The 115,343-nt window shown below is 35.2% G+C and carries 99 protein-coding genes (2 of these 99 cut by a window edge); 51 read left to right on the forward strand and 48 right to left on the reverse strand.

Features of this window, described 5'->3' with window-relative positions:
- The 10 genes in view from BB050_RS19710 to BB050_RS19755 are tightly spaced (at most 39 nt apart) and all read left to right on the forward strand, a layout consistent with a single transcriptional unit that may run on beyond the window.
- On the forward strand, positions 1–1,568 hold the 3' portion of the coding sequence (locus tag BB050_RS19710; RefSeq protein WP_066034804.1) for a hypothetical protein. 1,141 nt of this gene lie to the left of the window's left edge; the window shows 1,568 of its 2,709 coding nt (coding positions 1,142–2,709); its start codon lies off the left edge, out of view; it ends in the stop codon at positions 1,566–1,568.
- An 11-nt stretch (positions 1,569–1,579) separates the two neighbouring features.
- The gene (locus BB050_RS19715; protein WP_066034805.1) at positions 1,580–5,020 is read left to right on the forward strand and encodes a hypothetical protein; all 3,441 of its coding nucleotides are present in this window, start codon (positions 1,580–1,582) and stop codon (positions 5,018–5,020) included.
- Positions 5,004–6,827, forward strand: a complete 1,824-nt coding sequence (locus tag BB050_RS19720) for a contractile injection system tape measure protein (RefSeq protein ID WP_066034806.1) — start codon at positions 5,004–5,006, stop codon at positions 6,825–6,827. The genes BB050_RS19715 and BB050_RS19720 overlap by 17 nt, the downstream gene beginning before the upstream one ends.
- Before the next feature lie 11 nt (positions 6,828–6,838).
- Positions 6,839–7,417, forward strand: coding sequence for a hypothetical protein (locus BB050_RS19725; RefSeq protein ID WP_066035236.1), 579 nt, complete (start codon positions 6,839–6,841; stop codon positions 7,415–7,417).
- Positions 7,414–8,241 (forward strand): DUF6734 family protein, encoded by an 828-nt coding sequence (locus BB050_RS19730; RefSeq protein ID WP_066034807.1) that lies wholly within the window; start codon positions 7,414–7,416, stop codon positions 8,239–8,241. Before BB050_RS19725 ends, BB050_RS19730 begins: the two co-directional genes overlap by 4 nt.
- An 11-nt stretch (positions 8,242–8,252) precedes the next feature.
- Complete coding sequence (locus BB050_RS19735; protein ID WP_066034808.1) at positions 8,253–9,113, forward strand: DUF6734 family protein; 861 nt, start codon at positions 8,253–8,255, stop codon at positions 9,111–9,113.
- A gap of 39 nt (positions 9,114–9,152) precedes the next feature.
- Positions 9,153–10,709: an eCIS core domain-containing protein gene (locus tag BB050_RS19740; RefSeq protein ID WP_066034809.1), complete on the forward strand. Its 1,557-nt coding sequence runs from the start codon at positions 9,153–9,155 to the stop codon at positions 10,707–10,709.
- A complete protein-coding gene (locus tag BB050_RS19745) occupies positions 10,710–14,843 on the forward strand; it encodes an eCIS core domain-containing protein (protein ID WP_236940373.1) in 4,134 nt (1,377 codons plus the stop codon).
- A gap of 24 nt (positions 14,844–14,867) precedes the next feature.
- Positions 14,868–15,686, forward strand: a complete 819-nt coding sequence (locus BB050_RS19750; RefSeq protein ID WP_066034810.1) for a peptidoglycan-binding protein — start codon at positions 14,868–14,870, stop codon at positions 15,684–15,686.
- A gap of 3 nt (positions 15,687–15,689) precedes the next feature.
- Positions 15,690–16,994, forward strand: coding sequence for an ATP-binding protein (locus BB050_RS19755; protein WP_066034811.1), 1,305 nt, complete (start codon positions 15,690–15,692; stop codon positions 16,992–16,994).
- A 305-nt stretch (positions 16,995–17,299) separates the two neighbouring features.
- On the opposite strand, the gene BB050_RS19760 is transcribed toward BB050_RS19755, so the two are convergent.
- Both BB050_RS19760 and BB050_RS19765 read right to left on the reverse strand, forming a co-directional pair.
- Entirely contained in the window at positions 17,300–20,242 is a 2,943-nt protein-coding gene (locus BB050_RS19760) for an Ig-like domain-containing protein (RefSeq protein WP_066034812.1), read from the reverse strand.
- A gap of 284 nt (positions 20,243–20,526) precedes the next feature.
- Positions 20,527–21,123, reverse strand: a complete 597-nt coding sequence (locus BB050_RS19765) for a hypothetical protein (protein ID WP_066034813.1) — start codon at positions 21,121–21,123, stop codon at positions 20,527–20,529.
- Positions 21,124–21,305: 182 nt separating this feature from the next.
- Here BB050_RS19765 and BB050_RS19770 point away from each other — a divergent pair, with 182 nt between their 5' ends.
- Positions 21,306–21,713 carry a helix-turn-helix domain-containing protein gene (locus BB050_RS19770; protein WP_066034814.1) on the forward strand — a complete coding sequence of 136 codons (408 nt, stop codon included), beginning with the start codon at positions 21,306–21,308 and terminating at the stop codon, positions 21,711–21,713.
- A 135-nt stretch (positions 21,714–21,848) separates the two neighbouring features.
- Here the strand turns inward: BB050_RS19770 and BB050_RS19775 are convergent, their stop codons facing one another.
- From BB050_RS19775 to BB050_RS19805, 6 genes are all read right to left on the reverse strand, one after another.
- On the reverse strand, positions 21,849–22,499 hold the full coding sequence (locus tag BB050_RS19775; protein WP_066034815.1) for a hypothetical protein: 651 nt from the start codon (positions 22,497–22,499) through the stop codon (positions 21,849–21,851).
- 212 nt (positions 22,500–22,711) lie between these two features.
- Complete coding sequence (locus BB050_RS19780) at positions 22,712–23,221, reverse strand: hypothetical protein (protein ID WP_066034816.1); 510 nt, start codon at positions 23,219–23,221, stop codon at positions 22,712–22,714.
- Between the two features lie 318 nt (positions 23,222–23,539).
- On the reverse strand, positions 23,540–24,562 hold the full coding sequence (locus tag BB050_RS19785) for an META domain-containing protein (protein ID WP_066034817.1): 1,023 nt from the start codon (positions 24,560–24,562) through the stop codon (positions 23,540–23,542).
- 286 nt (positions 24,563–24,848) lie between these two features.
- Entirely contained in the window at positions 24,849–25,547 is a 699-nt protein-coding gene (locus BB050_RS19790; protein ID WP_066034818.1) for a DUF1826 domain-containing protein, read from the reverse strand.
- Between the two features lie 543 nt (positions 25,548–26,090).
- Positions 26,091–26,783, reverse strand: coding sequence for a DUF1266 domain-containing protein (locus BB050_RS19800; RefSeq protein ID WP_236940374.1), 693 nt, complete (start codon positions 26,781–26,783; stop codon positions 26,091–26,093).
- A 27-nt stretch (positions 26,784–26,810) separates the two neighbouring features.
- Positions 26,811–27,509: a hypothetical protein gene (locus tag BB050_RS19805; RefSeq protein ID WP_066034821.1), complete on the reverse strand. Its 699-nt coding sequence runs from the start codon at positions 27,507–27,509 to the stop codon at positions 26,811–26,813.
- A gap of 311 nt (positions 27,510–27,820) precedes the next feature.
- Between BB050_RS19805 and BB050_RS19810 the strand changes: the two genes are divergently transcribed.
- Together BB050_RS19810 and BB050_RS19815 are read left to right on the forward strand one after the other, a co-directional pair.
- Positions 27,821–28,822: an SDR family NAD(P)-dependent oxidoreductase gene (locus tag BB050_RS19810; RefSeq protein WP_066034822.1), complete on the forward strand. Its 1,002-nt coding sequence runs from the start codon at positions 27,821–27,823 to the stop codon at positions 28,820–28,822.
- A gap of 66 nt (positions 28,823–28,888) precedes the next feature.
- On the forward strand, positions 28,889–29,692 hold the full coding sequence (locus BB050_RS19815; RefSeq protein ID WP_008463560.1) for an AraC family transcriptional regulator: 804 nt from the start codon (positions 28,889–28,891) through the stop codon (positions 29,690–29,692).
- A gap of 9 nt (positions 29,693–29,701) precedes the next feature.
- Here BB050_RS19815 and BB050_RS19820 read toward each other — a convergent pair whose 3' ends face one another.
- The 5 genes from BB050_RS19820 to katG form a co-directional block, all read right to left on the reverse strand.
- Positions 29,702–30,649 carry an aldo/keto reductase gene (locus BB050_RS19820; protein ID WP_236940375.1) on the reverse strand — a complete coding sequence of 316 codons (948 nt, stop codon included), beginning with the start codon at positions 30,647–30,649 and terminating at the stop codon, positions 29,702–29,704.
- Positions 30,650–30,694: 45 nt separating this feature from the next.
- Entirely contained in the window at positions 30,695–31,303 is a 609-nt protein-coding gene (locus BB050_RS19825) for a class I SAM-dependent methyltransferase (protein ID WP_066034823.1), read from the reverse strand.
- Positions 31,304–31,440: 137 nt separating this feature from the next.
- Positions 31,441–33,558, reverse strand: a complete 2,118-nt coding sequence (locus tag BB050_RS19830; protein ID WP_066034824.1) for a cation:proton antiporter — start codon at positions 33,556–33,558, stop codon at positions 31,441–31,443.
- Between the two features lie 3 nt (positions 33,559–33,561).
- Positions 33,562–34,137 (reverse strand): hypothetical protein, encoded by a 576-nt coding sequence (locus BB050_RS19835; RefSeq protein WP_066034825.1) that lies wholly within the window; start codon positions 34,135–34,137, stop codon positions 33,562–33,564.
- 158 nt (positions 34,138–34,295) lie between these two features.
- Entirely contained in the window at positions 34,296–36,572 is a 2,277-nt protein-coding gene (katG, locus tag BB050_RS19840) for a catalase/peroxidase HPI (RefSeq protein ID WP_066034826.1), read from the reverse strand.
- Between the two features lie 484 nt (positions 36,573–37,056).
- Here katG and BB050_RS19845 point away from each other — a divergent pair, with 484 nt between their 5' ends.
- On the forward strand, positions 37,057–37,848 hold the full coding sequence (locus tag BB050_RS19845) for a polysaccharide lyase (RefSeq protein ID WP_008463552.1): 792 nt from the start codon (positions 37,057–37,059) through the stop codon (positions 37,846–37,848).
- Positions 37,849–38,046: 198 nt separating this feature from the next.
- On the opposite strand, the gene BB050_RS19850 is transcribed toward BB050_RS19845, so the two are convergent.
- Complete coding sequence (locus BB050_RS19850; RefSeq protein WP_008463550.1) at positions 38,047–39,069, reverse strand: LLM class flavin-dependent oxidoreductase; 1,023 nt, start codon at positions 39,067–39,069, stop codon at positions 38,047–38,049.
- A gap of 346 nt (positions 39,070–39,415) precedes the next feature.
- On the opposite strand from BB050_RS19850, the gene aspT reads away from it, so the two are divergent.
- Genes aspT through BB050_RS19870 form a run of 4 tightly spaced genes read left to right on the forward strand, consistent with a single transcriptional unit; the run spans position 39,416 to position 45,082 of the window.
- Positions 39,416–41,110 carry an aspartate-alanine antiporter gene (aspT, locus tag BB050_RS19855; RefSeq protein ID WP_066034827.1) on the forward strand — a complete coding sequence of 565 codons (1,695 nt, stop codon included), beginning with the start codon at positions 39,416–39,418 and terminating at the stop codon, positions 41,108–41,110.
- 35 nt (positions 41,111–41,145) lie between these two features.
- Positions 41,146–42,792, forward strand: coding sequence for an aspartate 4-decarboxylase (gene aspD / locus BB050_RS19860; RefSeq protein ID WP_066034828.1), 1,647 nt, complete (start codon positions 41,146–41,148; stop codon positions 42,790–42,792).
- Between the two features lie 29 nt (positions 42,793–42,821).
- A complete protein-coding gene (locus BB050_RS19865) occupies positions 42,822–43,871 on the forward strand; it encodes a type II asparaginase (protein ID WP_066034829.1) in 1,050 nt (349 codons plus the stop codon).
- A 17-nt stretch (positions 43,872–43,888) separates the two neighbouring features.
- Positions 43,889–45,082, forward strand: a complete 1,194-nt coding sequence (locus BB050_RS19870) for a porin (protein ID WP_008463541.1) — start codon at positions 43,889–43,891, stop codon at positions 45,080–45,082.
- 289 nt (positions 45,083–45,371) lie between these two features.
- Here the strand turns inward: BB050_RS19870 and BB050_RS19875 are convergent, their stop codons facing one another.
- The 5 genes from BB050_RS19875 to BB050_RS19895 all read right to left on the reverse strand — a co-directional run bounded on the left by BB050_RS19875 (position 45,372) and on the right by BB050_RS19895 (position 50,585).
- Complete coding sequence (locus BB050_RS19875; RefSeq protein ID WP_066034830.1) at positions 45,372–46,532, reverse strand: ABC transporter permease; 1,161 nt, start codon at positions 46,530–46,532, stop codon at positions 45,372–45,374.
- Complete coding sequence (locus BB050_RS19880) at positions 46,501–47,685, reverse strand: ABC transporter permease (RefSeq protein ID WP_066034831.1); 1,185 nt, start codon at positions 47,683–47,685, stop codon at positions 46,501–46,503. Before BB050_RS19880 ends, BB050_RS19875 begins: the two co-directional genes overlap by 32 nt.
- Positions 47,685–48,671 (reverse strand): HlyD family secretion protein, encoded by a 987-nt coding sequence (locus tag BB050_RS19885; RefSeq protein ID WP_066034832.1) that lies wholly within the window; start codon positions 48,669–48,671, stop codon positions 47,685–47,687. The genes BB050_RS19880 and BB050_RS19885 overlap by 1 nt, the downstream gene beginning before the upstream one ends.
- Positions 48,672–50,060, reverse strand: coding sequence for a TolC family protein (locus BB050_RS19890; protein ID WP_236940376.1), 1,389 nt, complete (start codon positions 50,058–50,060; stop codon positions 48,672–48,674).
- Positions 50,061–50,360: 300 nt separating this feature from the next.
- Positions 50,361–50,585 carry a hypothetical protein gene (locus tag BB050_RS19895; protein ID WP_066034834.1) on the reverse strand — a complete coding sequence of 75 codons (225 nt, stop codon included), beginning with the start codon at positions 50,583–50,585 and terminating at the stop codon, positions 50,361–50,363.
- Positions 50,586–50,611: 26 nt separating this feature from the next.
- Between BB050_RS19895 and BB050_RS19900 the strand changes: the two genes are divergently transcribed.
- Entirely contained in the window at positions 50,612–51,292 is a 681-nt protein-coding gene (locus BB050_RS19900; protein ID WP_066035238.1) for a metal-dependent hydrolase, read from the forward strand.
- A 155-nt stretch (positions 51,293–51,447) separates the two neighbouring features.
- On the opposite strand, the gene BB050_RS19905 is transcribed toward BB050_RS19900, so the two are convergent.
- Entirely contained in the window at positions 51,448–52,284 is an 837-nt protein-coding gene (locus BB050_RS19905) for an alpha/beta fold hydrolase (RefSeq protein WP_066034835.1), read from the reverse strand.
- A gap of 270 nt (positions 52,285–52,554) precedes the next feature.
- On the opposite strand from BB050_RS19905, the gene BB050_RS19910 reads away from it, so the two are divergent.
- Positions 52,555–53,343 (forward strand): alpha/beta fold hydrolase, encoded by a 789-nt coding sequence (locus BB050_RS19910; RefSeq protein ID WP_236940377.1) that lies wholly within the window; start codon positions 52,555–52,557, stop codon positions 53,341–53,343.
- Positions 53,344–53,516: 173 nt separating this feature from the next.
- Here BB050_RS19910 and BB050_RS19915 read toward each other — a convergent pair whose 3' ends face one another.
- Positions 53,517–55,490: a sigma 54-interacting response regulator gene (locus BB050_RS19915; RefSeq protein WP_066034837.1), complete on the reverse strand. Its 1,974-nt coding sequence runs from the start codon at positions 55,488–55,490 to the stop codon at positions 53,517–53,519.
- Between the two features lie 206 nt (positions 55,491–55,696).
- Between BB050_RS19915 and BB050_RS19920 the strand changes: the two genes are divergently transcribed.
- The 4 genes from BB050_RS19920 to BB050_RS19935 all read left to right on the forward strand — a co-directional run bounded on the left by BB050_RS19920 (position 55,697) and on the right by BB050_RS19935 (position 60,692).
- Entirely contained in the window at positions 55,697–58,132 is a 2,436-nt protein-coding gene (locus BB050_RS19920; protein WP_123907012.1) for a tetratricopeptide repeat-containing sensor histidine kinase, read from the forward strand.
- A 215-nt stretch (positions 58,133–58,347) separates the two neighbouring features.
- Positions 58,348–58,887: a hydrolase gene (locus BB050_RS19925; protein WP_066034839.1), complete on the forward strand. Its 540-nt coding sequence runs from the start codon at positions 58,348–58,350 to the stop codon at positions 58,885–58,887.
- Positions 58,888–58,891: 4 nt separating this feature from the next.
- On the forward strand, positions 58,892–59,662 hold the full coding sequence (locus BB050_RS19930) for an alpha/beta hydrolase (RefSeq protein WP_066034840.1): 771 nt from the start codon (positions 58,892–58,894) through the stop codon (positions 59,660–59,662).
- A 211-nt stretch (positions 59,663–59,873) separates the two neighbouring features.
- Positions 59,874–60,692: a helix-turn-helix transcriptional regulator gene (locus tag BB050_RS19935; protein WP_066034841.1), complete on the forward strand. Its 819-nt coding sequence runs from the start codon at positions 59,874–59,876 to the stop codon at positions 60,690–60,692.
- Here the strand turns inward: BB050_RS19935 and BB050_RS19940 are convergent.
- From BB050_RS19940 to BB050_RS19965, 6 genes are all read right to left on the reverse strand, one after another.
- Positions 60,689–61,141 carry a YybH family protein gene (locus tag BB050_RS19940; RefSeq protein ID WP_236940378.1) on the reverse strand — a complete coding sequence of 151 codons (453 nt, stop codon included), beginning with the start codon at positions 61,139–61,141 and terminating at the stop codon, positions 60,689–60,691. The genes BB050_RS19935 and BB050_RS19940 overlap by 4 nt on opposite strands.
- A gap of 150 nt (positions 61,142–61,291) precedes the next feature.
- Complete coding sequence (locus tag BB050_RS19945; RefSeq protein ID WP_066034842.1) at positions 61,292–62,716, reverse strand: SusD/RagB family nutrient-binding outer membrane lipoprotein; 1,425 nt, start codon at positions 62,714–62,716, stop codon at positions 61,292–61,294.
- A gap of 12 nt (positions 62,717–62,728) precedes the next feature.
- Positions 62,729–65,920, reverse strand: a complete 3,192-nt coding sequence (locus tag BB050_RS19950; protein ID WP_066034843.1) for a SusC/RagA family TonB-linked outer membrane protein — start codon at positions 65,918–65,920, stop codon at positions 62,729–62,731.
- A gap of 639 nt (positions 65,921–66,559) precedes the next feature.
- A complete protein-coding gene (locus BB050_RS19955) occupies positions 66,560–67,003 on the reverse strand; it encodes a hypothetical protein (protein ID WP_008463513.1) in 444 nt (147 codons plus the stop codon).
- A gap of 183 nt (positions 67,004–67,186) precedes the next feature.
- Positions 67,187–67,822, reverse strand: coding sequence for a hypothetical protein (locus tag BB050_RS19960; RefSeq protein ID WP_066034844.1), 636 nt, complete (start codon positions 67,820–67,822; stop codon positions 67,187–67,189).
- 195 nt (positions 67,823–68,017) lie between these two features.
- On the reverse strand, positions 68,018–68,221 hold the full coding sequence (locus tag BB050_RS19965) for a hypothetical protein (RefSeq protein WP_066034845.1): 204 nt from the start codon (positions 68,219–68,221) through the stop codon (positions 68,018–68,020).
- A gap of 238 nt (positions 68,222–68,459) precedes the next feature.
- Between BB050_RS19965 and BB050_RS19970 the strand changes: the two genes are divergently transcribed.
- From BB050_RS19970 to BB050_RS19985, 4 genes are all read left to right on the forward strand, one after another.
- Positions 68,460–69,077, forward strand: coding sequence for a cysteine hydrolase family protein (locus tag BB050_RS19970; RefSeq protein ID WP_066034846.1), 618 nt, complete (start codon positions 68,460–68,462; stop codon positions 69,075–69,077).
- A gap of 25 nt (positions 69,078–69,102) precedes the next feature.
- Positions 69,103–69,954 carry an alpha/beta fold hydrolase gene (locus BB050_RS19975; RefSeq protein ID WP_066034847.1) on the forward strand — a complete coding sequence of 284 codons (852 nt, stop codon included), beginning with the start codon at positions 69,103–69,105 and terminating at the stop codon, positions 69,952–69,954.
- 136 nt (positions 69,955–70,090) lie between these two features.
- Positions 70,091–71,539: an FAD-dependent oxidoreductase gene (locus tag BB050_RS19980; RefSeq protein ID WP_066034848.1), complete on the forward strand. Its 1,449-nt coding sequence runs from the start codon at positions 70,091–70,093 to the stop codon at positions 71,537–71,539.
- A gap of 187 nt (positions 71,540–71,726) precedes the next feature.
- Positions 71,727–71,930, forward strand: coding sequence for a KH domain-containing protein (locus BB050_RS19985; RefSeq protein WP_066034849.1), 204 nt, complete (start codon positions 71,727–71,729; stop codon positions 71,928–71,930).
- Between the two features lie 46 nt (positions 71,931–71,976).
- Here BB050_RS19985 and BB050_RS19990 read toward each other — a convergent pair whose 3' ends face one another.
- The 7 genes from BB050_RS19990 to BB050_RS20020 all read right to left on the reverse strand — a co-directional run bounded on the left by BB050_RS19990 (position 71,977) and on the right by BB050_RS20020 (position 78,568).
- Positions 71,977–72,225, reverse strand: a complete 249-nt coding sequence (locus tag BB050_RS19990) for a hypothetical protein (RefSeq protein WP_035690839.1) — start codon at positions 72,223–72,225, stop codon at positions 71,977–71,979.
- A 175-nt stretch (positions 72,226–72,400) separates the two neighbouring features.
- Complete coding sequence (locus tag BB050_RS19995) at positions 72,401–73,420, reverse strand: cytochrome-c peroxidase (protein ID WP_066034850.1); 1,020 nt, start codon at positions 73,418–73,420, stop codon at positions 72,401–72,403.
- A 57-nt stretch (positions 73,421–73,477) separates the two neighbouring features.
- Positions 73,478–74,344: an MbnP family protein gene (locus tag BB050_RS20000; protein WP_066034851.1), complete on the reverse strand. Its 867-nt coding sequence runs from the start codon at positions 74,342–74,344 to the stop codon at positions 73,478–73,480.
- A gap of 54 nt (positions 74,345–74,398) precedes the next feature.
- Entirely contained in the window at positions 74,399–74,767 is a 369-nt protein-coding gene (locus tag BB050_RS20005; RefSeq protein WP_123907013.1) for a hypothetical protein, read from the reverse strand.
- Positions 74,768–74,949: 182 nt separating this feature from the next.
- Positions 74,950–76,929 carry a TonB-dependent receptor plug domain-containing protein gene (locus BB050_RS20010; RefSeq protein ID WP_066034853.1) on the reverse strand — a complete coding sequence of 660 codons (1,980 nt, stop codon included), beginning with the start codon at positions 76,927–76,929 and terminating at the stop codon, positions 74,950–74,952.
- Positions 76,930–76,933: 4 nt separating this feature from the next.
- A complete protein-coding gene (locus BB050_RS20015) occupies positions 76,934–77,857 on the reverse strand; it encodes a hypothetical protein (protein WP_066034854.1) in 924 nt (307 codons plus the stop codon).
- A gap of 309 nt (positions 77,858–78,166) precedes the next feature.
- Positions 78,167–78,568 (reverse strand): hypothetical protein, encoded by a 402-nt coding sequence (locus tag BB050_RS20020; RefSeq protein ID WP_008463490.1) that lies wholly within the window; start codon positions 78,566–78,568, stop codon positions 78,167–78,169.
- A gap of 448 nt (positions 78,569–79,016) precedes the next feature.
- On the opposite strand from BB050_RS20020, the gene BB050_RS20025 reads away from it, so the two are divergent.
- The 11 genes from BB050_RS20025 to BB050_RS20075 all read left to right on the forward strand — a co-directional run bounded on the left by BB050_RS20025 (position 79,017) and on the right by BB050_RS20075 (position 87,877).
- A complete protein-coding gene (locus BB050_RS20025) occupies positions 79,017–79,832 on the forward strand; it encodes an alpha/beta fold hydrolase (RefSeq protein ID WP_008463488.1) in 816 nt (271 codons plus the stop codon).
- A 59-nt stretch (positions 79,833–79,891) separates the two neighbouring features.
- Entirely contained in the window at positions 79,892–80,209 is a 318-nt protein-coding gene (locus tag BB050_RS20030) for a phosphoribosylpyrophosphate synthetase (RefSeq protein WP_066034855.1), read from the forward strand.
- A 101-nt stretch (positions 80,210–80,310) separates the two neighbouring features.
- On the forward strand, positions 80,311–80,943 hold the full coding sequence (locus BB050_RS20035; protein ID WP_008463483.1) for a hydrolase: 633 nt from the start codon (positions 80,311–80,313) through the stop codon (positions 80,941–80,943).
- Between the two features lie 60 nt (positions 80,944–81,003).
- Positions 81,004–82,890, forward strand: a complete 1,887-nt coding sequence (locus BB050_RS20040; RefSeq protein WP_066034856.1) for an amidohydrolase — start codon at positions 81,004–81,006, stop codon at positions 82,888–82,890.
- A 10-nt stretch (positions 82,891–82,900) separates the two neighbouring features.
- Positions 82,901–83,335, forward strand: a complete 435-nt coding sequence (locus BB050_RS20045; RefSeq protein ID WP_066034857.1) for a DoxX family protein — start codon at positions 82,901–82,903, stop codon at positions 83,333–83,335.
- Between the two features lie 351 nt (positions 83,336–83,686).
- The gene (locus BB050_RS20050) at positions 83,687–84,160 is read left to right on the forward strand and encodes a Dps family protein (protein ID WP_008463478.1); all 474 of its coding nucleotides are present in this window, start codon (positions 83,687–83,689) and stop codon (positions 84,158–84,160) included.
- A 9-nt stretch (positions 84,161–84,169) separates the two neighbouring features.
- Positions 84,170–84,841 (forward strand): YoaK family protein, encoded by a 672-nt coding sequence (locus BB050_RS20055; protein WP_066034858.1) that lies wholly within the window; start codon positions 84,170–84,172, stop codon positions 84,839–84,841.
- A gap of 119 nt (positions 84,842–84,960) precedes the next feature.
- Positions 84,961–85,251, forward strand: coding sequence for a GNAT family N-acetyltransferase (locus tag BB050_RS20060; protein WP_066034859.1), 291 nt, complete (start codon positions 84,961–84,963; stop codon positions 85,249–85,251).
- A gap of 85 nt (positions 85,252–85,336) precedes the next feature.
- Entirely contained in the window at positions 85,337–85,957 is a 621-nt protein-coding gene (locus BB050_RS20065; RefSeq protein WP_066034860.1) for an alpha/beta hydrolase, read from the forward strand.
- Positions 85,957–86,307, forward strand: coding sequence for a cupin domain-containing protein (locus BB050_RS20070; protein ID WP_066034861.1), 351 nt, complete (start codon positions 85,957–85,959; stop codon positions 86,305–86,307). Before BB050_RS20065 ends, BB050_RS20070 begins: the two co-directional genes overlap by 1 nt.
- A gap of 631 nt (positions 86,308–86,938) precedes the next feature.
- Positions 86,939–87,877 (forward strand): ring-cleaving dioxygenase, encoded by a 939-nt coding sequence (locus BB050_RS20075; protein WP_066034862.1) that lies wholly within the window; start codon positions 86,939–86,941, stop codon positions 87,875–87,877.
- A 188-nt stretch (positions 87,878–88,065) separates the two neighbouring features.
- On the opposite strand, the gene BB050_RS20080 is transcribed toward BB050_RS20075, so the two are convergent.
- The 4 genes from BB050_RS20080 to BB050_RS20095 all read right to left on the reverse strand — a co-directional run bounded on the left by BB050_RS20080 (position 88,066) and on the right by BB050_RS20095 (position 92,438).
- On the reverse strand, positions 88,066–88,821 hold the full coding sequence (locus BB050_RS20080; protein ID WP_066034863.1) for a LytR/AlgR family response regulator transcription factor: 756 nt from the start codon (positions 88,819–88,821) through the stop codon (positions 88,066–88,068).
- 5 nt (positions 88,822–88,826) lie between these two features.
- Positions 88,827–89,921 (reverse strand): sensor histidine kinase, encoded by a 1,095-nt coding sequence (locus tag BB050_RS20085; RefSeq protein WP_066034864.1) that lies wholly within the window; start codon positions 89,919–89,921, stop codon positions 88,827–88,829.
- 26 nt (positions 89,922–89,947) lie between these two features.
- Positions 89,948–90,994 carry a beta-ketoacyl-ACP synthase III gene (locus BB050_RS20090; protein ID WP_008463462.1) on the reverse strand — a complete coding sequence of 349 codons (1,047 nt, stop codon included), beginning with the start codon at positions 90,992–90,994 and terminating at the stop codon, positions 89,948–89,950.
- A gap of 610 nt (positions 90,995–91,604) precedes the next feature.
- Positions 91,605–92,438 (reverse strand): universal stress protein, encoded by an 834-nt coding sequence (locus BB050_RS20095; RefSeq protein WP_008463460.1) that lies wholly within the window; start codon positions 92,436–92,438, stop codon positions 91,605–91,607.
- A gap of 212 nt (positions 92,439–92,650) precedes the next feature.
- Here BB050_RS20095 and BB050_RS20100 point away from each other — a divergent pair, with 212 nt between their 5' ends.
- The 7 genes from BB050_RS20100 to BB050_RS20130 all read left to right on the forward strand — a co-directional run bounded on the left by BB050_RS20100 (position 92,651) and on the right by BB050_RS20130 (position 97,198).
- On the forward strand, positions 92,651–93,235 hold the full coding sequence (locus BB050_RS20100; RefSeq protein ID WP_066034865.1) for a Crp/Fnr family transcriptional regulator: 585 nt from the start codon (positions 92,651–92,653) through the stop codon (positions 93,233–93,235).
- Positions 93,236–93,320: 85 nt separating this feature from the next.
- Positions 93,321–93,854, forward strand: coding sequence for a YceI family protein (locus BB050_RS20105; RefSeq protein ID WP_066034866.1), 534 nt, complete (start codon positions 93,321–93,323; stop codon positions 93,852–93,854).
- 12 nt (positions 93,855–93,866) lie between these two features.
- On the forward strand, positions 93,867–94,085 hold the full coding sequence (locus tag BB050_RS20110) for a tautomerase family protein (protein ID WP_008463454.1): 219 nt from the start codon (positions 93,867–93,869) through the stop codon (positions 94,083–94,085).
- 20 nt (positions 94,086–94,105) lie between these two features.
- The gene (locus tag BB050_RS20115; RefSeq protein WP_066034867.1) at positions 94,106–94,843 is read left to right on the forward strand and encodes an SDR family NAD(P)-dependent oxidoreductase; all 738 of its coding nucleotides are present in this window, start codon (positions 94,106–94,108) and stop codon (positions 94,841–94,843) included.
- 20 nt (positions 94,844–94,863) lie between these two features.
- Positions 94,864–95,238, forward strand: a complete 375-nt coding sequence (locus BB050_RS20120; protein ID WP_008463450.1) for a nuclear transport factor 2 family protein — start codon at positions 94,864–94,866, stop codon at positions 95,236–95,238.
- Positions 95,239–95,244: 6 nt separating this feature from the next.
- Positions 95,245–96,312 (forward strand): NAD(P)H-dependent flavin oxidoreductase, encoded by a 1,068-nt coding sequence (locus BB050_RS20125; RefSeq protein ID WP_066034868.1) that lies wholly within the window; start codon positions 95,245–95,247, stop codon positions 96,310–96,312.
- A 490-nt stretch (positions 96,313–96,802) separates the two neighbouring features.
- Positions 96,803–97,198, forward strand: a complete 396-nt coding sequence (locus BB050_RS20130; protein WP_066034869.1) for a DoxX family protein — start codon at positions 96,803–96,805, stop codon at positions 97,196–97,198.
- 214 nt (positions 97,199–97,412) lie between these two features.
- Here the strand turns inward: BB050_RS20130 and BB050_RS20135 are convergent, their stop codons facing one another.
- The 9 genes from BB050_RS20135 to BB050_RS20180 all read right to left on the reverse strand — a co-directional run bounded on the left by BB050_RS20135 (position 97,413) and on the right by BB050_RS20180 (position 108,227).
- A complete protein-coding gene (locus tag BB050_RS20135; protein ID WP_066034870.1) occupies positions 97,413–98,180 on the reverse strand; it encodes a LytR/AlgR family response regulator transcription factor in 768 nt (255 codons plus the stop codon).
- A complete protein-coding gene (locus BB050_RS20140; RefSeq protein ID WP_008463445.1) occupies positions 98,161–99,177 on the reverse strand; it encodes a sensor histidine kinase in 1,017 nt (338 codons plus the stop codon). The genes BB050_RS20135 and BB050_RS20140 overlap by 20 nt, the downstream gene beginning before the upstream one ends.
- 250 nt (positions 99,178–99,427) lie before the next feature.
- Positions 99,428–100,159, reverse strand: a complete 732-nt coding sequence (locus BB050_RS20145; protein WP_066034871.1) for a DUF1223 domain-containing protein — start codon at positions 100,157–100,159, stop codon at positions 99,428–99,430.
- A 106-nt stretch (positions 100,160–100,265) separates the two neighbouring features.
- Positions 100,266–100,676: an organic hydroperoxide resistance protein gene (locus tag BB050_RS20150; RefSeq protein WP_066034872.1), complete on the reverse strand. Its 411-nt coding sequence runs from the start codon at positions 100,674–100,676 to the stop codon at positions 100,266–100,268.
- Positions 100,677–100,778: 102 nt separating this feature from the next.
- The gene (locus tag BB050_RS20155; protein ID WP_066034873.1) at positions 100,779–101,771 is read right to left on the reverse strand and encodes an alpha/beta fold hydrolase; all 993 of its coding nucleotides are present in this window, start codon (positions 101,769–101,771) and stop codon (positions 100,779–100,781) included.
- Between the two features lie 368 nt (positions 101,772–102,139).
- Positions 102,140–102,550 (reverse strand): cupin domain-containing protein, encoded by a 411-nt coding sequence (locus BB050_RS20165; RefSeq protein ID WP_066034875.1) that lies wholly within the window; start codon positions 102,548–102,550, stop codon positions 102,140–102,142.
- A gap of 156 nt (positions 102,551–102,706) precedes the next feature.
- Entirely contained in the window at positions 102,707–104,014 is a 1,308-nt protein-coding gene (locus tag BB050_RS20170; protein WP_066034876.1) for an epoxide hydrolase family protein, read from the reverse strand.
- 258 nt (positions 104,015–104,272) lie between these two features.
- Entirely contained in the window at positions 104,273–105,529 is a 1,257-nt protein-coding gene (locus BB050_RS20175; protein WP_066034877.1) for a retropepsin-like aspartic protease, read from the reverse strand.
- Between the two features lie 175 nt (positions 105,530–105,704).
- The gene (locus tag BB050_RS20180) at positions 105,705–108,227 is read right to left on the reverse strand and encodes a hypothetical protein (RefSeq protein WP_236940379.1); all 2,523 of its coding nucleotides are present in this window, start codon (positions 108,225–108,227) and stop codon (positions 105,705–105,707) included.
- Between the two features lie 530 nt (positions 108,228–108,757).
- Here BB050_RS20180 and BB050_RS20185 point away from each other — a divergent pair.
- Both BB050_RS20185 and BB050_RS20190 read left to right on the forward strand, forming a co-directional pair.
- Positions 108,758–109,174: an OsmC family protein gene (locus BB050_RS20185; protein WP_066034879.1), complete on the forward strand. Its 417-nt coding sequence runs from the start codon at positions 108,758–108,760 to the stop codon at positions 109,172–109,174.
- 216 nt (positions 109,175–109,390) lie between these two features.
- Positions 109,391–110,152 (forward strand): alpha/beta hydrolase, encoded by a 762-nt coding sequence (locus tag BB050_RS20190; protein ID WP_066034880.1) that lies wholly within the window; start codon positions 109,391–109,393, stop codon positions 110,150–110,152.
- Between the two features lie 382 nt (positions 110,153–110,534).
- On the opposite strand, the gene BB050_RS20195 is transcribed toward BB050_RS20190, so the two are convergent.
- Positions 110,535–111,500, reverse strand: coding sequence for a hydrogen peroxide-inducible genes activator (locus BB050_RS20195; protein ID WP_066034881.1), 966 nt, complete (start codon positions 111,498–111,500; stop codon positions 110,535–110,537).
- Between the two features lie 301 nt (positions 111,501–111,801).
- Here BB050_RS20195 and BB050_RS20200 point away from each other — a divergent pair, with 301 nt between their 5' ends.
- The 3 genes from BB050_RS20200 to BB050_RS20210 form a co-directional block, all read left to right on the forward strand.
- A complete protein-coding gene (locus tag BB050_RS20200; protein WP_066034882.1) occupies positions 111,802–112,035 on the forward strand; it encodes a hypothetical protein in 234 nt (77 codons plus the stop codon).
- Between the two features lie 208 nt (positions 112,036–112,243).
- The gene (locus BB050_RS20205; RefSeq protein WP_066034883.1) at positions 112,244–114,811 is read left to right on the forward strand and encodes a DEAD/DEAH box helicase family protein; all 2,568 of its coding nucleotides are present in this window, start codon (positions 112,244–112,246) and stop codon (positions 114,809–114,811) included.
- A gap of 33 nt (positions 114,812–114,844) precedes the next feature.
- Positions 114,845–115,343, forward strand: partial view of an N-6 DNA methylase gene (locus BB050_RS20210; RefSeq protein WP_066034884.1) — the 5' portion only. 2,006 nt of this gene lie beyond the right edge of the window; the window shows 499 of its 2,505 coding nt (coding positions 1–499); the start codon lies at positions 114,845–114,847; its stop codon lies off the right edge, out of view.

The raw sequence follows: 115,343 nt of genomic DNA on the forward strand, positions 1-115,343 counted from the left end.
CTAATGGCGAATACCTCAACACCGATTTTTACACCACCATACAAAATGATTTCCCTGAAACCTATGGTATTGGCGAAGTAGGTCTTCCAACTCGAGCGTCTGTTGAACGTAAATCCAAAGCAAAACAATTAAAAGGATATCTTTTATTTTTTGATCAGATATTAGGAAGTTATTTTAAACAATTAGGTCAGGTAAGCGAATTGCTTTCGGTAAGCGGAAATTTGACCCGAACTCTTTTTACTCAAGTCGTAAAAGACATTGAAGGCGCGAATGACATTGTTGATGGATACGATAATTACACTGACGACAGCATTACAGAACTGCTTTTTGACCAGCAGGACAATAATATCGAAAGAAGAAACAAAATTTTAGATCATCTTTTGTCTCGTTTTGCTGAGAATTTTTCAGAATACGTTTTTGTCAATAAAACTATTTATGGCAATACTACAGACCAAGTGGTATTGCGCGACAAAGAAAACTTTTTGAAAGATTATAAAGTTGTAAGCAAAGACCGAGGCAATGCTTTTGATTATTACAAACAGCCTATTGCCAATTTATGGAATACAAATAATGTTTCAGGAGCGGAAAAAAGGATTTCAAGACTCATTGGCATTAAAGATTACAGCCGAAGAAATCTTTCCAACTCTTTTGTTCAGATGTACAATTTTATTGATTCAGACAATCAATCGGTATATAGATGGCGTATTGTGGACACAAATAATGAGATTGTGCTTTCTTCAACGGCAGAATACTTTGATACTTCTGCTGCAAATAAAGAGCTTTATTTTGCTGTATTGCAAATTATTCAGACTCGGGAATATAAAATAAAAGAAGCCTTTAAAAACGGCACTGTAAAAGATTTATCCATTATCGACAATATCTTAATTCAGATATCAGACGCTGGGAAATATTCGTATGACATTATAAATCCAGCCATCAAAGACAAGAAAAACCCAAACCGAATTATTGCCCGCAGATTTGAATATTATACTAATCTTCCTGATTTAGAAAAATCGATTCTGGATTTAATTCAATTCATGAAAGAAGATTTTACTGAGGAAGGAATGTTTTTGGTTGAACACATGATGCTCCGCCCAGATGTACATCAAACAACAGTAAATCCAGATACTTTCATGCCAATCTGCGCCGAAGAGTGCGGCGATTGCGAACCGATAGACCCTTACTCCTACCGTGTGAGCGTAGTGCTGCCAGGATATACATTGCGATTTGCCAATACCGATTTTAGAAATTATATAGAAAAAATAATCAAAGAAGAGCTGCCAGCTCACGTTCTGGCAAAAATATGCTGGATTGGCTATAGGGAAAAAGATGTGAAAGACCCCGCAGAAAATCAGCTCGTTCAATTTGAAAAAACGTACAAAGACTACTTGATTGCCAAAACCGATTTGAATCAAGAGCAGCCAGAACCGCAATTAATCAGTTTCATTAAGGCTTTAACCTCTCTAGACAATGTTTACCCAACAGGACGTCTATTTGACTGCAGTGATGAAAATGAACGATTGTCAGATAAAATTATACTAGGAAAAACGAATTTAGGATCACTATAAAAACTATTGCCATGTCAGCAAAACTTTCAACAATAACAACACAATACCGACGATTCACAAAGAATCAGGTACTTACAGAAGGAAACCTTAATGAGGTTGTAGATTTTTTTGACGACCAGGATCGCCTATCGCGCATTTACCTGAGTGGCGTTGGTATAGTTTGCGGACTTTATCCAAGTTATGATGAGTCTCAAAAAACGATTTCAATAACGCAGGGAACTGGTGTAACTACAGATGGTGATCTTTTTAAATTATATCAGGCAGATGTATTGGGAAACAAAAAAATCGATTTTGATTCTAAAACCTATACGCACTGCAAAGTCTATGATAATACAAAAGCGGCATACAAGCCTTTTTTCTACGGTGGAGCAAATCAGCAATTGCCTCTTTTTGAACTCTTGACAGAAGAACACCAAAAAAAAGAAAAGGATCCAAATTTTGCTTTAGCACAATTTAAAGCAAATACAAGTTTTGAGCTTAAAGATGCTGTAATTCTTTTGTATCTAGAGTCTTATGAAAAAGAATCTGACCTTTGCGTAAGCCTTTCATGCGATAATCAGGGATTGGAAATTGTTGGAAATTATAAAGTTTTAATTGTCAGCAAAGACGTTGCCGCAAAAATAATGAATTATGACAGCATGATTGGCAAAATCAATTATGGCAATTTATACCATACATTACCAGATCTAAAATCGAACAGAATTGTATTAAAAAAAGAAGATTTTGTTCACCTTGAAGCATTAAAACAAACTTTTACAAAAGGTATTTTCAAAAATAATGTAGTTAAGAATTTGCAGGATGGCTACAATAAGCTGCTGACAGGCCTAAACATGCCGATAGTTTTAGATGTTATTCAAAAAAAAATAACCGAACTATTTAATTTTGATGGAGATCCCATACTTCCTTCAGATTTTCAATATCGATATGGTCTGCTTAACGATCTTGTGGATACTTACAACGAAACTAGAGCGCTTTTACTCAATTTAGAGGATAGTTACTGTTATCCTGATATTAATGCTTTTCCGAAACACTTAATGCTGGGTGAACTATTCAAATCAGAACCTTGTTTTGAATTTCGTCATGCCTTCTACAAATCGCCTTTGCTTACAGGAGAAAGCCTTACTCCTTGCAATGATTGCCTTGCAGATGATACTGATTCTGAAGAAAAAGACATCACATCAGATGAACTGAAAATATGCTATGGCGAAGATACAGCCAGACAAAGAATGTACAGTCTTATTCTAAGAAGTGCAGAATTATTAGAAAATTACAATACAGCCTATGATTTTATAAAAATCACGCCTTCACTGCAACTGGGCAAACTGGGCAAAAAAGCCATTCCTTTTTACAATGATGTAAACGAATCGCTTATTAAGGCTTGGGATTTTGACAAAACCATTTTAGGATTGCAAAAAAACAATGTTAGTTATCACGATGACTTATTGAATACTAAAAACCCGCTTGAAATACATCTTGATAGTGATTTTTATAGAATTGAAGGCCATCAAGGACGCAATTACAAAGAAGCACTAAAAGTAATCCAGCAAATTAGGCTGGATAATGGTCTTGGATTCAATATAATGATTCTAGCGGTAAATGCTAATGAATTGGATAAAACAATCCAAAAATTCACAGAGTATTACCTTAACAAAAATCATGGCTACGAGCATAAAGCAGGTGTAATTCCAGGAGGAACATTCATAATGATCTATTTGGAAGAAAAAGTACCTTATTACTATTATTATAACACCCGAAAACCATCTTTAACTGGAGATTTTGAAAAATTTACAGAAGGCATCCCTATTTTAAATCCAATTGTCGCCGATTTTTCGTTGCCTTATTTATGCTGTGACGAAAACAACATAGGTCTTAGTTTGCCTGTAGATAAAATTTGTTTTGACAGCAAAACACCTCCTCTGCCTTTTAAAGTATCTCCGTCGGGAGGTTTTGTAAAAGCCAATGTTAGACCTGACCAAAATGGAGGAATAGCAGTAAACGAATATGGCGCACTTGTTTTTGATCCAAATTTAGTTAGTAAAGATTTAATTGGCCAGCCGATAACCTTTACAGTCAACAATTTTGATACGGATTGTAAAATAACCATTTTCGAAAAACCGAAATTCGATTTTACAGCCGTTCCTTCAAAATCGCCGGGAGCTGACGAAACGGAAATCACTTTTACCATAACTGGAGAAAATATTGAAGGAAATAAGTTTACTTGGGATTTTGGAGACAAAACCGATTGGGTTACAGATGATAAAACCGAAATAACACATATCTACAAGTATAATAGCGAATCACAAAAGAAATTCACATTTGATGTTACACTTTACGCAGACAATGGCAATTGTGATTTTAAAATAACACATCCAGTGACATTTGAAATTTCAGATCCAAAAGTACTGGTCGATGGTAAATTACTTAACAAAATATCTTTTTGCCGAAACGATAAACCTGTGGAACTTACTCTAGAACCTAATGTAAAAGGAGCACAAATTTTAGGAGAAGGAGTTCAAGTTACATTCGGAGAAAAATATATGTTTGTTCCAGGTGAAGTGTCTAAAGATGTTCAAACTATAATCATTTTTATAGACGACAAACCATCCAATCTTACCATTACACTTTTAGATCTGCCTATTGCTAGTTTTAGTTACAATGTAGATGCTACAACAGGAATTCTGACCCTAAACAACAATTCCCAAAATGCTGCGGCCTATACTTGGCACATTGACAAGGAAGTAATTGTAACAGATAAAAAAGATCCGATAACGCGACAAACTTCGATGTATAATGAATCTTCAATCTCTGTTTCATTAATTGCTGAGGGTAAATGTGGTTCGGTAACCGATGGCCCAAGAGTAATAGAGATTAGAAAAACCGTTGAAGAGAATACATGTCTTGATAATGCAGGTTTATTTATAAATAACTCCATTGGAACGATCTCCAATCTAAGAGAAATTGCTGTTGTAAATAAATTCAATAGAGAAACCAATCGCTTAATTTCTGAAACGGAAAACAGATTGGTCGAAGTTCAAAAAAATCTTGAAAGCTACATTAGCGGTAAATTAAATGATACTTTATCTGAATTATTCACACAAGAAAATTTCAATTTAATATCCACAGTTGTTAGCACTGCCATCAAACTACAGAATCTAGAACTGATTGCGGCGGTACAAACGCTTATATCGCTTAACACCTCATTATTTTATACGATTTTGAGATGCCAAGATCCAGAAACGCTTAAAGCATCAGAAAAACAGATTGTTCCAGTAGAATTACTTTTCAATAATTTATTTACAAGTTTTATCGAAATCAAATTCAATAGCGATAAAGACGGAACATTGAAAGCGTTTTTGACTAGCATGCTGAAGGTATTTCCAAAAATCGATTTTATCATATCTTCTTTAAACATACAAATAGAAGCCCTTACAGCCAATGCAAAACTTAGATAAACATATCATCAATAAAGTTTTCCTTGAGATAAATACCAATTCTAAAGAGAAAGGATATTATCTCAAGGACAATATTGATGCGTTTTTGCAAAAAGAAGTATTCACGCTTTTAGAAAATTATTTTAACGAAGTAGATTCAAAAAATCCTTCACACAGCATACAATTAGACAAGCTCAACCTTGATATTGCTATAAATCAAAATTTAGATTTCGAAAATTTCAAAGAGCAAATCCTAAAAAAAATTACAAATCAAATCAAAGAAGTTTTTGAAAAAGAAGATAAAAACATTGAAGGCTATAAACTCATCAAACCGCAAGAAAAGGCAATAGAAAGCTTCTTTCATTTTCTTGAGACTGGCACAAATGCTTGGTGGACAACTTCAAATCATGATTTCAAAGTAGTAAACGACACCACATTTGATGAAATCTTAAATGATGAGAGCTTTTCTTTTAAATGGAACAATTCTCTTCAAAAGCCAATTGTGAGAACACGATTTATCAAACAATTTAGTGATAGCCAAATTGTAAACATTATTAAAAAAGGAATATTGCTCAAAAAAGATAGCAAAGGCAGCAGTAACAAAATAATCAATATTGAAACAATAAAAAAATACATTGAAACCAGTATTGCTAAAAATCAATTGATTCCAAATCAAAGGTTTTTGGCTTGGGAAATAGTTCTTTTGAGTCTTTTGGAAACAAGTGGTATAAGTAAAGCAATTATAAGAGAAAAGCTTTCCCAATTAATTTTAAGCGTATTTGAATTTCATAAAAAAAACATCTTTCTAGAACACAAAAATCTTTTTATAAAAGAAATTAAAAATCAGATAGAAAACCAAAACGAACTGGTATTATTGGCCCATCTTGATAAAATTGTTTCAATTATCGAAAAAAAATTAGAGCAAGTTATTTTAAAAGAAACAGAGCTAAATACTATCTCAAACGATCAAGTGACCACACAAACTGAGACAGAAACAAAAAATACATCAGAAACATTAAATGAGGTAAAAATTGAAAGTGAGACAGAAATAGAAAATGCAAAAAAAACAGAAAATCTGACAGAAGCAGAAAACGGAGCAAAAATAGAATTAGAAAAGATTCAGGAAAATAACGAAAATCTAGCGCAAGACCAGAGTTCTATTTTGTTTAAAAGCAAAGATGCGGCTATTAGCAATGACAATAAAAATATCGAAAACGTATCAAACAAATCAAAAGAAGAAACTCTTAGCGATCACGAAAAAACAATTGATAAAAAGGATGCTGTTTTTGAAAAAGAAAAAGGTAAAAACCAAAACTTTTTCGATGACATCATTAGCGAATCCTATGTTGACAATGCAGGTTTAGTATTGATTCATCCCTTTTTAAAATCTCTTTTTGAAAATTGCAAACTGCTCAATAAAGACAATACTATAAATGATCCTGAAGTTGCCACACATCTCTTGCATTATGCAGCTACGGGAAAAGAACAGGATTACGAAAATGCTATGGTCTTCGAAAAGTTTTTATGCAATATTCCGATAGCTGAACCTATTGAAAGAAACATTACACTCTCAGAGGAAATGAAGAAAGAAGCGGCCACAATGCTGCAAGCGGTATTGAGCAATTGGGATATCATGAAAAAATCTTCGGCAGAATTGCTGCAAAACGAATTCTTGCAACGCTCGGGGAAATTAGACATTAATGGTGACGCAAGTCCTGTAATCACCATGGATCGAAAAACACAAGATATTTTGTTAGACAAATTAAACTGGAATTTGAGCATCATCAAATTAGCTTGGAAAAAACGAATCATATATGTGAACTGGTAAATATGAAAAATATGAATATTGATAACACCTCTTTTTTAGAATACGACAAAAAAAATATTCGCGGCCTTCAGCAAATGGCTTTAGAGTTTTTATTCAATAATGTAAATCTTTCTAAAGTAGTCTTTTGCGGAGGTGTTGCAGACTATCTCAATCTTCGCGAATATTATGACATTACCATTAATGATATCGATCTGATTTTTGAAAACGAACTGGATTTACAGCCCATGATGAACAAATTGGAGACAAAAAGATACATCTCAAAATATTATAAAACAAAAAATGGCGAAGCGTTGGTGCATATTTTCAGAGTTGGAGAAAATTCAATTAATATAGACAGCTTTCAAAGGGATTTTTCAAATTCAACTTATATACAATCACCTTTGTTGGGCAAAATGGTCTGGCATACCTCATTTGAAGAAAGCAAAAAAAATCATAATACTGAGATACATCTCAACACTTCAGCAGTTAAGGGTATCGATTATCAATGGAGACGATTGTACAAACATAGCCGTAAAGCTTCTTTGTACAACAATGTAACTTTTCTGGAAGAGAAAAACTTAATTCATACCATTAAAAAAAATATTTTATGAAGGAAGAGCCTAGAATAATTTACAGCTTAGATGCATTTCCTATCAGCAACAATAGATGGAATGAAGGCAATAAATTTAAAGAAACTATTTATTCTACTGCTCTAAGCATACTATACAGCCACTTATGGTACAAGGATATTGAACTTTATGCTGATGAAACGGCTTATAAGTTTCTGTATATGCTTCCTTGCAGAGTGACTAAAATTAGCAGCAATAAAGACGCTGTCATCTGGATGAAATCGAAGATTGATGTTATGGAAAAACAGACGAAACCTTTTATTCACCTTGATAATGACGCCTTTATAAAGAAAAAAATAAATTTTGATTTTGATAAAGTAATTGTTGAACAAAATGATTACGAACTGTACGGCATGTATCAATATCGCTTGGATTTTTTTAATAAATATACTCAGGATCTAGATTATTGGAAACCCGATTTAGGATATGCTTTCAATTGTGGCGTATTAGGTTTTAGAGACTTAGAACTTCGGGATCAGTTTTTAAAAGCCTATTATGCTTTAGAAGAAATTTTTATAAAAAATAATAATCCGGGGATAACAAGAATAGAACCTTGCATTGTTTTGGAGCAGTATAATCTGGCAACACTATTACATCATAAAAATATTAAGCCAACATTATTGCTGTGGAAAAAAAACCTGTTCGAAAACAGCCAGCTAGCAGATAGAATTGGTTACACGCACATTGCAGGCCAAAAAAAATACAGAATTGACATTGTTCAGGAAATAGAAAATAGACTTTCTAAACTGTTTCCGTATTGGTACAAAGAAGTAAAAAATGCTTTAGAAAAAGAAGGCATAGCTTAAAATAAAACGGTATGAAACAACAACACAAGATGATTTACAGCCTTGATGTGCTTCCTATAACAAACAACAGATGGAATATGGGAGACAAATTAAAGGAAACGATCTACATGACTGCTCTAAGTATATTATATAGCCATTTGTGGTATGATGAAATTGAGCTTTATGTAGACGAAATAGGCTATAAATTCCTGTATATGCTTCCTTGTGCCGTTACCAAAGTACAAAACGACAATAGAATTGAACTTTGGATGAAATCAAAAATCAATGCTATGGAACTTCAAACAAAACCATTTATTCACATAGACACCGACATCTTTATTAAGAAAAAGATAGATTTTAGTTTTGATGGTGTTATAGTAGAACGCAAAGAAGACACTTATGAAATCCATTATAAGAAGCAGGTAGAGTTTTTTAATAAATACACTAAAAATCTTCCTTACTGGCATACCAATTTGGGCTATTCGTATAACTGTGGCATATTTGGTTTTAACGATCTCAAGCTCCGTGACGAATTTATAAAAAGCTATTACGACTTGGAGAAAATATATATTGAAAAACAAGAAAGCTTTATTGAATTAAAACAAGAAGGTTATGAAACCTGCATCTTAATCGAACAATATACACTTGCATCGCTGTTAAATTATAAAAACAATACTCCGACAATGCTTTTGAAAGGTGACAATATAACCGAACAAGGAAAACATGCCGATAGTATTGGGTATTCTCATTTTTTTGGAATGAAAAAATATGACAAATATGTTGTTGATGAAATTGAACTTCGACTCTCTAAAATATTTCCGTATTGGTATAAGCAATTAAAAAATGCATTAGAGAAAGAAGGTGTTATCGCGAATAATCTGCAGTTTGTTTAGAGAAACAAATTAGTATTTCAAAATGATAAAATAATAATCATGAGAGAGTTTGAACAAAAGAAAATAGCCAATCACTCCCCTTCTACTTTTTTTGGACCAAAAGTTCAAAAAAAACTAACTACGGGCACTGTAGGAGACAAATATGAAGTAGAAGCCGACAATGTAGCTGATAAAGTAGTCAACAAACGCAAAACTGGAGGTTTACTGCAAACCAGAAGCGAAGAAGCTGTACAGCAAAAACCTCTTGCAGAAACCATTTCGACAGTTCAAAAAAAGGACTTGGCACAAGAACAGCCTCTGCAAAAAAAAGGCGAAAAAGAAGAAGACAAGAAAGTGCAAAAGAAATCGGATAAGGAAGAGGATAAAAAAGTTCAAAAAAAAGGCGAAAAAGAAGAAGACAAAAAAGTCCAAAAGAAATCGGATAAAGAAGAAGATAAAAAAGTTCAGAAAAAGGGCGAAAAAGAAGAAGACAAAAAGGTTCAGAAGAAGTCGGATAAGGAAGAAGACAAAAAAGTACAGAAAAAATGTGCTGAATGTGAGAACGAAGATAAAAAGGCTCAGAAAAAAGAAGAAAAAACAGTTCAAGCAAAACGAAATGAATCGAATTCAGTTGATGAAAACGTAGAAAGTAATCTCAACAGCTCTAAAGGCCGCGGCAACGCTATGGACAAAAATACAAAGCGCGAAATGGAATCGGGTTTTGGAGCCGATTTTAGCAATGTAAACATCCACACCGACAGTAGAGCTGTCCAAATGAGCGAAGAATTGGGCGCGCAAGCATTCACGCATGGCAATGATGTTTATTTCAATAAAGGAAAATACAATCCAGAATCCAAAGAAGGTAAACATCTGCTAGCACATGAACTTACACATACGATTCAGCAGACTGGATCCAAAAAAAAATCAGCGACAATACAAAAATCGTCTATGGAAAACCATTCAGAAGACTTACATGCAGAAAGACCAGAAAACCCACAGTTTAAAGGCAATCCGCCATTGGAAAAAGCTAATGATAATCAGATGCTTATTTCTACCGGTCAAAAAGGGCAATATGTTTCAGAATTGCAGCAAGGTCTAATGAAAGCAGGTCAAAATTTACCAAAATTTGGAGCAGACGGCGATTTTGGAAGCGAAACACGAAATGCAGTAATAGGCTTCCAAGAAGAAAATGGTTTGAATAAAATTGACGGTATTGTCGGACCGGAAACTATAGGAGCTTTAGACAATAAACTGGTAGGACAAAAAGGAGGTGATGATAATTGTTGTGGTGAAGCGTCTCAATTACCGCAAACTAGGGATTTTAATGTCGATGATACCTCTGTGCCATCTACAACTTTCTGTTCAAAAGGAAATTTTAAAATAACTTCAACAGCAAATTGGGCCAAACCACATAATGCAAAACATTATCATATAGTATTAACAGCTATACAAGGAGGCACAATACGTAAAACTAGCAGAAGATATGATGTTGGCAGAACAGAAACACAATCATTTGCAGTAAAAACCAAAGACTGTATCTTCTTTAAAGTAGAGATTCAAGTAATTAATCCTGGAGGTAGTCCAAATTTAAAAGGAATTTTTAGCGTAACTAACTAGATGCCAACATTAAAACAAATACCAAAATCAAATTCTCCGCACTCCTCGTCACATCATGACAAGGGGAAGGAATCTTTTTTTGGTGTTCAGGCAAAATTGAATATCGGAAAATCTAACGATAAATTTGAAGTAGAAGCCGATAGGGTCGCAGACCACGTGGTGGCCAATAAACAAACGCCAAAAGCAGACTCATTCTTTTCGCCATCGCCGGTAGTACAAAAGAAACTGGCCCGCAATGTTCAAAAGCAAGAAGAAAAAAATAAAGAAGCGCAACAAAAAACCTCAACTCAAACCATAACACCTGTTGTACAACTCAAAACCGATTTAATCCAAAATAAACTTGATTCTAGAATAACCGAAAAACGAGAAATTAATCCCGCTTTTTCTGGATCTAAAACGTTAATTCAGCATAAACTAGAAGACAAAACTCAGAAAAAAGAAGAAACGGTTCAGAATAAAAAAGAAGTCAAAAAACCTGAAAAAGTTTCAAAAAGTACTCCAGTAATCAAACCTTTAATTCAAAACAAAGGAGAAGAAGAAAATGTACAGCAGAAAAAAGAAGAAGAAAAACAAACCTCAGACGAAGAAAAACAACTGCAAAAAAGCGCTGCTGGCGATGCCAATCCTAGCGATAATTCTAATATAGAATCCAAGCTAAACAGCAGTAAAGGCGGAGGTTCTCCTCTATCTGGAAAAATAAAAACCGAAATGGAATCTGGCATTGGAGCCGATTTTAGCAATGTCCGCATACATAATGACTCTAATGCTGTTCAAATGAACAAGCAATTAGGCGCTCAGGCTTTTGCTACGGGAAATAATATTTATTTTAACGAAGGAAAATACAATCCAAATTCAAAAGAAGGCAAGCATTTACTCGCCCACGAATTAACGCATACCGTACAGCAGGGAGCGGCAATTAGAAAAAAACCAGAACCCATCTCCCCTGCTCCAGAAATGATTCAAGGTTCATTCCTCGATTTAGTTCCAGATTGGATTATAGATGAGGCAAGGCATATTCCAGGTTACACTTTATTTACCGTTATAATCGGTTATGACCCGTTACGTCAAATTGATGTAGAACGAACTCCAATTAATCTGGTTGAAGGCTTAATGGGACTTATTCCGTTTGGAACTACCATATTTGACAAGCTTCAGGAATATGGAATTTTACAGCAGGTTTTTGACTGGGTAGAAGGAAAACTAGGAGAACTGGGACTAACAATTGACAGTATTCTTGATTTAGTTGAAGAAGTTTGGGATGAATTATCATTTCCTTACACAGGCATTATTGATTTAGTTACAGAAAAATTCAATGAAGTAGTTAATAGAATAACTTCTTTCGTAAGCGCTACAGTCGATCAGGTAATTACTTGGATAAAAGAAGCCTTAATTAATGTTGCTGAACCTTTATTGGCAGAAAACAAAGCTTGGTCATTAATTAAAAAAATAATCAAATACGATCCATTACGAGATGAGGCTGTAAATGCCACAACGGTGGAAATATTAGAAGATTTCTTAATACTCATAGACAAGCAGACTGAACTTGAGCAAATGCGTGAAAAAGGCACGCTGCAAAAAACTGCCGATTGGCTTGATACTCAGGTTGGAACTTTCAACTCCTTACTTGGCGAACTTCGCGGACTTATCACCGCAGCTTGGGATGCTATTCAGCCATCCAATTTGGTCAATATTGCAGATAATCTCTCTGCGCTTGCCACTCAAGCTGGAGACTTCCTGCAAAGAGTTTGGGATTTTGCTTCAGGTGTGGCGTTAAAAGTATTAGAGCTTGTTAAGGAGTCACTATTAGGATGGCTTTCCGCTCAGGCCGCTACCGTAAGAGGGTATTCGCTAGTAAAAGTAATTATCGGAAAAGATCCTTTTACACAAGAAGTCGTACCTCGCACAGTTCCAAATATGATAAGAGGTTTTATGAGCCTTATGGATGGCGGAGAAGAACAATATGCACAAATGGTCGAGTCTGGTGCAATAGCCAGAATTGCAGGCGAAATTGAAGCGGCTGTAGAGACGCTCAACATGACGCCACAATCTATTATACAGCTCTTTACCGATATTTGGGATTCTATGTCTATTGATGACCTTATTCATCCAATAGATGCCTTCATGAGAATCATTGAGAAATTTGGAGAACCTATTGGCCGATTAATTGCTTTCGTGGCAGAAATTGTACGAATCGTGATTATGGCTATTCTCGAAATCATGAATTTCCCATTCGATCTCATCGGAAATATCATTACCAGAGCTTTAGAAGCTATTGATGATATTAAGAAAGACCCAATTGGTTTCTTAAAAAATATACTGCGAGCACTTAAACAAGGATTTGTACAATTCTTTGACAATATTGTTACCCACCTAATCAATGGTGTAACGGGTTGGCTAATGAACGAACTCAAAGATGCCAATATTCCAGTACTTACTGATTTCTCTCTACGCGGTGTTATTACTTGGATTATGGAAGTGCTGAATATCTCGATGGAAAGAATCTGGGAAAAACTAGCCGCTCATCCTCGCATTGGCCCTGCAAGAGTAGCTAGAATCCGCAGTATGATTAATACGCTTGAAGGCATTTGGACATTTATTAAAGATGTTCAAGAACGCGGTATGGCGGCCATTTGGGACAAAATACAAGAACAGCTGAGCAATTTATGGAATACCGTTCTCGATGCCGTGAAAAACTTTGTCATGGAACGTATTGTCAATAGAATTACGGCCAGACTTTTAAGCATGTTAGACCCAACCGGAATAATGGCTGTGATAAATGGTGCTATGGCATTCTTTAACGCAATTCAAAGTTTTATAAAATACTTACGCGAAATGCTCGAAGTGGTCAATTCGTTTGTCAATGGTGTAGCCGACTTAGCTCGAGGCAATGTCGCCACAGCCGCCGATTATCTAGAAAGAACCATGGGACAAGCTATGCCAGTCGTGATAGGCTTCTTGGCCAATCAAGTCGGTTTAACAGGTATTGGAGCAAGAATTGGCGAAATGCTCGTCGCTGTTCGCCAAATGGTTGATGAGGCGCTGACTTGGTTAGTGAATCAGGCTGTAGATAGAGGAATGGCGTTGTTGGACAGAGTGATGGGAAGAAACGAACCAGAAGCAGCTACTTCATCAGGACCTATTGCAGGAGCTTTGGCAGAAATTGATTCAGAAAGTGAAAAAGAAGCTGACGGTGGAGAAGTTACTGCTGATGAGGCTCAAGCCATTAAGGATAAAGTTAACAGAGATCATTCATCGGTTATAAATATTTCTTCTGTTGCAGATGCTGGTGAAGATTGGGAGTTTGAATATGCTCCTATTGTTCAGATGACAGGTAAAAAAACCAAGAAAAAACCAAATTGCAATGAGCCGGGTACAAGTGCACCAAACATTGGCAATATTGCAAGACACGGTTCTCAAGGTTCAAGTTTGAGATCAGGACCAGAACTTTTCTGGCTTGAATCAGAGCATATCTTGCCTTTTGCGACAGGAAGATCTTTATGGGAAGCTTTGGCATTATATCTTCCTGAAAGAGGTTGGAGTGAAGATAATCAGCAAACTACTATAATGATTTACTATGATTCTGCTCGTGAGAAAACCGTTCAGGATAATGTGGTGAGTGGACAATTTACAGCAGCTGTTAGAGCTGTTAATATTTCTGAAATGTTTAATAGAGAAAGAATTAGATATGAAGCAGGAGACAGAAATGCATTGTCAAGCGGTGCGGAGATTCTTGGCCAAATTCTCCGAGCATTAGAAAATGCTAAAGACACTGCGGTTACAAGAACTCACACTGCAGTAAATAACGAAAACATTAAAAAAATGCCAGGTTGTTCAAAAAGCAATGGTGAAAGAAGAGGCGAAGCTGGAGCTCCAAAACCTACACTAAACCAAATTGAAGATGCAGCAACACAGCAATTTCACGATGTTCTTAGATTAGTAACAGACGAATTGTTAACGGTTGAAGAAAGAAGAAGAAGACTAGATAGCAGAAGACTTTTGCCAAAACTCAATGTCGGCAAATCTCAAGATAAATATGAAATTGAAGCTGATAAGGTTGCAGATGAAGTTACATCAAACAAAAATGACACCAACCCTTTAGCACCTAATCAAACTACAGCATCACAAGATTCTTAAAGCAAAACATCTAAAACATTAGTCATGCAAAAAACATTCTACCAAAAAGAGCTGCTTATTAAAGCAACACAACAAAGAAATGGAGTAAATAATAACAAGAAAGATGTCGAAAAAATTCAGTCTTTGCTTAATTTATTTGCTATGCAGCATCCTGGTTCGGGAACGGCAACAGGTATTGATGGCGATTTTGGTCATGCTACAGAAAAAGCAGTATTGAATTATCAAAAATTCAATGGTTTGCCTCAAAACGGAAATGTAGATCAAAACCTGTTTGATAAATTGGCATCGCCACTTAAAAAAGCATTTGAAAGTTCAATATCTGGAAGTAATCTGAGAGAATTAATTCTCAATACAGCCAAAAATCATCTCAAAAATCAACCTTTTGAACTTGTCATAAACAACCAAAGCAATACAGGACCTTGGGTTCGAAGCTATATGGACGGACATGAAGGAACGGATTGGTTTTGGTGCATGGGATTTGTTCAGGCTATTGTCGACCAGGCAGCTTCTATTCAAGGAAAAAATTTTAAAACGTTAATGCCTCTGACTTATAGCTGCGATACTGTTGGAACAACAGGTCTTCAGAAAAAAATACTAACGCGTTATCAAACGGCCAGAACCAATTCGGCTTTGATAAAACCGGGTGATATTTTTCTTCTTCAAAAAACGCCAAACGACTGGATTCACACCGGAATTGTAACTGCTGTTCATGCCGACACCATCGAAACTATTGAAGGCAATACTAATTCTGGCGGTTCTCATAACGGAAACGCTGTTATGGACAAAATCAGAAATTATAAACAATCTAAGCTTGATTTTTTCTCAATCGAATCATTAGTATAGAAAATGGAAAATATATTTACCTATATCAAAAACCAATTTGTATTTCAGCTTGATACTCTTTTTCAGGTCGAAAATCCAACGGAAAAACCTTTTTTAGATCAAACTGAGGCGAATGGTTTTATTGACGAATTTATTATCGAAAATAATCTTTCAGAAATTGACATTCTTATCTTGGGATTAGCTCTGGTTCCGCATATGAAACCCGATTTTCTGAGTTCGATTATTGCCGAATATTTGCCAAATGGCGGCGAACTGCCTGAGTTTGGCGGAATCAAAACAAAAAATCATCGCGGCATTTTGCCAACAGGCGAAACGGCACAGTTTTTAGTTGCTGGAAATGATCTCGAAAACCGAATTTCATTCTACAATTACCTGCATAATCAATCTTTTCTGTATCAAAAAGGCATTATCAAAATAGAAGCGGTCGCGAATGGCGAACCTAAACTAAGCGGTTTATTAATTTTAGAAGATGAATACATCGAAAAATTTATAACCGGAAAAATCCTGAAACCACAACTGAGCAGCATTTTCCCTGCCCAATTAATAGAAACGCAATTAGATTGGGACGATTTGGTTTTGAATTCCAATACTTTAAATCAGATAAAAGAAATAGAAACTTGGCTTAAATTCAACGATATTCTGCTTCACGAATGGAATATGAAAGCCAAAATAAAACCCGGTTTTAGAGTCATGTTTTACGGCGCGCCTGGAACGGGAAAAACCCTTACGGCTTCACTTTTAGGAAAATATACTCACAGAGATGTTTATAGAATTGATTTGTCAATGGTAATTTCCAAATACATTGGCGAAACCGAAAAAAACCTTTCCTCTCTTTTTGATAAAGCGGCCGATAAAGATTGGATTTTGTTTTTTGACGAAGCCGATGCGGTTTTCGGAAAAAGAACCAATGTACGTGACGCGCATGATAAATACGCCAATCAGGAAGTTTCATATTTATTACAACGCATAGAAAATCATCCCGGATTGGTGATTTTGGCTTCTAATTTTAAAACCAATATAGATGCTGCTTTTACCCGCAGATTTCAATCTATAATTGAGTTTGAAGTGCCTTCTTATGGCGAACGTTTGAAACTGTGGCAAAATAATCTGCCAAAAGGAATTAAAATTGCCGAGGATGTAAATCTTCAAGAGCTTTCAAAAAAATACGACATTACGGGCGCCAACATTGTCAACATCATTCAATATGCTTGTCTGAGAACTTTAGAAGACCAAAACAAAAGCATCAACTTAAATCATCTGCTTCAGGGAATTAAAAAAGAATATACAAAAGAAGGAAAAATGATGTAATGGAATATGGCAACGACAAACCTAAAACTAACACTTTCATCAAAAGTATTGCCGATAAATACTCGTTAGCGCGGATTTGCAATCCGTGCTATCGTTGTTTTTTTTTTACAAAAAATAACTACCAATCTTTAAGAGCACGGTTACAAATCCGCGCTATCGTTGTGGGGATAAATCTTTGTGAGCTGGTTTTTATAAGAATTCTTTAGAGAGCTGAAAAAAAAATAAGCCCGATACAATATCGAGCTTATTATGGTGAAATTTAATTATAAATTCGTCTGAAGTTCATTTTCTAAATTTTAATCCTATCATTTAACAATCAATTTTTTAGAAACACTAAAAGCATTAGAATTAATTGTCACAATATATATTCCAGCTCCTAAATGATGGCTGATTTTTAAAGATGAACTGATTTTGTTTACCAAAACTTTTCTTCCGCTGCTATCAGTAACTGTTACAGTTGCTGTATCACCTGCTTCCAGTTCTGGCAAAACAATATTAAATTCATTATTAACTGAAGGATTTGGATAAATGCTAACCATAGAATTCTCAACTGTAACTTCAGGAGTATTCACTTTTTTCGCTGTCGAAGTGTTTTCAAACTGCCATTGTGCACTTTCCCAATTATTTTGACCTCCAAGATATTGCGCAGAACCATTTAGATTTTCAATATGAATCATCGCTCCTGTCTGCCATCTATTTTTGATTCTTACCCAGGTTGCGTCTACATTTTCAGAAGACCATTGCGCGCTCCACCAGCTGGACTGACCTGCTGTACATTGTACTGCACCAGTTAAATTCTCAATATGCATTATATCTCCTGTACCTACATTTTTAATTATATAGTAAGTGCCATCAATAGCCACTTTTTCCCATTTGTAAGTATTGTTTGCCACTGTTGGACCATATCCTACATTGTTTCCGGCATCATATAAATAATTGCCTGTCCATTTGTTTTTAATGGTAAAATAGTTTCCTGTTGCAGCATTTACAGTAATTGCTGCAGTGCTTGTTTTATTTCCGTCAACTGTTGTTACCGTAATTGTAGCAGTACCCGCTGAAACTGCAGTGACTAATCCTGATGAATTAACCGTTGCCACACCTGTATTGTTTGAAGTATAATTAACCGACTTATTAGTTGCATTTGAAGGCAAAACTGTTGGTGTTAGCTGCTGTGTTCCGCCTACAGCTAATGTTGCTGATGAAGGACTTAAACTCACACTTGTTACGGCCACATTTGATGAATTTACTGTTATTGCAGAAGTCGCCGTTTTATTACCATCCTGAGTCGTTACTGTAATGGTAGCCGATCCCGAAGCAACTGCGATTACTAAACCTGAACCACTTACTGTTGCAACACCAGTATTATTTGAACTATAACTTACTGTTTTATTGGTGGCATTGGCCGGAGAAATAGTAGGAGTTAATTGCTGTGTAGCGCCAACACCTAGAGTTACTGCTCCTGGCGAAAGCGTTACACCTGAAACCGGAACATTTGTAGTGGAACAGTTTCCGCTCTGCGTCCATGAAAATGTACCAATTGCACTAATTTCTTCGTTAGTTGTGGCATTTCCGCCTCTATTAGAATAATTCATATTGCAATAGGTGCCATTTCCGCTTGGAGAACCTGCAATAAGTACAAAATAGCCTCTGCCCCAGTTTCTGTTCAATGCATTGTTATTTGGATATTCTTTACCCGTTCCGTTAACGGTTATGTCTTTAAAAGAAAGATTATAAATACCATCTCCCGATCTTTTACTAATAGAAATTGCATCGTTTCTTGAATCTATAATATCAATGCTGTAAAGCTGAACATTCTTAACCTGACTTCCAGCATTCGTTGCACTAAAAATATCAATTGCCGCCACCGGATTGTTGTAGGTATCATTAAAAGTTCCGCAGGCTGTTATGGTAATATCATGAATTTCGTGCATACCATCGTTGTTAAATGGTGCTCCCGGAAAATTATTACTCACTCTGATTCCTGCTTCCAGATTATCTTTGATGATTAAATTGTAACCTTTGTTATTTTTCCCTCCATAAATAGCAAGTCCACAAGCGCGCCAACAGTTTTCTGAAGTATTGTATCGAAATGTATTATTGATACATTCGAGTCCGTCAGCAGACCAAATTGCCTGATCGTCGTCTCCGTTGTTTCTAAAATTACAATGTTCTACAATTGAATTCGCTGTTCCTTTGCAAAGATTGATTCCATCAGCATAATTATTTCTAAAACGACAGTGCGATAATGTAAATCCGTCAGCAATTGCTGGCCCACCAGAATTATATTGTGCAATCCAAGCACCACATTCAAAATGTTCTGCCCAGATATTTTTTACTATAGAACCACTTGTAAAAACTCCGTTTATTGCTTTATAAGAATTACTTCTCGAAGCCGAATTTGTTGTCAGGTATAAATCTGTGAATGAAATGTTGCTCGCATTGGCACGTAATCCTCCATTTAAACTGCTGGTGTTGGTAAAATTAATCTGTGTGTACCACATTCCTGCACCAATTAGCGAAGTGTTTGCTGAACCAAAATATAATTCTCGGTTAACATTATAAACCCCAGCTGGAAGAAATATTTTTTTCCCGCCATTTGCATCAATAAAAGTCTGAAGATCACTTCCGTTTCCAGAGTAAGTTACGGCACCTGCAGGAGCTGTAACAGCTGTTGGTACCGGTTCCATTTCTGCAAAGTCAATATGAACATTACCTGATTCTCTCACCAATTTTAATGTTCCGTTTACAGGAATTTTAGCAGAAAGTTTATAACGAACTTCATCAAAACGCATTCTTGGGTTTTGATTTGTAATTCCGTTATTGTTCGGATTTCCGTTGCTCCACAAATATTCCCAAGACCAGACTGAAGTCAAGGTAAGCGTTGTAAGCTTTGTGTTACCATTATAAACCCCAATAGTTCCGGATTGTCCGTCAGGAACGCTATAGCGAATTACTAATCCGTCAGCGGCTTCACTAAGCGTCCATTGAACGGTCGCATTTGTTGCAGACATATTCACACACTGCTGATCTGAGGCTTCTGACTGAAGATCGGCCTGACTGTATGATTTTGCAGTAACTGAAGCACCATTAGACAATTGGCCTAAATTTGCTTCGTACCTTTTATAAGGTGCATCATAATAACCGCGTTGGGCATAGGAACCTGAACCAAAGAGAAGGAAAAAAAACCATAATATAATATGGCAATATTGGACTCTTCTCAAAAAAAAATAATGTAATTTGTTTCTCATAAATTTTGGTTTATTAAATAGTTAGCGCCTTACAAAAAGGTCATAACGAAACTATACTTAAAAAAGAAACTAAGGTAAAAGTGGACAAAAAATCAAGATCAAGGCAACGATTTGATTAACATAAAACACTAACAATCAACAAAATACATTTTAAACCAAAATAAAAAATCAAGAACCAATATAGATACAAATTTGATAATTTAAGGTCTTGAAAATGACAATATAAAAAAATAACCTTCTTTTCTAATCCTATTTGCTTATGAAAATTTACTTTCATTTATTCCTCAAGAATTGTTTGATTGCAAATCCGCGCTATCGTTACGGAGATAAATCTGCGTGATTGGGTTCCTTTTCTTGATTTTCTCAACTCCCCTTTCTCTTATGAGTTCTACTGCATCAAGCATTTTGTTTATATGAATATATGGCGTCATCAAATCGGGCTCGGAATCTGCGGAATGTGGAGACAATGAAAGCTCAAGGATTTGGTATAGAAATGATTCAAATTCTTCTAGCGTTTTTTCTGCAAATGCTTTTTGAAACACCAAAAATGGATTCTCGTATTCTTCTTTTGTTAGAGAAGAAAGATGAAAAACCGTTTCAGATCGCAGAGAATCTTTTATTTTCCATTTTCTACTTTTCTCCTTTAGACAGAAACACACCTTGAGGAAAGATTTGATAACGGTATACAAAACAAAAACATCCGAAGGATTGTCCTGTTTGTAGACTTTTGTTTTATAGCTGTATAGCACCGCTTCGGTTAAACTTTTTTTGTAGTAATCCAGATGTGCAAAAGCAAAAAAAGCATCGATTGCCTTAAACGGATTTCCCGCTGCATACCCTGCCCAGAAGCTAGTTTCGAAGGTTGTTTTATTCTTTTTCATGGCTTATAGATTTAAAATTCTAAAGCAAAATTCTATTCTTTCTAAAGGATAATCTATTCGAAATACAGATATAATATTCTTACAAAATAATTCTTCTTTGAAATATTTTTTTATCTTTGAAACTCACGATTTTTAGCCCAAATGGCTTTATCTTTGAATCTTCAGAAAACTCAATATTCATTATGGAACAGAAAATACATCAGGGAAGAAACGTAAAACGTTTTAGAGAAATGCTTAACATAAAGCAGGAAGCTTTGGCTTATGATCTGGGCGAAGACTGGAACCAAAAGAAAATTTCTATGCTGGAGCAAAAAGATGTTATTGAAGAAAACCTACTAAAACAAATCTCAGCTGTTTTGAAGATTCCTGTTGAAGCTTTTCAGAATTTTGATGAGGAACAAGCGATAAATATTATTTCTAATACTTTTGGAGAACACGCTTTCGCTAATTCATTTAATTACGGAACAATTAATATTCATCCAATTGATAAATTGATTCAACTTCATGAAGAAAAGATTGCTTTGTATGAAAGGATGTTGAAAGAGAAAGATGAAATGATGGTTAGGTTGGAGAAATTGATTGGGAAGTAATTCAGGGGCAACTATTTTTTCATATTTCAAAAAATATAATTATAAACTTTTAAAAGCAACAATTAATTAAGGTAATGATATACGTATGTAACCTGATAATAAATTAGGAGAATAGAACGCTAAAACACTCCTATATTATTCAGTAGCTTGGAACTTATCCTTTAACCTTTTTTCAATTCTAAATATCAAGTTAAATACGAAATCAAAATAAGGGTGTGAACTATTTTTTGCAAACTCTCCCATTTGTATTGCTTGGAAAGTTGGCATAGTTTTTTGATTTATAGAAACTTCTTTTAGTTCTGCATGAGGATTAGTCAAACTTCCTTGATACATTATTGTTGCATCTGGCAAATTTGCTAGGATATTACTCGGATCAGCATGTGAAAATCCGTTTCTTAGTAATACACGGATTGTGTCAAACAAATGCTTTTTTTCTCTATCAGTAATTAATCCATTTTTTTTGCACCTTTCAATTGAATTCCCCAAATCTATAGATCCATAATTTGTATTAGGTTCTTCAAAAGTTTCTGACCATTTATCAATTTCTATTGGACCTATTCCAACTTCGTTATAAATTAAAGCAAGCTTTAAAAGTCTTTCTAACATATGATTCGTCAGAGTAATTGCTGCCCTATCTAACTCAAGAATCATACATTTATTTATCTCGTATATTAATGTATTGAATTCACAAAACACTTCTAATCTAAATTCAAAGTATTTAGAAAACCTTGGGAAATTTTTATTCAAGTTTTCTACAAAATTATTTTCAAATTTACTTTTTTCCATATCAAGTTATTTTTAGTAAGATAAAATTAAAAATGTTAGCAAATCATAACTATACAAAATTTTAATAAGAATGCAAGAATATGATTTCCTAAGATGGCGCGAGCGTCTCGCTCATCAACGTCGTTTTGAGTTCAGAAATTCGTTTATGATAATCATCTCTAGAAATGATATAAATGACCGCATGGACTACACCGACGAGATTAGCTAAGTTTTTAAATGCTCTTTCGAATTCTTATTCCTTGTTCTTGTAATTTTAATAATGCTTGAATTTCTGTCATATCTTTTCCTTTAGAAGAACAAAAGTGTATCAAATCATTTTCTATTTCACGTTGAATACTTTCTGCATTGTCTGAAATCGTTTTAATTTTATGAAACAGTTCCTCTCCTATATTTCCGGCATTAAATTTTTCTTCATTTCCACAAATAACTTTGTGAATCAGCCAATTCCTTTGCTGTAAAAAAGCATTTAATTTATTTTGCAATGGCACATTATATAGTTCCTCCTTAATTGCAATTTTAATGGCATGACCAAAAGTATAACTCTGGTTTTGTTTTAAAAATTCATCTGCTCGTTCTTTTGTTTCTGTGGGATTCATCTTAAGAGTAATTGAATGACTCAACGCTTGTTCAGCTAGTTGAGTTTTTAATACAGCTTCTCCGAGGAAACAATACAAATTAATTTCATTATTGTTTGCTGGTATTTTTATAATATTATCTTTCATATGCTTTTCGTTTTAAAAATTTTGTTTAAGTTTTACTTTCCATTTTTTGAGTTTCGTTAATTAATTATGAAACAAAGATATTTTTGTAGTACGCACTCTTTTTGCGTAGTTAAAAAACTTTCAGTTTATCTTTAATACTCATAAAGCGAATTGATTTTATGTATTGGGCACGAGCGAAGACGCTTTGTGCAAGCGAAATTTACGATTTACTATAAAAATAATAATTATCCATAAAAAAACCAGTGAATCAACTTCACTGGTTTTCTAATCATTTTATATAAATCATCAAATATTATAAGATGACTTATAAAACTAAATTTATTTTGTAATGCCAAACATCATGACCAATTTATCGTTTAGATAAAAATTAAGAGTTTGGTCTGCTACATCAAAACGCAGGTCTTTATTGTTTAAATAAAATAGCATTTTTTGTTCTGTTTTATTTCCTTCTTCACCAATACATGCCATTAATGTAGCAGCTACTTTATCAAAAGTAATATGATCACCACTAGTTTCGTAAGTTCCAGCAAAGCTGTTACAACCTGTATTGCCGCTTACTTTCTTTTCTGATGGATTAAACTTAATAGAAGCTTTTCCGTAATCTTGCCCAACATTTTCTAATGCGATTAGTTTCCAATTATTTTTGGCAATAAAACTCCAAAGTTGGTCTTGAGTTGGAATAGAAAATTCCATAACCACTTTGTTCTTAGTATTTTTAAAGTACACTGTATTGTTTTTCTTTACAATTTTGAACTTTTTATTGGTTATTGCAGCGTTAAACTCTTTTTCCAATTTCATGCTTTCGTCGTTACAAGCCATTAAAGTTCCCATAGGAGAATTGGTCTTGATTTGATTTTTTGAAGAAAGCTTCGTGTATTTTACGTTGAAATTATTACATCCGTTTTTACCGCTTATTGTACCGGTTTCGTCATTAATTGTGATAAATGCTTTTCCGTTATTTACCTTTTTTCCGTTTAACTGGGTTAAAATCATTTTGGTATCATAAATTCCTTTTTCCTTAGTTACAGGAGTTTTAGAAATTATGCTTTTCAGTTTATACTGGTATGCAGAAGCATCAGCTGGAATTGGTTCTGGTCTTTTTGTTTTCGTTACCAGAATTTCATATCGATTTCCTTTTTCAAAATTAAAACCTTCAATATGATCATAAAATAACTGCCATTCTTTGTCATTATCATACTTTACTTGCAGACATTCCATAGGAGCAACTCCCGTACATGGCGCTTTACTTTCTTTCACAAACATTTTTAAACTTTCCTGACCATATGTAAATGTTGACAATAACACTACCACAAAAACATACATACATTTAAATCTTTTCATTTATTTTAATTTTTTAGAACACCGATTAAGCGCTCTGATTATTCAATGATTTTTTTGCAGGCAGGAATTGTGCCACTTTAAAATTAAGAATGCTTTTAACTTTTCTTTATTATCGCAAAAACCTGTCTTTTCTTTAATAATTAAAGTACTATATTGATAATCAGTTTTTTTGTTTCAGAAGAACAAAAAATCTTCTTTGTACTACATTTAAGAATGTTTTTATAGGATTTTTACATGTGTTTACATTGAACTGACATATCTGGAAATGCATCCTCTTTAAAACTGTCTAACAAATCAGCAACAGTCGATATTCTCCATCATTTTCTACAGGCGCTCTATGCACACAAGGCAGTACTTCTTGCTTTGGATGATCTACAGCCAAGCGCCAAAGATGTCCTAAACCTAAATTAATAGGTTTTGCATTTTCATGCAGCTGATAATGCAAATCAAAGTAATTTTCTTTTAAAAAGTCTTCAAACTCCTCTTCTGTTCCATCATGCAGTTCTTTGAGTTTTGCTCTAATTTCTGGAATTAAGATTTTTTGTTCTACTTGCAAATTAGCCACAATATCGCTTGCCGCTCCGTGATAGGTGCATAAAAAAGTGTCGGTTGCAATGGGTGAACGGTCTACGTGAAACGAATACACATCGGTCGAAATGAAATCAAATTCATCATCGCGTTCGTAACATTTCAGTAAATTTAGCGAAGGCGAAGCTCCAAAATCGGCTAATAATTGCAAATCATTTAAGATTGTTTCTCTCGCTATATTTCCCTTTTCTGAGAGGTGAAGCGCCATCAGATCTTCTGGAGAAACTTCGGTTATATTTTCTTTTAAAGACAGCTTGGCTACAATTTCTTTAAAATCGCCATCCAAATTTCTCTTCCAGCATAACGCATTCATTTCTCCTTTGAAATCGGTATGCACTAGTTCAGAAAAGGTTGGCACCACTCCTATTTGACTATTTTCAGAAAATGTATTGCTCATAGTAAAATATAAGAAGCTAATGGCTTCCTTACCTTACAAAATTATGCAATAGCGGGCAGTTGAAAAATATTTTGCAGAAGCTTTTTAGATAATAGTTTTCTATGACTGCTTTTTTTATCCTTGGGATATAATTGCAGATATTACAATCGCAATCGATATTACCAAAACAGGCACAATAGAAAGTAAAATAGTATAGAATAATTCTTCTTGAAAAATGCCAATACTACATGAAGATTTGCGGTCAGCTAAAATGACGTAATTCAATAAAACCCAAATTGGAATAAAGATTATCAGCTCAATTACGCTTTTTAAATAGATCTTTTTAATAAAAGAAAATACCAAAAACACTATTGCTAAGAAAACGGCCGTCAGTAGAGACGCTAAATACACATTTTCAACAAAAGAACAATCTAAAAAACCCAATGATATTCTTTCAGAAAAATTTCCCATCGACCAGCAAATCTCCATATAAGTAATTGTAAAAAGTATTGCCCCCAACAATACTTTTTTCTTTAAACCCCGAACTATTTTATTCGGCATCCTTTAGAGATATGTTTTATTCTTAAGCGGACTATTATCATTAGTAAGCAAGTCATTTGCAATCTGTATCATTCCGCTGTTGTTTGAACCGCCCCAAACGGCTCTTCCAAAAATATAGCTCGTGGTGTATTCTTTCCAAGTAGTACAGTATTTCTTCAAATCGGTGTGGCATTTTTCTAAATATTCTTTGAGTTCATTTTCTGAAAGATAACCCAAATCGTAACAGCAACGCGCTAAGAAAGCACCTCTTCCGTAATTCCAGCCACTGTCTTTTGTCTTTTTTATTTGAGAAAAATCCGTGATGATGTTTTGTTCCATTAGTTCTGGAATCGTATTATTAAGCTGTCTAAATAAATCTATGTAATGTTCAAACAAGCCTTCTTCTCTTGGCAGATTAGATTTTAAAATGTCCACATAATTTTCGCTATCCTCAAATGCTCGGTAAACGATTTCCATATTTTCGTCTTGGTTTCTGTCGTGCAGATTTTGCAGCACTTCAATAGCTTGCTCTCTATTATAGATTCCCCAATACTCTTCAGCCAATGTGACAATATTAGATCTATTCAAACCTGTTTCATAAGAATTCAAGTAAGCCGACTGCTGTTCTGCATACATGGAGCCAACAAGTAAATGATCTAATAAATAGCCTCTTACAGCATTTTGATTATTTAATCTAAGGCATTGAAATGAATTCAAAATTTTTGAAAAGAATCCCATAACTCTTTATGCTACTTTTAAATGAGGAACTTTGTTTTGTAAAATATCGAGAAATCTTTCGCCAACTACTTGATATTTGGCTCTAGTTTCCAATTGTTTTTTCAAGTTCAGCATATCTTCGGGAGCAGTTACATAATTTAGCCTATCATGAATTTCAAGCGACAACGGACTTCCGTCAATATAAAAAGTGATGACGTGTGTTTTGGGCAAATATTCTTCTGAAGATTTAGAATAAACGCCCAATTGCGATTTCAAAACGCCTCCATATTCAAGTTTAGCATCTTCAATTCTGAAATTATCAAAAACAATATGCTCGTCTAATTCGCCCACCGTATTGGTAGTAAAGAAATGCAAATCGCTTCCGCTCAAAACCCAAAAACAATCTGTTTCTACTCTTCTCAGTTTTACACCAATGGTAGATAATGCTGCATTTTTTAGACCATCGGTAACAATTTCTTGAACTTTACTGCTTGTAGATTGTGGCACAGATGCAGAAGTAAATGCATCTATAGCTTTACCTTTCATCCAATGCTTTAATTGTGAAAAATCATTAGCCAATAATTCTTGTTTGTATTGGTCATATTTTGTTCGTTCAAAATTTAAATCAATTTCTCCTTTTGCAGTCTTGTGTTTCTTATTTACATAAATCATAAAAACTACGCCTGCAATTACCAATACAATTGGAATAAAAATTAATGTGCTCATGCTTTTTTTGTTTGATTAATTTGGTTTTAGATATTTTGCTGGGTTTACTGTTATCTCAAAGCAAAACGATATTTCAAGACAAATTTTAGAAAAAAGAAAATAAGAATTTAAGCAGATATAAATTCGCTTGAAACGATTGGATATACGCAAATACTTTTTATAAATCCGTTTTTAATTACTTGGCATTTTTGGGTAGAAATTTTTAGTCAAGCTTTAAACGACATTTTGAACAAAGTAAATTGACTTTTTAAGCAAAGTCAGAACTCCAAAGTGTGCCTTACTTTGCATCATAACTTTTAATAATTAAAAAAATGATACAGAACAATTATCAAGGAGCATTACAACAGCCGCTCAATTCAGGATTTAATGCATCGTCAACAACAACTGATGTGATCAAAAGAATTAGTCTTGAGGGAAAAAATGTAATTGTGACAGGCGGAAATGCAGGCATAGGTCTTGAAACCACCAAAACACTTGCAAATGCGGGCGCGACAGTAATCGTAGCTGCAAGGGATATTGAAAAAGCTAACAATAACTTGAAAGGCATAAAAAATGTAGAAATCGAAGCAATGGATATTATAGATCCTGATTCTATTACCGTGTTTGCAGATAAATTTATCTCGTCAGGAAGAGCTTTGCATTTGCTTATAAATAATGCTGGGATTATGTGGGTTCCTTTACGCAGAGACAGTCGCGGAATCGAATCGCAATTGGCTACGAATTACTTAGGGCAATTTCATTTGACGCTAAAGCTTTTTCCTGCTCTTAAAAAAGCCAACGGCGCGAGAGTCATTAATGTATCTTCACTTGGACACCATATGTCGCCTTTCAACTTTGAAGATCCTAATTTTCTTCATCGCGAGTATGAAACTTTACAAGCGTACGGACAGTCAAAAACGGCATGCAACTTATTTTCTCTTGAGCTGGACAATCGCATAAAAGCGCACCATATAAGAGCTTACTCGCTTCATCCTGGCTCAATTGGAGGCACAGAACTAGGAAGAGAAGCATCAGTAGAATTATTTCAAAAAATGGGTTTCTTAGATGCAGAGGGCAATATGCTTCCTGAAGTTGTTGCAAGATTAAAGTCAATACCGCAAGGCGCAGCCACAACTATATGGTGCGCTACAAGTCCTTTACTGGACCATATTGGAGGTGTTTATTGTGAAGATGCAGATATTGCTCCATTAGCATCAGAAGAAAGCATCGGAATATATGGTGTCCAGCCCTATTCTTTAGACGAAACCAATGCTAAAAAATTATGGGATTTAAGTGAACAAATGACTGGTGTGTCATTAGCCTCTGTAAACTAATATGGGTTTTGAACAAAAAGAAATGATACTTTCTATCTTTGTAATCATAAAATAATCAAATCAATTATGGATCACATATCAAGATATTTAACTCCAGAAATTAAACTTTCCTGCTATGAAGACAAATTCTTTAAATCAGATATCATGTTTGATGATCATATGCTCATTTGGTTTATCTCTGGTGAAACAAAAATTATACAATATGATGCCTCCTTTCTTTTTAAGAAAGGAGATATCTTTTTAATACCAAGAAACCAGCTTGCAACTATAATCAATTATCCCTCAAACGGAGAACCGCACAAAACGGTTGTAATGCATCTTTCTGTTGAACGGCTAAAAAAATTTTATCAGAATATCGAACTTGTAAAGAAACCGATACCTGAAAATAAAATTTATAGTTTTAATAATCATCCTTTGTTAGAAAGCTGCCTGGCTTCGCTTGTGCCTTATTTTGATTTGAAAAGCCATTTCTCAGAAGATTTGGCTTCTTTAAAAATAACCGAAGCTCTAAGCATTTTGAGAGCAATCGACAAAAATGTTGACAATGTACTCGCTAATTTTGATGAACCTGGAAAAATCGATCTAATTGGTTTTATGGAACGTAATTTTATGTTCAACATGCCTTTGGAAAAACTAGGCTATCTTACCGGTCGCAGTTTGTCAACATTCAATAGAGACTTTAAAAAGCACTTTAATACTACTCCTCAAAAATGGCTTACACATAAAAGACTTGAATTGGCCTATTATCAATTGGCAGAAAAAAAGAAAAAGCCAATCGATGTGTATCTTGAAGTAGGTTTCGAAAACTTATCTCATTTCTCATACGCGTTTAAAAAACTATATGGCATTTCTCCCAAGCAGCTGATTTAAAAAGCATCTTTAACTCCATTCTGGAAATTGAGTTCTATTTAAATCCAATTTTTCAATCGCTTTCATATCAGCATCATCAAGCTTGAAATTGAATATATCTAGATTCTCTATAATATGGGCTTTTTGAGAAGATCTCGGAATGGCAACAATACCACGCTGATAATGCCATCTTAGACTAACTTGTGCAGTATTTTTACCATGCTTTTTAGCTATTTGAGTTAATGTTTCATTTGTAAAAAGACCATTGCGCCCTTCTGCAAAAGGTGCCCATGCCTGCATCTGTATAGTATGCTGCTTTAGCACTTTATAATCATTGGACTGCTGAAAATAAGCATGAGTTTCTATCTGATTCACAACTGGTTTTACCTGTGCATAAGACAATAGATCGGCCAACTGTGCAGGATCAAAATTGCTTATGCCAATAGCTCTGATTTTTCCTGCTTTGTAGAGTTCTTCCATTGCTTTCCAAGATCCTTTTACATCGCCTCTCGGACGGTGTATTAGATATAAATCCAGATATTCCACCTGCAATTTTCTTAGTGTTTCTTCAAAACCCTTTTTTGCATTTTCATAACCTGCATCATCAACCCAAAGTTTTGAGGTAACAAAAAGCTGTTTTCTGTCAATGCCGCTTTGTTTTATAGCTTTGCCTACCTCTATCTCGTTTCCATATACTTTTGCAGTATCAATAAGGCGATAACCTGCAGATATAGCTTCAACGACAGATTTTTGACAGATCTCACCACTCAGCCCATAAGTTCCAAACCCGAGCATAGGCATCTTTAGACCATTATTCAGTTTAACATCTGGAATGCCTTTAGGCTCTTTATCTATCAAGACATTTCCGAACAGTTTAGGCATACCTAAAATACCTAAGTAAATTCCAGCTGTCGCTAATGAACTATTTTGTAAAAACTTGCGTCGGCTTATTTCGTTTTTTGGGTTTTGAAAATTCATATTTTTGGTACATTAATCAATTCATAATCAGCTAAAAGTAATATATTATTTTCTAAAAACACCAAATATAAAGTTCTGAATAGTTTCAAAAGGAGTTTTATGATCAATTGTAAAAGAATCCACCAATTGAAAGTTTGATTTAAACCGTTCTGCCAAAGATTTCTCAGAATATTGTCTGATTTCGATTCCGCTGCATTTTGTTGGTCCTGTTTCAGAAAAAGTACCAATTGTCAAAATTCCATTTTTGTTTATTCCTTCACTGGCAATCTGGAGATATTTCAGAATATCTTTTTCTTCTGTCAAAAAATGAAATGCGGCGCGATCGTGCCAAAAATCATATTTATGAACTGGTTTGAAATCTGTTATGTCAGATACGATCCAATTTACTTTTTCAGCTTCTTTTCCTAAACGGTTTTGGGCTTTTGCAATTGCTTCTTTAGAAATATCTAAAACAGTTATGTCTGAATAACCCAATTTCAGAAGTTCGTCAACCAAAAAGCTATCACCGCCTCCAATATCAATAATTTTAGCTTGAAAGGGAATATTATATTGCTTAAATAGATCTAGTGAAGTCTGAGGAACTGGCTGATACCAGCTAACTTCTGTCAGATCTTTTGTTTGATATATGTTTTCCCAATGTTTCTTTCTATCCATTTTTACAATTTTTAAACCGTTAATTCTTTTCTAAGATCTCATCAATTGTTTCAATAATTAGGAGACCTCATTAAAAAATAAAGATATAATAAGAATAAAAAAGTAAAAATAAAGTGCGGTAAATTATTCCGAAAATGTTATTTAAAAATATTTAGAATTGCTTTTCCTATTTCTGCAAAATCATCATGACTGCTTACAGATCTTTTTTCTGTATTGTTTGAAGCAATTTTAGAAAAAGGATAAATAAGCATATAGTTATTGTTATTAAACCTGTGATTCAAAAGATCTGGAATATCTCTCATTTTGGGAAAATACGAATGCATTCCACGGTCGCCCATCATAATCACTAGGCCTTCGTTTTCTTCAATGGAAAGTGCTGTCTGTTCTGCATTTTCCCAATTTGAGAAAACATCAAATGTGGCTTCTATAGAGGCCTTTTTTGCAATTCTTTTCAGAATATCCAGCGTTTTCTCTTTTCCATAAAAACTCATTTTTGCTCCAGAATTACGACCTATATTCCAGATTCTTAACATCGAATGAAAAAAACCAGCATCCAGCTCGGCATCTGCTGGTATAAAAACCAAATATCTTTTAATCGTGGCGGCAGGCTGTACAGCGTGATATACCATCAAATTGATGCTTTTATTTCGAAGATAACCGTTATACAAATTATACACAAATGAAGCCGAAAAACCTTTTCCGCCTTCAAGCCCTACAATAAGGTCTGTAATTTCTTTTTCTTTTATCACATTACTTATTCCGCTTGCTATATCATTGTCGTGACGTGTAATTGGGTGCAACTCTACATCGGCAGCAGAAGCGGCTTTAATAGCATTTTCTAATATTCGTTCAGCATTTTTTTCAGAAGATTCATTGGCATCTTCGTTAATTACATTTACAGCATACAGCTGCTTATTTGCAGAGGACTTTACCATCAGTCCAAGATTGACCATTTTTTCAACAGTAGCCTCATGGTTTACTGCCAAAAGTATATTTTCTTTCTCTTCGTTCTTACCCGATACGGTATTGTCTTTATCTGCCTGTGCTATACGCTGTGCACTTGCCATCGATACAAACGATGATACGGTACAAGAAACGAGAATAAGAAGAATACTGCCGTTAAGCACATATTCATTTAAAAGTCTTATAGGTTCTCCCGCATCATTTTCGCCAATAATTATATTATATCCAACCATTACAGAAGCCAGCGTAGCTGCCGCAGATGCAGAACTCAATCCAAAAATCAGCTGACCCTCATCATTTGTAAGTTTAAATGTCTTTTTCGTTAGCATAGCTGCAACGTATTTTCCTCCAATAGAAGCAATAAGCATAATTGATGCTACCCACAATGTCTCCCAACTTTGTATAAAAGCACTAAAATCAATCAGCATTCCGACACTTATTAAAAAGAAAGGAATAAAAATGGCATTTCCGACAAACTCTACTCTATTCATCAACGATGAAGTATGCGGAATTAACTTGTTTAAAGCCAATCCAGCAAAAAAAGCTCCAATGATAGATTCGATACCTGCCAATTCAGCCAAAAGTGAAGCCAAATAAATCATGACGAGTACAAAAAGATATTGGGAGATTTTATCCTCCACATTTTTAAAGAACCAGCGGGCAATTATCGGAAAAACAAGCAGTACAATTAATGTAAAAATGACCATCGAAACTGATAACTTCACCCAGAAAGCTGTTCCGACTTCTCCCTGTGACATTCCGACTACAGCGGCCAAAACGAGAAGCGAAAGCACATCGGTAATCATCGTTCCTCCCACTGTTATATTAACTGCAAGATTTTTGGCAATTCCTAATCCGCTTACCATCGGGTAAACGATTAAAGTATGTGACGAAAAAAGACTGGCAAAAAGAATTGAGGTAAGGAGTGAAAATCCCAGTATATAGTAACCACCAACGAGTCCTAAAATAAAAGGAACAGCAAAAGTGAAAATAGAAAAAATGATACTCTTCCATTTGTTCTTTTTAAAATCGGCCATATCGATTTCCAGACCCGCTAGAAACATAATGTACAAAAGACCTGTAGTTCCAGTAACTACTACACTGCTGTCCCTAGAAAGCACTCCAAAACCATTTGGACCTATTAGTGCGCCAGCAATAATAAGACCCAACAGATGTGGCACTTTAATTTTATTCAATAAAAGCGGAATGCATAAAATAATGATAATCTCGATAAGATACTTTAACAAAGGATCTTCAATAGGAAAACTTATATGATGTATACTCAGCTGCATAAATTACTTTTTATTGGATGGAGTAAGTTCAACTGAGAATTTTGCGATGCAATTATCTTGACCTGTAATGGTCTGCGTGCCTTTGATTATATTTTTTTTAATATCATCAAGTACCACGCTCACTTTTATTTTGTTTTTAGCAGAAGCTTCTTTTGCCGAATCCAGCACTATTTTATTCTCAAGATATTGTCCTGTAAAAACTCGTTTAATTTCATTATTGCTCAATACATTGGTATACATTCCTGTCGAATCTGATCGGAACTCCCAAGTTTCAGTGCGCTGATCGCCAATGACATAATTACTGCAATTCGATTCCCTGCAAACCATTTTGCTGTTCCATGCTATTTTTAGGTTTTCAGGCCATTCTTTTATTTTTGGAAGCGTATCTTTTACTTTAGAGAGAGACAGTAAACTGTCTTTCATTTTTAACAGCTTTTCGTATTCTGCTTCTTTATCTTGAAACTGTTTCTCCCTTTCTAAAAGTGAGTTTTCGCGCACAATAAGCTCCTGCTCTTTTTTGTTTCCACAAGAATATAATGCAAGTATAAAACCGACAAGAATAAGTCCTTTTAAAGTCATAAGAATTGATTTTGGATTCTACAAGTTAAGCAGAAAAATCCTTTTAACCTTCCAAAAACTGATAAAAAAAGGAAAAATTGATTTTTAATTTGCAAGGATCTTAAAAGAAAAAGACGCCAATTATGGCGTCTTTTTACGTTTATTGCTTTTCGCTAATATTATTTTTTCAAATCAAATCTATCCAGATTCATTACTTTAGTCCAAACGGCAATAAAATCATGCACAAATTTCTCATGTGCATCAGATGCAGCATACACTTCTGCAATTGCTCTCAATTCTGAATTTGAACCAAAAACAAGATCGGCACGTGTTCCTATCCATTTAGGCTGTCCAGTGCTTCGGTCGTTTCCTGTATAAAGTTCTTTATCGTTAGAAACGGCTTGCCATTGTGTGTTCATATCCAAAAGATTTACAAAGAAGTCATTTGTCAGGCGACCTGGTCTAGTGGTAAAAACACCATTTTTGCTTCCGTCAGCATTAATATCCAGAACACGAAGACCTCCTAAAAGCACTGTCAATTCTGGCGCTGTAAGGGTCAGTAAATTAGCTTTATCGATAAGCAATTCTTCTGTCAAAACAGATGATTTTGTTTTTCTGTAGTTTCTAAAACCATCTACTTTTGGCTCAAGATATCCAAATGATTCAACATCTGTCTGTTCTGCAGATGCATCCATACGTCCAGGAGCGAAAGGCACAGAAACTGAAGCTCCTGCATCTTTAGCCGCTTTTTCAACGGCAGCAGAACCTCCTAAAACAATTAAATCTGCTAGTGAAACTTTTTTCCCGTCATTTTGCGCTGCATTAAATTCGTTTTGAATGGCTTCTAATTTATCTAAAACCACTTTTAATGCAGTTGGATTGTTTACTTCCCAGTCTTTTTGAGGCGCAAGTCTTATGCGTGCGCCGTTTGCACCGCCTCGCTTATCTGATCCTCTAAACGTAGAAGCAGAAGCCCAAGCTGTTGAAACTAGTTGAGACACCGTTAAACCTGAATTTAATATTCTTTCTTTAAGTTGAGCTATATCCTGATCATTTATTAGAGTATGATTTACTTCTGGAATTGGATCTTGCCATAACAATTCTTCCGCTGGCACTTCAGGTCCTAGATAAAGGGCGCGCGGTCCCATATCACGGTGCGTCAGTTTAAACCAGGCACGTGCGAAAGCATCTGCAAATTCATCTGGATTTTCTAAAAATCGGCGCGATATCTTCTCATAAGCTGGATCCAATCTTAATGACAAATCAGTTGTAAGCATGGTTGGCAAGTGCTTTTTATTAGGGTCAAAAGCGTCAGGAATAATGGCTTCAGCATTTTTTGCTACCCATTGATGTGCACCGGCAGGACTTTTAGAAAGTTCCCATTCGAAGCCAAATAAATTCTCGAAAAAGTTATTGCTCCATTGTGTTGGCGTTTTTGTCCAAGTTACTTCAAGTCCACTTGTAATGGCGTCTGACCCTTTTCCAGAACCATAGCTATTCTGCCATCCTAAACCTTGCAATTCTAAACCAGCAGCTTCTGGCTCTTTCCCCACATGGTCTGAAGAAGCAGCTCCATGAGTTTTACCAAAAGTATGTCCACCAGCTATAAGTGCTACAGTTTCTTCATCATTCATTGCCATACGACCAAAAGTATCTCTAATATCTTTTGCAGCCGCAATCGGATCAGGATTTCCGTCTGGCCCTTCTGGATTTACATATATAAGTCCCATTTGCACTGCGGCAAGTGGTTTTTCTAAATTTCTACTATGAATATTTCCATCTGCATTATCATCGGATGAAACAACACCATGATCTTTCGGCACGCCTTCAGAGCCATCTTTATAACGTTCATCACCACCAAGCCAAGTCGTTTCAGATCCCCAATATACAGATTCGTCTGCTTCCCATACATCGGCACGTCCTCCTGCAAAACCGAATGTTTTAAAACCCATTGATTCTAAGGCTACATTCCCTGTTAAGATTAGCAAATCGGCCCACGAAATCTTTTGACCATACTTTTGTTTTATTGGCCAAAGCAATCTTCGTGCTTTGTCTAAGCTCACATTATCAGGCCAGCTATTTAGCGGCGCAAAACGCTGCTGCCCTGCTCCTGCTCCTCCGCGCCCGTCATGAACTCTGTAAGTACCGGCACTATGCCAAGCCATTCGAATGAAAAGTCCTCCGTAGTGGCCAAAATCAGCAGGCCACCAATCTTGTGAATCAGTCATAAGAGCATGTAAATCTTTCTTTACAGCCTCCAGATCTAGAGTTTTAAACGCTTCTGCGTAATTAAAATCCTTATCCAAGGGATTTGACAATACTGAATTTTGTCTCAGGATATTTACCTTTAACTGTTTAGGCCACCAGTCACGATTTTTTGTTCCTGAAGCCGCTTGCTTGTCCATGCTCCCATTATGAAAAGGGCATTTGCTGATGTCATTTGATTGATTATCCATAGTTGAAAATTTTTATTTTTGACTAAATTACAAACTAATGAAAGAGAAAATTAGGGCTGTAGATTGTAAATACTACTTCCGAAATAGACAAAATCTATTCATGTCTATTTTTTATATTTAAAATACTTATAACTCAGACAGTTTAAAAAAAACATCTTTTATTGATGAAAATGACATTTTTCAATATGAGATATTAACTTATAAATTTAATAAAAAGAATCTTTTATTTATATAAAATTTTACAGTACAGCTATTTGCACAAAGTCTGTCCTTAACACTTAAGTATTTCAAGGATAAAAGTGGTCTGAATTCTCCCAAAAAAAGATAAAAAATAGAGCCTGTATTTCTATGTACGTAAAAACGTACTTTATTACTCCTTCCCAAAATTATTATTGCCCAACTTTACACTTTCGGTTCCAATACCATAATCTACTATCTATTATTACTAACTATTAATCGTTTACTAACCTTAAAAAATTAAAAGATGAAGAAATTCTTAAAATTAACCAGTATGCTATTAACCATGGCATTAGTGCTTACTTCTTGTGAAAAGGAACAAGAAGACATGAACGGTCTCCAAACCGCCAAAAAAGAGGCACAGCAAATCGCAAGTAAAGATACTCTTGGATCTAATTCGGCACTGGATGGCAACACAACAGCAAGAGGGACAGCCGGAGCAAGAACAATTACATTGCAAACCAATACCTTATCTTGTCCTGGCGGTTTATGCACATCGTATGGTGTTTGGTCAACTGGCGTTTACACGGTTTGGTTCCAAATGAAATTTAATAACGGATTTTACTGGAGCCGAGGCGGAAAATGCGGATACGGAATCTTAATTGGTGACCAAAATACAGGTGGCGATGCTGCATGGGATGGAAATGGAGGAAGCGCCAGATTTATGTGGTATTGTCCAAACGGATCAAACACAGCTAAAGGAAGCGGCGCTTATCTTCAGCCTTATGTATATTATAGAGATCAGCCAGGACAGTACGGAAATGATTTTGGAAAAAAATATTACATTCAAGAAGGCGTTACCTATAACTGCCAGATATCTGTGAAACTGAATACGGGTTCAAATACAGACGGATATGTAAAATATTATGTAAATGGTACAGAAATTTTGAATGAAAAGATTCGTTGGGTAACTAATGACGCTAAGAGAAATGTTAATGCTGTAAGCTTCCACACTTTCCGTGGGGGAAGCCAAAGTTATTGGACTGCTCCTGTAACAAGCTCTATCTACTATCCAAGTGCATCTTGGGATGCTCTGTAGTGCATAAGCTTTAAAAAGAATTTGGACCGAAAAAACAAAATATACAACTTCGATGTTTTTATCATTACCAATAAAACATCGGAGTTGTTATTAATACAAAAATCAGACAGGCAAAGGATGCTAATCGAAACTGATTTTTAAAAATAAATCCTGAACCAAATTATTGATTCAGGATTTTATTTTTTTAAGCAATAGAATCTATCTCCAACCCAATGCCGGAGCCACGTGTTCTAGTATAGAAGATAAAATGTGTACATTATAATCTACACCCAAAGTATTCGGAATGGTCAACAGCAATGTATCTGCTTCCTGAATAGCTTCGTCTTGCGCCAATTCTTCAATCAGTTTATCAGGTTCTGCGGTATAGCTTTTACCAAAAATTGCTCTTTTGTCTTGCTCTATATAACCAAAACTATCATTGCCTTTGGCTTGTCCACCAAAATAATATTTGTCTTGATCGTTGACGAGTGCAAAAATCGAGCGACTGACAGAAACTCTCGCTTCACGCTGATGCCCAGCTTTTTTCCACGCTTCTTTGTATAATCTTATCTGCTCTGCCTGCTGAATATGGAATGGCTTTCCATTTTCGTCATATTTAAGCGTAGAACTCTGAAGATGCATGCCGTTTTCTGCTGCCCAAATAGCAGTTGCATTAGATGCCGCTCCCCACCAGATTCGTTCTCTTAATCCTTCAGAGTGTGGCTCAATGCGCAACAGGCCAGGCGGATTTGGAAACATCGGGTACGGATTGGGTTCTGCAAATCCTTCTCCATTTAATTTATCCAAAAATTCCAAAGCTTTTTTACGCCCCATATCGGCATCGGTTTCACCTTCTTCGGGTTCATAACCAAAGTAACGCCATCCGTCAATAACTTGTTCTGGTGATCCTCTGCTTATTCCAAGTTGTAAACGTCCTTCTGATATCAAATCGGCTGCTCCGGCATCTTCAACCATATACATCGGATTTTCATAGCGCATATCGATTACGCCCGTCCCAATTTCTATTTTGCTCGTTTTAGCTCCCACTGCCGAAAGCAACGGAAAAGGAGACGCTAACTGCTGTGCAAAATGATGCACACGAAAGTAAGCTCCATCTATTCCTATTTCTTCTGCAGCTACAGCTAAATCAATAGATTGCAGCAAAGTATCTGCCGCTGTGCGAGTCTTGTATGATGGATGATTAGCCCAATGCCCAAATGATAAAAATCCTATTTTCTTCATAATGGCTTCTATTTTTTATTCTCTCAAATATACGCATCACAACCGAGTAATGCTATACTTTGCATGATAATTACGTTGCAGATAAAATCTTAAAAATTGACATGTATTTTCTAAAAAGCTCATCTTGATTATAAAAACATGTTTCAAATTATAATTTGCAACCCAAGTTTTTTTGTTTCAAGTTATAACTTGAAACATCTCTAGCCCTAATTTTATGCAATTATTCTGACTTTCTGATCTAATTTTGAAAGACATAAAATATCTGCCCTTAAAATCCCCTCGCCAATTTTTCTGCCTCCCTGCGATTTCATAATCAATTATTGACAATAACTAAAACAAATACTTTATGGATTGGATTATTACTACATTAAAAGATTATCCCGAACTAGCCATTTTTCTCACCTTATCTTTAGGCTACTTTATAGGAAAATTTAAAATCGGAAGCTTTTCTTTAGGAACTGTAACTAGTGTTTTGCTTGTTGGAGTCTTAATCGGACAATTAGATATTGTGATTTCTCCTAACGTAAAATCTGTATTTTTTCTGATGTTCCTTTTCGCTGTCGGATATAGCGTAGGACCACAATTCTTTGGAGGTCTAAAAAAAGACGGTTTGCCTCAAATGCTGTATGCTGCAGTAGTATGCGTTTTATGTCTAATTTGTCCTTATCTGGTAGGCAAAATTATGGGCTACGATATGGGACTGACCGCTGGTATGCTTGCAGGTTCTCAAACCATATCTGCTGTTATTGGTGTGTCCTCAGATACCATAAATCAACTGAACATTCCTGCCGATCAAAAAGCGGCTTTAATTAATAAAATTCCAGTTGCCTATGCAGTCACTTACATTTTTGGAACCGCTGGATCGGCTTGGCTGTTGGCTTCTATTGGTCCAAAATTATTAGGTGGCAACTTAGTAGAAAAAGCAAAAGAACTTGAAATTCAGCTGGGTGGTGATGCCATTGGCGATGATCCGAGTATTGCCTCTGCGTATGATCGCGTAATATACAATGCCTATGAGATTGCTGCACATTCTTATGCTTGTAATAAAACCGTTTTAGATGTTGAAAATGAGTTAGAAAGCAAAGGAAGACGCTTATTTATACAGCGAATCAGAAGAGGAAAAGAAATCATAGATGCTACTCCAGAATTTGTAATTCAAGAAAATGATGTAGTTGCCTTGGGCGGAAGAAGAGAATATATGATGAATTATGTGGCTGTAAATGAGAAAGAAGTTCTGGATATCGAACTTCTTAATTTTCCAGTAGAAGTTTTAAGTGTCTTAATTGTAAAAAAAGAAGTAATTGGCAAAACTCTTGCAGACTTGCGTCATCTCAAATACATGCATGGAGTTGTCATCAGATCATTAAAACGATCTGGAATCCAGATGCCTATATTGCCCAATACCGTGATGCAGAAAGGAGATATGATTGAATTAGTAGGCATCAAACGAGATGTAGATCAAGTTGCCACTCATATTGGTTATCCAGATCGTCCAACTAACTCAACTGATATGGCTTTTGTGGGTTTAGGAATAGTTCTAGGCGGATTACTAGGTGCATTGACCGTCAAAATTGGTGGAGTGCCAATAAGTCTAAGTACAAGCGGAGGTGCCTTAATATCTGGACTTTTCTTCGGATGGCTAAGAGGTCAGCATCCAACTTTTGGACGAATTCCAGAACCTGCTTTGTGGATTATGAATAATGTTGGATTAAACATTTTTATAGCCGTAGTGGGTATTACAGCAGGACCAAGTTTTATCGTGGGATTTCAAGAAGCTGGCTGGGGACTTTTCATCGCGGGCGCGGCGGCAACATCAATTCCGTTAATTCTTGGACTTCTTATAGGACGATATATTTTCAAATTCCACCCTATTATAAACTTAGGATGCGCCGCTGGTGCAAGAACTACTACAGCCGCCCTCGGAGCTTTGCAAGATGCCGTAAAAAGCAAAACACCTGCTTTAGGATATACCGTAACCTACGCCGTCGGCAATACGCTGCTCATTATATGGGGCGTCGTCATCATTTTAATCATGAGTTAATCAAATTTTATATAATCTCTAAAACAATTTAAATCATGGCAATTGATATTTCAAAAATAAAAACATCTCGAGAGGTCGAGAAAACACTTCAAACCCTAAGTCCGTTTGAAATCAAAAATGAATTAATCCATCTGGCAGAAGAAAGCGCCCTTAAATCGACAGCGATAACCCTTAATGCCGGAAGAGGAAACCCAAACTGGATTGCTACAGTTCCGAGAGAAGCTTTTTTCCTTTTCGGACAATTTGCACTAGAAGAATGTCGCAATGTTATGGAAGAACAAGGCATTTTGGCTGGTATTGTGCAGAACAAAAACGGAGTGGCTTCACGTTTTGAAACGTTTTTGGCTAAACACAAAGATACTCCTGCTGCATCACTTTTAGAAAAAACATACCATTATGGTGTCGACAAACATGATTTTGACGGCGATGCATGGATCCGTGAATGGATAGAAGCCGTGATCGGATTTAACTATCCTGTTCCTGACCGTATGCTAAGTCAAATAGAGGTCATTGTACACGACTATTTAGTACAGGAAATGTGCGGTACAGGAAACGACAAAGGCAAATATGATATTTTTGCTGTTGAAGGAGGAACTGCAGCGATGTGCTATATTTTTGATTCCTTAATGCAAAACCATCTCACCGAACGCGGTGATAAAATAGCGCTCCTTACTCCTACTTTTACACCTTATATTGAAATTCCGGAATTAGATCGATACAAATTTGATGTCGTTTACGTACAAGCTAGCGGAGTTGGCGAAAACGGATTCCATACTTGGCAATATCCAAATTCTGAATTAGACAAACTGAAAGATCCTGCTGTAAAAGTTGCCTTTGTAGTAAATCCGAGTAATCCGCCCTCTTCTGCAATGAGCACCGAGACATTAAATTATATTGCCGATATTGTAAAAAATGATAATCCGGAATTGATGGTCATTACTGATGACGTTTATGGAACATTCGTTAATAATTTCAGATCCTTAATGGCTATTATTCCTCATAATACGATTACGGTTTATTCATATTCAAAATACTTCGGATGTACAGGCTGGAGACTTGGAACAATAGCAGTTCATCAAGACAATATATTCGATAAGAAAATTGCTAATTTAAGTAATGCCCACAAAAAAGAACTGCATGAACGTTATGCCTCTCTTACATTACAGCCCGAAAAAATCAAATTTATCGACAGACTGGTTGCCGATAGCCGTCAAGTAGCTTTAAACCACACTGCCGGACTATCCTTACCTCAGCAATTTCAGATGATGCTTTTCTCAGCATTTTGTTTACTAGATACTCAAGATGTTTATAAAACCCTTACACAATCAATCATTCACAAACGTCTTAATTTATTATGGGAAGGACTAGAAGTGCCAATTCTAGAAGACCCAATGCGAGCAGGATATTATTCTGAAATTGATGTTATGGTGGCTGCCAAACATTTTTATGGAGATGATTTTGCCAATTGGCTAAAAACCAATTTCGAACCTGTTGATGTATTGTTTCGTTTAGCCGAAAAAACAGCCATTGTACTTTTAAATGGTGGCGGCTTTGCAGGTCCAGAATGGAGTATCAGGGTTTCTCTTGCCAATCTTCCAACTGATAGTTATCTGATTCTTGGAAAAAATATCCGTAAAATTTTATTGGAATATGTAACCAGCTGGGAAAACTCAAAAAAATAATAGAATTGTAAAATATAAACATTTGATCTATGAAAAATCTATTTACTTTATTATTATCCGTTTTATTAGTAACAGGTATTTATGCTCAAAAATTACCTCGCATTAAAATACTAGCAACTGGAGGAACAATTGCAGGCCAAGGTGCATCTGCAGATCGTTCTGCTTATACCGCGGGACAATTACCTATAAAAGATTTAATTGCAGCAGTTCCAGGAATTGACAAAGTTGCAGAGATTTCAGGAGAACAGATCTCAAATGTGGGAAGTCAGGACATGACTGTAGACATTTGGATTAAACTGAATAAAAGAATAAATGAGATTTATAAAAATAATGAAGCTGACGGAATCGTAATCACCCACGGAACAGATACTCAGGAAGAAACTGCTTATTTTTTATCATTGACAGTACGATATGACAAACCTGTAATTATTACAGGTTCTATGCGTCCAGCAACAGCCATCAGCGCAGACGGGCCAAAGAATTTGTACGATGCAGTAACTCTCGCAGCCTCAAAACAAGCGGCACACAGTGGCGTTTTATTGGTATTTAACGAATACATTTTTACAGGAAGAAGTGCCGTAAAAACCAGTACGACGCACTTAAACGCGTTTACAGCGCCAAACAATGGTCCAATCGGGCAGGTTTATGACGGTAAAGTCATTCTTTATGAAACTCCGGTAAGAAAAGCCAATAAAAATACCCCGTTTGATATTACAGGTTTAACAACTTTACCTGAGGTCGCGATTGTCGAATTATATGCCGACGCACCTGCAACTGCAATTAATGCATATGTAGCATCTGGAGTAAAAGGAATTGTAACTGGCGGTTTGGGTAATGGAAATCTAAATAAGGTAAATTCAGATGCTGCAGCTAGCGCTGTTAAAAAGGGGATTGCGGTTGCAAGAGCCTCGAGAGTACCGTCTGGAAGAGTTACTTTATTTGACGAAACCGATGACCAAAAGCTTGGAACAATTGTCACCGATGATTTGATTCCGCAGAAAGCACGAATTTTACTAATGTTGGGCCTTACACAAACAAGCGATAGCAAAAAACTGCAGGAGTATTTCTTTGAGTATTAAACTTGAAATTGTAAATTATGCGTGTCTTAACTTCAATAATTTTGGGCGTTTTTTTGGCTTCAAGTGTTTACGCACAGCAAGAAAAACAGACTGATACGGTCCTAAATCATAAAACACCACTAATAAAAGCAACAAAAGTTGATTTGCTCAATAATGTTGATTTAATTTTCAATACACAAGTAGGGTTCAACACCTATTTTGATGACGGAAATTACACTGGCAGTAAATTTGAAGTAAATCAGTTTAGATTGGAAATAAAAGGAAAAGTGTATAAGGACAAAGTTTTTTTTAGGTTTCGAGACCGATATACTAAAGAAACTGAACCGCAATCTACCGATAACATCAGCAGTTCTACTGACTTGGCATTTATTGGTTATAATATATCCAACAGAACAAGTATTGCAATTGGAAAAATGACGGCTAACTGGGGTGGTTATGAGTTTGATATGAACCCTATTGACATCTATCAATACAATGACATTGTAGATAATTCGGATAACTTTCTAACAGGAGTTCAGGTAAACTGGAAATTGAATGCCAACCATGTCTTTTCGGGGCAGATCTTAAATTCAAGAACCAAAACTTTTTCTGAACTCTATCAAAATGTACCAGATGTAGAAGAAGCAAAATTTCCGGCTGCCTATGTTGGAAACTGGAACGGAAGTTTTTTAGGCGGAAAATTCAAAACGATATACAGTTTCAGTATTTTTCAGGAAGCCACAAAAAATGGCCGACCTGTAAATATGTACTATACGGCATTAGGAAATCAATTTAGAAGCAAAAAATGGCTTTTTCAATATGATTTCAAATGGAGCAGTGAAGATCTAGACCGAACAGGAGTGGTTAGTACTATTATTCCAGATACTGTTTTAGATCATGCCGCAGAAAACGTGTATTATGTAGAACATTGGCTTAGAACCGTATATTCTCTGAATGAACAATGGAAACTTACAGTTATTGGGATGACAAGTAAAGCTTCGTGGAAAGAGATTCCTGATCCGACTGTAAGCTCGAACCGAATTCGTACCGCATACGGCATTATTCCAACAGTAGAATTTTATCCGATCAAAAACTTCAACTTAAAGTTTTTTGCCACATATGTGCAGCGATTCTACAATTATAGCGATTATGCTAAAACAGATTTGGGACAATCGAATATCACAAGCGGAAGAATTATGCTTGGTATAATTTCTCCTTTGGTAGTATTGTAATAATTTAAGCAACTAACTCAATTAAGAAGCTGGAGCAAATCGTAAAATGCGATTTATTCCAGCTTTTTTTATTTGTTCTCTCGCAGATATGGCAGATTGAGCAGATTTAAAAATTATTAATAATTCAAAACTCTCGAAGTTGAGCTTTTTTTATGAGTTGCCGCCAACTTGAGCTGGAGCCAATTCAAATTATACCATACCATTCGTATCCCTGTGGTTGAAAACCCACGGGCTATGTTTGAATGCATGCGTAACGATAGGCAAAAACTCATAACTCATAACTCATAATTCATAACTCTTTACCCGCTAAATATCGTAAGCGAACAAAACAAATTGTGCTATAAAAAGCAAAAAGCAATATAAGATGCAATAAAACAGACGGATTGTCCCATAAACTCGCACCCGATTGTACGATGGCCGTATACAAAACAATAAAAGGCGTTGTCGGCAAAAGGTTGGACAGCCATTGTAATACTAGCGGAAGCGACTCAAACGGCCAACTGTAACCTGTAATCAAGAAAATTGGGTAAGTCGAAAAAGCCATCATTTGCAAACAAAGCAATTGCGATTTGAACAAAGAACCAATAAACTGAGCCATCGGAATTAAAGTGACAATGAACAAAAGCAACAATAAACTCAATTCTAATCCGTTGCCTCTCATGGGTAAATTAAGCAATTTGTAATTTACATTTAAAAAGAAAAAGCCATAGGAAGAAAAAAGAATCAGATAGAACAATCCTTTTCCCCAGATGCCATTAGAAATACCAGAACCCAACCATTCGCTCAAACGAGAACGCTGACGCTCACCTGCAACACTTTCGCATAAGCCAATCAATAATGTTTGCTGTAAAATAAGAGCAAGCAATCCCGGCAGCAAAAACGCACCATAACTTGATCTTTCATTAAATAACGGACGATAATCTAAATTTACAGGCATTACATTTTCCATAGCAATAGTAGTGCTCATACCTTCTTTTTTCTGATAATACTGAAGCCTCACTCCCGCTCCAACCGTGAGACATATCTGTTGGACATTTAGTAAGAGATCGCTCGAGGGAAGAAACCTTGCAGCATTGATTGCCAATACAACATTACTTTGTTTTAAACTCAGCAAATTGGCTTCTGTCCCTTCTGGAATATAAAAATAACCTTGGCAATTGCCTTGATACATCTGCTCTTTTGCCTGTTCTAGATTAGAAAAATGAATGAGTTCTACGATCGGAGAATCGTCGATTTTTTGCTGCAGCAAGCGTGATAATCTCGAATTATCATCATCGACAACAGCCAATTTCACATCAAATTCTTCTTTATTGATATAAATGCTTCCGTAAAAAAAAGCATAAAGCAAAGGTGCGATAAGAAGCGTTAGCAGCAAACTATGATCTTTTACTACCTGCGAAGCTTCTCTCAAAAAAAGATTAGTCAGCGATTGTTGCGGTTTCTTTTTCATTTTTAATCGAATTAAATTGACGTTTGAACAACAACATAGCTGTCGGGTACATTACCGCACAGAACAATAAAAGTTTGGAAAAATCTCCTAAAGCATATTTTAAAGGGAGATTCATATAATAGACTTTAAAAAATCCATCCAAAAACGAGGTATAAGGCATAATAAGCGCATAGTATTGGTCGTACCAAGGCATTGCCCATCTCGGAAAAGTAAATCCGCTGAAAACAAAAGCGGGTGAAGTATAGAAAAGGGCAACATCTCCCGAAAGCATTACGTCTTTAAACAAAGCCGATATAAACATGCCAATGCCTATACAGGCTAAAGAAAGCAGTGTATAAATGATAAAAAACTTACCTGTTGCTGCACCAACACCAATATCAAAAAAAGGAAAAATGACACCTACAATGATGATAAAATTAATCCAGCTGATGGCGAGATGCGCAATTGTTTTTCCAACAATTACAGCAACGACAGAACCTCTAGATGAATCGTAAAGTTCGTGCATTGTTTCTGTCACCCATTCATAATTTAAAGCCAGCATAGAACCAATAATTAGAATCATCTGCATACCGACAGTTATTAATCCTGGAACCAAATATTCCTGATAATTATAAGTCGGATTGTAAAGCTGATAGGTATTGAGACTAATCGGATTCGCAATTGCCATTGCCCGATCAGATTTCATTCCGGTTTTGACCAATTTCTGCAAAATTACGCCTGTGCTTCCAGTAATTACAACTTCGGCGACAGCCTTATAAACTAATTTGGCAGGAACTAACGCCGCAGCATTAGTATACAAGGTTACAGTACTTGGATGTCTGCTGTAAATATTTTTTTGAAGATTTGCGGGAAAATGTATGGCTCCTATGATTTTACCTTCTTGTATCAGTTTTTTTACTTCGGCTTCACTGCTTACCCTTGTAGTAATTTGCAATGCTTCTTTTTGTTCTAATAAAAAAAGCAATTCACGGCTAACAGGACTTTGATCTTCATCCCAAACCGCAAATGCCAAATTTTTAGCCTCCTGCTTCTGATAAATAAGAGCATAGAAGAAAAACAAAGCCGCAGGAACCACAAGCATTACCAAGTAAAACACTTTCAAACTTAGAATGCGCTTCCATTCCCTAACGATTATGTTCTTGATAGCATTCATTAAGGAAGAATTAAAGAAGCCGTCATGCCAGAGCGAAGTCCTTTTATCTGTGAAAGGTTTTCAGGCTTTAGTTCTATGGTAAAAGTTCTGAGTTCAAATTCTCCTTTGTCTTTAGACGGAACCCAATTGGCAAATTCCAATGTAGGCGCAATAGAATGTACGGTAGTGCTAAACGTTTCAGGTTCGCAGCCTGGAACTTTAACCGATACTTTGCTTCCTACCTTTAGCAGATTTGATTTATCTTGTCTGATATTAAACTTAATTATAGTTGAGTTTTTCTTCTCTATCGTCATAATCGGATACCCAATGGATACAATTTCTCCTTGATGTGTAACCAAACTCGAGATTACGCCATCTGCCGGAGCATATACTTTTGTATTATCTCCAAGTGCCTTAGTCAATTCATAAGCTTGTTCTGCTTGTTTTACAATTGCATTTGCAGTTTTTAGCAATTCAGGTCTTGTACCATTTTTTAGCATTTGCAAATTTAACTGAGCGGTTTCCATTTCTTTTTTCGCAGCTTGAAACTTAAAATAGAAAACATCTTTTTCCTGTCCCGATATAACATCTTCTTTGTATAATCGTTCCATGCGGTCATAAGTAGTGCTAAACAATTTATATTGCTCCTGACTGATTTGATACAATTTAGAAGTGGCTTCAATGAGTTCTGGCCTTGCTCCTTGCGTAAGCAGTTCCTGCTGCCCTTTTGCTGCATCTATAGCCGATAACGCCTGCGCTTTAATCGCATTTATTTCGTTAGATCGAAGCACAGCCAATAATTGCCCTGTTTTTACAGTGTCGCCCTGCTGAACAAGCAACGAATCTAATCTGCCTGGGAATTCTGCCGCTACATCAACACTTGATGCATCGACCATTCCTATGAAATTATTTTCTTCGTTATTATCTTTAAAGAAAAAAATCAATCCTGCTATTACTACAAAGATCGGAATGATCAGCGCCCAATAGTTTTTAAATATCTCTTTCATCTATTTAATAAATTGCGTTATTTGACTTGGATTTCCTAAGCTATTAAAATATTCGGCTAATGCTAGATAGTATCCTAATACAGCGGTATAATATCCTTTTTCAATTTCCGTTTCTACCAATAAAGCATCATTCACGTCTTTTGGTGATGACAGCTGATTGTTCATTCTTTTGGTAATTAAACTGCTTGTTGTAGCGGCTTCTTTTCTGGCTGCATCCATGGCATCAACATCGTTTTGAAGAGAACTCATTTTATTCTTAGCTACTCTCGACTGCACTTGAAGCATTAAACTCGAATTCTCCTCTCCTAACTTGGCCTCTTCTATCAGCTGTTTCGCGGCCAAAGTTTTTTTGCTTGTCTGTCCGTTATACAAAGTCCATTGCAATTCCAACCCCACAAACCAATCTGGAATAGAAACTGGTAAATCTTTCTGATATAAGTTGTAATTTCCTATTGCAAAAATATTAGGCAAAGCCATTGATTTGCTGATTTTTTCAGCAGTTTCTGCGTACGTAATTTTGTTGTTTGCAATTCTGTAAACGGGATTTGTAAGCCAGTAATCCTTAACAGGCTTCTCTAGATTCACTGCATTGTATCTCAAGGTGTCTGAAATCACTATTTGGGTATTAAGGTCAACTCCCATAAGCTTATTCAGTTCCAAATGGGCATTTTGTTTTTCCAACTTAATATTGTTGTATTGGCTTTGCGCTTGAATTAAGACCACATTCGTCCAGTTCTTCTGGTAAGGAGGCAGTATTTTATTTTTTACTAGCTCTTCTGCGTAATTTTTATTTTTATCTAAAGCATTTACAATCTGTTCCTGTTTTTTAATTAAAGAATTGAGATATAATATTCTGATGTATTGAATTGCAATTAAAAAATCAACTTCTTTGCCAGCAAGCTCGACACCAATATCTGCTGAATTGACAACAGATTGAGCCAAATCAATGCTGGAATTTATTTTATTTCCCAAAAAAATCGGTTGACGAACTCCTACCCCCGCAATAAAATAGGATTGCTTGCTTAAACTAGGATTGTAATCTGGATAAATACCGCTAATCACTTTTTTTGAAGCATCGTAAATACGATCCTGAGCAGCCTGCGATAAATTGCCGCCTGTAATTTCATGATAAATTTCGTTGGCAGTATTTACACTTTGCTGCGATGAACCTTCGACAATTCCATCTTTTACCGTTTGCAGATTTATAGTAAGCGGATTGCTTAAATAAGAATAACTCGACAAAAGATCCACCTTAGGGAAATACCCTTTCTTCTCGGCCTGAAGATTGTATTCGCCTGTTAATAATGCAGATCTGGCCTGTTTTATAGTAATATTATTTTGTTTGGCTATAGAAAAACATTCTTCAAGAGAAGTAGTTTGTGCTTTCATATTCAGACAGTAGAATAGAAAACAACACAAAATAAAAGGCTTTAAGAAATTTAGTTTTACGTACATCTATATAATATTCTTAGAATTGAAATTACTTTAACTAGCGACTTCTTTTGCTGTTTAATTAAAAACTGCAGGATAAAATAGAAATGAGATAAAAACTTATTGTTCGGAATTATCCGAATAATCGAATTTGATTTAAAAATTTCTGTTTATGAAAATGGGGTCTTAATCTAAACAGCATCGAAAAAAGTATAGCGTATAAAACGACATACCAACTAGTTAAAGATAAGATTTTATTTAATAACTGCTTGTTAATTTTTGTAAAATCATATCGTTTTTGTCTTTAAAGAATTTGAAACAAGAAAAGATTTTTAAACATTTGTATGTCGCTCCACAGGAGCTTTTTGTTGGTGGAGAATTGAATTTTCTATAAATATTTTGCTCCGCTGGAGCATTTACAATAACTCTTGCTCGTGCAGCTTTCTTTTCTACTGGCATGTTTCTTGAAAAAACAATCTTCATTATTAACTGATTTAAAACGATTTACCATGAAAATTACGTACTACGGACATTCTTGTTTTTCTGTTTATGCCAACGAAAAACATATTCTTTTTGATCCTTTTATTACGCCAAACGAATTAGCCAAAGAGGTTGATGTTGATGCCATAAAAGCAGATTATATTTTTATTTCTCATGCGCATTATGACCATATTCTAGACGTTGAAAGAATTGCAAAAAATACTGGAGCAAAAGTGCTCGGAAATTTTGAAATCTATAACTGGTTATTGAAAAACGGAATCGAAAATGCACATCCTATTAATCCAGGCGGTAAATTTGATTTTGATTTCGGAACCGTAAAATGTGTGGTAGCACAACATCCTAGCAGTTTTATGGACGGCTCTTATGGAGGCATCGCATGTGGTTTTGTGCTTACAACCTCTGATGGCAATTTTTATTACAGTGGCGATACGGCTTTGACTTTAGATATGCAGCTCATTCCTAAATTTACTAAACTTGACTTTGCTGTTTTTCCCATAGGTGACGGACTCACAATGGGAATTGAAGAAGCCATCGAAGCTTCTAAACTTGTCGGAGTGAAAAAAATATTAGGCGTTCATTATGATACTTTCGGTTTTATTGTTATGGACCATCAAAAAGCTTTGGATGCGTTTAAGGATGCTTCTCTTCAATTGTTTCTTCCTAAAATAAACAGTACTATAGAAATCTAAATTGTAGATTTTCTTTTGCTATATTTCGCTAAAAGACAGCTTTTAGCGAAATATCATCATGTCTATCATCAAAAGAAAAAAACTTTAAAACTTTTATATAAAAAAAGGAATAGCTACCGGCACTATTCCTTTTCGTAATTATGTTCTATTTGAAATTAAGTGTGTTCTACAAAATTAATGATATACTGCGCTGTAAGCTCAGGATATTGATGCTGTGGTCCGTGTCCAGTCGCGGCATACACAATCATTTGGGCATTTGTCATTTGGTTGATATACGGATACCAGTTCTCTACCGCAAAACTGATGTCGTGATCTCCAGATATAATTAAAATTGGTGTTTTTATCTTTTTAAGCTGTTCTCTGAAATTAAGTGCGTCTTCTCTAAAAGTATCTCCTCCGCCAAAATACAATTGAAAAACATCCATTGTAGAAGGGATTTTTCCGCCATCAATTTTTTTATGAATTCGATCATGAGAAGCTTTTGCTGCCAATCGGCTAGATTCTGATTTTGGTTCGAAAAACAAAACAATTTCATCCTCAAAATCGTTTACTGGTTTTAGCGCCGCATCAAAAAATGCCTGTTCTATAGGAATCTCATTTTTCCCCGGCGGATTTGTTCCGACTAAAACAGCGTGTGTCACCAGATTAGGATATAGTAAAGTTGCTGTCTGTGCTACCAAACCGCCATAAGACCATCCTAAAACAATAACTGAATCTAGTTTTAAGAAATCAGCTAGATCTTTGACGTCTTTGGCTACAACAGTAATATCAGGAGCCAGACTTCCTGTAGAAGATCCAATACCAGAATAATCAAATACGATAACGTTGAATTTTTCTGCCATTTTTGCCACAAACAGCGGATCCCACGTATCTAACGTTCCTCTAAAACGGTTTACAAAAATTATTGCCTTTCCTTTTCCATACGAGCGATAAGCAATGGTACGATCGCTTAATTCGGCGAAACTTGTTTCTGTGTCATAAATTTTTTCCATAATTATAATTTAAAGATTGAAACTCATATTGTTTTTTGAGGGAGACAAAGATTAAACCAAAACGCAGAGCCTTTAAAATAAAGGATTTACTAGATTTTTTTTTGCTTGAACTTATGATATTTCAAGAATCAAAACTTGTTTTTAACGATATATAATAATTCTACCGCTAGCTATTCTAACAATGCTTTTATAATCAATACTTTATAAAAAAGGCATTTCTTTTGTTTTCAAACTGTATTACTTTCTGAAAACTAACCTAATAGCTTCGATATGATGTATTTATCTAATAAAAAAACCATTATGTTTATTACTGGAGCATTTGTAAGCCATATTTGTTGGAAAGAATGGATCGTTTTTTTTGAAAGTAAAGGGTATAAAACTGTAGCACCGCCTTGGCCACACAAAAATGAACTGCCTGCTGCCTTAAGACAAACGCATCCTAATTCAAAAATTGCTTTAAACAGTTTGAATATTGTATTGGATTACTATATAGAAATTTTGGACAAACTTCCTGAAAAGCCTATTCTAATAGGCCATTCTTACGGAGGTCTTTTAGCTCAATTACTGATTCAGAAGGAATTGGGTTCTGCTGGAATCTGTATCAACTCTATTCCTCCTTACAATGCATTTCATTTTAATTTTTCCTTCTATAAAACCATTTGGGATCTATCAGACATTTTCAGTTCGGCAGCCAAAACTTACTTACTGCCTTTTAAAAAATGGCAACACTATTTTAGCAGCCAAATGACTTTTGAAGAACAAAAAGAAACCTACGAAACATTTTTAATTCCGGAATCAAAATTAATAATGCGTGATATTTTTACGAAAACAGGAAAAATCGATTTTAAAAAGAAACACGAACCTCTTCTATTTATATCCGGTTCAGAAGATGTCTTTACGCCTGCTTCTCTGAATTATGCTAACTTTATAAAATACAAAAATCTGCACTCTATAACTTGTTATAAAGAATTTCGAAATTCAAATCATCTGAGCATAAATCAGGAAAATTGGGAGAATATTGCTGAGTTTATAGCAAATTGGCTGATGAAAGTTACTTAACATTACTAATCATTTTAAACACATAGAAACATAGTTTAGTCAAACTTAAAAAAGGCGTTTCACTAATTGAAAGAATAGGACAAACTATGTGAAAGAAATAGTTTTCTCTTTACCATTTTTACACATAGAACATAAAATCTATGTTCCAATGTGTTTATTTTTTAAGATATGACTTAAATAATCCCTTTCTTAATCTCCAGCTTTTTAATTTTAGAATTCAACGTTGACGGATGAATATCCAGAATTTCGGCCGCACCGCCAGATCCAGAAATTTTTCCGTTGCATTTTTTAAGGATGTAAAGAATGTAATCTCTTTCGTTTTCTAATATTGTTTTGATCGAAAATGATTCAGCTGGTTGTTCAGGATGCATTTTGGCAGACATCGAAAGTTCTATTTCCTTGATTGTGTTTCCTTCTGTCAATAAAATTGCGCGCTGGATGACATGTTCAAGTTCACGAATATTTCCCGGCCAATTGTAATTCATAATCTGCTGCAAAGCAAAATCAGACAGCGCTGGTGCTTTTCTGCCCATTTTATCACTGTAAAGGGCTATAAAATGATTGGCTAAATCTGGAATATCTTCTTTTCTCTTTTTTAATGGAGGAACCATAATTGGGAAAACATGCAGACGATAATACAAATCCATTCTAAATCTTCCTGCTGCCACTTCTTCTTCGAGATTTTTGTTGGTTGCCGCAATAATCCTAACATCAATTTTCATAGGAGAAGTACCGCCAACGCGCTCAATTTCTCTTTCCTGCAAAACACGCAGCAATTTGACCTGAAGTTCTAGAGACATCTCTCCTACTTCGTCTAGAAAAATAGTTCCACCGTCAGCCAATTCAAATTTACCGATACGTTTATCTAAAGCCCCTGTAAAAGCACCTTTTTCGTGACCAAAAAGCAGTGATTCGGCAAGATTTTCAGGAATTGCTCCACAGTTGATAATAACCAGAGGCTTATCTTTTCTGGGAGATAAAGCATGAATGCTTTGCGCGATTTTTTCCTTTCCTGTTCCACTTTCGCCAAGAACCAGTACCGAAGTGTCGGAAGGGGCTACTTTTCGAATATAATTAAAAACAGAATTCATTTGCGAGCTATTGCCAATAATTCCTTCAAAACCTTTTTGGGTGCTTACTGGTTTAGCGTTTTTGGCTTCAGCTTTTTTCGGAACCAGACTAAATTCTTCTTTCGAATAGATTTTTGCTATAAACTGCCCGAATATAGGTTCAAGTGAAGTCAAAATTCGCAGATGTTCCTGGGAATACACATTCAGGTTACGGCTGTAAAAAGTAAAATGATAGCTCTGGATTGCAGCAATCGAAAGCGGAAAAACTAAATATGATTTTATTCCGAAATTATGCGAGATCAAAGCTTTTATTGGCGCTTCCTGAAGGTTGTTTATCAGTGCTTCTTCGCTATAAATAATCGGTTCTCGATCTATTTTTGATTTCTTGTAAGTTTCATTTATTTCTCTCTCAGACAATTCTGTTATTTGAACAAGTTTCTGCAGGTTAATAATCTGATACTGATCGATATTTCTGCGGACAATTCCGAGATTATCGTAATGTGTACTGGCCACAAAACCAGTCTCTAAATAATCGAAAGGAATAAAAGTCTGAACTGCTTTTGCAAAAGCCAACAAAGCCTCTTCTTTCTTTACATTTGAATTTATGATCTCTGAAATTGCTTTTTGAAGCTGAAATTGTTGTCTCAACTGGCTTTCTAAACTATATTGCTGACGATAAAAAGCTATTTCGAGAGTCGTGAGAACATCTTGCTCTCTAAATGGTTTTACAATAAATCCGTATGGTTGTGTAGTTTTTGCTTCGTCTAAAATACTCTTACTGGAATTGGCCGAAATAAAAATAAAACCAATATGCTTTTCTTTAAGAATATGTGCTAACTCTATGCCGTCACGCTTGCCTTTGAGCATAATGTCCAAAAAAACAAGATCTGGTTTTTCAATCTCAATCTGTTCCAAAGCCTGCTCTACCGATCTTGCAATTCCTGTAACTTCATAATTAGCTTTTTCAAGAATAAGTTGTAAATCGTGCGCTTCAATAAACTGATCTTCAACAATTAAAATTCGCTTTTTTAATGCTGAAACCGCAGCTTCATTTCCGTTGTCGGCAGACTTTTTCATAAGTGGGTAAATTTTGTCCTACATAACACTTAATTCATTGATACAAAAATAGTTAATTATCACAATTAAAATTAAGCGTTTTCAAATTTAGTTAAATAAAAATCACATTTTACCATAATTTTCCCGTTATTTTGCAAGTCAAACTCAATTGTTTCTCTTTATATTTGTTAATCAAAAACTTACTAAATCTAATCCCTTTCAAATTCATGAAGCTGCTGTATACTTTTTGTCTTCTATTCTTGATTGCAATTAATTCTGAAGCGCAAAATCACCCTGCTACAGCGGGCTATGATTTAAAAAAGAAACGTTTGCTTATACAAACCTGTTCTTCTTATCTGTATAATTCAAATCAAGGATCAATAGATCTAGACAGTGCAGTAGTTTTAACCTGTAAAGCCTATAAATTGCCTGTTTCTTTAGCCTATGACGAAGGTTTTAATGATGGTTCTTATTTGATTGGAAAAGATTTAATTGAAAAAGGCAATATCGATGCTGCTAAAAAACTTTTTCAAAAATCAAAAGGTGTAAACAAAGTAAAACTAGCGTTGCAATTGGGAATTTTTTATCTGTTTAAACCCTTTACCAAACCAGATGATATCAAAAATGCGCATCATTTTATAACAGAAGCAGTCAAAATCAGCAATCAGCTAAAAATTCAAAAATGGCAGCATGAGAGTTTGATGCTTCTGGGAAAGTTTTATTTCCAGATCAACAATTATCCTGAAAGCAAAAAATGCTTTTCGCAAGTAGTAAACGAATGCCGAAAACAAAACGACAAAGCTGCTCTAGCAGACGCTTTATTCTATCAGGCAACAAACCAATATGATTTAGATCCCGAAAAAGAAAAAATCCTGAAAGAAGCAGAAGCTTTATACAAAAACCTAGGCTTTGAAGAAAAAAGAATAATCACAAAAGCAAGAATATGTACCATCTATTTCTGGCACGGAAAAATAAACGATGCCAAGAAAATCTTATATCAAAATGCTGCCGATATGCGAAAAATTGGCTTCAGGCAGCAGCAATACATTGAAACTACAATTGCTTATATAGAAGGCGTACAATTCAATATTAAAAGCGCTCTTTATTATGCTTTAAAGAGTGTAAAAAGCATGGAGTCTACAAAAGATTACACTTTTGCTGATATTTTTTATATGCGCTTAGGATTGGTGTATTTGCAAATGGGACACACAGATGAAGCCATAAAAATGTCTGAAAAAAGTATTAGATACGGACAAAACATTTTTAGCAGCGGCAGTTGGTACAAAAGTTTTATGACAGCAACCGCATCTTTATCCATGAAAGGAAAAAACAAAGAAGCCATAGAATACATGAATTCTATTAAGAGCCACTATCCTCCTCCAAATAAGTTTGACAATATGCTTATGAATTATGGTTACGCCAACTGTTACTGGCGAATCAAAAATTATGGCACAGCCGAAAAGTATTTTATAAAAGCTGGAGAAGCAGCTGATGGTTTAGACTCTCCACAAACCTACAGAGATGTCTGCAACACGTATTCGTCTATTGCTTTATTTTATGCGAATCGAAAAAACCTTCATAAAACAAAATTGTATATCGATAAGATTGATGCTGTATCAAAAAAATATAGCCAGAACTATAATTCTGAAGCGTTGCAAATGTCCTTATACAAATTAGATTCGTTAAATGGCAATTTTAAATCGGCATTAGAGCATCATAAATTGTATAAAAAAATGAGCGATTCCGTTTTAGATTATGCTAAAAACAAGCAGATTGAAGAACTTAGATTCCAATACGAAACAGAAAATAAAGAACAGAAAATCAAATCATTAAATCAAGAAACTAGTTTACAGGAAACAGCCTTAAAAAAATCAAAATTATTAAATACAGTTTCTATATCGAGTTTGGTTTTATTGGTTCTTATTATTACCTTATTGTACAACAGATATCGTCTGAAACAGAAAAACAATGCGGAACTTGAATTGAAAGAAAAAGAAATCAATCAGAAGAATATTAATCTAAGACATTTACTGGATGAGAAAGAATGGCTTTTAAAAGAAATCCACCATCGTGTAAAAAACAATCTTCAAACTGTAATAAGTCTGCTCAATTCGCAATCTGCTTATCTGGAAAATGATATGGCGCTGTCGGCTATTAAAAACAGCCAGCACCGTATTCATTCTATGTCGCTCATTCATCAGAAATTATATAATTCCGAGAATATTTCGACTATCAATATGCCGAATTATATCAAAGAATTGGTCGAATATTTAAGAGAATCTTTTTCGCTTGGACAAAGAATCCGCTTTGAATTAAAAATTGATCCCTTGGAATTGGATGTAGCACAGGCCGTCCCAGTTGGACTTATTCTAAACGAATCGATTACAAACTCTATAAAATATGCTTTTCCAGACAACAGAACTGGAATGATTTACGTCACTTTACAGGCTACATCTGAAAACAAATATCTGCTTACCATTGCAGATAACGGAGTTGGTTTTGATGCTAATATCAGCAATAAGAAAATCAATTCATTTGGATTAAGCTTGATAAAAGGTTTAAGCGACGATTTGGATGCTACTTTTTCTATGGAAAACAATAATGGAACAATTCTTAAAATTGAATTTTCAAAGGAATTTCCAATCAATGAAAAAAGAAGGTAATCTGAATTATTTATAGCGAAATCTCACGAATCTAAATCTGTTTAGCGATATATAGCACTTTATAAATCAACAAGTTGCTACAAAACCCTTACTATTAAAGGAATAACTTGACATGGCATATAAATTGGTTCTCTACGAGGGTTAACCTTTAAAACCATTTATTATGAAAAATATAATGTTATTATCAGTCATTTTCGTCCTGAATTTTAGAGGCGATGCTTGAACAAGAAAAAACTGGATTGATTATAATTGATGTGCAAGGAAAACTTGCCCGAATTGTACATAACAGCGAAAAACTTGCTGTAAATCTGGCAAAACTAATTCGAGGCTGTCAAATACTTACAATTCCGATAATATGGGCAGAACAAAATCCGAAAGGCCTTGGAAGAACTATCCCTGAATTGGAAAAATTATTGCTTCATCAGAAACCCATTGAAAAATATACTTTCAATGCATATGAAAATGATGTTTTCAAACAAGCAATTATAGATTCTGGAAGAAAACAATGGCTGATCTGCGGCATCGAAGCTCATATTTGTGTTTATCAGACTGCTATCGGATTATTGTCTAACAATTTTGAAGTAGAAATAGTTATCGATTCTGTTTCTTCACGCTCAGCTGAAAGCATTGAAATTGCTTTACAAAAACTGCAGCAAAAAGGAGCTTCTGTAACCAATATTGAAATGTGTCTCTATGAATTGGTAAAAGACTCCAGACGAGATATCTTCAAAGAAATTCTAACATTAATCAAATAAAATCATGTCAAAATCAAAAACAATTGTACTTATACACGGAAATTTTGTCAATGACAAAACTTGGGCCGATTGGAAAAAGCACTATGAACAAAAAGGATATACAGTTTACACTCCTGCAAACCCTGGACACGATGGAAATCCTGCCGATTTAAGAACAAAAGTTCATCCAGATCTGAGTAAAACTGGGTTTATTGACATCGTCAACAACATCAGCAGATTAATAGATACTTTACCTGAAAAGCCTTTGGTTATTGGACATTCAATGGCTGGTATGGCAACTTTAAAATTGGTAGAATTGGGCAAAGCTGCTGCGGGAGTAAGTATTGATGGAGCGCCACCAAAAAATGTGTTTCCGCCATTTCAAACTTTAAAGACTGTAATTCCTGCTTTTGGCTTTTTTTCTTCTTCTAAATATTTTATGGGAAGCCGAAAATGGTACGATTATGCCTTTTTTAATACCATACCTGAAGCACAAAAAAGTATTGCTTTTGAGAAATTTGCTGTGCCAGAAAGTTATAAAGTAAGCCGAGAATTGGTTTTGAATTCTTTCTCCAATATCAATTTTAAAAAACCGCATGAACCTATTTTATTTGTTGGCGGCGGAAGTGATCATATTTTTCCACCTAACTTAACAGAAACAATCGCCAGTAGATATAAAGAAAATGCAGGACGAGTAGACCTTAAAATATTTGATGGCAAAAGCCATTTTATCTGTGGAGAACCTGGCTGGGAAAGTGTAGCCGATTATATTTTAAATTGGTACGAAAACCTATAAAAAAATTGTAATTGAAATAAAAGCCCTGTAGCAAAATATGATATAGGGCTTTTTTAAAATCAAAAAAATATTCATTCCGTAGGAATATTGATTACTGTTATTTCAGTCAACAACATCTGCTAAATTCTAATTCGTTTGTATTGTATTTATTATTAATTTAGAACTTGCTATAAATCAGTTAATTTACTTCTAAATTACAACAAAAAGCGATATGCAGATTTTACCGTCCGCCAGTTTAGCGCCGTTTATAAAAAATTATACTATTGTTACAATCGAAAAAGATCTCGACAACGAAGTTTTTTATCCAAGCGGATATGTCGATTTGATTATAAATATTTCTGGAGGATTTGCAGCTACTATTATTAACGGAAAACAAAAAGATACTCCTGCAATAGAATTATTGGGACATCTTACGCTTCCAACACGTCTTTCTGTAGCAAAAGGAACATCCGTACTAATAGCAAGAATTTATCCGCATGCCAGCGCACTGTTTTTTTCAGATCCTCTATCAGAATTTACCAATTATGCCACCGATATGTATGATGTTGCTTTGGGAGAAAATAGGGATTTGTATGACCAGATCATGGAAAGGAACGATTTATTGTCTAAAATAAGTGTTTTAGAAACGTACTTTCTTAAAAAATTAAAGAAAAATGAAACTCGATTAAAAAAAGTTTCAATAGTTCAGAATCTGAGTCAGGAGCTTTTTCGACATCATAAGCAATTGGATTTACCTTTCCTTGCCCACCATTCGGGATTATCAGAAAGGTATATCCAAAAACTTTATTTGTCTAATATTGGCATAAGTCCTGCTGCTTTTACCTCTGTAGTCCGATTTAATAAAAGTCTGAATTTAGTACTCAACACGACAGAATCATTGACGACTATAGCTTACGATAATGGCTATTATGACCAATCTCATTTTATTAAAGAGTTTAAGAAGTTTACTGGCATTACGCCATCTGCATCCAGAAATTCGATGCTAAAAAACGATACCAATTTACAGCATGCAGTTAACATTGGTTTTTAGTCTTGTTTTGCAGGATGATTGCTGCTAAACATATCACGATGCATTTTCCAGCCATCTTTGGTTTTCTTCCAGATCACGATTACTTTTCCGTCATCTAGTTTTTTGCCATTCATATCAGTCATTTCATAAAAACTTTCTTCAGTAACGGCTGTTTTTGCGTCTCCATAAAGATGCTGGATTGTGAATACAACATGCACTTGAGGTCCGCCTCTAAAAAAGGAATCAATTTGTTTTGCTCCGCATTTTGGCTCTCCATTTGGCGGAAATAGACAAGCATCATCCGTATATCTTGCAACAATAGAACCATCGTTCTTGTTGGTAAAGTCGGAGAACGTTTTGTTACTGGCTTCAATAATTTTTTTTACCTCTTTTAAAGCAGGATCTGTGTTTTGGGCATTACACCAAAAAGTAAGCATCATGAATGTGCTTAAAATGATTTTTGTTTTCATGGTTTATATATTTTTTTACAAAGAAAATTATTCTGCTAGCCCAAAAATTGTAAAATAACGAACAACTTTATCATAATTGAAAACAATGCAAAAACCCCGCATCAAAGTTTGATACGGGGCTTTTTTGATGAAATTTATTAAAATTCAGATTTATTTCACATCAAACCATAATTTGGTTGTCAGTAAATCTTTTCCTTGATCTGCAACAGCAGCTTGATAACTTGCTCCATTAAGAGATTGTTCTGTACCTGGATAGAAAAGACGTGAAGGAATTTTTCCGTCTAAAACAGTTGCTGGACCAGCAGTTAAGACAGGATAATCCAATCTTCTCCATTCTGTAAATGCATCAAGACCTTGTCCGAAGAAAGCAATCCATTTTTGTGTACCGATTGATTTAGCATAGTTTGAAGCATCATATTTCACGCTTGCCTGATTCAAATACGTTGAAATAGTTGTGGCGTTTGTAATTCCAAATTGATTGAAAGACGCTGTAATAGCATTTTTATAATATTGCTCTGCATCTCCAGAAATATATCCTCTTGCCGCAGCTTCTGCCAAGTTAAACAAAGTTTCAGAGTAAGAAGCAATTACAGCAGGCGAAGCCGATGTAAGGAAATAAGTTCCTGGTTTTGATGTTTTAGCAAAACCTTGGCTGTTGGCATCACTATTTGATAATCCGTTAGCACCACCAACATATTTTCCTACGCTTGCATCTGATGGCAATTGTGCAAATACTGGCAAACGTGGATCAGATAATGCATATAATTGATCAACCATAGTTTTTGAAATACGGAAATCATCACGAGTTTCAAACCAAGCTGAAGCTGGATTTTGCTGTGGCGAACTAGTGTAAGTGAACTTAAATGTTTCACTTTCGCTGCTGATTAGTCCTGCAGCATCGCTTGTTGCCTCAATTGCAGCTTGTTTCGCCAAAACAGGTTCTCTGTCTGAAATTCTTAAAGCAATTCTCAAACGAAGTGAATTCACAAATTTTTTCCATTTTGCTATATCGCCTTTATAAACCAAATCTCCTGTTACAGAACCGTTTGCTGAGTTTAATAAAGATTGTGCTTGTTTCAAATCTTCAAGCAATCCTGTATAAACTTCTTTTTGAGTATTATACGCTGGCGTTACTTTTTGACCTGCTTCTTTGTACGGAATACTTCCATAAGCATCTGTCAGCAATAAAAATGTCCATGAACGTAGCGATAAGGCAATTCCTTTATAATTAGAATTAGCCTGTGCATCTGGAAACTTTATAATTGTGTTCAAATCTGTAATTAGAGTTGAATATCCTTTATCCCACAATGAAGTGAAAGAAGTGTTCGAAACATCGTAACGGTCTGGTTCTGTATATTGAATTTTAGCCCAATGCTGTACAAAAAGCAACGTTGAGTTAAAGTTATTTGCATCTCCCCAATACAAATCTGCACCTTGTTTTAAAGTACCAGTCAAAAGGTACGGCGCAAGTGGCGTTTCAGTTGCATTTGGGTTTTTATTTATATCGTCAAGAGTATCACTGCAAGAGCTCAGTGTCAATGCAAACAGTATTGTATATGATAGTTTTTTTAGCATGATTCCGAGTTTTTAAAATTTAACATTAAGGTTAAGACTGAAGTTTCTAGTTGTTGGCAACGCTAAACTTTCCAATCCTTGTGCATTTCCTGTATTGAAAGCTGTTTCAGGGTCAATATTTGGCGCATCTTTATAGATAAAGAATAAGTTACGTCCAGCTGCAGTAATGCTTGCTCCTTCTAATCCTAACTTTTTAACCAATTTTTTATCAACATTATAAGTTAGTTTTATCTCTCTCATTTTTACAAAAGTTGAGCTGTAGATATAAGCCTCGCTAATATTGTATGATGCTTTATAATATTCTTGTGCACTAATCACTTTATTATTTGGCGTTCCGTCTGCAAATACCCCTCCGAAAATCATTCCGTCATCATAAACCGTTACACCGCTTGGAGCTGCACCGCCAGTTACCAAAGTTTTCGGGTTCGCTGTATTATTTCCTGGATAATAATAGCTTAATCCGCCGTTTTCAGCGCCACGTCCTGGAAGAGTCTGTGCTAAAACTCCTGTATAGTTTCCTGTTCTGTTAGTTCCAGAGAAAAGCTCTCCACCAACACTAGCATCAACAAGGAAAGAAAGCTCAAGATTTTTGTAAGTCAAAGTATTCGTAAGACCTGCTAAATAATCTGGCGTATAATGTCCTAAAACCTTTTTTGTCGGATCTGCTTTTGGAAGACCGTTTGCTCCTACTACAATATTGCCGCTTGCATCACGCTGATAAGCTGTTCCGTAAAGTGCTCCGTAAGCTTGCCCAACAGACGCCAATACATCGACACCTCCAGAAGAACCAATTGTATAGTTTTTAATATCTCCAGCGTAATCTAGAATTTCTACTTTACTCTTATTTTTTGAATAATTTACAGCCACATTCCATTTGAAGTTTTCCGTTTGAACTGGATTTCCGTCCAATTGCACCTCAATACCTTGGTTGTTGATTTTACCTGCATTTATTAACTGCGAAGTATAACCGCTTGATGCTGTAGTTTTAATTTCTAAAATTTGGTCGAAACTATTTGTATTATAGTATGCTACATCAAAATGAAGTCTGTTTTTCCAGAAAGAAGCTTCTAGACCCACCTCTGTAGAACGTGTTGTTTCTGGTTTTAGGTTTTCATTTAATTTCTTTTGAGAAGAAGTCTGAATTGGGTTTCCGTCAAATGCTGTTTGGAAATTGTAAACCGTAGACAATTGGTACGGATCTGCATCGTTACCTACTTCAGACCATCCACCTCTAACTTTTAAGAAATCAAGTGTACTGCTCTTAATGTTCAATGCATCTGTTAAAACTACACTTCCGTTAAAAGAAGGATAGAAATAAGAACGGTTGCTGCTTGGTAGTGTAGAAGACCAGTCATTACGCGCTGTAACGTTTAAGAAAGCATAGTTTCTAAATCCTACTTGAGCAGATGCGTAAGCACTATACACTCTTAATCTTGACAATGAATTTGATGAAGTCAACGGATCTCTAGAGTTAGTCAATGTATATAAATCTGGAACCGCTAAACGTGGCGCTTTCTGATAATTGTTGGCATCGCTATGGTTACGAATATTGAAACCTGCAAGCGCATCTAAACTGAAATCATCATTTAGCTGTTTTGTATATTGAAATATACCCTCAGTATTTTGTTCATTTACTGTGTATGCGTCTTCAGCATACGATCCGAAAGGAGTTCCGTTTGTACCATACTTAATAGTATATTTTCTGCGGTCATTATAATAATCAACACCTGTACGGAATCTGAAGTTAAGTCCTTCAGCCAATTTCGCGTCTAAATGGACATCTCCAATTATACGGTTACGCTGTTGGCTTGTTGTATTATAATAGGCATTCCAATAAGGGTTACTGTAGTAACTGTTGTTCCAGTTAGTGTTCCAATCTTTATCCAATTCATTAATATCAACCTGACGTCCAAACCAAAGAAACTGCAGCATTACACCCGCAGCACGCCCTCCTGATGGACCTCCTGGCAATTGTGGAGCATTTGTTACAATATAATTTGCATTAACACCAACTTTTACATTTTCAGAAATCTGATAATTGGTATTAATTGTAAAGTTTGTTTTGTTTATTTCACTGTTAGGCACAGTTCCAAGCTGTTTCTGATTGTTTACACCTAAACGGAAATCTCCTTTATCATTAGCTTTTGCAATAGAAACACTATTGTCGTAAGTAAGTCCTGTATTAAAGAAATCTTTTACATTGTTTGGATGCGCTACAAAAGGAACAGCTTCACCTTTAGAATAAAACTGAGGTATTAAACGACCATCCATTCTTGGTCCCCAGCTTTCATCAACTCCATCATTAACTCCTCCTCCTTTTCCGTCTACGTAGCTAAATCTTCCGTTAGAACCTTGACCAAAAGTATTTTGGAAAGAAGGCAAAGTAGCTACTTGAGAAACAGTTATACCTGTATTAAAAGTAACTCCATATCCTGATTTTTGTCCTTTTCCAGATTTTGTAGTAATAAGTACCACACCATGCGCAGCACGCGATCCGTAAAGCGCGGCAGCATTTGGCCCTTTTAAAACAGTCAAAGTTTCAATATCCTGCGGATTTAAATCGGCAATTGCATTTCTGAAATCACGAGTTGCTCCTCCAAAGTTCAATTGTGAGTTATCTACAGGAACTCCATCTACTACAAAAAGCGGCTGGTTGTTTCCTGCAATAGAAGTTTCCCCACGGATAATAATACGTGAAGATCCCATATCTCCTTGTGAATTTGTAATACGAACACCCGCTAATTTACCCGAAAGACCATTCAAAAAGTTCGTTTCTTTCGTAGTAGCCAATTCTTTTCCTTTTAATGCCTGAGTCGTATATCCTAGAGATTTCTTTTCTTTTGAAATTCCAAGTGCCGTAACCACAACTTCAGACAGTGCATTCTGTTCTTCAGTAAGACTGATAGTGATAGCGTTTTTGTTTACTACAACTTCTTCTTTTTTATATCCTAAATAACTAACTAAAAGTGTGTAAGGGAATTTTTGTCCGGTTTGAAAGAAAAATTTTCCATCTGTATCCGTAACAACACCGTGTGTAGTTCCTTTAATGGTTACCGAAGCTCCGATAATTGGCTCTTTTGTAATGGCATCAACTACGGTTCCTTCCAGTTTAGACTGAATTAACGGCTTAGTATCTTGAGCTTTAACTCCTATGGAAATCAACAAAATACATAGCCAAGCATATCTTTTTAATTTTATTTTCATTACTTTGTTTTAGTTTAATAAATAAGGCGAGCCTCGAACAGTTTTAGACTATTCATGCTTTCCTTTTAGAGATGACAATTTCTTTAAACTCTGACCATTTCTGCTGCAACAGAAATGGTTTTCTTTTTTATCTGCAGCACATTCGTTTTTTCATTTTTACTTTTTTTTAGATTATTATTTTATTTGTCCTATACAATTTTTACCCCTGTTTCAGGCTAGTGTTATTAAAAATTTACAAATGAATTTAAAAAGAGGAATTTTAACCGTAGTGATGCATAAGGTGCAAATGTGTTATGCTTTTTATATTTCTGAAAATGAAATGATAAGGTTTTAAATCTCTGTATTTCTAATTAAATTTTAAACTCTACTAATTTGATAGAACAAAAGTATGTTAAAATTTTTAGTTCCCAAATTTTAATTAAACTTTTTGCAAAAAAAATGTTAATCCCTGTAAACAAAAGGCCTTAAGCATCTATAAATAAAACAGTTATAAAAAATTCGCGTTTTTACAATTTTATAAGAATTGTACTAATCTTGAAACTCAAAAAATGCTTTTAATAGCATTTTAGCAAAGTTTCGTGCAAAAAAAAAGCTCCAAGATCATAAGACCTTGGAGCTTCTATTTTAAGTATTGAAATATTATAACTCGTTAAACTCGTGCAACGATTTCAATGTTGTTTCATAAAATAAGATGGCCGCGATAAGATTTCCTTTATCAGAATACGGCATCATTTTTCTTTGGAAATCTACTGTAGTATCTAAGAAAACAGTGGTGCCTTCTGCCTGTCCATCTAAGATTTTTTTATTCTCACTTGTATCTGGAATACCTAAATCTGCCATTGTTACACCAGGTTTAGTAACCAAAGCAATATAAGGAAGTGTTTTTACTAGAACTTTAATACGTTCAATGTACAATTCTAAAAGTTCTCCTTTTTGCATACCACTTAGTTCTTTTTGGTCATGGTATTTACGGATTAATGCAGTTGTACTAATGATACTTCTTGGAGCATTTTTTGCCTGTGCAGAAACGGCAGCAGTCGTCAAGAAGAAAAGGACACATAATAAAATAATCTTGCTCTTCATTTTCTTAATAGATTTGGTTCTTGAATAAAAGCAAAAATATATAAATTATGTTAAAATGCAACTTTTATACTTTCTTTTTCACAATAAAATTATAATTGTTACGTTGCGCTAAGGAAAATATTACACCAAAACAGGAATTTTGGCTATTTCAGCACATTTTTCCCAAGGCTAATTGTATTGCTTTTATGATTTAATTATTCTAAAACGGCTCGGATATTTAATCCATAAACTCTTTTTGTTTCCGTAATAGTCCATAAATTCTCCGCAGACAAAAACAGCATGCACTTTTGACCAAGCCACAACGCCGCAATATTCAGTTCCCGATTCTTTTTTCAATTTCTGAATTTGTTTGCCTAATGTGAATCCAAGGTACTTATAAATAGTCGGAGTATACACTGTACCGTCTTCTAGATCTTCCAACGCTTTGTCAAAAGTGGCTTCCTTATCAATAATCTGTTTGTATTTTGCCATTACAGCATAAGTCAATTCTGCATAATTGGTAATTTTCTCGCTATCGCAATTGTCCTTAATATAGACAAAACCTGCAGATTCTTTAGCTTTGCTTATTTCTGTAGTGTTCAGGTTGAATGAGGCATTGTTCTTTAAAGTAATTTTATATAAATCTTCGGTTAGCTTTTCGGTTACAAAAAGATTATCTAATCCGTAAACATTTAAAGAAGCTTTAATAAAAGCTATAGATGAACAATTGGTGCGTTCACCTTGCTTAAAACTTTCGAATATTTTATCAGAACTCAATTGAGCGAATGCATTTGAACAGATAAACATTAAAAGTAAAAAAACTGAAGTAACCGATTTCATGCCTTGTATTATATATTGTTTCCCAATTATTATTGAGAGATTGTATTAGATTTTTACAAATCTATAAAAATCATGTCATATTTTTCACTTCTTCACTTTTATCTCTTAAAAAAAGTCTTTTTAAAGAGGAAAATGGATTTGTGATGAAAAGAAGAATAAAAAAACGTCCCAAACAAACTTCAGGACGCATTAGCATTATTTTTTATGTTCATTATTCAATTTATCATCGAGTTCAGGTTCTTCTCCTTTGAACTTTTTAGTGTCAACATCATAATTTTCATCATTTGTCAACACTTCATCATGTTCTTTATATTGATGTTTCCTTGTATCATTTCGATGATCTCCCCCGCCCTGTTGTTTAGGGTTTGGGTTTTTCTGGGTTTGATTATTCTTTTCCATAATTTCTTCTTTTTTAAAATGATTATTAAAATTAAGTCAAATGCAATGGTCTGGCTTATATAATCATTTTTAAAAATTATAAAATGAAACGGCTTTGGTCAATTCACTTTATTTCGATAAATCCGTTAAATATCGCAGTTTTCATTTTGCCGTATTTTGAAAAACATCAATAAAACTGCATCATAAACAAGTGGCATATTATTAGGATACAAGAACTTAACTTAAAAACTTTAAAATTATGGGCTTGTATCAACTTCAAAAAACCGCACTTGTCATTATTGATCCATTTAATGATTTCCTTTCTGAAGGAGGAAAATTATTTCCTGTAACAAAAGAAACTGTTGAAGGAAATAAAGTAGTCAGCAACATCAAAAAACTATTGACTGCTGCGAGAGAAAAGAAAATTCAGGTAATTTATGCACCGCATCGCAATACCCAGATAAGAGATTATTTGAACTGGAAATTTATGGCGCCTTCGCACCTAGGAAGCAAAAGCATTACTTTGTTTGAAAAAGGTTCTTGGGGAGCCCAATTTCATCCCGATCTCATTATGCAGGAAGGCGACCTTATTGCGCAAAATCATTGGACTGCCAGCGGTTTTGCCAACACCGACTTAGATTTTCTTTTACGTCAACATGATATTGATCAAATTGTTCTTGCGGGCATGAGAGCCAATACCTGTATCGATTCAACTGCGAGATTTGGTGTCGAACTAGGCTATCATGTCACTTTAATCAAAGATGGAATTGGTGCTTTTAATTGGGAAGAAATTAAAGCAACGGTCGAAACTAATTTTCCGAATTACGGGCATGCACTTCTCTCTACTGACGAATTCATAAATAGTATCAATTCATAAAAACAACAACATAAAATGTATAACAATGGAAAAAGAAAACACCTTATCAGAAGCAATCCAGTCTGAAACTAAATTTGCTTCAATTAAAGATTATAAAATCGCTTATAGATCGATAGGCAAAGGCTTGCCAATTATTCTTTGCAATAGATTTCGAGGGAATCTCGACGATTGGGACCCTGCATTTTTAGATGCTTTGGCACAAAAATACCAAGTCATCACATTTAACTTCAAAGGATTGGCCTCTTCTACCGGAACACCTCATGAAACCATTTTAGGTTTTGGAAAAGATGCTCTGGACTTGGCAGATTCTTTAAACATTGATAAATTTATTTTAGGAGGATGGTCACTTGGCGGATGGGCTGCGCAGGTTCTAACAACCGAATTTCCAAATAGAATTACCCATACCATTCTAATAGGAACCAAACCTCCAGGAAAAGTAAGTCACTCCATGGAAGAAATTTTTCTTAAAACAGCTTACATTCCAGATTATACCCTTGAGCACGAAACCATATTGTTTTTTGAACCGACTTCTGAAATAAGTAAAAAAGCAGCAGTAGAAAGTCATAAAAGAATCAATAAAAGAAAAGACAAAGATCCAAAAGTAAGACCTGAACTTTGGGAATACTATGCAAAATCTCATGATGATTATATCAACGATCCTTACAAATCCAGAGAAAAATTAATGCAAACAAACATTCCAATATTGGTAATCTCTGCCAATCATGAAGTTTGTTTTCCCCCAGAAAATTGGTTCGAGCTGAACCAAAAACTGCCAACTGCAACACTTATTACTATCGCTCAAACTGGTCATGGCCCTCAAAGTCAATATCCAGATATGATCGCACGTTATATTGATGATTTCATAGAAACAAACTAAAACAAACTCAAAATGCTGATTTTTAAATCTTTATCTTTTATATTTTTGAAATGCGATTTAGATTTGAAAATCAGTAGTTTAAATAGTACAGTTGGCGTAAATTTGCATATTCATAACCAATAAGCTGTACAATAGAATGTGGACTATATGCCATGAATGCCAAGGACAGGGCAAAATAAATCGCGGACTCAGTAAAAAAGCGCAACGTCGTTATCAGACGGAATTGGCAGCATATGAAAGTTCGCAGACTAAAGTCGCTCCGATACGTCCAAAAGCTCATCTGCATTTGTGCATAAATTGTTCAGGATCAGGATTAGTTCAATCTGAAAAGTATCTTGAACCTGATCTCACTAAACCGCATGTTGCCATTATTGGTGCGGGTATAGGCGGAGTTGCCTTAGCAGTCGCCTGTTTACATCGCGGAATTCCTTTTACAATTTATGAAAGAGACGGAGACTTTGATGCCAGATCTCAGGGCTACGGACTTACTTTACAGCAAGCCAGTAAAGCCATGAAAGGTTTGGGAATTATTTCTCTAAACGGTGTAATTTCGACAAAACACATCGTACACAATACCGATGGAAAAATATTGGGCGAATGGGGAACCAGAAAATGGCTAGAAACCGCCATTAAATCACCTGCAAAACGCACCAACATACATATCGCAAGACAATCGCTTCGATTAGCTCTTTTGGAACAGCTTGGAGGAAACAATACTATACAATGGGGACATCAATTAGTAAATCTTACAGCATCTGAAGAAAGTGTAGAATTAAACTTTCAGGCAAACGGAGAAATAATAACAACGAAAGCCGATTTTGTTGTTGGTGCAGATGGCATTAGAAGCGCTGTTAGAAGATTTATAATTGGCGAAGAAGCAACACCGCTTCGTTATTTGGATTGTATTGTAATTTTAGGGATTTGTCCTTTAAGTGATCTAGAAGGACTTTCTAGTGATTTGCTAGATAGTGAAACAATATTCCAGACTGCCAATGGAAATGAACGAATTTATGTAATGCCTTATACGGCCGATTCTGTCATGTGGCAACTAAGTTTTCCTATGTCTGAGGAAGAAGCCAAAGAATTAAGTGCCAAAGGACCGCAAGCCTTAAAAGAAGAAGCCTGCCGAAGAACGCAATGGCACGCTCCTATTCCTCAGATTTTGAAAGCCACGCAAGAAAATCTAATTTCTGGATATCCTGTTTATGACCGTGAATTATTAAGTGCATCATTATTAGAAAAAAATCAGAATATCACTTTAATTGGCGATGCAGCGCATCCAATGAGTCCGTTTAAAGGACAAGGCGCCAATCAAGCTTTGCTAGATGCTTTAAAATTGGCCAGAAAAATTTCAAAAGGCTGTAATGCAAAGTCAAAATGGAAAGAAAGGGGATTGAGAGAATGCGTATTAAACGAATTTGAAGCTGAAATGCTCGAGCGAAGTGCCGCAAAAGTTAAAGGCTCTGCCGATGCTGCGCAGTTCTTGCATTCTGAAATTATACTTCAAGAAGGCGATGAACCTAGGGGAAGGTGCCTTAAGAGGGAGATAGATCCAGAGAAAAAAGATTCAGAGAAAAAAGATTAAAGATTAAAGACGAAAGATTAAAATTCAAAAAGCTAAACAAAATTTGTTTAGCTTTTTTTTTATATTATTAATTCTCAACCCTATACATGTAAATTAAACAATAATTTAATATTATTTTATAACTGAATTACTTCTCATCTTTTTAATTTTATGATCTCATTTACAAACAATATAAAAAAATCACGTCATGAAAAATTTACAAATAAATTTCAGTCCAAACAATGAAACCTGTACAGACCGAACTTTGGTTTGTAAAGGTGACAATAACGAATTAATATTTCGTAAAACTTATGTAGGCGATTGGGGAGATTGGGACGAAAAACCAGAAGATGCTCTACAAAACAAGCCTCTTTATCTGGATCAAAATACAAGTTTTACAAGTGCAGTTTAAGCGCAAACTGTTATAAATTTATTTAAGCAATACAATTATGCAATGATTATCCTAAAACACTAATTGTATTGCTTAAATTTTCTTTGTTTATAAAATCCAGAATAAATTCTTTTACTTCGTTGCTTGCTTCTGTTTTGGTTGCAAACGAATTAATATAAAATTCATCATCCTTATCACTAATATGAATAATTTCTGTGTAGCCTTTTGTAATTAAACTGCCTTTTAGTTTGATTACGTTTACCTGCTGCTTCCCATCAAGTTCTTTGCGAACCTGTAATTTTATAGCTCTTTCCATATTCAAATAATTTTAAATAATTAACTATCATTCAGTTACTAAATTTAAAACATTTAATCTATCGAAATCAGATTTTAACACTATCCGCAACGTATTATTTATCAACATATTATAAACATTTCTTCTTTTTTTATAATAGAAATGCCAAATACCAGCAAAATCAAGTCTTTCGAGGTTAATTTCCTGTAAATTCTTTGTCGCTAAGAGTTTTCATAAACGCAATAAGGTTTTCTTTTTCGGGTTCTGTCAGCGGAATTTTATTTCCGTTATTTTTAAAAATAGGATCCAAATTTTCTGCTTCCAAAACACCTGTGTCGAAATAATCCAAAACAGATCTTAATGTAGCAAACTGACCAAAACTTCCATAAGGCGCTGTATATTCAACATTACGCAGACTTGGAACTCTAAAACTCATAAAATCAGACGGGATTCCGGTAACTCTTCCTCGTCCTGCTTCATTAGAATCTGTATTTACTGGAAAACCAATATTTCTAAAACTTTGATCTGTAAACAATTCTGTGCTATGACAGTTGGCACATTTCCGCTGAAATGTTGCGTAGCCTGCCGCTTCACTTTCTGTAAACGATTGTCCTTCTTTTCGTTTTACTTTATCATATTTGCTGTTGGCAGAAATTAAAGTGTATTCAAATTGTGCGATACTTTTATAAATCCTGTCAGCAGTAATTTCCTGATCGCCAAATGCTTTTTTAAATAAATCTTTATAAGAAGCATCATCTTTAATTTTTCCGATCACTTCCAGAATCGATGAATCCATTTCTTCATGCGTAATAATTGGCACTAAAGGCTGCGTTTCCAACTGCAGTCTGCTTCCATCCCAATTAAAGAACTTTAGAAACATCAAATTCTGAAGCGGTGGTGCATTTCTTAGTCCAACTCTGCCTTCAATTCCAATTGCTCGCGCATTATGATCTGCAAAAGCATTCGCTTGGATATGACAGCTTGCACACGAAATTGTATTGTCTGTGCTAAATCTTTTGTCAGAGAAAAGTTTTTCACCCAATTCAACTCCATATTTTGTAGGCTTGTTCAAACTCACGTAACTGTTTACTTCTGGAAAATCAGTCGGAATAGGCAACGCAAGTTCAGGATTATCAAAATAAGTTTCATCAGAATCACTACTGCTACAAGAAGCGAAAAAGATTACGATTATGATAAAGCCAAATATTTTTTTCATTTTAACGAATTTTAAAATAGAGCCGTCTTTTTAATTTCAGACGGCTCCAAAATATATTTAGTTTTCTACACTAGTAACAGAAAACATTCCTGAGATATCATTTGTTCCATTTCCTCCCAAATTATCCACAAATTTTACCATCTGAGCTACAGTATGAATATTCGGAGTTGCATTATCAGTCATTGTTGTTCCAGTCGATAATGTAATCGTATTGATTTTTCCGCTCAATAACTTATCAAAATCCGCTTTAATTTTGATTTTTGGAGCTTTGCTTCCTACCACTGCATTTGCTGTAAGGCTTAATGTAATATCTCTGTAAGCATTTACACCTTGAGTATAAGCGCCTTCTTTTCCTGCTACAGTACTTCCAGTATGAATAGACATAATTTTATTATCAGTATCATAAAAACCTTCTACTTTCGTAAAACGGTATCCTGTTCCCCATTCCCACATCATTTGAGTATCATTGGCTCCTGCTGCTGCATAAAATTTAGGAAATCTAGTCTGATCTAGAGTATTCTGCTCTGTTTTAATACCCAAACCAAATTTAATCTGTTTGTATGTTGCTGATGGCACATTGCTCAAAACATAGCTCAATGATTCCGTTTTTGCCTGATCGATTACAGTTGCGCCTTTATCTAAATCATTTACATTGTAAGGCACTTCGCTCCCATCATCTTTTATAAGACGAATATTGCTGATTACGTATTTTAACTCAGAAAAATGGTGAATTTGCCCTGCTGCAGAAGTATTTGTTGTTGCTGAAGCTGAAGTTGCATCACCTAATATAATTGTCTTTTCTTTGAAAGTGTTATTGAATTCCAGGGTTAAGTTGTTTGCTGCAGGTGTATCGTCATCGCTTGAACATGATACAAATGCTAAAGTAGCCGCTGATAATAAAAGGTATTTTTTTAAAGTTTCCATTATATGATTTTAATTTTTGTATTGCATTTTATTTTAATTAATTGACAAGGACAATTATAAAATAGGCGGCGGTACAAAAATTTCAAGACAAGGTTCTGGCTGACCAGATTCTTTATATAAATTTACTTTTTTAGAATGAATTGCTTTTGGAACAGAAACCGCAAATTCGATATTAGCAATCAAAGCAATATCAATCTTTTTACTGATGCTTCTCAATTCTAAATCTGTATTTTTTTCGGTTTCCTGAAGCTCTTTTTTCAAATGGCATTTACCATGGCATTGCAATTCTGGCTTTGCTTTGTTAACGCAAAATTCTTTTTCTATAACATCTTGGTTCAGTTTAAAGTGCACAATGATAAGCGCCTGCTGGAAAGAAACCAGCAGGAACAGAATCGTCATAGTGATACTAAAAACCTTTTTCATTTTACTTGTATAATAATTCTAACACATAGAAACATAGTTTTTAGAAATTTGTAAAAGGTGTTTCACTTTTAATAAAACTCATAGAACTATGTGTTAGAAACTAGTTTCTTTCTTTTTCTTTTCAAGATCACAGAAAAATCTATGTTCCTATGTGTTTAAATTTAATCTTGATGTTTTTCTAATTAGAAATTCAATTTTAAAGACGTGAAAATATTACGCCCCATTCTCGGGATATTTCCCCAGTCAGCATACGTACTGTAATATTCATTTAATACATTCTCTGCACCAATCTGAATTGTGCTTCTCACTTTATTGATTGCAAAAGAATAATCGGCAGAGATGTTCCAAATGGCATAAGCCGCAGTCAAATCTTCTCCGTATTCCGGACTGTAATTAATCTGTTCGAAATCGCCATTTACAGAAGTCTGGATTCCGAAATTTTTATACATATAATGCAATGAAGTCAAATAGCTTAACGGACGTATAAATGGCAGATTTCCTCCTTTATTGTCCATTCCGCGAGCATAAGTCAACGTTCCTTTCCAATGCAGATGCTCTAAAATATCGTAGCTTACATTCGCAGACATATTCAAAAGTGTTGCATAATCTAAAGAAGTATAGCCTTTTACCCCAACCGACTGATAATTCATTGGACTTCCTAAACTCAAGATTTTACCAATAATATAATTGTCAATGTAGAAATAGTTGATTTTTCCCTGAATGCTTAATCTTTCGTTTGCAAAACCTGCGCTTGCATTTCCTTCATACGAAATTTCATTTTTCAGATTGGGATCTCCGATATAATCGTAGCGGTCAAAACTATTATAAATGTAATATCCGTAACCTTCAGAAACAGAAGGCGCTCTATGACCATAACCCGTTCCAACAGAAAAATTAAACTGATCTATATTTAACTGATAACTGGCATTTAAACTTGGCAGAAATCTCGTTTTTTCCTGAGGCGCGCCTGGGTGAAAAATCCAGTTGAACTCTATATATTTAGAATAATTGTAGTTCACCCCCAAAGAACCGCCAAGATTCACAGTGCTTTTCTCCGAAAGCTCCCAAGAATTATTCATAGAAAGTCCAGCAAAACGTGTTGTTACCCAAGGCCAGCTATAGGCAAACATGGTTCTTTCGCTTCGATCCTGCGGATACATACGCATTTCTGCAATAGACAAATTATCGTAGGCATTCAACTGAATTTCAGATGAATAGTTATTTCTTTTCAAATTGGCTTTAGAAACCAATCCATAGGTTGTGCTCCAACCCGGCATATCCATATGAACCAAATTCTCAGGACGTGTAGTATCATCCATATAATGTTCGATTGCATTAAAATATACTTTCGTATCCACTACTCTAACCAAACCTTCTTCAAACAATTGTTTGTAAGACGCCGAAGTAATGAGTGCGCGAGAAAGCCACAAATCCATTGGCAAAGCAGGATAACCTACGTCTTTTGCCACATCAAAAATCGCGTCTAATCGTAATGATGATAAATCGCTGGTTTTATAAGCGAATCCTAATGAAGTATTGAATTTATTGTATTGCGAATGCTTTACTTCATTGTTGTTTCCGTCATGATAATTATCGGCCGTTCGATAGGAAATGCTTCCGTCAGCCACAAATTTAGTTCCCGAATAAGAGATATTTCCTAAATTGAAAAACTGCTTATTATTAAACTCAAATCCTGTCTGATACGCTCCATTCCATTTCTTTTGAAGTCCAAACGGCGTGCTTTTTCTTTTTAAATCGATGCTTCCTGCAATTGTTGATCCATGCAGGCTTCCCTCCTGTCCCGATTTAATATCGATTGCCGCGAGATTATTGCTTTCTACATAAGACGTAATTGGATCCATTTTATCGGTACAAGCGCCAAACACATGCATTCCGTCAATGGTAACCGTAGAACGTTCGGTGCTCATATTGTTCAACAAAGGCTCCCATGCGTAAGCTCCACGCTTTATAAAACTGATATTCTCTGACGATGACAAAAATTCATCAACAGAAACCGCCATTTTCATCTCGGTTTCAATTTTCTTTTTTGCGGCGTTTTTTACTGTTACTTCTTCTAAGTTTTTGATGCTGTCGTGATGTGCATGCTGGTTTTGAGCCGTTACAGACATTCCCAAAAAAAGTAGCATTATAATATATTTCATGTTATTAGAATAAAGTATCAATATATAGTTCGCTTTTCACGCCTTCAACCCCCGGCGTATGATCGGTCGGAACTACAGTTCCTTTTACGATTAATCCGTTTTGGTTCATCATAATTAGATTCAATGTCCAGTTTCCTGTCATCGTATAATTAACCACACCGTGATACAAACCATCATTTCCTTGCGTTAAATCTTTATTATTTGGCGAAGAATGATTGCCCATTGAAGGTTCAGGCATTCTAGGATCTAACTTTAAAGTATAGCCTACAACTTCCGAATATGAAAACTGTGTTGGATCAGGGAAAGTTCCCGCAGGCGTGGTTGGTTTATTGTATTTATAAACCCCTGCTACAAGTGGATTTTCTGAAACCGTAGGTTTTTGAGGCGAAATCAATGCTATAACATATTGTTCTCCATCATTTCCTGCAAAAGCCGTCATGTTTAGATTTTTATTGGGTTGCTGTGCTACAGAAACATCTTTATTAATCTCATATTTTTGGTTATCAGCCGTAAAACTGATGTACAATTTCCAACTTGCCGTCGTTGAGCTTTCGCCAGTAAAAACAGAATAACCAATGTAGTATTTGTTAGTAGCATCGTATGCTAGATTATGTTCATGCGGACATGAACTTTTGCTTCCGTCAGCATTGCTCAAAATAGGCAGAAAAGTTGCAGCAGAAGAAGTCAGCTCCTGATTGTTTTGAGTGTTCACAATTTTGAAGTGAAGCTCATTATATCCTTTATAGAATGTTCCGTTTAAGGCATCTATGGTTATCTTATAGTTCCCATTAATAAAAGAAGTCGCTTCTTTAAATTCGTATCTTTCAGGAACTTCAGAACCAGTTTCAGCTTCGTAATCTGTTTTATCGATTGTACAGGAACTAACCGCAAACAATAGTGCGATTATCCAAAAATTAAAAGATTTCATTTGATGATGTTATAAAAAAAGTTCAATATTTAGCACCTTACCATAAATTTTTGAATATCAAAAAAGAACCAAAATGCTGTGAGCAAACCAAAATATTGGCAGTGTAAATGAAAATGGAAGTGTTTTCCTTTCAATTACAAAAGAAGATCAAAATCAGTTTTAGAAAAATAAATTGAGTAATTTTATCTCAACTAGAATTATAAGCACTAGTAAATCAAGCAAAACAAAACTATTCGAAAATTCAAATTTCAGAATTGGAATTTGGAATTTCACAAATTGGATTTTATAAAAACAACAGGATTTTAATCTCTATACTGTATAGAGAGGAGGATGAAAAGTAAGATTAGAAGCCCCGATAGGTTTCTTTTCAAATAAAATTGAAGTATTCTCTTTTGATTCGATAACTGGAATTGTACTAAAATTAATTTCAGCAGTATTTTGAACGTATACAAGCTCTAATTTATCTTTTAGGCTATCCTGCATTTTTCGTTCGTTATCAGAATATTTTTTAATGCTTTTTTGAAGTTCGCAACGACCATTACAGCTATTAAAAGCTTGTTTGCGTTGCACACAGATGGTTTTTGCAATTTCTTTTTGATTGATTTTAAAAGAAGCATAAACGAACAAGCTGCCAAAAGATGGCGACAGTATTAAAATAGAAAGCGCTATGATGATTACTCTTTTCAATGCTTGTTCAATAGTTGCTGGCAAAAGTACATACTATTTTGTATTTATTTTAACGATTTCTTCATTTTTTATTGGATAATAACTAATCAATTGCATTTGCAAAAAGCGAACTCCTCATCAATTAACGAAATATCGCAAATAAAAAACTTTCTCTTTTCGATAAAGCCTTTAAAATAAAGCCATTGTAAATAAGGCACGTTAATTGGCTACTGTCTGGCATAATTTCCAAATATAAAATGAATAATATGAAAATTAAGCAAACATCCCTCTTTCAGCATGCCCCACCACGTATTCAACACAAAAATTTTCACTTCTTAATCTAGATTAACCGATAGGCCTTTCAATCTGCAATACATTTGCAGTGTAATCATAACAAAACAAAATACAATACCACTTATAAGTTTAAAATTTAAACCTATAAATCAATTTAAATTAAAAATATAAACAAATATTAATCTTAAAATCAAAAACCATGAGCACATTTACAGTAAAAGACGGAACAGAAATTTATTATAAAGATTGGGGAACAGGACAGCCAATTGTTTTTCATCACGGATGGCCTTTATCAAGCGATGATTGGGACGCACAGATGATGTTTTTTCTTCAAAAAGGATACAGAGTTATTGCACACGATCGCCGCGGTCATGGACGTTCAAGCCAGACTTCTATAGGAAATAACATGGAAACTTACGCATCAGACATTGCTCAATTAGTTGAGGCTCTTGACTTAAAAGATGCAATTCACGTTGGTCACTCAACAGGAGGCGGTGAAGTAATTCGTTATGCTGCAAAATACGGAAAAGGGCGTATCTCAAAAGCAGTAATCATTAGCGCTGTACCACCAATTATGGTTCAAAGCGAATCGAATCCTGAAGGTGTGCCTTTGTCTGTTTTTGATGAAATCAGAAAAGGAACGGGTTTTACCAGATCGCAATATTTTTATGATTTCCCTATTCCTTTTTACGGATGGAATCGCGAAGGTCAAACCGTTCAAGAAGGAATTAAGCAAAATTGGTGGCGTCAAGGAATGATGGGTTCTGTATTATCTCATTATGAAGGAATTAAAGCTTTCTCTGAAACTGATTTTACAGAAGATCTTAAAAGTTTGGATATTCCGGTTCTTGTGTTGCACGGAGAAGATGACCAGATCGTTCCTTATCATCAAGCGCCAAAATCAGCAAAACTGCTAAAAAACGGAAAATTGATTTCTTACCCAGGATTTCCTCACGGTATGCCAACCACAGAAGCAGAAACGATCAATAATGATATTCTAGCTTTCATAAAATAACTCTTAAAACCTAACTGTCTGCAAAACTTCTTTGCAGACAGTTTAAATCTCTCCAAGCTATGAGTTCATTACAACAACCTTATTTTGAAACCGTTACCGAAGCTTTACAATGGCTAAATGTACAAGGTTTTACAGAAAACTTCAATCTTGATGTAGATTGCATCAGATGCAATACCAACACGCTTAGAATGTCTCCAGAAGAGTTCAAAATCGAATATTTATTTCGCTTCGAAGGTGATACTGATCCCGGTGATGAAGATATTGTATACGGCATAATCTCTGACATTTACAATGTAAAAGGTGTTTTAACCAGCGCTTTTGGAATTTATGCAGATTCAGTTTCTGCTGAAATGATTAAAAAACTTTCTACACATTAATATCAAAATAACAGCATATCGTAAGAATAACGATATATCGCTAGTTCTCTCGGAAATTAAATACTCTATTGACTAATTATAAAATCTAAAAAATAAACATCATGAAACCATCATCTAACTTATTGACACCAGACAATCACGCCTTAGTATTAATCGATTTTGAAGGTCAAATGGCTTTTGCAACAAGCAATCTTCCTGTACACGAATTGCGTACAAATGTGGCAATCGTTTCTGGAGCATCAAAAATATTTAATGTGTCAACAGTGGTAACTACAGTTGCAGAAGAAAGCTTCTCGGGTCCTGTTTTCCCTGAAGTTGAAGAATTTTATCCAATCGCTACTTCTGGATATATTGATAGAACAACAATGAATACTTGGGAAGACGAAAATGCCTATAAAGCTATTGTAGCAAAAAATAAAAAGAAAATAGTTCTTGCTGGATTATGGACAAGCGTTTGTATTGTTGGGCCTGCATTGTCGGCTATTGAAGAGGGATACGAAGTTTACATTATTACAGATGCTTGTGGTGACGTAAGCAAAGAAGCTCATGAGCGTGCCGTACAGAGAATGGTACAAGCTGGTGCAATTCCTATAACTTCTATCCAATATTTATTAGAACTTCAAAGAGACTGGGCGCGAGAAGCTACTTATGGTCCTGTAACTTCTTTAATGAAAAAATATGGCGGTTCTTATGGAATAGGCATCCAATATGCACACACTATGTTGAAACACTAATCTAAAGAGTTCATTTAAACCTATATAACTATTCGAGGCTCTACTCTAAATAATTTAATTATGAAAGCAGATTTAATTTTATTCAACGGAAAAATTCATAGTTTCAATCCAGAAACTCCAAATATAACAGCAGTCGCGATTAAAAACGGAAAATTTATTGGCGTTGGAAATGACAGCGATATCATGCAGTTTGCTTCTGAAGAAACCAAAATAATCGACCTTCAGAATAAGAGAGCTGTTCCAGGAATCAACGATTCGCACATTCACCTTATTCGTGGCGGATTAAACTATAATTTAGAATTACGCTGGGATGGAGTTCCGTCTCTAGCCGATGCGCTTCGAATGCTAAAAGAGCAAGTTAATCGCACTCCAAATCCGCAATGGGTACGTGTAGTGGGCGGTTGGTCTGAATTTCAATTTGCTGAACGCAGAATGCCAACTTTAGAAGAAATCAACGCTATTGCGCCAGATACTCCTGTTTTTATTCTGCATTTGTACGATAGAGCGATTATGAACAGAGCGGCACTGAGAGCTGTTGGATATAACAAAAATACGCCTGCGCCTCCAGGCGGACATATTGAGCGCGACTCAAACGGAGAGCCAACAGGACTTATTATTGCAACGCCAAATGCGATGATTTTGTATTCAACTTTGGCTAAAGGCCCTACTCTTTCTTATGAGCATCAGCTTAACTCGACACGTCATTTTATGAAAGAATTAAATCGTTTCGGAATCACCAGTGTGATCGATGCTGGCGGCGGATTTCAGAATTTTCCAGACGATTATAAAGTGGTGAATGAATTGAATGAAAAGAACCAATTGACAGTGCGAATTGCCTACAATCTTTTCACACAAAAGCCAAAACATGAATTTGAAGATTTTTCAGATTGGATTGATACCGTAAAATTATATCAAGGAAATGATATGTACCGCCACAATGGCGCTGGCGAAATGTTGGTTTTCTCTGCTGCTGATTTTGAAGATTTTCTACAGCCAAGACCCGATCTTCCAGAAAACATGGAAGCCGAATTAGAAAAAGTGGTTCGTCTTCTGGTAGAAAACCGTTGGCCGTTTAGACTGCATGCGACTTATAACGAAAGCATTACTAGATTCTTGAATGTATTTGAAAAAATCAACCAAGATATTCCTTTCAACGGACTTCCGTGGATTTTTGACCACGCAGAAACGATTGATGAAAGAAACATCGAACGTGTAAAAGCTTTAGGAGGCGGAATTGCTGTTCAAAGCAGAATGGCGTATCAAGGAGAATATTTCACAGATCGTTACGGAGCTAAAGCCGCAGAAAACACACCTCCAATCAAAAAAATGATCGAAATGGAAGTTCCTGTTGGCGCAGGTTCGGACGCCACAAGAGTAAGCAGTTACAATCCGTGGGTTTCCATGTATTGGATGACGGTTGGAAAAACTGTTGGAGGCTTGCAATTGTACAATGAAACCAGATTGAACAGACAAACGGCTTTGGAATTGTACACCAGAGGAAGCGCTTGGTTCTCGCAAGAACAAACAAAAAAAGGAGATATTAAAGTTGGAATGTTTGCCGATTTAGTGGTTTTAGACCGAGATTATTTTGCAATTGACGACGAAGACATTAAAAAAATCGAAGCTGACTTGACCATTGTAGACGGAAAAATTGTGTATGCAAACGGAGATTTTTCTTCCTTCTCCCCTCCTCACATTCCGATTCTGCCAGATTGGTCACCAACAAATATTTATAACGGATATCCTGTAAGGAGCGGTTTGCAAAGTGCAATTGGAAAAAATGCAAAAGCCGATGCAAAACCAAAACTAACTTCGCAGATTCATAGCTGCAGCGGAAGTTGCGATGTTCATTTACACAATCACGACGCTGCCCGATTGAGCAATGTTCCTGTTAATAATTATAATGCATTCTGGGGAGCTTTGGGCTGTTCTTGTTTTGCTTTTTAAATCTCAAAAAATGATTGATATTATAAAACAAATCCTGTATTCCGATTTAGGGACATCATTCAACAATGCAGCTCTTTTAGCTTTTAGAGTTCTGCTTGCCATTGAATTATTCAGAGTACACGGAATGAAAAAATTTAGAGTTGAAAACGGACAAAAAGAACATGTTCCAAATCCGCTGCATCTGCCAGAAAAACTAAACGGTTTGGTAGCAACATTTTCAGATACTGTCATCCCGTTTTTCATCATTCTGGGGTTTGGAACAAGGCTCGCGGTCTTACCTACAATTGGTGTCACAGCAATTGGCTATTTTGTGGTTCACCGAAACGATTCGCTAGAAGTGCGCGATGTGCCTTTTATGTACACTTTATCTTTATTACTGCTTCTTGCCCTTGGCGCAGGAACGTATTCACTAGATTACTATTTAGTAACATTATTAAACAATTAATTTAAACGCAAATATTTTTTAACACATAGAAACATAGCTTTTTGGGAGCGCGTAAAAGGCGTTTCGCTTTGCATTAATACACATAGCATATTTTATTCTCTCGCAGATTGAGCAGATTAGGCAGCTATTTTCCATTACAAACTTTGTCAAAGTTTAAAACTTTGACAAAGTTCTCACAAAGCGTTAATAAATCTATGTGTTAGAAACTAGTTTCTTTCTTTATTCTTTTCAAAAATCAAGAAAAAATCTATGTTTCTATGTGTTTATTGATTCAGATTCCTCCATAACTCAAAACTCAAAACTCATAACTCATAACTCATAATTAATAACTTATTAAAACCCAATTTAAAAATGAAAGCAAACATCGGAATCAAACAAGAAAACATTTCAAAAATCGTAGAGATTTTAACTAAAGTTCTTGCAGACGAATTTATACTTTACACCAAAACAAAAAGAGCACACTGGAACGTTGAAGGCCCTGATTTTTACAACAAGCACATTTTCTTCGAACAGCAATATGATGCCATCGATGAAATTGTTGATACTGTTGCAGAAAGAATTCGTTCTTTAGGCCATTACACTCCAGCTACTTTAAAAGATTTCTTAGCGTTAACACATCTTAGCGAAGAATTACAAGAGAAAAATGACAGTAATGGTTTTATTAAAGAATTGCTTCTCGATCATGAAAGCATCATTATATATCTGCGAGAAAACATCAATCTTATTGCGAATGATCTCCAAGATGCAGGGACAAGCGATTTTATTACAGGTCTTGTAGAAAATCACGAAAAAATGGCGTGGATGCTTCGCGCACATTTAAACTAAAAAGAAATTATGGAAATAAAACAAAACAATATTTGGTACGTAACCCTGCTTCTAACCATAATAGCAGGGTATTGCGATACCGTAACCTTTGTCGCAGCCGATTCGATATTTTCGGCGCATGTTACAGGAAACTTTATCGTATTTGCCTACCAGATTATCAAAGGTTCAGACTTGCATGCTTGGATAAAACTGCTAACTTTTCCCGTTTTTATTATCGCAGTAATTACAGGGGGAAGAATTGCTTTAAAAGCCACAAATCGCTACACTATTTTATTTTGGGAAGGGATAATACTGGTTTTAAGCGGCATTGCATCGTATGCCTTTGGTTATCTGCAAAATTTCGAAGAATGGACGATGTATACCATCGCCATGACAACTGTATTTGCCATGGGGCTTCAGAATGCTTTTGGAAAACTTTACGCTAAAGAAACGCACGGCCCGACAACTATGATGACAGGAAATGTCACTCAGGCTTCGCTTGACCTAGGAAATCTATTAAAAAACGGATTTAAAGATGCCGAAGTACTTTTAAGTTTTAAAAAACAATTAGTTACAATAATTGGATTTCTTATCGGTTGTTTTCTTGGAGCCGTTGCAGGAAAGTTTTTCGGATTAGGCACTTTAATTCTGCCTGGAACTGCTATGATTATTTGCTATTTATACCACCGAGACAGCCAGTAAACACACATTTTTGAATTGCAGTTTGCCAATAATATAGTATCTTTAAAGAATGGTTTTTATCTCTTTTCCTAAAAAAGAAATTGCTGATATAGAAATAAAACAAAATACAACCCAAGAATATGGAAACAATAAAATTAGAATTAGACGAAAAAAAACACGGTGCTTTTAATCTCTATGTCGACGATAAAAAACTAGGCGAAATGACAGTAAGCATTAAACCAGATTTGTTGACGGTTTATCATACTGGAGTTGAACCAGAAGCAGAAGGAAAAGGTTATGCAAAGAAACTTTTAGAAGAAATGGTAGCATACGTTCGCGCCAACAATTTAAAAGTTTTACCGCTTTGCCCTTATGTGCACGCGCAATTCAAAAGACATCCAGATGAATATGAAGATATTTGGAAGAAGTAACGTTGAAAAGACGAAAGACGAAAGATTAAAGACTGGAGATGAAAGACTCTTGTCTCTAGACTTAAAAATTAAAGATTAAAAAACTATGAATACAGATATATTAACAGATGGCGTTCCTTTAAATGAAGCCAAAAAAGCCCTCATCATGATTCATGGTCGTGGTGCAAGCGCGCATGATATTCTTTCTATCGCCAAACATCTTAAAGTAGAAGATTTTGCATTGGTTGCGCCTCAGGCAGAAAACAGAACTTGGTACCCGTATTCTTTTTTGGCACCCCTAAACGAAAATGAACCTTCATTTTCAAAATCATTAGAAGCTATCCACCAGGTTGTTGTTGCAATTCAGCAAAATGGAATCGAAAAAGAGAATATTTATTTCTTGGGCTTTTCTCAAGGAGCTTGTCTTGCTTTGGAATTTACAACCCGAAATGCCGCAAAGTATGGCGGAATCGTAGCTTTTACAGGTGGGCTAATTGGTGATAAGGTGTATGAAAATCATTATTCAGGAAATTTTGAAAATACTCCTGTTTTTATAGGAACAAGCGATCCTGATTTCCACGTTCCTGTAGAAAGAGTGAATGATACAGAAGCGCTTATGGAAAAAATGGGTGCTGACGTTACTAAAAAAATCTATCCAAATATGGGACACACCATCAGTCAGGACGAAGTAAATTGTGCAAATGCATTGATTTTCAATAAAAAATAATGATTACTATAACTCGTGTTTACAGCGATGCTAACGGAGAAAGCCATTTTGAAGACTTTCAAGTTCCGTTGAAGAACAATGGCGATATCGGATTTTTATCTGATGATGAGCCTGTCAAATCTATTGTTTTTAGAGAAGTAAGTCCGTCTTACGATTACGATTTTCATAATGCGCCAGACCGCCAATATATTGTATTACTGGAAGGAGGCGTAGAAATCGAAACTTCACTGGGAGAAAAAAGAACATTCTCGACGGGTTCAATTTTATTGGTGGAAGACACTACTGGAAAAGGCCACAAAACTAAAAATATCGAACCAAAGCTTCGAAAATCAATATTTATAAAATTGTAATTTAAAAAAGTGCCACTCCCGATAGCTATCGCAATAAAGAATTATATTGATTTTTTTTTGCCACGAAGGCGCTAAGACACAAAGTTTTTTTTGCAAATACTAAAAAAGAATCTCGCAAAGACGCAGAGTCGCAAAGTTTTACTTTAAGTAATTTAATCTGCATAAATCTTTTAATCCTGATAGCTATTGGGAGCGTGAAAAAAAAATCAAAAGTAAGCGCGAAAAACTATGTGCATTTAAATAAGTGAAACGCCTTTTATACATCTAAAAAGCTATGTTTCTATGTGTTTAAAAAAAATATAAACCTTTAATCTGCTTAAATCTTTTAATCTCGATAGTTATCGAAAGTGTGAAAAAATTTCAATCTTAAAGATTTTTCTTTTTTATTGATTCTCTAAATATACATTTTCCATTATCAAAATCACGATATATCGTGTAATATCAAATTGGCTCTTTCTTAAAAACCCTAATAATAAAGCACTTACTCAAATGGAACAGGGTTTGGTTATTCTTTAAAAAACATCAAAAACGTGCCGTATTTCATTTCTTAATCTAGGTTAATCGATCCAGAAGCATAACGGACGTAAATTTGTAAAAGAAAAATCAATAACAATTTAATATAACAAATACCATGGAAAATAAAATATTAGGCTTACACCATATTACTGCAATCGCAGGTGACGCTAAACGTAATTTTGACTTTTATTCAAAAGTTTTAGGACTAAGATTCATCAAAAAAACAGTAAACTTTGACGATCCTGGAACATACCATTTTTACTTTGGCGACGAAGTAGGAAGCGCTGGAACAATACTAACTTTTTTCCCTTGGGGAGAAGGAATCCAACAAGGAAGAAAAGGTTCTGGAATGGCAACAGAAATTGGTTATTCTGTTCCAAAAGGAAGTTTGGATTTCTGGCAGAAACGTTTTGAGAAATACAATGTAATTTACAATAAACCAGCTGAAAAGTTTGGAGAAAAATATTTGACTTTTTTAGATCCAGACGGACTAAAATTAGAGTTAATCGAATCTAAAACAGAAGATAACCGAAAAGCTTGGGAAACAGATGAAGTAAAAGCAGATGTGGCAACAAAAGGTTTCCATAACATTACTTTAACTTTAAACAGCATCAAAGCAACTGCTGCTATCTTAACTGACATTTTCGGTTATAAATTAATCGATCAAGAGGTAAACCGCTACCGTTATGCAACAGATGCTGTAGAAAATGCTGCCATTGTTGACTTGGTGGAATTACCAGAGGAAAAACGTGGATTAAATGCAAACGGAACTATTCATCACGTAGCATTCCGTGTTCCAAATGATGAAATTTTGATGAAATTTAGAGAGAAAATCGAAGATTACGGATTGTCTATTACACCGCAAATTGACAGACAGTATTTCCACTCTCTATATTTTAGAGAACCAGGAGGAGTTTTGTTTGAAATTGCAACTGATAATCCTGGGTTCACTGTAGATGAAAGCTTAGAAGAATTGGGTCAGAACCTAAAACTTCCTGCTCAATACGAACCTCAAAGAGCTGCTATCGAAGCTCATTTGGTTAAAATCAATTAATTAAAAACTAAGCCGGTTTGTCTTAAACCGCAACACAACTATTTGAAAAGAGGTTTTCCTAGAGAAAGCCTCTTTTTTTTATAACTTAGAGAATCGCACTGTTTTTATAGCAAAGAAAAGCCGTTTACAATACAAAAACTTAAAATCTCAGACTCTCATTCACGAAGACTCGGGATGGCATCTCAAAATCAGCGATCCATCCACTGTTTAAAGAAAGGCGTTTTTTCGCGACTTATGATTACCTCGCGTTCTGGATCAAGTTTTAATTGGATCTTTAGTTTTGCGTTGAAGTAGTTGGCAATAGATTTAATGCTTTCTGCACGAATGAAAAACTGGCGGTTGGCACGGAAGAAAATATTTGGATCTAATTCTTGTTCCAGTTCTTCCATAGTTTGCGGAATAGAAATAATTACACCCGATTTTAGGAATAAATTACTCGTTTTAAATTCAGAATATATAAAATCAATATCGGAGACATCTACGCTTTTGTAACCATCGCGATAGGTTACTAAAAAACGCATTCTGAATACAGGTTTCTCAATCAGTTCTTTTAGAATTCCAGCTATATTAGTAACGTTGGCTTCGTTTTTATTTAAAGATTTAAATTTGTTTAAGGCAAACTCCAATTCGTTCTTTTCTATAGGTTTCATCAAGTAATCGATGCTGTTAACCTTAAAAGCGCGAATTGCATATTCGTTATACGCTGTCGTAAAAATAACAGGGCAAGTGATTTCGATTTCGTCAAAAATAGCAAAGCTTAGTCCGTCAGCCAAGCGGATGTCCATTATAATGAGATCTGGAGGCGGATTCAATTTTAGCCATGCAACAGTATCTACAACTGTATCAATAATGCCAAGAATTTCGCAGTTGGGTTCGAGCTCTTCCAAAAGCCTTTTTAAACGGCTGGCGTTAATGCTTTCATCTTCTACAATTAAAATTTTCATAACTCTTACATTAATGGCAGACGTACGTCATAATAACCGTTTGATTCAGTGAAAATCGGCATTCTCTGAGATAAAATTTTATAGCGGAATTCGATATTTTTATTTCCAATGCCTGTCGAAACCAACGTTTTTCCAGCGGTTCTTTGCAAATTATTTCGAACGACAATATCGCCAGAATCAGAAAAAACAGAAATAGCAAGCGGATTCGCTAAAGTTGCCATATTATGTTTTACAGCATTTTCTACCAATAACTGCAAGGTTAAAGGCGGCAAATGAAGAGCTAAAGCAGACGAATCAACCTCAATTTTTAAGTCGATTTTTTCTCCCAATCTTTTCTTCAACAAATAAAAATAGGCATTCAGAAATTCAATCTCCTCTTTTACAGTAATCGTGTCTTTATTTGAGTTTGAAATCATATAACGATATACTCTCGTTATATTTTCTAAGAACGAAGCGGCTTCTTTCTGATCTTCATAAATCAATTCTGTCAAAGTGCTGAAATTATTGAACACAAAATGCGGATCTAACTGCATTTTTAAAGATTCTAATTTTGAACGTGTTACCGCTTCTTGAAGTTCAGAAGCTCTAACTTTTAATTCAGCAGTTTCTATAGCTTTTAAACGCCACCTGTTTAGAAGAAATATCCCAGTATGAATGGCACTTATGAAAAGCGAAATAATCGCAGCCATAATTTTAGACTGCCAAATCGTAACCAGATCATTTTCTTCTAAGGCTGTACATGGATAGAAATAATCCCAGACACTGGAAAAAATAAAATTTAAGAGACTATTTCCGGCAATTAAACAAATAAACTGTGCTATTGCCCTAAATGCCGGATTTTGTTCCCATCTTATATAATAATTCAATTTTCGTCCCACAAAAAGCGTGAGCTCTGTCAAAATTGCGCAATAGACTAAAATAATGAAGATATCAAAGGTCTGATCTAAATCGAGCAGGCTTTGTTGTTCGAAATCTCGGTACGGATTGAGCCAATAATAAGAAGAAAGATAAACCAAAAAAACGGCTGGAATTACTATAACTCTGTAATATTTATAGAAAAAATTCTTGCCTGATTTTTTATTTTGGTTCTTTCTACTCATTAATTCATTCAAAAAATCCTATCTCATTAGTGTTCTACCAGAACAGCTTCTGCCTTAGTGGTGGCTGTAATAGTTTCAGCTGATTTTCTCTCGCGCATAACTCCCCATTTTAAGCAAGTTGCTCCCCATGAAAATCCTGCTCCAAAAGTAGTTATCAATACATTCTGTCCTTCTTTAAAATCATCTTTAAAATCCCATAAACACAACGGAACTGTTGCAGAGGTTGTATTTCCGTAACGGTCAATATTTACTTTTACTTTTTCGAAATCAATTCCTAAACTTTCGCCAACAGCAGTAATAATTCTCAAATTAGCCTGATGTGGAACCACCCAGTCAATTTGGTCTGCTTCTAATTCATTTTTTGCCAAAGCATCTTGCGAAACCTGGCTCATGGCCGCAACGGCTCTTTTAAATACAAAAGCACCATCTTGTTTTAAATAGTGTGTTCTATGTAAAAGACTCTGCATAGACGTTGGATTTCTAGAACCTCCAGCTGGCACAGCCAAAGAAGAAACTCCACTTCCGTCCGTTTTCAGGATTGTTTTCATTAGACCAGCATCAGATTCACTTTTTTCTAATAAAATGGCTCCTGCTCCATCTCCGAAAAGAATACACGTATTACGGTCTTCGTAATCTACGATTGAGCTCATTTTATCTGCTCCAACGATGATTAATTTTTTATAACGCCCGCTTTCAATCATGTTTGCCCCCATTTCCAGCGCATACAAAAACCCGCTGCAGGCTGCATTCATGTCAATTCCAAAAGCATTTGTAAGTCCGCTTTTATCGCAAACAATACTTGCTGTTGGTGCCAAAATGTGATCCGGAGTAGCTGTTGCTACTAACAAAGCTTCTATTTCTTCACGGTCTACATTATAATTTTCGATAAGATTTTCAATCGCAGCTGCGGCAAGATCAGATGTTGCCGTATCGTCATCTGCGATTCTGCGTTCTCTAATTCCAGTTCTTTTGATGATCCATTCTTCCGATGTATCAACTGTTTCTGAAATTTTTTTGTTGGTTAAAATTGATGATGGTACGTAACCACCTATAGCTGTAATTACTGCGCTCATTGTTTTTTATTTTTTTTAAGCTTTGTACTCTTAGAACCCAACGCTTAACACTTTTTTTCTTCTTTTGGACTACTCATGATAGGAATAGAATCTTTGAGGTACCATAGGAAACCAATATAGTATTCCTTAAAAACCGATTAAATCTGTTGGCAATAACTTTTCTTGAGAAATAGTGTTTAAAAAACTTAACAAACTATGAACATTATACAAAATCCAATTAAAATAAATTAAAAACCTATACAAAGTGTTCTCTCGGTATAACTCTGTATAGAACCTTTAATTTACCTTATTTTTAAAATCATACTATGCGGTTTCAGTTTGCAGATAATTCCCAATTTTAGCTGTTGCTGTACTGATAAAAAAAACCTTTCTGCATTACGTTTTTAGAGTGCCACAAAATTAATTTAAAAATATCTTAAACCAGCAGGTTATTAAGAATAATTAACAAAACTGGCTGAAATGTTAAAATATAATTTTGAAATTCGACAATTAGCTCCAAAAATTACAGAATCTCTAAAATCAAAAAATATCTGTTAAATTTTATTTTGATACTATTTCCTCAAAAAAACTTTATAATTTTTACATCATTAATTTTAAATCAAATCAATCGTTAATAATTCGGAAATGACAATAATGGGATATCTAGACCCGCTGCCAGAATCCTAGTTTTGCTTCTGTGAACCAAAGAATCCCAAAAACCGTATTTTTGAGGCACCATAATCAGCAGATCGGCCTCATAATTTTTAATTTCTTTCCTGATTTCGTTAATAACAGCATTCGATCTTACTGTTTTATACAAATATTTTACGTCTTCAAATTCTTTTTCAATATTTGAATTCATCAAAATTCTCTGCTGCTCTTCTTTCAAATCATCCAATTTATCATCGACAGTAAAAAACTCAATTTCTGCACCAAAACCTCCTAAAGTATTTTTGATCCAGCTGAATTTCTTAATAGCCGAAAAACTTAAGCTGTCACAAGCATATAATACCTTTTTTATGTTCACAAAACGGGCCGCCTGAGGAACAGCCAAAACCGGAATCTGTAAGTTTTTAATCGCTGTTGTCGTTGAATTTCCTAATAATTCCTGCTCAAAAGAACGCTCAGCCATTCCCATTACGACAGCATCAGCGTTGGTTTCCTTAATGATTCTCGGAAGCTCATCTTCTAAAAAAGAATAGGTACAAATTGCCGCTGTTTCTATTTGAAATGAATCGGCAATTTCTTTCGCTACATTTTCAAGCTTAGAAATTGCTCGGTCAATCTGCTTCTGCATTGCATCTGCAGTTATATGCGAGTTGGCACTATGCACACTCAGAGAAAATGAATTAAATAAAACCAATTTTGCGCCAGTAGCTTTGGCTAAACCAGCAGCATACGCAACGGCGTTATTTGCAATGTCAGAAAAATTTGTCGCGGCGATTATAGTAAGAGGTGAAATCATAAATTATGTAATTAAGCTTTCTGCAAAATTGCCCAAATAAACGCTTTACACCTTTTTTATATCACCGAATAATCATTTTTTACGACCCAACCGTAAAATTTCATCCCCGAAAAAACAGGCTTTATTTTTTGGTTTCTTACTTTAAAAACAAGAAAAATCAAGTCTGTCAGTTTTTATATTTATTACTTTTACTTTTTATTAAAACTTAGCGGATGGACGCCAAATCTCTCTTAAAAGAACATGTTTCTAAAATTGTTTCATTGACCGACGAACAATTCGAGTATTTCTTTTCGCATTTTAAAACAGAAACTTTTAAGAAAGGGCAAACTGTTATTAGCGAAGGCCAGAATGTCGATAAAGAATATTTTGTTATTTCGGGCTGTTTAAAATCTTTTTATGTTAATGATGAAGTAAAAATGTATATTCTGCAGTTTGCCATGCCTACTTGGTGGGCGTCAGATTATGCGGCGCTTTACAACAAAACCAAAGCAACAATTAATGTTGATTGCATTTCGGATGTTGAAATTCTCTCTCTTTCAAATGACGACCGAGAAAAACTCTGCAGAGAAATACACGAAGTGGAGCATTTTTTTAGATGGAGAACCAATCGCGGTTATGTGGCTTCTCAGAAAAGATTGCTTTCTTTTATGAATAATGATACGAAAACGAGATACGAAGAACTGCTGGCTCTCTATCCTGCCCTATACAATGCTGTTCCCAAACATTTAATTGCTGCTTATCTCGGTGTTTCAAGAGAAACTTTAAGCCGATTGTACAACGCTTCTAAACCACACTAACAAATGTGATCTACATCACGTAATCAATTTTGAATACCGCCATTACTTTGTATCATAAATTAATAACAATTTAAAATACAGAATAATGGAAACTAAAAATTTTAAAATTTCGAATACTGAAAGTCAAGTAAACTGGATAGGAAAAAAAGTTACTGGACAGCACAATGGAACAATTAATATTGAAGAAGGTAATTTTACTTTTTCTAATGACGAACTGACTGGAGGAAATGTTGTAATCGACACCACTTCTATCGTAATTCTTGACGTCACAGATCCTGCAACAAATCAGCAATTTGCTGGACATTTGGCATCAGATGATTTCTTTTCTACAGACAAATTCCAAACAGCAGCTTTAGACATAACAGCTGTTTCTAAACAATCTTCTTCAAATTATTTTATTGAAGGCAATCTTACGATTAAAGCCATTACACATCCGATTGGTTTCAATTTAGAAGTAAAAGCCAATAACGATGAATTGAAAGCTTCAGGTAAAATCATCATTGACCGTACCAAATATGACATGAAATTCCGTTCTGGAAACTTCTTCACTAATCTTGGCGACACTTTAATCTACAACGATTTTGAATTGGATGTTAACCTAACAGCTAAACTTGCTTAATATCTAGAAATCATGCCATATGTAAAAATTGAAGTAACTCGTGAAGGCGTTACAAGAGAACAAAAGCAAAAGCTAATATCTGGAATTACACAATTAATAACAGATGTTTTGGACAAAGACCCTAGCCTTACACACATCGTAATTCAGGAAATAGAATTGGATGATTGGGGATTTGCAGGCGAACAAGTTTCAGTATTGCGAGAAAAAGGCATTACGGCACAAAAGAAATAATCTCTTTAAAATTAGAAAAAATGAAAACAATTATCATAACCGGTGCTTCTACAGGCATTGGTAAAGCAACAGCACAATTATTTTTAGAAAAAGGGTATAATGTGGTGATCAACTCCGCAAATTTACAGAACCTTGAAAACACGTATCAAGAATTAGGTCATACGAACCGATTAGCGATGGTGCATGGCGATGTAAGCCTTATTGCTACCGGGAAAAAATTAGTCGAAACGGCCTTAGAACGTTTTGGAAGCGTTGACGTTTTAATCAATAATGCAGGAATTTTTCAGCCACAATCTTTCTTAGATGTAGAAGAAAAGGACTTGGATCGTTTTTTAAACATTAATTTAAAAGGAACTTATTTTACCAGTCAGGCAGCAGTAAAACAAATGCTGCAGCAAGGAGAAGGATCTATCATTAATATCGGAACCGTTTTGGTTGACCATGCTATTGATGGATTTCCTGCTACAGCACCAATTTCAAGCAAAGGCGGCATTCATGCTTTTACCAGACAGCTCGCTGCTGAATTCGGAAAAAACAATATTCGCGTAAATGCCATTGCCCCAGGAATAATTAGAAGTCCGCTTCAGGCTAAAACTGGCGTAGACAATGCTGATAGTTTGGCTGGGCTGCATTTATTAAACCGCATTGGAGAAACCGATGATGTGGCGCAATTGGCTCTTTATTTGGCTGAAAGCAATTTTGTAACGGGAGAAATCATTAATTTAGATGGCGGTCACGTTGCTGGCCATAGCATTTGATAACTTCAAAAGTTAAAATCATGGAAAATTTTAGCACAAATGCAGCTTTAATTACGGCTGTACTTATGAATTATTTTAACGGAATTTATAATGGTGATGTCCCTCTACTTCAAAGTGTATTTCATCAAGAAGCGATTATTGGTTTTGATCTTAATGGAGAAACCCATTTTAAAACCGTAAATCAATATTTGGAAGGTGTAAAAAACCGTAAAAGTCCACAGGAATTGGGAGAAGAATTCAAAATGAAAATCCTATCTTTAGAAATTATCAATAATACCGCTGTCGCGAAAGTTCAGGTTCCGATATTCGAGTATAATTATTATGACTTCTTAAGCCTTATCGTTGTTGATGGCAAATGGGTTATCAGTAATAAATTAGCAACTAAAGTAAATTAAAATACAATGTGGAATTCAACCAAAATAACACAGTTACTAGGCATTGAGTATCCAATTTTACAAGGTCCAATGGGCGGTGGTTTTTCAACTGCCGCTCTTTTGGCTTCTGTAAGCAATGCGGGAGGATTGGGCAGTTACGGTGCTTATACGCTCACGCCAGAAGAAATTCGTGAAGCTGGAAAAGAAATCAAACTCGCTACTTCTAAACCTTATAATATCAATTTATGGGTTAATGATGTCGATAAAAGCCTTTTAAATTATCCTTCAGAAAAACTAGAAAAGATAAAACTGCTTTTTAAACCTTATTTTGATGAATTAGGGATTCCGCTTCCCGATTTATCTTCTGATATTCCTTCTAAATTTGAAAAACAAGTTGAAGTTTTATTCGAACTCAAACCAGCCGTCTTTAGTTTCATTTTCGGAATTCCGTCGAAAGAAATACTTCTAGAAAGCCGAAAGTTGGGAATAAAAACTATTGGCGCTGCAACCACTTTAGAAGAAGCACTTGCACTAGAAGATGCCGAAGTCGATGCTATTATTGCCGCAGGATTTGAAGCTGGCGGCCATAGACCATCTTTCCTAAAACCTGCACAAGATTCTTTTACAGGATTATTTACCCTTGTACAGCAATTAAAAGCTAAAACCAAAACGCCAATTATTGCTGCAGGAGGAATTATTGATGCAAAAGGCATAAAAGCTGCTATGGCTTTAGGTGCCGATGCTGTGCAATTGGGAACTGCTTTTATGGTTACCGATGAATCTGGCGCAGCTCCCATTCACAAAAAAATGCTTTTTGCTAACCCAAACACTCCAACAACAGTTTCGAAATCACTAACAGGAAGAATGGGTAGAATGATCAGTAATACCATTTCTGATGCTGTTCCTTTTGAAACTGAAGTATTGCCTTTTCCGCTTCAGACCAAATTAATTGCACCTTTAAAAGTAGCCGCGCTCGCGCAGGGAAGAACTGATATGGTTAGTTTTTGGTCTGGACAAAATACAAGTAATTTAAAACATCATAAAGCAAGCGAGTTAATGCAGGCTTTAATTGCTGAAACATCTGCTTTGCTGTAGTTTTTTACCGCAATCCCGATAGCAATCAGGGGCTAAGTTTTTTTGCTTTAGATTGTGTTTTTAAGTTCGCAAAGCATTGTCTTTTATAATCTCGCAAAGTCGCAGAGTCGCAAAGGATTTTATTTTTAAGCCACAGATTATTGTGATTAAAGGAATTGGTCTCTCGCAGATTTGGCAGATTTAACAGATTTTTTTCATATTTAGAAATATAATCTGCTCAATCTGCCAAATCTGCGAGAAATAAAGAAAACTTTGCGACTCTGCTACTTTGCGAGATTAAAAATCATAATATTTTCACACAAAGCTTTGCGAACTTAAAATCTCTAGCATTTATATAAAAAAGATCCTTGCGCTCTTTGCGGTTAAAAAACACCACCCAACATCCCGTCCATTTCACCCCGAAGTTTGTCCGCTTCAACATATTTTCGATTTCGATTTTAAGGCTTTCAACGCACATTTGTACCGTTAAATAACTTTAAATATCAAAATCATGAACTCAAAAACAACAAAAATTATCTATTGGACAGGTGCAGTATTAACTTCTTTATGGTTTGGCGCAAGCGGTTTCTTCGAACTAACAAATAATCCATTAGTTTGGGGAATTACACAACAATTGGGTTATCCAGCGCATTTTATTTATATCCTTGGCATTTTTAAAGTAGCCGGAGTTATTACACTTTTAATTCCGAACAAATTATTGCGATTGAAAGAATGGGTTTTCGCAGGCGTATTTTTCGACATCATTTTTGCTTTCTTTTCAAAAATAGCCGTTTTAGGTTTTGGTGCTGCGACTGATGCCATTGTAGCCTTTATAATGGTAAGCGTAACTTATGCAATGTATAGAAAACTATATACAGCAACTTACGTTCCTTCAGAAATCAATTAATACAAATTACATTAAAATAAAAATGCCTAATAATTAAACATTAGGCATTTTATTATTTTCTATTTAATCTTTCTTTAATTAATTATCATGAAAAAGATCATCTTAATTCTCTGTTTTATACTTTCAGCTTTGTTCTTTATAAGCTGCTTTATGTTTCCTGGATTGTAAAATCAAACCAATTAGTTTATCTGAAAAAATGATGAATTAATTGGTTTTATCGATTTTCCAACCAGCTTAAAAATGCCGTTGCTTTTTCTTTTCCAACCAATAATTTTTCTTCTGTTGGCACACTTAATTTCACAATTATTTTACGAGAAAAATAATGTTCTGCTTCGCGAATCGCCGAAAAATTAACCAAATATTGTCTATTGATTCTAAAAAACTGAATTGGCGATAAAAGCTTATGAATTTCATCTAACGACTGCGTTAACGGGTATTCGTTTTTATCTAAGGTCATAATTGTCGGCATTTCGTTTTTGATATAAAAAAACGCAATATTCTCCGTTAAAACCGTTTGGTATTTATTGTTTTTGAAAACCAAAAAACTACTTTTCCCTTTGTTTTCTCCATTTCGCGTTAGCAAATAATCAAAATCGGGCATTGTTTTTTTATTTCTCTGAAAGAAATTTTTCAGTTCTCCCGCTTTCTTCAAAGCTTGTGAAATGCTTTCTCTTGAAAAAGGTTTCAAAACATAATCTATTCCGTTTGATTTAAAAGCATCGATCGCATAATCATCAAAAGCGGTACAGAAAATTACGGGCGATAAAACCTCAACGTTTTTAAAAATCTCAAAACACTGACCGTCTGCGAGCTGTATATCCATGAAAATCAAATCGGGCTGATCGTTTTCTGAAAGATAATCGACCGCGCCGTCAATGCTTTGTATATAAGACAAAATCTGAACATCAGGTCTGATGCTCAGAATAAGTTGGCCAAGAGCTTTGGCTGTTTTTACTTCATCTTCAATTATTATGATAGTCATAATCAAGTGGTATTTTTACTTTAAAGGTAGTTTCATCTTTGTCAATTTCAATTTCTTTATGAATCAGGTGCATAAAACGCTGGTTGATATTATCTAACCCAACACCTGTAGACACAGCGCCTCTTTTGAGCTGAATCTTATTTTCGACCACTAAAAACTCATTTTCTGTATAGAGTTTTATTTTCAACGGCTTATCTAAAGAAACGACATTGTGTTTGATGCAGTTTTCAATTAACAATTGCAACGTGAAAGGCGGAATCGCCGAATCATATTGTTTTGGATTAATTTCATTTTCTAAAACAAATCCGTCTTCAAAACGCGCTTTCAGCAGATAAACATACGAATCTAAAATTTGTAGTTCTTCGCTTAGCGGAATCAAATCCATTTTTCGGCTTTCGAGAGTAAAACGATAAAAATCAGATAGTTTCAAAATAAAATCAGAACTCTGCGGATCTTGAATATCAACCATAGATTTCAGCGTATTCAAACTATTAAACAAAAAATGCGGATTGACCTGCTGTTTCAATAATTCGTATTGAGCTCCTAGATTTACTGCTTTGGTACGTTCTAGTTCGACTCCCATTTGCTGGGTTTGATAGTTCTGAAAAAGCAGATGCAAGAACATATACACAATCAGATTGATCAAAACTCCGCGAAGTTCGAACATAATCGGCGCATCCATTTTTGAAACCTGAAACAATTCTTGATGTGCAATTACCAGAATCACCATCAAGACAATCCCAAGAATAACACTCAATAAAAGTTTCCAGTTAAACAGACTTTTATTGGCATGATTAGCAGAAAATTTGGGTAAACTGTAGATGTTGTAATACCATATAAAAAGAGAAAACAACAGCGTAATCGAAGAATTTATAATAAGATCTCCAGGTGTAGAATCGGCATCAAATAATTTGGGTATCGAAGCCATAACTGCCAAGGCAATCGAGCTTCCCCAAATGACTTTGAGCGAAACCTGAAAACGTTTTTGTTTTTCCATAATTGAAGTTTGTTTTTTTGATCTTACTCTGTCAAAGATAGGTTTATTTTGAAAAATTAAATTAGATTTTTACTCTCGCAGATTTTGCAGATTTAGGAGATTTTTTTTTGAGAAAACCAACGTTACACGTTTAGTTTGTCATTTCGACGAAGGAGAAATCTCCACAAGTAACTCCATACAGAATGTCGCCAATCTTTGTAGAGCTTCTTATGGAGATTTCTCCTTCGTCGAAATGACAACTAAGGTGACCCTAAGCACGTTTCACCCCAAGAATAGCACCCGATTTTATATCTTGAACAAAACCAATAATTTCAAAATCTTGCGTATTAAAATTCTTAGGCAAAGTGATTGTCGAGTTTCCTTTTGCTACTTTCAAATCGATAGTTTGCAAACGCTGTACAATTTGGTAATGTGATAAAACGCGATGCGCATTTTCTCCTCGCTTTACATTGCTTTTAGCCGATTTCTGAACTACTGCAATAAGCAAATGACTGTTTTTAAAAGTACCATTAATACTGTAATTCAGCGACAATTTATCATTTTGCTGTTTGGTTTCTAAAGACAAATCAACCGCAGCGGGTTTAGAAAGCGCCAATTTTATTCCGTTTCTAAGACTTGTTTCCTGAGAACCTATATAATCTGTTTTTCCGTTAATGATTACTTGAGGAGTATAAATCGGTTCTTTTCCTAGAAATTGAGCGTAATCGTATTGTCTTTTGGTGAAATCGGCATTACTGAAAATATCTTTCCAACCCTGTTTATCCCAATAATCAACATGATAAGCCAATACATAAACATTCTTATCCTTGTATTCATTTTGAATTTTTCCCAGCAATTCATCCGCTGGCGGACAGCTCGAGCAGCCTTCTGAAGTATATAATTCCAAAAGCGCAAAACCTTTTGAATTGTTTTGGCTGAATATGCTATTTCCAATTAAAAAAAACAGCATAACAAAGCCACTTAATAATTTTATTTTTTTCATAATTCTAATTTGTTAAACCTAACAGGTTTTAAAAACCTGTTAGGTTTGTTAAGAGTAGAGTTTTCAAATCAACTCATAACCCATAATTCATAATTTAAAACTCTTTTTAAAGAATATTAATCTCAACGTTTATATTTCCTCTAGTTGCTTTAGAATACGGACAAGTCTGATGCGCTTGAGCTGCCAAAGCTTCTGCAGTTTGAACATCAATTCCCGGAAGGCTGATATTTAATCTTGCCTGAAGAGAATATTCACCTTCGGTTACACATAAATCAACCTCAGCGTCTACCGCAGTTTCAGCTGGAAGTCTAACTCCCAGTTTAGAAGCAGCAATTCCAAGTGCTCCAATAAAACAAGCCGACCATCCTGCCGCAAATAACTGTTCTGGATTTGTTCCCGGACGTGAAGATCCTGGTGTGCTTAATTTGATATTCAATTGTTCATCTGAACTTTGAGAAGCTCCTTCTCTACCGCCTGTTGTGTGTGTTTTTCCTGTGTATAAAACTTTTGTTTCCATGATAATTTTAGATTTTAGATTGTTGATTTTAGATTATTTAAAAATTAATATTTATTGATTCTTGATATTGATATTGGAATTTGGAAATTTAAAAATTGGAATTTATTTCAGGTTCGCTACATCAATTATCGCCTGAGCAAACGCTTTTGGATCTTCTTGCGGAACATTGTGTCCAATTCCTTTTAAAACTCTGTGTTCGTACTTTCCTGTGAATTTGCTTGCATAGGCTTTTCCATCCGCGAAAGCGCCATCAAAATCACTTCCTATTGTAATGCTTGGAACTTTAATTTCTGGTCTTGCAGCAAGACGTTTTTCTAGATTATCGTATTTTGCTTCTCCTGCTTCAAGAGATTGTCTCCATCTGTAATTGTGAATCACAATTGCTACGTGATCTGGATTATCAAAAGACTGAGCCGTTTGATCGTAAGTTGCTTTATCGAAATTCCACAACGGAGAAGCAATTTTCCAAATCAATTTATTAAAATCGTAAGTGTTTTGAGTGTACCCTTGTTTTCCTCTTTCGGTAGCGAAATAATATTGGTACCACCATCCTAATTCAGCTGTTGGAGAAAGCGGTTTTAAGTTCGCTTCCAAATTCACTACAATATAACCGCTTACAGAAACCAAACCTTTTACACGTTCTGGCCAAAGCGCCGATACTGCAACAGCTGTTCTCGCTCCCCAATCGAATCCGCCTATTACGGCTTTGTCTATTTTTAGAGCATCCATAAAAGCGATAATATCACTTGCTAAAGCTGCCTGCTGACCGTTTCTGAAAGTATCTTTGGAAAGGAAAGTTGTAGTTCCAAATCCTCTTAAGTAAGGAGTAAAAACGTGATATCCTTTTGCTACCAAAATCGGAACGACTTCATTGTAACTGTGAATATCGTATGGCCAGCCATGAAGTAAAATTACTGGCGTTCCGTTTGACGGACCTGCTTCGGTATAACCCACGTTTAACAATCCGGCATTGATTTGTTTTAATGTTCCTAAAGAACTATTTACTTCGATTGTTTTTTGTTGTGAAGTTTGTGCTTGAGTGAAAGCTGCATTCATAAAAAGAATAGCGATTAGAATATTGGATAGTGTTTTCATAATTTTTATTTTTTGATTAGTTGATTATCAGTTAATTTCTTCGTCAAAGGTATTTTGACAATGCTTGTTTTAAAAGGTAAAAAAAGGTGAAGTGGACAAAGTTGAGGGTGAAATGGACAGGCTTTGGGGTCGTGTTTTTTTACCGCAAAGCACGCAAAGGTTTTTTGTCTAGATTGCGTTTTAAGTTCGCAAAGCTTTGCAAATAATACGATGTGAAATTCTCGCAAAGTCGCAAAGTCGCAAAGTTTTAAAAACAAAAGCTTTGTGAACTTAAGGTCTTTAGACATTTATCTCAAACAAAACTTAGCGACCTTTGCGAAAAACCTTTGCGCCCTCTGCGTTAAAACTATACGCATTTCAACCTGAAGCTATTTTTTCATTGCAAGTATGGGTTTGCCTTTTTCCACTATATAAGTTGCCAGTTCCGAAGCCTTAACATTGGTATTATTTTTAGCAGAATGAACTACTCCTGCAGGAATAAAAAGCACTTCTCCTGCTTTTAGTGTCACTGGTTTTTCTCCTTCAATCTGATATTCCAGCGAACCTTCAACAACGTAAATGACTTCTTCGCCTGGGTGAGAATGTTTTCCGAAAGCTGAATGCGCTTCAAAATCAATTCTTGCTTGCACCATTTCTTTTCCTGGAGTGCTCAGATCATGTTTTTGCAAATCGATGCGTTTTACTCCTTGTGCTGCAATCTGATTCGGAACCAAAAAGGCAATGATTCCTAAAACAATAATTGCGATTATAACCCATGTTTTTTGTTTTTTCGTTTCCATGATTTTTTATGTTTTTTAGTCTAGTGTATATTTCATTTATTTCACGCAGATTTCAAAAAGATTTGCGCTGATCTGGCAGATTTTTTTTAATTTATATCTGCGTTAATCTGTAAAATCTGCGTGAAACAACTTTTATTTTTTTCCCTATGTTCTTAATTAATGTTTTCCTCTTAAACTTCTGAAAGCATCACGAAGTTCAACCGTAAAAATTTGTGGTTCTTCCCATGAGGCAAAATGACCTCCTTTATTTACTTCATTGTAATAAGACAAGTTTTTGTATGCTTTTTCAGCCCAGCTTTTTGGAGCCTGATAAATCTCTCCAGGAAAAACCGTGATTGCTACTGGAATTTTAATATCAGCAGTTTTCTGTTCGAAAGCATTAAAATTGTTATTGTTATTTTCCCAATATAATTGAGCCGAAGAATTAGCGGTATTAGTCAGCCAATACAATGAAATATCGTCTAACATTTCGTCTTTAGTAAGCGATTTTTCGGCATTTCCTCCGCTATATGTCCATTCGTTGAATTTATCCAAGAAGAATGAAGCCAATCCTACAGGAGAATCTGTCAATCCATAACCTAAAGTCTGCGGGCGGGTTACCATCATTCCGGCATAACCACCGCCTTTTGTATACAATTTGTTTAGCGAATTAAAAGCTGCTTTTTCCTTAACCGATAATCCTGCAGGAGCTGGATCGCCATTTTTTAATGCCTTAGCAACATCAGCAGGAACAGTTGCGGGCATATTGACATGAATTCCTAATAAACCTTCTGGAGCTTGGCGTGCCATAGCATCTGCAATTACAGAACCCCAATCACCACCTTGCGAAACATAGTGTTTATAGCCTAAACGTTTCATTAAAACGTCCCAAGCATTTCCAATTTTCTCTGGCCCCCAGCCTGCTGTTTTTGGTTTTTCAGAAAAACCGTAACCTGGCATCGACGGAATTACCAAATCGAAAGCGTCTTCTGCCTTTCCTCCGTAAGAAGTCGGATCTGTAAGCGGTCCAACCACTTTTAAAAGTTCAAAAACCGAACCTGGCCAACCATGTGTAATAATCAGTGGCATTGCATTTTTGTGTTTCGATTTTACATGAACAAACTGAATATCCAATCCGTCTATATTGGTTACAAACTGAGGCAAAGCGTTTAGTTTGTCTTCGGCTTTATGCCAATCATAGTCCGTTCCCCAATATTTTACAAGACTCTGAATCTGATTCAGTTTTACTCCTTGCGACTGATCATTTACCGTTTCCTGATCTGGCCATCTTGTGGCATTGATGCGATTGCGAAGATCTGTAATCGCTTCCTGTGAAACACTGATATGATAAGGGCGAATTAGACTTGCATCATTTTTATTTTGTTTGTCCTTATTCTGTGCAAAAGAAGCCGATACCAACAACATAAAAGTTCCAGTTGCAATTGTTTGTATAAATGAATGTCTGTTTCTCTGAAGTGTTTTCATTTTTTTTGATTTTTAAATTAGTGTTATTCGTTAATTTCTTTGTCAAAAGTATTTCGATAACCCTTCTTACGAAATCAGAAAATAGGTGAAGCGGACAAACTTCAAGGTGAAATGGACAGGCTGTAAGTTGTGAATTATGAGAGATAAAATGAGAGTGACTTTTACCGCAATCCCGCGGTTAAATAAGCAGTTAGCAAAAAAAATCAGGTATAGTATGTTACCACTATCCTGATTTATATAATTCTTCTATGGCTAATTCTAATTCTCTAATTTCAAATAATTACCATCAAAACTAATCACGACTTTTTTAAATTGCCCGAGTATATCCTGACCGATATTCCCATAGTTTACTTCGCCATAAACGCCATAATCCTTTGGGGCAATTTCCATTTTTGGAAGCTGAATTGTTTTATTTCCGAGTGATATAGACTGGTCTTTTAAAACCAAAACTTCAGTCGAAACTACTTCTGCACCAGCGCTAGAAGTTTTTGTCGTTTCTAAAGTGCCTATAGAATCAAGATCGGTTTTGAATGTTTCGTAAAATGCTTTGTTAAACAAACTTACTTTTGCACCGCTGTCAAAGTTAAACGGCAAGGTTTTGTTTTTATACTTCAACATTACAATCGCTCTGAGTTCGTCGACAAACAAGTTTTTTTCGTTTGCACCTGATTCTGATTCTTTAGAAAACGTCAATTTATCTTTTTCAAAAGTGATTGTTCCTAATTCTTTTATTATCGGAAAACCAATAATTCCGTTAATCACATACGCTCCATCTGCAAAAGTAAAAGCCTTATCAGGATATACTAAAAACACTGCGTTATCAATTTTCAGTTCTCCTAAATTAATCTCCGACGCAACACCAATACGGACTTTATTCTTCTGTCCTGTAAAACTCTCCACGGAAATATTATGGTCTGGAAGAATTTTAACTCCCATTTTTTTCGCTATGCTTTCTGTAATACAGCTAATTCCTGCCCCCGTATCAAAAACAAAATGAGAGACAGTGTCCTTTGCTTTAACCTCTGTTGTAATCAAACCCGCTTTGTCTTTTACAGCAGCAACAGTAATTTTAGTAAATTTATCTATAGATTGTGGCCTAGTACCTCTAAGCGTCTTCCAAATTTGCTGCGTGTTTATTTCATCCTGAAGTTCTTCTTTGGTAAAACGCTGCTGAAATTTCATTGTTAAAACTTTAGAAGCCATATAAGCCGAATTGTAACTAAAGAGTTTGATGTAATTATCATCTTTCAATTTGGCAAATTCGTACGTATTTATAAGTTCATTGTTTTTTAAACTATCTAAATACTGATTTGATAACTTTGGCTTGTTACACACATTGGCATATAATCCTTTATAGAAATAATAATCTTTACCCTTTTCTTTGCTGTTGAGACTGTCCATTTTAGCAAATTGATGTTGTTTGCTCAGCTGTTTTAAAATAGAATCCGATTTTGTCTGCCCCAATAGTATTTGCACCGCAAACAAAAGGCCAAGTAAAAATTTATTAGAATTCATTTATCTGATTTTTGAATGTTAAATATAAGGAAAATCCGAAAAAAATTAAAGTTTAAAATTCCAATTCTTTGCCTTTGAATTTGAGTTTTTAAAAATTGAAATTTTCAAAAAAAAATCAGGTCTAACATTTCTGTCCTTCCTGATTTTTTTTGAATTAATTAACCTTTACACTTATTTATCTTCTTCCTCTAAAACCTCCGCCGCCTCTAAAACCGCCACCGCCGAAGCCGCCTCCATTAAATCCGCCACCACTTCTTTGGATATTCTGAAAGTTTCGAGTTTGCATTTCGCCGCGATCTCTTGCAAAAGCGGATCGGTCTAGATCACGTGTAATATCAGGATGACCTGCCTCACCAAGCGGTTTATTTGGCTGTCCAAGCGTTTGATCTGCTTTAGGAAAATTATCCCTCTGAATTCCGTCTCCCATTCGAGTTTCACCTCCTAGGTTTTGACCAGTTTTTGGCAGATTATCACGCTGAATTCTTTCTCCTGCACCATTGGCACCAAGTCCTTGATTATCTCGCTGAATCCTTTCTCCCGCTCCGTTTGCGCCAAGCCTTTGGTTAGCTCTATTCTGAATTCCTTCGCCCGATTTTTTGGACGAACCCAAGGTTCCTGCTTGCGTCCAGCCGCCGTTTCCGTTATTATAATGGCTCCAGTTTCCGTTGGCATCTCTTTTATAGACATGCCCATCGTGACCAGCATACACATTATTATTAGTGTGAATTGTTGTTCCTCCGCCTCTTCTATGCGTAATTACACCTTTTTTTCCGCTCGAAGTTTCATAACCAATTGCAGTTCCGCGTCGCGTTGTAATATGTCCTGTCTGCGCCCACTGATTTCCGTTTGTTACTGCAGAATGCCCCCATTGTGCATACGCATTGTGCCCTTGATTCGTTCTTGCATAATTTCCTGTCCATGGATTATAAGTGCTTGCAGCGGTGCGTCCGCCATACCAACCTTGCACACTTGCAGAACGTCCGTATCTTCCCGTTGCGGGATTATACCAAGCCGAAGTTCCAGCTGCACCATAAGGTCCGTAAACGCGTCTTCCAGCCGCATAACCTCCTGTCCACGGATTGTAAACCGCTCCTCCTCCATACGCATAAGGCCACGGACGATAAATCGGATACAGTCCGCCGTAATACACATAAGGCGGATAATACCATCCAGTTCCATAAGTCAAGATAGCGCCAAATGTTGCGCCAATTATAAAAGCACCCAAATAACCTGCTGTTGCACTGCTTTCAACCGTTGTGTCGGTTGTGGTTTGCGTAACATACGTCACATTATACACAGGCGAACTTGGCGGAATCGTATAAATTTCTTTCGGAACCGAATCGCATGTTTTCCAAGGTCCGTTCGGACTTGTCGACATAAACCAAACCGCTTGAAAACACAAATAATACAAATCGCCCACTTTTATAATCTTCTCTTGCGTGTTGCTTGCATATTGCATTTTCGTTCCATCGATAGGTTTAAACTGAGGCGTTCCGCCATCATACGATACTTTTACTTTTGACTCAGCATCCGATTTCTTTAAAATAGCTGTTGTCGGAACTTGCGATAACATAACAGCATCATTCGCTTCCTGAGTTCCTGGAACCGACGATAATACATTGGCACGCGGAGAATCTTTCGGAATTTTAGCAAAATCGGCCGGAAGACTATTACTGGCATAACTCCACGGTCCTGTTAGTTCTTTAGACTTAAACCATCTTCCAGACAATAATACATAGTACTGACCTTTATTTTCGTCAGCAAAAATATCATTCTCGGTATTATCAATATATAGCAATTTTGTCCCTGGAATTTTAACAAACTTCGGGCTTCCGTTTATGGCAATCAATTCGGCTGGTTTATTGCTGTAGAAAACCTCGGGAGCTCCTCCAGAAGACGGAGGCGGAATCATTTTCTTAACATCATCAAAATTCTGTCCCGAAGGCAGATGGCTTAAACCTGAAAGCAGTTTGGTTGTTTTAGTCCATTTACCTGCGAGATTTTTCGAAGTTAGCCAGATATTCTCCACCAATACATAATAATCTTTTGTGGTTTTATCAAAAAACAAGTCCCAATTGGTATTTACCACATATTGAATATCCGTTTTTTCTACAGGCACCAAAACCGGTTCACCTTGCACAATAAGCAAAATCGACGGATTCGTACTGTAAAAAATAGTTGGAGGATCGTTTTTAGCCGCAATTCCCTTTGGCGGACTTTTGGTATGACTTAAATCTGCCAAAATACGATCTACCGAAATGGGATCTCCGCTCTGAGGCAGCGTTTCTTTAAACAGCTTTTCCATTTCAGGCACTTTCTTTTCATACAAAGCTGGAAATCGCACATCGGTTACCTGAATATTTTTAATAAAAGCGCTTCGATTGTCTTTGTCGACCAATGTCTCAGCTTTTAAAGAAGCTACACCCAAAACCTGTTTTCCGTCTTTTGGAGTCAGCGAAAAAGCCACTCGGGCAATAATTTCTTTAAAATCTTTCCAGTCATCTATCTGAGGCTGATAATAAACCAATTTTGTACCGTTATTTTCAGCTTCGCGAGGCCAGCCGCGATCTGCAATTAATGTAGAGTCGGCAAGATTTGACTTTTCAGTTTCGGTAGATTGACCTGTTTCTTTATCTTTTTTGCACGAGAACAAAACTGCACTCAAACAAACTCCAATTATTAGAAAAGCATTTCTCATAAATTTAAAAGTTAGATTATTCATTGAAAACTTATTTTCTCGATCGTCTTATAAAATTGTTTCGCATAAAATTAAATTCACCTCATAAATAAAATTACAAATCAGTCCCTTACTTTGTTTCACATTATAATTTGAAACCAAATAATCCTTCTTTTGCGAACCTAGATTTTAAATCTGTTTCTAAATAAGTATGATAAAGTGAAGCATTGACATTGACATTGACATTGACATTGATATTAATTAGGAGCTGCTTCCCGCTATCCGCTATATCTTTTCCTTGCTAAAGAAGCAAGAAAAAGGATGCCGCTACTATCGGGGCTAGGGCACTCATTTTCAAAAGGAAGTTTTCGAAAAATTATTATTTAAAGTCTTTTGCGTTCTAACCCCAATCTAATCAATACTTATAAATTATTTTTATAAATACTAAAAATTATTAATTTGATTAATAAACACCTTCCCTATACCTTTGTCTCATCAAAATCAAAGAAATGATTTGAACATCTTAAAAAATAACTTAAAAAATAGAAATCATGAAATTTACAAGAAGAGCAAACGCAAACTGGAAAGGTACAGGAATGGAAGGAAAAGGAACCATTAGTACACAAAGCACAACTTTAGACAATGCGCAATTATCATTTAAAACCCGTTTTGAGCAAGGTGTTGGAACCAATCCTGAGGAATTAATCGCAGCGGCACATTCTGGATGTTTTACAATGCAGTTAAGCTTTTTATTATCTGAAGCTGGTTTTGTTCCAGAAGATTTAGATACAACGGCTAAAGTAACTTTTGAGGACGGAACTATTACTTTAATTCAGTTAGAATTGACTGGAAAAGTACCTGGAATTTCGGTAGAAGAGTTTCAGCAAACCGCTCAAAAAGCAAAAGAAATTTGTCCAATTTCAAAATTGCTAAATACTGAGATTACTTTACAAGTAACACTTAATTAAATACCAATATTTGAAATCTCAAATTCCAAAGCTTTGCGCAAAGCTTTGTCCTCCTGAGCTGAGTCGAAGGACACGCCAGAAATTTCACAAAGAATATCACCAATCTTTGTCGATTAACGTGTGTGATTCCTCGTTCCTCGGAATGACAAGATTGTGGAGAAATGTAATTTCAAAAAAATCTAAAATCTAAAATCTAAAATCTAAAATTTTATAAAAATGAAAACAATATTTAAAAGCTTTTTAGCATTCGCAATACTAATTTTTAGTTTAGCATTCACAAACGCAAACGCTCAAACTAATCCTAAAATTAAAAATGTCGTTTTGGTTCACGGTGCCTTTGCAGATGGTTCTGGATGGCAAGGTTTATACAAGGTTTTGACAAAAAAAGGCTATAATGTAACCATCGTTCAGAATCCGTTGAGTTCTTTGGAAGATGATGTTCAAGCTACAAACTTAGCTTTAGACAAACAAGACGGACCAACAATTTTGGTTGGACATTCTTGGGGCGGAACCGTAATTACAGAAGCTGGAAATCACCCTAAAGTAGCGGCTTTGGTTTACGTTGCGGCTTTACAGCCTGATAATGGCGAAAATTCTGTTCAATGGTTGCAAACTGCTCCTCCAGCTCCAGAAAACGGTGTATTGCCTCCAGACGAAAAAGGAATTGCGTATTATGACAAAGCTAAATTTCACGCTGGTTTTGCAGGAGACTTGAGCAAAGAACAAGCCGATTTTATGTATGCTTCGCAAGGTGCTTTTCATGCAAAAGGTTTTTTAACACCAATAACTAAAGCCGCTTGGAGAACTAAACCTTCTTACGGAATTGTAGCGACTGAAGATAAAAGTATTGTTCCTAGTATTCAGCACGCGATGTACAAACGCTCTAACACAAAAATCACTGAAATTAAAGGTAGCCACGTAGTATTTATTTCTCAGCCGGAGAAAGTGGCTAATGTGATTATTGAAGCGAGTAAGTAATTATGAGTTATTAATGGTTAATTGATAATTGATAATTGATAATTGATAATTGATAATTGATAATTGATAATTGATAATTGATAATTGATAATTGATAATTGATAATTAATAATTGATAATCATAAATTCACATAATCTTGTCATTTCGACGAAGTAGACCCGAGCGATAGCGAACTGGCGAAGCAAATCTTCACTAGAAATTCTACAAAGATTGGCGACAAACGTTACGGAATCCCGCGTGTGATTTCTCCCTTCGGTCGAAATGACAAACTGTGAGCAAAAATTCCAAATTCCAATTACTGTATAGCTTGGAATTTGGATTTTTTTGTATTGGAATTTCTCCCAAATCAATTGGAATTTAGAATTTTAGTATTGAAAATTTTTAAAGCTTGCTAATCGCTTTAATAAAATAAGGCGAATCGTTCCAGCGGATTTTTTTATACGAGAAATCTTTTTTTAATGACTCAGGAAGGCAGTTCCAGATGGCTTCATTCATTTTCTCCAGCAATAATTTCTTAGAGAAAGAATCGGAAACTACCAGACTTATTTCTCTTACGGGAACAGGTTCTTTGAAAGGTTTAAAAAGTCCGCCTGATTCGTTTAAGGTTGAAAGTTTAGGGATAATCGCAAATCCTAAATGGGCTCGAACTAGATTTTTTAAGGTTTCTATCGAATTAATATCGTACGTAAATTGCTCCTTTATTTTATCTGATGTTTTTAGTCCGCAGATGTCTAATAATTGAGCGTTGTAGCAATATTCGTGATGCAGTAATAACAATTCGGTTTTGTCGCCGGGCTGCATTTCGTAAAATTCATCATTCGCCATAGGATGCGTCTGATTTAAATAGGCAACAAACGGTTCTTTAAAAACAACATGTTCTATTAAATTCGGGTTTCCTGTTGGCGTAGCCATAATGGCAACGTCAATTGCACCAGTTTCCAAATCGCGCATTAAATGTCCCGTATAGCCTTCTTTAATAATAAAATGCACATTTGGCGCCGCTTCTTTCATGGCCTGAATAAACAGCGGAATCAGATAAGGCGATAATGTGGAAATAATGCCAAGTTTCAGCTCTCCTTCCAACAGATTTTTTTCGTTAATCACAAAATCACGAATTTCATCTACTTCACGAAGTATCTTTTTGGCTTTATTGATAATTTCAATTCCTAAAACGGTTGGTGTCAACGGCACTTTATTTCGATCAAAAATCTTAATTCCGATTTCTTCTTCCAGATTTTTTAACTGAATGGTAAGTCCTGGCTGCGTTACCATACAAACTTCGGCAGCTCTTGCAAAATGCCGTTCTTCGTCTAAGGCAACAATATATTTTAACTGCTGAATGGTCATGTTTTCTAGTTTCTAAGGTACTGAGATGCTAAGGTACTGAGTTGCTCTTTTTTATTGTTAGTTTTTTAAGAAAAATTTGTATTGGTTACCTCTAAATGATATTTAAGAATTATACTACTTTTTATACTATTAAACCAACTTCTTTTTTAATATATTTGCGCTTCCTAAATTACAGAATTATGATACTTAAAAAACTTCTTGCCCATGTGGTATGGTGGCGGCATTGGAAACAACCGTAACGCTTCTGTAAGCGTAGGACACCTAAGCTACATGGGTTTTATATTTCCTAAATTACAGAGTTATGAGTACCAAAACCCTTTCAAAAGAAGCCGAAATCGGTCTAATGAATTTCTTCAACGACAGAATTGACCCACTCGATATGGCGAGAGCCATAAGACAGGTAAATTTAACCCTCGCTTTGGGCGTTCTAAGCGATCAAGAAAACATTCAGTTAAACGCTGCCAAACTTGGAGACAGCTTCTATTGGCTCAATGAACTAGCCGAAATTTTAGATCCTTATCTGGATTTGGAGTAATTAGGTTCTTATTTGAAAAATTAAAACCCTTGGTCTTTGAAAGAAGATTGAGGGTTTTGTTTTTTATGAATTGGACAAAATACCGTATAAATACTTATTGTTTGGAGTTTTAATTATTCTTAGAATTGTTTAAAATTGATCCTTAACATATCTTTACAGCATTAAATAAACCTAATCATTATAATTGTCAATGTGAGAATTATTTGATATGTTTGATCAATATCAAAAAGCCCATCAGTCTAATATGAAAAATGAAGCTCATGCAAGAATCAAAATTAATCAGCTACTTTCTGAAGCGGGCTGGCGATTCTTTGATAATGAGCAAGGTACTGCAAATATTTTATTAGAAAATCATGTAAAAATAACTCAAACAGAAATTAATGATTGGGGTAATGATTACGAAAAAGTAAAAAATGGGTCTTTAGATTTTTTACTTGTAGATGATACAAATAAGCCTATTTGCGTTTTAGAAGCTAAAAAAGAAAGCATTCATCCTCTTGCGGCAAAAGAACAAGCAAGAAAATATGCTAATTCAGTAGATGCCCAGTATATCATTCTTTCAAATGGAATAGTACATTATCTATGGGATTTAAAGAAAGGGAATCCAAAACCAATTTATACTTTTCCATCTCCAAGTGAAATTGGAGCGATCAAAAATTGGAATCCAGATAGAGAATCTTTAGTAAATGAAATTATAACTAATGATTACATTGCTTCAATTCAAATGCCTGATTATGAAAGTAGACCAGGATGGAAAGGTAACATAGAAAGTAGTACTGATTTTATTTGGGATAACAAACTTCGTTTCTTAAGATATTACCAATTAAATGCAATAAAAGCGCTTCAAAAAGCTGTTGGCGAAGGAAAAGATCGTTTTCTTTTCGAAATGGCAACAGGAACGGGAAAAACATTAACTTCTTCTGCTGTAATTAAATTATTTCTTCGCTCAAAAAATGCGAGGAGAGTTCTTTTTTTAGTTGATAGGCTTGAATTAGAAGATCAAGCACTTAAAGATTTTACAGCTTATTTAAAGCCGGATTACACAACTTATATTTATAAAGAGCATAAAACAGATTGGCAAAAAGCTGATATCGTTGTTACAACAATTCAATCTTTGTTATATAACAATAAATATAGAGACTTTTTTAAACCAACTGATTTTGATTTGATAATTTCTGATGAATCCCATCGATCAATTTCTGGTAATTCTCGAGCTGTTTTTGAATATTTTAATGGCTATAAATTAGGATTAACTGCTACCCCAAAAGATTATCTAAAAGGTGTTGATATAGATCAGGTTAAGGAAAATGATCCTCGCGAAATAGAACGAAGAATATTAAGAGACACATATACAACTTTTGGATGTGAAAGTGGCGATCCAACATTTAGATATACTCTTTTAGATGGAGTGAAAGATGATTTCTTAAGAAATCCAATAGTTATTGATGCACGAACTGAAATAACAACACAATTACTCTCTGATGAAGGATACGATGTTATTGTCTCTTCTGATGAAGTAGAGGAAATTGAAACGTTCGTATCAACAGATTTTGAGAAAAAATTCTTTTCAGAAGAAACGAATTCAATTATTTGTCAAACATTTCTAGCAAATGCTTTAAGAGACCCAATAACTAATGAAATTGGAAAAACAATTATTTTTGCTGTAAGTCAAAATCATGCCAGAAAGATCGCTGAACTTTTAAACGAATTTGCAGAACAAAAATTCCCTAACAAATATAACTCAGATTTTGCAGTTCAGGTAACTTCGCAAGTAGCAGATTCAAAACAAATGACAATTAATTTTTCCAATAATAATTTGAATGGAAGATCAAATTGGTTAGAAGGCTATAAAACAAGTAAATCTAGGGTCTGCATTACTGTGGGAATGATGACAACGGGTTATGATTGTCCCGATCTATTAAATATTTGTTTGATGCGTCCAATTTTCAATCCTTCGGATTTCGTACAAATCAAAGGTCGAGGAACGCGAAAAAATACTTTTTCTTTCAAATCAAAAAATGAATTGAATGAAGAAGAAATTATTACATATGATAAAGAGAACTTTAAGCTTTTTGATTTTTTTGCCAATTGTGAATATTTCGAAAAAGATTTTGCTTACGATGAGGCTTTACAACTTCCTAAACCAAAAGAAGGTTCCAATAATATAGAACAAATAGCAAATACTTCTATAAATAAATATATTAGTCAAATTTCTGATCCATTAACATTAATGGAAGAAACTAAAATAGGATATGAAGGCATGAAGATTGACCGCATGCTTTTTCAAAAATTCGAGGACCGAATAGTAATGGATGACATTATTAAAAAAAATGTTGAGCTAGGCAATTGGGAATTCATAGTAAGTCATATTCAAAATGAGATTTTAGAAAAGCCTAATGAATATTTCAACATTGAAAAACTTCGTAAAGCAGCTAAAATAGATCGTAAAGTTTCAATACGTGAAATAGTAGAAAAGATTTTTGGAATTATTCCAAAATTCAAATCGAAGGATGAAATGCTGGACGAAGAATTTGACAAATTTATTTCAATCTATCCACCGGAAGAGGACGTTAATATTAGAGCACTACAATACTTTTTCAAAGCTTACATTGTAGATCAGGATATTAGAAAAATAATCGAAAATAAAGATTTTCAGGCTTTACAAACAAATGCTACTTTAACTATTACTCAGTTTAAAGAAGTAAATATTAAATACAGAGAAGTAATTCCAGTTTACATAAAAGATTATATAAAACTAGAAAATTTCGCTGCATAATTTTAAATTTAAATAATACCCATAATAAACATAATGTTAGATAACATAACAAAAAGAAGAATTGATGATTGTCGTGATATTTTGGTTGGAAAATTACCAGACCCTAAATCACAAATTGAACAAATTACTATAGCCTTAATTTATAAATTCATGGATGACATGGATAAAGAAGCTATAGAATTAGGAGGAAAAGCAAAATTCTTTTCAGATTATAAAATTCCTGATCCAAATGATTCAAAAAAGGAAATAATAGTTTCTTTTGAAAAATATAGTTGGGATAATCTTTTTGATACCAAAGTTAGTGCAACAGAAATGTTAAAACTATATTCAGAAGCAATTGAAGGAATGGTAAAAAATCCAAATATTCCAGAACTATTTGCTAATATTTTTAAAAATGCATACTTACCATATCGTGATCCGGAAACTTTAAAGATGTTTCTAAAAACAATCAGCGAATTTGAGTATACACATAGTGAAAAACTAGGAGATGCTTTTGAATATTTATTGTCTGTTATGGGATCGCAAGGTGACG

It is taken from the genome of Flavobacterium anhuiense (assembly GCF_001705175.1).
GTDB lineage: Bacteria > Bacteroidota > Bacteroidia > Flavobacteriales > Flavobacteriaceae > Flavobacterium > Flavobacterium anhuiense.

Excerpts from the sequence above, each read along its gene's own strand:
- BB050_RS19920 (WP_123907012.1), top strand. The coding sequence starts at position 55,697 with ATGAAGCTGCTGTATACTTTTTGTCTTCTATTCTTGATTGCAATTAAT.
- katG (WP_066034826.1), bottom strand. The coding sequence starts at position 36,572 with ATGGATAATCAATCAAATGACATCAGCAAATGCCCTTTTCATAATGGG.
- BB050_RS19865 (WP_066034829.1), top strand. The coding sequence starts at position 42,822 with ATGAAAAATCTATTTACTTTATTATTATCCGTTTTATTAGTAACAGGT.
- BB050_RS19750 (WP_066034810.1), top strand. The coding sequence starts at position 14,868 with ATGCAAAAAACATTCTACCAAAAAGAGCTGCTTATTAAAGCAACACAA.
- BB050_RS19765 (WP_066034813.1), bottom strand. The coding sequence starts at position 21,123 with ATGAAAAAGAATAAAACAACCTTCGAAACTAGCTTCTGGGCAGGGTAT.
- BB050_RS20145 (WP_066034871.1), bottom strand. The coding sequence starts at position 100,159 with ATGAAAAAAATAAAATTATTAAGTGGCTTTGTTATGCTGTTTTTTTTA.
- BB050_RS20130 (WP_066034869.1), top strand. The coding sequence starts at position 96,803 with ATGAACTCAAAAACAACAAAAATTATCTATTGGACAGGTGCAGTATTA.
- BB050_RS20170 (WP_066034876.1), bottom strand. The coding sequence starts at position 104,014 with ATGAAAACACTTCAGAGAAACAGACATTCATTTATACAAACAATTGCA.
- BB050_RS19970 (WP_066034846.1), top strand. The coding sequence starts at position 68,460 with ATGGGCTTGTATCAACTTCAAAAAACCGCACTTGTCATTATTGATCCA.
- BB050_RS20155 (WP_066034873.1), bottom strand. The coding sequence starts at position 101,771 with ATGAAAACACTATCCAATATTCTAATCGCTATTCTTTTTATGAATGCA.
- BB050_RS19905 (WP_066034835.1), bottom strand. The coding sequence starts at position 52,284 with ATGGAAAAAATTTATGACACAGAAACAAGTTTCGCCGAATTAAGCGAT.
- BB050_RS19935 (WP_066034841.1), top strand. The coding sequence starts at position 59,874 with ATGCAGATTTTACCGTCCGCCAGTTTAGCGCCGTTTATAAAAAATTAT.
- BB050_RS20005 (WP_123907013.1), bottom strand. The coding sequence starts at position 74,767 with ATGAAAAAGGTTTTTAGTATCACTATGACGATTCTGTTCCTGCTGGTT.
- BB050_RS19755 (WP_066034811.1), top strand. The coding sequence starts at position 15,690 with ATGGAAAATATATTTACCTATATCAAAAACCAATTTGTATTTCAGCTT.
- BB050_RS19880 (WP_066034831.1), bottom strand. The coding sequence starts at position 47,685 with ATGAATGCTATCAAGAACATAATCGTTAGGGAATGGAAGCGCATTCTA.
- BB050_RS19830 (WP_066034824.1), bottom strand. The coding sequence starts at position 33,558 with ATGCAGCTGAGTATACATCATATAAGTTTTCCTATTGAAGATCCTTTG.
- BB050_RS20165 (WP_066034875.1), bottom strand. The coding sequence starts at position 102,550 with ATGGAAACGAAAAAACAAAAAACATGGGTTATAATCGCAATTATTGTT.
- BB050_RS20010 (WP_066034853.1), bottom strand. The coding sequence starts at position 76,929 with ATGAAATATATTATAATGCTACTTTTTTTGGGAATGTCTGTAACGGCT.
- BB050_RS20140 (WP_008463445.1), bottom strand. The coding sequence starts at position 99,177 with ATGGAAAAACAAAAACGTTTTCAGGTTTCGCTCAAAGTCATTTGGGGA.
- BB050_RS19845 (WP_008463552.1), top strand. The coding sequence starts at position 37,057 with ATGAAGAAATTCTTAAAATTAACCAGTATGCTATTAACCATGGCATTA.
- BB050_RS20180 (WP_236940379.1), bottom strand. The coding sequence starts at position 108,227 with ATGAGAAATGCTTTTCTAATAATTGGAGTTTGTTTGAGTGCAGTTTTG.
- BB050_RS20080 (WP_066034863.1), bottom strand. The coding sequence starts at position 88,821 with ATGAAAATTTTAATTGTAGAAGATGAAAGCATTAACGCCAGCCGTTTA.
- BB050_RS20060 (WP_066034859.1), top strand. The coding sequence starts at position 84,961 with ATGGAAACAATAAAATTAGAATTAGACGAAAAAAAACACGGTGCTTTT.
- BB050_RS20015 (WP_066034854.1), bottom strand. The coding sequence starts at position 77,857 with ATGAAATCTTTTAATTTTTGGATAATCGCACTATTGTTTGCGGTTAGT.
- BB050_RS19965 (WP_066034845.1), bottom strand. The coding sequence starts at position 68,221 with ATGGAAAAGAATAATCAAACCCAGAAAAACCCAAACCCTAAACAACAG.
- BB050_RS19770 (WP_066034814.1), top strand. The coding sequence starts at position 21,306 with ATGGAACAGAAAATACATCAGGGAAGAAACGTAAAACGTTTTAGAGAA.
- BB050_RS19760 (WP_066034812.1), bottom strand. The coding sequence starts at position 20,242 with ATGAGAAACAAATTACATTATTTTTTTTTGAGAAGAGTCCAATATTGC.
- BB050_RS19820 (WP_236940375.1), bottom strand. The coding sequence starts at position 30,649 with ATGAATTTTCAAAACCCAAAAAACGAAATAAGCCGACGCAAGTTTTTA.
- BB050_RS19715 (WP_066034805.1), top strand. The coding sequence starts at position 1,580 with ATGTCAGCAAAACTTTCAACAATAACAACACAATACCGACGATTCACA.
- BB050_RS19900 (WP_066035238.1), top strand. The coding sequence starts at position 50,612 with ATGAAAATTACGTACTACGGACATTCTTGTTTTTCTGTTTATGCCAAC.
- BB050_RS19720 (WP_066034806.1), top strand. The coding sequence starts at position 5,004 with ATGCAAAACTTAGATAAACATATCATCAATAAAGTTTTCCTTGAGATA.
- BB050_RS20135 (WP_066034870.1), bottom strand. The coding sequence starts at position 98,180 with ATGACTATCATAATAATTGAAGATGAAGTAAAAACAGCCAAAGCTCTT.
- BB050_RS19850 (WP_008463550.1), bottom strand. The coding sequence starts at position 39,069 with ATGAAGAAAATAGGATTTTTATCATTTGGGCATTGGGCTAATCATCCA.
- BB050_RS19950 (WP_066034843.1), bottom strand. The coding sequence starts at position 65,920 with ATGAAAATAAAATTAAAAAGATATGCTTGGCTATGTATTTTGTTGATT.
- BB050_RS19775 (WP_066034815.1), bottom strand. The coding sequence starts at position 22,499 with ATGGAAAAAAGTAAATTTGAAAATAATTTTGTAGAAAACTTGAATAAA.
- BB050_RS20150 (WP_066034872.1), bottom strand. The coding sequence starts at position 100,676 with ATGGAAACAAAAGTTTTATACACAGGAAAAACACACACAACAGGCGGT.
- BB050_RS19805 (WP_066034821.1), bottom strand. The coding sequence starts at position 27,509 with ATGAGCACATTAATTTTTATTCCAATTGTATTGGTAATTGCAGGCGTA.
- BB050_RS19910 (WP_236940377.1), top strand. The coding sequence starts at position 52,555 with ATGATGTATTTATCTAATAAAAAAACCATTATGTTTATTACTGGAGCA.
- BB050_RS20195 (WP_066034881.1), bottom strand. The coding sequence starts at position 111,500 with ATGACCATTCAGCAGTTAAAATATATTGTTGCCTTAGACGAAGAACGG.
- BB050_RS19990 (WP_035690839.1), bottom strand. The coding sequence starts at position 72,225 with ATGGAAAGAGCTATAAAATTACAGGTTCGCAAAGAACTTGATGGGAAG.
- BB050_RS19980 (WP_066034848.1), top strand. The coding sequence starts at position 70,091 with ATGTGGACTATATGCCATGAATGCCAAGGACAGGGCAAAATAAATCGC.
- BB050_RS20000 (WP_066034851.1), bottom strand. The coding sequence starts at position 74,344 with ATGGAAACTTTAAAAAAATACCTTTTATTATCAGCGGCTACTTTAGCA.
- BB050_RS19940 (WP_236940378.1), bottom strand. The coding sequence starts at position 61,141 with ATGAAAACAAAAATCATTTTAAGCACATTCATGATGCTTACTTTTTGG.
- BB050_RS20120 (WP_008463450.1), top strand. The coding sequence starts at position 94,864 with ATGGAAAATTTTAGCACAAATGCAGCTTTAATTACGGCTGTACTTATG.
- aspD (WP_066034828.1), top strand. The coding sequence starts at position 41,146 with ATGGCAATTGATATTTCAAAAATAAAAACATCTCGAGAGGTCGAGAAA.
- BB050_RS20110 (WP_008463454.1), top strand. The coding sequence starts at position 93,867 with ATGCCATATGTAAAAATTGAAGTAACTCGTGAAGGCGTTACAAGAGAA.
- BB050_RS19725 (WP_066035236.1), top strand. The coding sequence starts at position 6,839 with ATGAATATTGATAACACCTCTTTTTTAGAATACGACAAAAAAAATATT.
- BB050_RS19975 (WP_066034847.1), top strand. The coding sequence starts at position 69,103 with ATGGAAAAAGAAAACACCTTATCAGAAGCAATCCAGTCTGAAACTAAA.
- BB050_RS19995 (WP_066034850.1), bottom strand. The coding sequence starts at position 73,420 with ATGAAAAAAATATTTGGCTTTATCATAATCGTAATCTTTTTCGCTTCT.
- BB050_RS19885 (WP_066034832.1), bottom strand. The coding sequence starts at position 48,671 with ATGAAAGAGATATTTAAAAACTATTGGGCGCTGATCATTCCGATCTTT.
- BB050_RS19890 (WP_236940376.1), bottom strand. The coding sequence starts at position 50,060 with ATGAAAGCACAAACTACTTCTCTTGAAGAATGTTTTTCTATAGCCAAA.
- BB050_RS19810 (WP_066034822.1), top strand. The coding sequence starts at position 27,821 with ATGATACAGAACAATTATCAAGGAGCATTACAACAGCCGCTCAATTCA.
- BB050_RS19930 (WP_066034840.1), top strand. The coding sequence starts at position 58,892 with ATGTCAAAATCAAAAACAATTGTACTTATACACGGAAATTTTGTCAAT.
- BB050_RS19735 (WP_066034808.1), top strand. The coding sequence starts at position 8,253 with ATGAAACAACAACACAAGATGATTTACAGCCTTGATGTGCTTCCTATA.
- BB050_RS19895 (WP_066034834.1), bottom strand. The coding sequence starts at position 50,585 with ATGAAGATTGTTTTTTCAAGAAACATGCCAGTAGAAAAGAAAGCTGCA.
- BB050_RS20090 (WP_008463462.1), bottom strand. The coding sequence starts at position 90,994 with ATGAGCGCAGTAATTACAGCTATAGGTGGTTACGTACCATCATCAATT.
- BB050_RS20205 (WP_066034883.1), top strand. The coding sequence starts at position 112,244 with ATGTTTGATCAATATCAAAAAGCCCATCAGTCTAATATGAAAAATGAA.
- BB050_RS19945 (WP_066034842.1), bottom strand. The coding sequence starts at position 62,716 with ATGCTAAAAAAACTATCATATACAATACTGTTTGCATTGACACTGAGC.
- BB050_RS20175 (WP_066034877.1), bottom strand. The coding sequence starts at position 105,529 with ATGAATTCTAATAAATTTTTACTTGGCCTTTTGTTTGCGGTGCAAATA.
- BB050_RS20125 (WP_066034868.1), top strand. The coding sequence starts at position 95,245 with ATGTGGAATTCAACCAAAATAACACAGTTACTAGGCATTGAGTATCCA.
- BB050_RS19835 (WP_066034825.1), bottom strand. The coding sequence starts at position 34,137 with ATGACTTTAAAAGGACTTATTCTTGTCGGTTTTATACTTGCATTATAT.
- BB050_RS19870 (WP_008463541.1), top strand. The coding sequence starts at position 43,889 with ATGCGTGTCTTAACTTCAATAATTTTGGGCGTTTTTTTGGCTTCAAGT.
- BB050_RS20025 (WP_008463488.1), top strand. The coding sequence starts at position 79,017 with ATGAGCACATTTACAGTAAAAGACGGAACAGAAATTTATTATAAAGAT.
- BB050_RS20040 (WP_066034856.1), top strand. The coding sequence starts at position 81,004 with ATGAAAGCAGATTTAATTTTATTCAACGGAAAAATTCATAGTTTCAAT.
- BB050_RS20075 (WP_066034862.1), top strand. The coding sequence starts at position 86,939 with ATGGAAAATAAAATATTAGGCTTACACCATATTACTGCAATCGCAGGT.
- BB050_RS20200 (WP_066034882.1), top strand. The coding sequence starts at position 111,802 with ATGAGTACCAAAACCCTTTCAAAAGAAGCCGAAATCGGTCTAATGAAT.
- aspT (WP_066034827.1), top strand. The coding sequence starts at position 39,416 with ATGGATTGGATTATTACTACATTAAAAGATTATCCCGAACTAGCCATT.
- BB050_RS19790 (WP_066034818.1), bottom strand. The coding sequence starts at position 25,547 with ATGAGCAATACATTTTCTGAAAATAGTCAAATAGGAGTGGTGCCAACC.
- BB050_RS20095 (WP_008463460.1), bottom strand. The coding sequence starts at position 92,438 with ATGATTTCACCTCTTACTATAATCGCCGCGACAAATTTTTCTGACATT.
- BB050_RS20100 (WP_066034865.1), top strand. The coding sequence starts at position 92,651 with ATGGACGCCAAATCTCTCTTAAAAGAACATGTTTCTAAAATTGTTTCA.
- BB050_RS20085 (WP_066034864.1), bottom strand. The coding sequence starts at position 89,921 with ATGAGTAGAAAGAACCAAAATAAAAAATCAGGCAAGAATTTTTTCTAT.
- BB050_RS20185 (WP_066034879.1), top strand. The coding sequence starts at position 108,758 with ATGAAATTTACAAGAAGAGCAAACGCAAACTGGAAAGGTACAGGAATG.
- BB050_RS20030 (WP_066034855.1), top strand. The coding sequence starts at position 79,892 with ATGAGTTCATTACAACAACCTTATTTTGAAACCGTTACCGAAGCTTTA.
- BB050_RS19925 (WP_066034839.1), top strand. The coding sequence starts at position 58,348 with ATGCTTGAACAAGAAAAAACTGGATTGATTATAATTGATGTGCAAGGA.
- BB050_RS19985 (WP_066034849.1), top strand. The coding sequence starts at position 71,727 with ATGAAAAATTTACAAATAAATTTCAGTCCAAACAATGAAACCTGTACA.
- BB050_RS20035 (WP_008463483.1), top strand. The coding sequence starts at position 80,311 with ATGAAACCATCATCTAACTTATTGACACCAGACAATCACGCCTTAGTA.
- BB050_RS19740 (WP_066034809.1), top strand. The coding sequence starts at position 9,153 with ATGAGAGAGTTTGAACAAAAGAAAATAGCCAATCACTCCCCTTCTACT.
- BB050_RS20050 (WP_008463478.1), top strand. The coding sequence starts at position 83,687 with ATGAAAGCAAACATCGGAATCAAACAAGAAAACATTTCAAAAATCGTA.
- BB050_RS19745 (WP_236940373.1), top strand. The coding sequence starts at position 10,710 with ATGCCAACATTAAAACAAATACCAAAATCAAATTCTCCGCACTCCTCG.
- BB050_RS19825 (WP_066034823.1), bottom strand. The coding sequence starts at position 31,303 with ATGGATAGAAAGAAACATTGGGAAAACATATATCAAACAAAAGATCTG.
- BB050_RS19875 (WP_066034830.1), bottom strand. The coding sequence starts at position 46,532 with ATGAAAAAGAAACCGCAACAATCGCTGACTAATCTTTTTTTGAGAGAA.
- BB050_RS20055 (WP_066034858.1), top strand. The coding sequence starts at position 84,170 with ATGGAAATAAAACAAAACAATATTTGGTACGTAACCCTGCTTCTAACC.
- BB050_RS20070 (WP_066034861.1), top strand. The coding sequence starts at position 85,957 with ATGATTACTATAACTCGTGTTTACAGCGATGCTAACGGAGAAAGCCAT.
- BB050_RS19960 (WP_066034844.1), bottom strand. The coding sequence starts at position 67,822 with ATGAAATCGGTTACTTCAGTTTTTTTACTTTTAATGTTTATCTGTTCA.
- BB050_RS19915 (WP_066034837.1), bottom strand. The coding sequence starts at position 55,490 with ATGAAAAAGTCTGCCGACAACGGAAATGAAGCTGCGGTTTCAGCATTA.
- BB050_RS19730 (WP_066034807.1), top strand. The coding sequence starts at position 7,414 with ATGAAGGAAGAGCCTAGAATAATTTACAGCTTAGATGCATTTCCTATC.
- BB050_RS19780 (WP_066034816.1), bottom strand. The coding sequence starts at position 23,221 with ATGAAAGATAATATTATAAAAATACCAGCAAACAATAATGAAATTAAT.
- BB050_RS20190 (WP_066034880.1), top strand. The coding sequence starts at position 109,391 with ATGAAAACAATATTTAAAAGCTTTTTAGCATTCGCAATACTAATTTTT.
- BB050_RS20045 (WP_066034857.1), top strand. The coding sequence starts at position 82,901 with ATGATTGATATTATAAAACAAATCCTGTATTCCGATTTAGGGACATCA.
- BB050_RS19815 (WP_008463560.1), top strand. The coding sequence starts at position 28,889 with ATGGATCACATATCAAGATATTTAACTCCAGAAATTAAACTTTCCTGC.
- BB050_RS19955 (WP_008463513.1), bottom strand. The coding sequence starts at position 67,003 with ATGAAGAGCAAGATTATTTTATTATGTGTCCTTTTCTTCTTGACGACT.
- BB050_RS20115 (WP_066034867.1), top strand. The coding sequence starts at position 94,106 with ATGAAAACAATTATCATAACCGGTGCTTCTACAGGCATTGGTAAAGCA.
- BB050_RS19785 (WP_066034817.1), bottom strand. The coding sequence starts at position 24,562 with ATGAAAAGATTTAAATGTATGTATGTTTTTGTGGTAGTGTTATTGTCA.
- BB050_RS20105 (WP_066034866.1), top strand. The coding sequence starts at position 93,321 with ATGGAAACTAAAAATTTTAAAATTTCGAATACTGAAAGTCAAGTAAAC.
- BB050_RS20065 (WP_066034860.1), top strand. The coding sequence starts at position 85,337 with ATGAATACAGATATATTAACAGATGGCGTTCCTTTAAATGAAGCCAAA.